Below are 112,857 nucleotides of genomic sequence, written 5' to 3'. Positions count from 1 at the left end.
GTAGTTTTCGATCTTCTTGTTCTTGATCACGATCCAGTGGGACAGGGTGCCGCGCGGAGCCTCGTGGAAGCCTACGCCGCGGTACTCGCCTTTCGGGATCACGGTGTGGTTGGCGTAGGTCTGGTCGCCGGAAGCGATGTTGGCGATCAGCTTGTCCAGGTTCTCCAGCGACAGGTCGGCCATGACGTGCGCGCGGGCACCGCGGCAGAAGAGACGGCCCATGGTGGAGTGGATGTCCTTGAGCGAAATGCCCAGGGTGGACACGGCGCCGTCCACAAGCTTCTTCACCTTCGGGTTGCCAGCGGCGTAAGCGGCCATGATCTGTGCCGGCGGGCCGACCTGGACCGGCTTGCCGTCGAGGGTCGGAGCCTTGCACCAGGAGTACTTGCCGTTTTCTTTGAAGTCGGTGTAGTCCGGCTTGGTCTCGCCGTCCCACGGATGCAGGGTGCCGTTACCCTCGTACCAGGCGTGGGTGACGTTCTCCTTGATGTTCTTGATCAGGTAGTCGTCGCGGTGATCCTTGACCATCCTGATGCCGCCGATGTTGCCGCCCATGACCACGCCGCCGGGGAGCTGGAACTTGGTGTTCTTGGTGTCTTCCGGGAACTCCGGCACCGCCATGTAGTTGGTGACGCCTGCGCCGTACTTGAACCAGTCCTTGTAGGCACCGGCGATGGCGAGGAGGTCCGGGTAGTAAACCTTCTGCACGAAATCGCGGGTCTCTTCCATCAGGGTCCTGAGGTAAATCAGGCGCTCCATGTTGAGGGTCGCGATGTTCTCGGTGTTGATCGCGGTGGCGACGCCGCCGACCACGAGGTTCTGGATGTGCGGGTTCTTGCCGCCGAGAATGGCGGTAGCCTGGGAAGCCTTCCTCTGGTAGTCGAGCGCCTTCAGGTAGTGGGCAACCGCCATCAGGTTCACTTCCGGGGAGAGTTTCATCGCCGGGTGGCCCCAGTAGCCGGTTGCGAAGATGCCGAGCTTGCCGCCTGCCACGAACGCCTTCAGCTTGTCCTGCACAGCCTTGAACTCCTTCTCGGAGTTGCCCGGCCAGTCGGAGATGCTCTGCGCGATCTGTGCGGTCTTCTTGGGATCGGCCTTCAGCGCGGAGACGATGTCGACCCAGTCCAGCGCCGAGAGGTGGTAGAAGTGGACGATGTGGTCCTGCACCGAGTGCTGGGCGATCATGATGTTACGGATGTACTGTGCGTTCAGCGGCACCTCGACGTCGAGGGCGTGCTCGACCGCGCGGATCGAGGAGATGGCGTGCACGGTGGTGCAGACGCCGCAGAAACGCTGTACGAAGCTCCAGGCGTCCTCCGGGGCGCGCCCCTTGAGGATGACCTCGATGCCGCGCCACATCTGGGCGGAGGACCAGGCGTTGGTGACCTTGCCGCCGTTTGCTTCGACATCGATCCTCAGATGTCCTTCGATTCGGGTGATGGGATCAAGCGTGATTCTAGACATTTATTCCTCCAAAAGGCTAATTGCTTAATTAATATTAGTGCGCGTGCGCTTCGCCGGCCGGCAGATGTTTATCCGCCTCGCTTCCCTTGTGCTTCTTGGCGTGCCCTTTCTTCTTGTGTGCGCCGTGCAGGTCCATGTTGGGGAGGACCGGGAACAGTGCCACGAATACCTTGTAGCCCAGGATCTCGAGGGCGACGATGCCCACGGTGATCATCACCTCGGCGAAGGAGGGGAAGTACTTCCACCCCTGGCCCGGGTTGAAGCCGATCAGGTAGACGTTGAAGCGGTACAGGGCGCCGCCGAGAACGATCATGGAAGCCGAGATGAAGAGCCAGCGTGCCGACTTCCTCGCCTTCTTGACGAAGAGGATCAGCGAACCGCAGGCAACCAGCAGGAACTCGGTCATGAACCAGCCGGAGTAGAAGTCACCCTTCAGCGCAGCGTGAATCTGGCCGCGGTAGGAAAGGTCGCCGATCACGACGGTGAGCCAGATCACGGTCACGAACGGGATCAGGCCGGCCAGGCCGGAGAGTTCCTCGATTTCGAAGGGGCGCTTGAAGGAGTAGCTCGAGATGATCGACTCCAGGATGGCGATGGAGTAGCCGATGAAGACGCAGTTCAACAGGAACAAAAGCGGCAGGAAGCCTGTGTGCCAGAGCGGATGCAGCTTGGTCGAGGCGATGAGGAGCAGGCTCCCCAGCGAGGACTGGTGCATGGTCGGCAGCGTGATGCCGAGGACGATGAAGAAAATGAGGACCTTGTTCAGGCGCGGGTTGAGCCAGGCTGCGCCCAGACGCACCATCTCCAGCTTGTCTTCCATGGTCTTCTTGTCCGGCGCGATCTTCGGGTGCAGCCAGTTGCGGATCGCGTTCATGCGCTCCCACTTGCTCTTCTCGATCGAGGTCAGGATCGCCGGGAGGAACTCCAGGATAAGGACGGTGGAGTAGGCCATGACGCACAGCGCCACCTCGAACATGGCGGAGTTGGCCTGCCACTTGCTCGGGATGAAGAAGTTGTAGGCGTTCCAGGGACGCCCCAGGTCGACCATGACCGAGAAGCCGGCCAGGCCGTAGCCGAACATGGAGGTGAGGATCGCGGAGCGGATCATCGGGTGGTACTGCATCCTGTTGCGGATGTAGACCAGGATGGCGACCGCGTAGCCGCCGCAGGCGATGGCCGTGCCGGTGGCGACGTCGTAGGTGATCCAGATGCCCCAGGGGTAGCCGTCGCTCATGTTGGAGACGGCGCCGATCCCTTTCACGTAGCGCACGCCCACGAAGTAGAAGCCGAGCAGCACCACGGAGAGGAGGATGAAGAAGGATTTGGTAAAGATCCTACCTTCCAGCTTCTGGTATTCTTCACTGTGTCCCATTACTTATCCCCCTTCTGGTGATCGTCGTCGTGCCCCTTGTGTTTCTTCATGTTCTTCACCGCGATGAAGCAGAGGGTGCTGTACAGGGCCACCGGGGCGATGAAACCCTTGTAGATGGTGTGCTGGATCTTCTCGGAGAACTCGGCCGGTGCTTCCGGCTTGATCTCGGGGAGACCGAGCTTGTTGAACGGCATGGAGGCGAGGTAGAGGTGGTTGGTGCCGCCCCCTTCGTGCTCGCCGTAGACGTGGGCCACGTACTTGTCCGGAGCATCCTTCAGGCGCTGGTGCGCCTCCTCCAGCAGGTCTTTCCTCTTGCCGAACTTGATGGCGCCCGCCGGGCAGGTCTCGGCGCAGGCCGTGATCCCCTTCTCGCGCAGGTTGGTCGCCTTGCACAGGTCGCACTTGACGATCTGCGGGACCGCCTTCTCCCACTGGAACTTCGGAATGTTGTACGGGCACGCGATCTGGCAGTAGCGGCAGCCGATGCAGGTGTTCTTGTTGTAGTCGACGATGCCGGAGACCTTCTCCTTGGTCATGGCGGAAACCGGGCAGACCGAGACGCAGGAAGGCTTCTGGCAGTGCATGCAGGAGTACTTCACGTAGCTCCAGCGCTTCTCGCTCTCCTTGAAGAGCTTGATCAGGGTACGGGTCGAGCCGGAGAGGTCGCTCGGCGCATCCCACAGGCCGTCCTCGTCGAACTTCGCCTTCTCGTAGGAGAGTGAGCCGTAGTCGGAGTTGACCCTCTTGCAGGCCGACATGCAGGCCTTGCAGCCGACGCACTTGGTGGCGTCGTAGAGCATGCCGAGTTCGTCGTTGTTGACCTGGAGTCCCTCGTTGGCCATGGCGCTACCCGCGCCGCAGGCCAGAAGCCCCGCGCCGGTGGCGCCGGCGAGCTTCAGGAAATCGCGTCTACTTGTCTTTTTCATGGCCACCCTCCTGCGCCTCGCCGGCCGGAAGCTTCTTGGCGAGCATTGCGCCGGCGCCAAGCGCCGCACCTGCTGCGAGACCGACGAAACCGGTGGTCAGCGGGTCCGGACCCTTCCCTTTTTCCTTCAGGTCCACCGGGGCGTAGCTGTCGAACGGCGTCGGCTCGTGGATCTGTACCTTCTCGGCGATGGCGGTCTTGAAGAGGATGTCCGGTTCGGTGCAGCCGATGCAGGGGTGACCGACTGATACCGGCCAGGCGCCGACGTCGTTGAAGCGCTGCACGGAGCAGTTGGCGTAGGTGGCGGGACCCTTGCAACCCAGCTTGTAGAGGCAGTACCCCTGGGCGTGGGTCGGGTCGCCGTAGGCCTTGGCGAAGCGGCCGGCATCGAAGTGCGGGCGACGCTCGCAGTGCTCGTGGATCCTCCTGCCGTAGGCGAACTTCGGACGGCCCAGCTGATCGAGCTCGGGCACCTTCTTGAAGGTCAGGTAGTAGAGCACGGTGGACAGGAAGTTGTAGGGGTTCGGGGGGCAGCCGGGGATGTTGATGATCGGCTTGTCCTTGATGATGTCCTTCACGCCGACCGCGCCGGTCGGGTTCGGAGAAACGGACTGGATGCCGCCGTAGGAGGCGCAGGTGCCGATGGCGATGATGGCCGCGGCCCCTTCGGCTGCGTGCTGCAGGGACTCGAGGGCGGTCCTGCCGGAGACCTTGCAGAAGATGCCGTTCTGCTTCGTCGGGATGGCGCCTTCCACGACCAGGATGTACTTGCCGTGGTTGGCCTTCATGGAGTCATGCAGCGCCTGCTCGGCCTGGTGACCGGCGCCGACCATGAGCGTCTCGTGGTAGTCCAGCGAGATCATGTCCAGGATCAGCGTGGAAATGGTCGGGTGGGACGAGCGCAAAAGCGACTCGGAGCAGCCGGTGCACTCCTGGAAGTGGAGCCAGATCACCGCAGGGTTACCGTTTTTCTCAACGGCCTCGGCCACCTGCGTATGCATGGCGAAGGGCAGCCCCATCATCGCGGTGGCGGTGACACAGGCCTTCATGAAACTCCTGCGGGTGACCCCTTCGCAAAACATCTCTTCTTTCATAACAAGCCTCCTCGAGATAAATCAAACCGCCCGTATACGGCAACACCCGTGCCAATCCGGTAAACAAAATTTCAAAATGTAATACATTGAAATCCTTGGGCAAAAAAAAAGGCGCCCGCGGAACTCATCCGCGCGGCGCCTTTCATTGCTTCATTTTGTTGGGTACTTCTGTCCCGGTTTTGTATCATTTTGTCCCGAGGCCGGGACAAAACGGGTCACTCCAGTTCCAACTCCTTCACCCTCAGTTCCTCGCCCGAGACGATGGCAAGGCCGAAGGCGCCGCATGCCGGGCAGGGGGAGAAGAGGCTTTGCAGCGGGAATTCACCGTGGCAGGCGGGACAGCTGCCGCGCCCGGGCACCTCCTCGATGGTCAGCTTGGCTCCCTCCAACAGGGTCCCCTTGGTGCAGGCTTCGAAGCAGAATTCCACGCTCTCGGGCACCACCCCGGACAGCTCCCCGATCTCGAGAACCACCTCCACCACCTTGCGCCCCGCCGCGTGTCCCTCGCAGATCTCCACCACGCTCTGGGTTATGCTCATCTCGTGCATGCCCGCCTCCAATTTTAATGTGGAGGGATCATAGCAGATCGGACGGCGCAGCAAAAGTGGCTTTTCAGGTGATGCACGACTGCAGCGTGAAGAAGAAGGTCGCTCCCCGGTCCACCTCCCCTTCGGCCCAGATGCGCCCGCCATGGCGGTTGATGATGCGCTGCACCGTGGTGAGGCCGATGCCGTTGCCGGGGAACTCGCTGGAGCTGTGCAGGCGCTGGAAGGCGTGGAACATGCGCTCTGCGTTGGCCATGTCGAAGCCGATGCCGTTGTCCTTCACGAAGCAGGTCTTGTCCGCAGCGCTCTCCTGCGCGCCGAATTCGATGCGGGCCACCTCGCGCATCTGGGAGAACTTCCAGGCGTTGCGCAGCAGGTTCTTCATGGCGATCTCGAGCAGGTTGTGGTCCCCGAAGGTGCGGATCCTGGGCTGGATTACAAACTCCACCTTGCGCTCCGGGGTGCCCTGCGCCAGGTCCGCCGCGGTGTCGCTGACGATCTCGGAGAGATCGACCACCTCCCGCTTCAGGCTCAGGTAGGAGAGCTGGGACAGTTGCAAGAGCGCCTCGATCAGTTCGTTCATGTGCTGGCTGGATTTGAAGATGCGCTCGAGGTAGTCCATCCCCTCCAGGTCGAGCCGGCCGGCGTACTGCTCCTGCAGGGCCCGGGTGAAGCCGCAGATGCGCCTCAAGGGGGCGCACAGGTCGTGGGCCACCGAGTAGTTGAAGGCCTCGAGGTCCCTGTTGATCGATTCGAGCCGCTCGGTCTGCTCGGTGAGCAGGCGCTCGACCTGCTGGGTCAGCAGGCTGATCTCCTCGTTGTTGGGCCTCTCCAGGAGCATGTTGCGTATGGTCTCCAGGGAGGTGTGGACAGCCGACTTGAGATCTACCGCGTACGACGCGTTCAGCATGCTGGACGCTATTTCCTTGTCTATGGTCAAATACCGACCCTCCCCGTTGTTTCTCTTCGCCTTGTACGCATCGGTCATGGGGCACCCCCTGTTGACCTGCACCCCGTGAGGGGCTCGCCGGTGACGTTTGCCCGGTGCACCGCGAAGGCGCCTGAAGCCCGCCTTCCAGGAACAGACGTACCAGCTATCGTGGGAACATCTTCTGCTTCGCCATTGGCGCGTGGGTCCATCGTGATACTTCAGCAGCAACCATGCCACCTTGCCTTGCCAACCCCGTACTGTAATTCCAAACACTTGCCGGACCCGGCGCCCCGGCGTTAGGCCGGGTCCGGCAATAAAAGTTTACTTTTTCAGGGCAGATGACGCCGGGGCGTTACTGGGGGCGCTGCGCGGGGAGGCAACCTTTGTGGCAGGTGCAACGTCCGTTGCGGGCGGCTCAGACGGATTTCCTCCTGAGCCGGTTGTTGAGGGCCTGCCTGGAGATCCCCAGCAGGCTCGCCGCTTCCCCCTGGTTGCCGTTGGACATGCGCAGCGCCTCGCTGATCAGGTGCGATTGCGCCTCCTTGATGCTGGGAAAGCCGTTGAAGATGACGGTGACGACCTCGTGCCCCTCCACGGTGAGCCCCTTGCCGGAAGGGATGCTCATGTTGGAGCGGAACGCCGCCAGGGTAAGAGGACCCTTCTCGTGCAGGGCGACCGCGTCGTACACCATGGCCTGCAGTTCGCGCACGTTCCCCGGGAAGTGGTACTGCTGCAGCAACCGCGGCAGTTCGGAGGGGTACCAGGGGCGCTTCTTGCCCATCTGGCGGGAGGCCAGGGTGACGAAATGGTCCAGCAGCAGGGGGATGTCCCCCACCCGCTCCCGGAGCGGCGGTATGTGGAGCCGGTGGCAACTGAGCCGGTAGTAAAGGTCCTCGCGCAACTTCCCCTGCTCCAGGAGCAGTTTCAGGTCCCGGTTGGTGGCCACTACGATGCCGGCGTCGGTTTTGGCCGCCGCGTCGGAGCCAAGCGGCAGGTATTCGTGTTCCTGGATCAGGCGCAGCAGCTTCACCTGGGCCCCTTCGCGCAGGTCGCCGATCTCGTCCAGGAACAGGGTCCCCCCCGCCGCCTTTCTGATCAGCCCTTCGCGGTTTTCCTGGGCGCTGGTGAAAGCCCCCTTGCGGTGCCCGAAGAGGGTGTCGGAGAAGACGGCGTCGTCGAGACCCGCCACGTTCACCGTGACCAGCTCACCCTTCTTCCCCGAGCAGCGATGCACCGCCTCGGCAAAGAGTTCCTTGCCGACCCCGGTTTCCCCGGTGATCAGCACCGGCTGACCGCTGTGGGACACCGCCTGGGCCCTTTTCATGAGCCTCAGCATCTGCGGGTCCTCGGTGACGATGTCGGGGAAGGGCATGCGCCGCCAGCGCAGCCGGTGCTCGTCCTGGCAGGGCCCCAGGGCGCGGTCGATGGCGGCCAGGAAAAGACGGTTGTCGATCGGCTTCAGGAGATAGTCGCAGGCACCGGCGCGCATGCAGGAGACCGCCTGCCCCACCTCCGCCATCCCGGTGATGATCAGCACCGGCAGATGCGGGAACTCTTCCACCAGGCGGGGCAACAGGTCACGCCCGGTCACCGTGGGCAGCGCCAGGTCCAGGACCACCAGGGCCGCCTCATGGCGGCGCAGGTAGGGAAGGAGCCCCTCGCCATCCTCGAAGGTCAGCACCGGCCCCACCCCGTGTCCCTGCAAAAGCGTCCGGTAGATCTGCAGCATGTCCTGGTCGTCATCCACCACCACTACCGGCAGCGGCGTCGCGTCCTTGCTTTTCATGACCAGCCCCTCTGCACGTAAGCGTCGCTAGACCTGGAAGTAGAGGGTCGCCCCTTTCCCGGCCTGCTCCGCGCTCCAAATCCTTCCCCGATGCAGGTTGATGATACGCTGCACGGTCGCCAACCCTATGCCGTGGCAGCTCCGCTCGCTACCGCTCCCGCCGGTCGCCTCGCGCAGGCTGGCGCCCAGCCGGGGGCCGTTGTCACTGACATAGCAGCTGCGCTCCCCCTCGACCTGGGCGGTGCCGAACCTGATCACGGGGTGTTTTACGCCGATGGTGCTGTGCCAGGCGTTCTCCAGCAGGTGCTCCATCGCCAGCCGCAGCATCTCCTTGTCGCCGGTCACGGTGACCCCGTCCTCGATGCGGAAGTCGACCGGACGCTGGCCATGGTCGCTGAGCTGGGCCGCAATCTCCGATGCCATTGCGCTCAGGTCCACCTCCACCGGCTGCAGTTCCGCCGCCGTCAGCGCGGTCATGCGCTCCAGTGCGGCCACCGCCCCGCCAAGCTCGCGCGCCGCCGTGCTGATGCTTTCCAGGAGCTCGCGGCCGGGAGGGTCGAGCTGGCTTTTGTGGTGCTTTTGCAGCCGTCCGCAATCCCCGGCGATTCGTTCCAGGCGCCCCCCCAGGTCGTGGGACACCGCCTCCCCGATCGCAACCAGTTCCGCGCTCCGCGTCTCCAGTTCCACCTTGAGCACCCTGAGCCCGTGCTCCGCCTGCACCCGCGAGGTCATGTCCAGGCCGATGATCCAGTTCATCCAGCCGGTAATGGGGACGTAGCGCGAGATGTTGGACCAGGAGATGAGCTTGGCGGAGCCGTCCTTACAGCGCAGGTACCATTCCCTCCCCCGGTAGTCCCCCCCCTGCGGCGGGTGCGCCGAGACCACGTCCTCGCGCAGCGCCCCCTCGACCTGGAGCAGCTCCAGCATCGGCTTCCCCATCACTTCTTCGCCCCGGAAACCGGAAATACGCTCGAACTCGTGGTTGCACGCGGCCAGTCGGTCGCTGTTGTCAAAGGCCATCATGATGGCCGGCAGGTGTTGCAGAATGGTCTGCTGGCGCCTGCGATTGGCCAGAAGAGCCTCGTCCTTTTCGTGGATCTGCTGCTCGTTGGCACGCAGCGTGTCCTCTTCCTGCCAGTTCTCGTAAATCTTGCGGGCAAGGGCGGCATAAGCCTGTTCCAGTTCCTGCTTGAGCCGCTCGCTTTCCGCCTCCACCATGGTCATGCGCTGGGCGGCGGCCAGGAAGACGTCGAGTTCGCACACGGCGGCCTTTTTGCGGTGCGGCAGTCCCGGCGGGATGAAAAGCGGGTTCCGGCACACCCGCCCGCCGCTGACCAGCCCAGGGTGGATACGGACCAGCTCCAAGAGCAGTTCCGCAGTGAACGGGCGCCGGTCGTAGAGGCAGAGCAGGGCGGTGTCCTGCTCCTCGGCAAATGCCGTCAGCTCGCGCTCGAACCGGTGCAGCAGTTCCTGCGCCTTGGGGTCCTTGGCGGCCCAGGCCATGTCGCAGATGATCCGGGTACCACTGAAGCCGTCGGCAGTGGCGCCGGTACAGATGTTGCGCAAAAGCTCCATGACCCGCTCCAGCTTGAACGCCCCTCCGCTGAACCAGGCCTGCTTGACCGGGAGCAGAACCAGGGCGCCGATGTCCTGTTTTTGCGTTTCCAGCACGCTCTGCAGCAGACGCTCCAGTCTATCCTGGGCAGCATGGAGGTAGACACAGCGCTCCCCAATGGCGATCCCCTTCTGGATGAAGGGAAGCACAAGGTTCAGCACCTCCGATTCGTCCTGGTACAGCAGGCAGAGATGATCGTGGCTGTTGACGACTCCGATGTCCGCGATTTCAGGTGCGCGTTTCTCTTCTTCCATCGGGGTTATCTCCTCGCTCGGGTGGACATTAAAAAACACCAACACAATATACTGGAAGGGATCGCCTTTGCAATAAGGCCCGGGGCGAATTTAGCGACTGCGAGGGGTGGAAGTTGTGTGCTAAGCGCGTTTTTTTGACGGAGGTCAAGGCAGGGGGGAGCGGCGCCGTGCTAGCCTGCGGCACGCTGATGATCCAAAAGTAACAGGGAGGAAAGATGTGCGACTGCGGTTCGGGTAGCTCCAGGGCCGGTGGCCCCTACGCTACGGGCAGGGAACTGGTTGAGTTTGTGTTGGCGGCGCACGGCGGGCGGGTGGCTTGTTCGCCGCTGCCGACCGCTTTAGAGGTGTGCTGCCAGGAATGTGGCAGGGATTTCGTGCTGCAGACCTTCGTGCAGGGATGCCCCTCCTGCGGCGGCGTGCACGCGGTGTCTCCGCCGAGGGCGAACGACCCTGCGGCGGTACAGTACGCGGGTGCTGATTTCGGCGCCGCCGCCTGAGTCGAGGCGATACGTGAAGACGGGGGCGAAACATCGCCCCCGTCTTTTATTTGACAACCAGGTGGCAACGCCCAGCGGCCATCCGGCGCTAGCGGCGCGGTGAGCGCTTCGGACGCGGCCCGGGACCGGGTTCGGGGCGGGACGCCAGGCGGGCCAGGAAGACCACGTGGCGCAGGCCGCCCCGGCCGGGACGGTCGCAGGTAACCGAGAAACCGGCCTGGCGCAGGCGCTTGTCGAAGCCCTGGTCGTAATTCTCGCCCCAGACGGCGAAGACGCCCCCCGGCTTCAAGGCCCCCTTGCTCATCTCGATGGCGATCTCGCCGTAGAGTGGGTCCATGATCTTGTCCGTCCTGGCATGCGGCCCGGTGTACAGGTCGAGCACGATGGCGTCGAAGCGGTTGTTGTTCATGGCGCTGCGCCTGATCACGTCCGCCACGTTGGCGATCTCCACCTCGACCCGCGGGTCGTCGGCCGCCCCGTTGGTCAAAGGCGCCAGCGGTCCGCGGCACCACTGCAGCACCACCGGGTTCAGTTCCGCGACCAGCACCTTGGCCGTCTCCGGCAACTGGTCCAGCACCGCCCGCAGGGTGATCGCCATCCCCAGCCCCCCCACCAGTACCCGCGGCGCTGCCGCGTCCTTCAGGTGCCCGCAGGCCACCTCGCCGAGGGCAACCTCGGAGCGATGCAGCGAGCTGTTCATCAGGACCAGCCCGTTCGCGGTGATCAGGAAGTCCCGCTCGCCCCGTTGTCTGAGTTCCAGGACCCCGTCGCCGGTAGTCACGCTTTGCAATACTTTCCAGGGTACGGCCATGTATCTCCTCTTCTGATTATTTTTTCCAGTTGCGCCGCTGCGCCGCCTCTTCCAGGGCCTCGACCTCGCCCAAAAGCACCAGGTAGGTCTGGTAGCGCTCCTCGGTGATCCCGCCCGAGGCGACCTCGTCACGCACCGCGCATCCCGGCTCCTGGCGGTGACGACAGTCGTTGAAGCGGCAGCGATGCTCCTGCAGCGCCTCGAAGCCGGGGAACCAGGCGGCCAGTTCGGGAACGGTTATGTCGACGAGGCCGAAATCGCGGAAACCGGGGGTGTCGACGAGTTCCCCCCCGCCGGGAAGGGCGTGCAGGGACGATACGGTGGTGGTGTGCCGGCCGGTCCAGTTGTAGTCGGAGAGCTCACCCACCTTCAGGTTCAGCTCGGGGCAGAGCGCGTTCATCAGCGAGCTCTTCCCCGCGCCGGTGGTGCCGACGAAGGCGCCCCGGTGCCCCTGGCGCAGGAACTCCCGCAGCGGATCGAGGCCGGTGCCGGTGACGGCGCTCAAGGGGAAGAAGGGAACAATGCCGCCATAAACGCCAGCAGTGGCATCACTTAGCTCCGCTGACTCGGGGAGGTCGCACTTGTTGAAGACGACGAAAGGGGAAAGCCCTGCGGCGCGGGCAGCAACGATGGCGCGGTCGAGAAACCCCGAGGGGGTCCCGGGAGCTAGCACTACGCCGAGCACGTCAAGGTTGGCGGCCAAGAGGTGAACGCCACCCCGGGCGTCGCGCCGGCTCAATTCGGTCCTCCGGGGCAGCCGGTTCAGGACCTCGCCGGCTACAGTGACCTGGTCGCCGACCACGTGGCCGGAGTTGCGCTTCACCTTCACCATGCGCCGCTCGCCCGTCTCGAAAAGCACCTCGACGGCCACCCCGAAATGGGAAACGATCAACCCCTGCTCGGCCCCGCTCTTCCCCTGCTGATTCTTGTTACCCATACCCCTCCATGTCCAAGTTTCAGGCAGTTGCAACCCCTCTAGCTTTCGGACAGGCTCCGAGAGTACGGCAGGAGCGAAAAGTTGTCAACTAAAGCAAATTTGCGCCGATAAATGCGACAGATAGATGCGGCGGGAGCGGTTGACACCGACGTTGTTTTGCACCATAGTTTGCCTTATGCAAGAGTCCGGCCCCGCGGTGCCAGAACCCATTTTCACTACTAGATTCGAAGGGCGAATCAACGCCCCTCACATAGAGATCCAACCGGACGCAGGAACTTAACTACCAGGCGTCCAAAGGTGGCGGCTATGAGTAAAGAGACAGTGGATGAAGCGATCGACATGTACGTGAAGGAACGGATGGTGAGAGGGAAACAGATGGCCATTACCCATTTCCTGGCGAGCCTGTACCTCAAGGAACAAAGCGAAGGGATCATCGAGTGCATGCGCAGGGTGCGCGGGCTCACCCGCTACTATATGGACCTTACCAAGGTGATGCTCAACCCGTTCAAGGGCCCCGAGGTTGCCTGGCTCTTTTCCATGGTGAACATCGCGGTCTACGCCTGCTTCCTGCTCTCGGTCGAGGACCAGAGGATGCTGGGCATCGCACTTCTCTCCGGGACCCTGGTCAACGGCGGCTACCTGATCCACAACATGACCAGGAAGTGGTGCGACATGCACGTCATGTTGGCCATTTACGACGAGATCGTGCAGATAGCCGACCACGAACTGGAGACGCTGGTCTGAAGCGCCTGCGCCAACTCGGCCAGGCTCCCCACCGCGAGGTCGGTGAGTTCGGGCCAGCGGAAGGCGCGGGCAGGGTCGACGTGGACGGTGCCGGCGCCGGCCGCGCGACCGGTCTCAAGATCAAAGGCGTAATCACCCACCATAACCAGTGCCGCTGCGGGAACTCCCCAGCGGCACGCCAGTTTGTGGATGCCGTCCGGGTCGGGCTTGGCCCGCGCGTCGTCCCGCCCCAGCACGTCCCCCGCCCCGATGAAATCCATGAGCCCGATGCGCGCCAGCGTGGTGAGCGCGTTCTCCTTCGTGTTGCGGGTGAGCACGCCGATGCGGGTACCGCGCCCGTGCAAAAGCTGCACTAGTTCCAGCGCACCTTCCGCCGGTTCGGTCCGCCCCGCCAGTTCCTCCTCGATCGACTGCAAAAGCGCCCGCGCCCGCACCCCCTCCGCCTCGGGCAGCCCCTCCAGGTGCCCCAGGATGTCGCTTCCTTGCGGGACTCCCAGCACGTTCCTGATGTGGGCGAAGTCGTGAATGGCGACGGTAAGGGTCCCGTCCAGGTCAAAAACCCAGTGTCGTTTCTGCAATATGCCGTGCGCTTTGTCGTTTTCCATACCACCTTTGTAGCAGATCCCGACAGATCTGGAAAGCCCGCTACCCCTGCTTGCCGGTCAGCGTGTTGCAGCGGCTGCAAGTCCCCCCTCCCCTTTCGGGAGGGGGTTAGGGGGTGGGGGTAGGTGCCACATTTGCGGTCATGGCAAGGTCACCCACCCCCCTGCCCCCTCCCGTCAAGGGAGGGGGAGAGGCTCGGCCTTGAGCAGGGTGTCCAGGAACGTCCCCACCGCGGCGTGAACGTCCTCCGACCCCGGCCCCGCCAGGATGCCGTGGCGCTGCAGCGGGAACCTCTGGTAGCTCTTCTGTTCGCTCCCCAGCATCTCGAAAAGCCGCTGCGAGCCGCGCGGGTCGACCACCGGGTCCCCCTCGGCCTGCAGCACCAGGACCGGCGTCCTGATACCGGCCAGCTTGGGCTCCAGCTCACTCATGAAACGCTCCATGGCGCGCAGCGCGCTGACCGGGATCCTGGAGTAATTGAGCTCCGGGCGTTCCGGCACGCTCTCCACGAACTCCTTCTTGGCCCACTGATAGCTGAAAACGTCCATGACCCGGTTCCAGACCGTTACCGCCGGGGCAAAGCGGGAGGAGATGTCCAGCAGCCGCTGCGGCGGACAGACCGCAAAGACTCCCGCCGCGTCGCCTACCCGGCGGGCGCAGTCGAGCGCCACGCCGCCGCCGAAGGAGAATCCCCCCACCACGACCCGGTCGCACAGCGACTTCATCAGGGCATAGCCCAGGTCCACCGACTCCATCCAGTCGCTGCCGCTTCTGAGGGCCAGGTCCTCGGGGGAGGTGCCGTGCCCCTTCAGGCGCACCAGGTAGACCCAGAGCCCCTTCTGCTGCAGGTAGCGGGCGAGGTCCAGCATCTGCGCCGGGACCGAAAGGAGGCCGTGCACCAGCACCACCCCCAGCCGGCGCAAGTCCCCTTTCAGCAGCACGGGCATACCCACCTCGCTCTCCTTGCTCTCCCCCTCGCGGTAGTAGGTGCGATAGTCGGCGTCGAACTCCTCCAGAGCCTGGCGCTCCAGGATCTGCGCCACCTTCCTGCGTACCAGCCAGACCGGCAGCCAGTCGATCAGGTGCACCTCGCGCTGCAGTTGGGTGAGCGGGAGCACCTCGTTGGCGATGACACCGATGGGGTTGTCGATCCTGGCGCGCTGCATCTCGAAGGGTGCCGAGAACTTGGCGCGGTCCTTCACCAGCGCCCCGTTTTTCTGCACCACCACCCCCTTCTCCAGCGCCAGCTCGCGGAACTCCCGGTACTTGTGATAGCGGTCGTCGGTCAAAAGCGAGACCTGGTCGGTGCTGAGGCTCTGGTGCAGTTTGCAGGTGATATGCCTGGGGCAGAGCTTGGTCAGGAGAAACGCCCTGCGCCGGAAGTCGTCCTCGTCGATGGTCTTGAAGGGGTAGGCACGCAACAGCGAAGCGAAGAGATGGTCGTGGTTCACCGTGGTGAGTTCGTAGATGCTGCTCATGTAGCGCTGCATGAGACGGTTGGCCTCGTACTTCATCTCGTTGATGGACGGGAGGCGATCGTCGAAGCCGTAACTGGCAGTGGAGACGATGTCGGCCTCGACCTCCCGGCTCCTGAGATACGTGGAGGGGTCGATGGGGCTGCCGAAGCGGATGTCGATATCCACGCCGGAGAGAAGCATGCTCCCCTCGGTGAGGATCTCCTCCTTCAGGTGCTGGGGCGCCTCGCGCAGGAAGAGCTCGCTGAGCCTGCTGAGGGCGTTCTCCCGGGCGCGCAGCGGGTAGTAGGTGATGTTCACCGGGACGATGTGGCACTTCCCCTTCTTGAGCGGCCCCAGGTCGGGGATCTGGAACATCCCCTGCAGCCGCGCCACCTCCTCCGGAGCCACGGTCTGCAGCCTCAGCATCCTCTGGCGGTAGAACTCGGTGCGCAGTGCCAGCGTCGCGGCACCCGAGCGGGGACGCACACCGCTGGAGGGGAGCAGCAGCCGCTTGCGGAACAGCTCTTTGTCCTTCACCATGCGCCCTTCCGGGAAGATGATCCAGCTCGCCTCGCCGGTCAGGAGGGTCTTCACGATGACCCGGTCGCGGTCCGGGTTCTTGGTGGATACCGCACCCATCAGGTCCAGGAAGCTCCCCAGCGGCCCCGCAAACAGGGAGGCGTCGGCGAGCGACCAGACCGGGATCTTGGTCAGGCGGTAGATGTGGTAGGGGAGCAGCACCGTTTCGATGCGGGTGAAGTGGTTCACCACGAAGATGACCGCCCCCTCGGGGATGTGCTCCTTGCCGTGCACGTTCACCCGCAGCTTGGAGAACCCCTGCAGCATGGCGATCATCCGGCCGGTGGCTAGATAGGCCTTGCGGTTCATGCTTTCTCCCGGGGGAGCTCCAGGGCGCGGCGCAGCCAGCCCGGGCGGTTGGTCATGATGGAGTCGACGCCGAGGTCGGCGAGCCTCGCCGCATCCTTTGCCGAATCGACGGTCCAGACGTGGATCTCCAGCCCGCGTTGGCGCAGTTCCCGGACCAGCGCGGCGTCCAGGATGGCGCGGTCGCGGCTGGCCAGCCCGTCGGCGCCGGTCTCGGCCAGCCGCGCGAGCACCTGGGCCGGGGCCGGGTGCCAGCCGCCGCGCCAGCGGTAGTCGCACAGCCAGCAGGCGCGGTAGTCCGGGAGTCGTTCCTTGAGCACGGCCACCAGCAGGTGGTCGAAGGCAAGAAAGCGGATCCGGTCCGCCGGTACGGCGGCGCGGGCCAGGTCGGCGGCCAGCGGAGCGATGATCTCGGGGCCGCACTTCAACTCGACGAAGAGCCTCTTGCCGGCGGGGAGCATAGCGAGCACCTGGGCCAGCGTCGGGATCGGCTCGCCCCGCCACTGGGCACCCTTCCAGTTCCCGGCGTCCAGGCGCTGCAGTTCGGCCAGGGTGGAGTCGACCACAGTGAGTTCCACACCGGTGGTGCGGGAGGTGCCGGAATCGTGCAGGCAGACGATGTGGCCGTCGCTGGTGAGACGGAAGTCGGCCTCGATACCATCCGCCTGCTGCGCGAAGGCGAGCCTGAACGAGGCGAGGGTGTTTTCGGGAGCGTCACGGGAGGCGCCACGGTGGCCGATGATGAGCGGGGTGCTGGGCATGCTTTCCTCGTGTCGGAGTGATCAAACGTTCATTAGCATACCCGGCCGCTGTCGGGAAAGCAAACGGCAAAGGGAAGGAGGTGCCGTTCATCCCTCACGGCGCAGGTAGTGACCGTAGAGGGAACTGGCGCAGATGGTGAGGAACTTGGTGAGGTCGCTGTCGCTTCTCGAGGTGAGGATGACGGGAGCCCGGGCGCCCAGGACCACGTTGGCCACCTCGGCCCCCATGGTGAAGACCCAGCTCTTGTAGAGGAAGTTCCCACCGGAGATGTGCGGCACCACGATGATATCGGCCTGCCCCGCGACGGGGTTGCCGGTGAGCCCCTTCTTGCGCACCGAGTCGGGGTAGAGGGCGAGGTCGTAGGAGAGCGGTCCGAAGACGTCGGCCTGCGGCCACTGGCGCCGGGACAGTTCCTGTTCCAGCATGGTGGTGGGGATGTTGGCGGAGGGGACCTCGTTGGCCTCCAGAAGCGCCACCTTGGGGCGCTCGACGCCCAGGGCGCGCGCCACCTGGACCGCATTGTCGATGATGTCGATGGCGGAGGCCGCCTCCTGGTGCGCGAAGAGCTCGGGGTTTATGGCCGGGTCGGTCAGGAAGATGAGCCGCTCCACGCCGGGGAGCTCGAAGATGCTCACGTTGGAGAGCCTTCTGCCGGTGCCGATGCCGGTCTCCTTGGAGAGCACCGCCTTCATCAGGATGGCCGTGTTGATCCCCCCTTTCATGAGCAGATCTCCCTGCCGGGTCGCCACCAGCTCCACGCCGAGGCGCGCCGCCTCCCGTTCATGGTCGTCGCCGCTGCCGACCGGGATGAAGCGGTACTGCTGTTCGAAGATCATGAGGTCGGCGCACGACTCACGCACCCGGTCCGGGTCCCCCACCAGGAAGACCGACTCCAGGATCCCTTCCTCGATCCCCTTGTTGACCGCCTTCAGCGATCCTGCATCCGGGCAGACCAGGACCACCTTCTGGCGCGGGGCGAGCCTGGCCGCCTCGATGAGGCTCTTCATGCCGTGCCCCTTGGTGAGCTGCAGCATGGACTCGCCCTTGTAGAGCACCGCCATCAGCCGTGTGTGTTCGCTGAGGGAGACCAGCACGTGCGGCAGCAGCGAGTCGAAATAGAGGGAATCGCCCGCTTCAAGGTGAAAGGGCTCGCCGTCCACGGTGACCTGCAGCTCGCCGGAGAGGACGAACAGGAACTCCTCGCCCGGGTGGCGGCTCAGGTCCGGCTCCGTTTCCGGGGCGCGGTACAGGTCGACCACGAAGGGCTCCAGGTGCCGGCCGCCGAAGGCCTGGGCCAGGCTCTCGTAGTGCAGGGCGTTACGGCGGTCCACGCCGACCCGCTCGTCCCTGCCGGTCTTGACCGCGCGTCGCCGCGACTCCTGGTCGCCGCCGAGAAGGCGCGAGATGCCGACCCCCAGGAAGGTAGCCAGGCGCAACAGCTCCGATATGCCGGGAGAAAGCTGGTCGGCGAGCACCCGGTCCAGGGTCTCTTCGTCCCACCCCAACGCCTCGCGTACCTCGTCCATCGGCACGCCCTTGGCCGCGACCACCGCCCTCAGGTTAGGCCCGATCTTCATCGATTCCTCCCGGGTAACGGCGCGCCTCTTCGGTGCCGGTGAGCACCCTGAGGGCGCCGTCGATCAGCGCCTCGATCTCGAATTCCCCGGGACGCACGAACAAGGGAGCGATGAACTGCACCCGCTGCCGTATCCCCTCCACCACGGTCGCGCTGAAGGCGAGCCCCCCGGTGAGGACGATGCCGTCCACCGCGCCGGCAAGGGCGGCGGCCAGGGCGCCGATTTCCTTAGCGATCTGGTACACCATGGCCTCCAGCACCAGCGCGGCCCAGTGGTCGCCCTCTCTGGCGTTTTCCTCGGCCTCACGCAGGTCCACCGTCCCCAGGTAGGAGAAGACGCCCCCCTTGCGGGCCACGATGCTTTTCAGTTGCTCGGTGGTGAAGGCGCCGCGCTCCACGAGTTGCAGCACCCCGATCACCGGCAGGCCGCCGGTGCGCTCGGGGGAGAAGGGGCCGTCGCCGTTCAGGCCGTTGTTGACGTCCACCACCTGCCCCAAGCGGTGCGCCCCGACGGTGATGCCTCCGCCGAGGTGTGCCACGATCAGGTTCAGCTCCTGGTAGGGCCGCCCCAGCTCCCGCGCCACCTCGCGCGCCACCGCCTTCTGGTTCAGCGCGTGGAACATGCTGCGCCGCTCGATGCCCGCCATGCCCGAGATGCGCGCCACCGGCCACATCTCGTCGATGACCGGCGGGTCCACCACGTAGGCCGGTACGTCCAGGCGCGCCGCCACCGCGTGGGCCATGACCCCGCCCAGGTTGGCCGCGTGCTCGCCGTTCACCCCCCGCATCAGGTCCTCCAGCAGGGGCTCGTCCACCAGGTACACGCCGCTGGGCACGGATCTAACCAGCCCGCCCCGCCCCACCACCGCGTCCCAGCGCACCTGCTCGACGCCGGTTTCACGCAGGTAGCGCACCAGGTGCTCCATCCGGTAGTCCAGCTGTTCCATCACGGCGTGGAAGCTCTCAATCTCGCGGCGAGGGTGCTCGATGGTCGCCTTGACGAGCCTCCCCGCGCGCCGCACCCCTACCTTGGTCGACGTGGAACCGGGATCGATGGCCAGGATGTTCATGGGGGACCTCGCTTGTTGAGCGGTCAGTGATTGCTCTTGGGGGTCAGTGGTCAGTGGTTGCTGTGGCGGTCAATGGTTATAGGTGACGGTCAAAGGTTACTCTTGGCTGCCATCGAGGAGATGTCGACGGCGAACACCGTCGTTGCAGCGAGGGTCCCCTCCGGGAACTGGAAGCTCTCACCGGGAGCGTACTGAGCCATGATTATACCGAGCGCCTCGCACTTTTCCCGGTAGCCGTCGATCACCCGCGCGGTGCCGAACCCGACCACGCTGCGGAACTTCATGGTGAAGTCGCAGGGCTTTTCCGCCGGCAGTACCGCTCCATGCTCCACCACGGTGAAGCAGACGCGGTTGTTCTGCTCGATAACCTCCAGTTTCTTCCCCGCCGCGGCACAGTGGAAGTACAGGGTCGAGTCACGGTAGCCGTAGTTCATGGTAACCAGGTAGGGCTCGCCCTGTGCCGCCAGCGCCAACTGGCAGACCGTCCCCTTCTCCAGGATCTCGTTGGTCAGCTGTGCCGAGAGCCGGCGGTCATTTCTTCTCATCGTATCATCCATATCACCCTCCAGTATTTCCTCTATCCTCATTCATGGCGCAGGTCAATAACTTAGTCATTTCATACGACTAAGGTGGCCATAATGCCTGTGTTGCCAAACAATGTCTAGGAGTTTTAGACACGCTGGCGTCCGATTCTCCTATTGCTCCAGGAAAACTATCTCTTAACTCCGCCTAAGCTGCGCCGATACATCTACATAGACAACGCAACCCGCCCCCTTTGACACACCCTTGCCGCTCCGACAGAGTCTCACCAGCATCATAACGGAACAGGAGAACGTCCCATGACTGTAATCCGGCCACCATCCGTTGCCTGACTTCGACACGCACCGTTCGCTCGGCCTGGGAACACCGGGCTGCACCGGCGAACCGATCTCAAAGCACACAGGAGAGAAACATGAAATGGTTCAATGACATGAAGATCGGCGGGAAAATCCTGGCGGTCGTAGCGTCGGTACTGCTGCTCGCCACGGCACTGGGGCTCTTCTCCATCTGGCAACTGGCACGCCTGAACCACGACACTACCGAGGTCACCACGCAGTGGCTGCCGGGTGTCAACGCGCTGGACGACATGCGCATCGGCATGGGCGACGTGCGCAACGCGGAATTCCAGCACGTCCTGGCCACGTCGCCGGAGGAGATGAAAAAATTCGAGAAGACCCTGGAAGAGGAGATCACCGGCATTAAAAAGGTGACGGCCCAGTACGAGAAGCTGGCCGATACCGCTGAGGAAAAAAAGAGCCTGCAGGAGTTCACCGCGGAGTGGGGCCAGTACCTGGCGGACCACCAGAAGGTCATCGAACTCTCCCGGCAAAACAAGAAGCAGCAGGCCCTGGCGCTTTTGCAGGGGGACGGGGCCAAGAGCTTCACCGAGGCGGTGGCCTCCATCGAGAAAGGGGTGGCCATGAACGACAAGGGAGCTGAAGAGGCGGCACACCGCGCGATCCAGACCTACCAAAGCTCCCGCTGGATGATCATCGCCGCCCTGGTGGCCGCTGTGCTGATCGGCGCCTTCCTGGCCGTCATGGTCTCGCGCAAGATCAGCCGCGCGCTTGGCACCGGCGTCGACGTGGCGGAAAAGCTGGCCCGCGGGGACCTGTCGGTAACCATCGAGGAGACGGGAAAGGACGAGACGGGGCAGCTTCTGGTCGCCATGCAAACCATGGTGGCGAGCATCAAGGCGCTGGTGGCGGACACCATGGCTCTCTCCGGCGCCGCCATGGAAGGGAAGCTCGCCAGCAGGGCCGACGCCTCCCGGCACCAGGGGGCCTATCGAGAGGTGGTGGAAGGGGTAAACGGCACTCTCGACGCGGTCATCGGCCCGCTCAACGTGGCAGCAGAATACGTGGAGCGCATCTCCAAGGGGAACATGCCGCCCGAGATCATGGAAGAGTACAAGGGTGACTTCAACGAGATCAAGAACAACCTGAACGTGCTGATCCGGGCCACCGACACCATCACCGCCGCCGCCAGGGAGGTCGCCGACGGCAACCTCACCGTCACCATCACCGAGCGCTCCGCCGAGGACGAGCTGATGCGCTCGCTGGGCAACATGGTCGGCAAGCTCTCCGAGGTGGTCAACGACGTCAAGAACGCCGCGGACAACGTGGCGGCCGGCAGCCAGCAGATGTCCTCCAGCGCCGAGCAGATGTCGCAGGGGGCCACCGAGCAGGCAGCGGCCGCCGAGGAGGCCTCCAGTTCCATGGAAGAGATGTCCTCCAACATCAGGCAGAACGCGGACAACGCCCTGCAGACCGAGAAGATCGCGGTGAAATCCGCGGCCGACGCGCAGGAGGGGGGCAAGGCGGTGGCGCAGACGGTGACCGCGATGAAAGAGATCGCCGGCAAGATCTCCATCATCGAGGAGATCGCGCGCCAGACCAACCTGCTGGCGCTCAACGCCGCCATCGAGGCGGCCCGCGCCGGCGAGCACGGCAAAGGGTTCGCCGTGGTCGCCTCCGAGGTGAGGAAACTGGCCGAGCGCTCCCAAAAGGCCGCGGCAGAGATCTCGGAATTGTCCTCCTCGAGCGTCGAGGTGGCCGAAACCGCCGGGGCCATGCTCTCCAACATGCTGCCGGACATCCAGAGAACGGCGGGGCTGGTGCAGGAGATCACCGCTGCCAGCAGGGAGCAGGACACCGGCGCCGAGCAGATCAACAAGGCCATCCAGCAGTTGGACCAGGTGATCCAGCAGAACGCCTCGGCCGCGGAGGAGATGTCGGCAACCGCGGAGGAGCTCGCCTCGCAGTCGGAGCAGCTGCAGCACACCATCAGCTTCTTCAAGGTGGCGCACTCCGCCTCGACGGCTGCCGCACCGCGCAAGGCGGCAGCCAAGCCGGCAAAGAAGGCTACAGCGCCGCCCCGCCCGCTCACTCATGCCGCTCCCCACGCCGTGGAGCTGGACCTGAACGACGAGGCTTTCGAGAGCTTCTAGAAAAATCGTTGGCTTCGGCGCAGCGGCTGCCGGGATTATAAGTTTATAACCATGATTTTTTTGACTCAATTTAGAGCGCAATGTGCCGATATGTTTGATGGGTTCCGGGCGCACAATGGGCGGAACCGGTTCGAGCTTAGCCTGATTGGTCGTTACTCATAGCGGGGCGCACCGACAGTCAAAACTGAGAGAGGAGAGAGAACATGGCGGTCGAGACAATCACGGAAACTACCCAGTATCTGACCTTCAAGCTGGAGGACGAGCTGTTCGCCCTGGACATCGGCAAGGTACGCGAGGTGCTGGACTTCACCTCCATCACCAAGGTGCCGCAAACGCCGGACTACATGCGCGGCGTCATCAACCTGCGCGGCAGCGTGGTCCCGGTGGTCGACCTGAGGCTGAAGTTCGGCATGGCGATGGCTGAGCAGACGGTCAACACCTGTGTCATCATCGTCGAGGTCGAGCTGGAGGGGGAGAAGGTGGTCATGGGCGCCATGGCCGACGCGGTCCAGGAGGTCATGGACCTGGAGCCGGACCAGATCGAGCCGCCGCCGCGCATCGGCACCAAGCTCAACACCGACTTCATCAAGGGGATGGGCAAGCACAACGAGCAGTTCATCATCATCCTCGATATCGACAAGGTCTTCACCAGCGGTGAGCTGGAGCTGGTCCAGGAGCTGGAAGGGGCCGCGGCCTAGCAGCTCCCGCCCAAGACCCACGGTCAGTAAAGGGGCAGTCGCTTGATGCGACTGCCCCTTTTGTTGTGCCCCTATCTCTACCTTGTCCTTCGTATCCCCCCTTCCCTTCCCCTGCAGCGCTGCACGGTCCCATCCGCAAGCGGCGTTCCGGTGCCGCACGTGCTCCAGAGGCTCCGGAGGTCAGGCTCGAGCAGCAAATCCCCCCTGTCCCCCTTTCGCAAAGGGGGGAACGTTGGTTCACGTGCACCACTTCGTAGGTAACATTTTCCCATCGCGTCCCCGGCGCCCCGTGACATTTTCCCACCGGCGTCCTCCCTCACCCGCCCTTCGTGCACCCTCTCCCGTGGGGAGAGGGTACACGAAAAAAAAGCGCCGTCCGGGGGGACGGCGCTGCATGGCATGGCATCACAGGCGGCCCTCAGGCCGCCGATACATTCAAATTAGTATTGCTCGAAATCGGCGTCGCTCGGGCTTTTGTCGTCCAGGTTGAAGTCGTGCCCCAAGGCCTTCTTTACCGGTGCCACAGTGGCGCCTGGGGCCGCAGCCTTGGCACGAGTCAACTGCTTCCCCTGCGCCGCGCCCGGCTTCACCGCGGGAGCAGCCTTCGCCGCAGGCGCGACCCTTCTCACCCTCTCGTCGCCGATCTTGAAGAAGGAAACCGCGGTCTGGAGTTGCTCGGCCTGGCTGGAGAGCTCCTCGGCGGTGGAGGCCATCTCTTCGGAGGCGCCCGCGTTGGACTGGATCACCTGGTCCAGTTGCTGAATGGCACGGTTGATCTGGTCCGCCCCGGTGTCCTGCTCCCTGCTCGCCACGCTGATCTCCTGCACCAGTTCGGCCGTCTTCTGGATGTCCGGAACCATCTTGGCCAGCAGATCCCCCGCCTTCTCGGCCACATCGACGCTGCTCGCCGAAAGCTCGCTGATCTCGGCCGCCGCCTTCTGACTCCGTTCCGCCAGCTTTCTCACCTCGGAGGCAACTACGGCAAAACCCTTGCCGTGCTCCCCGGCCCTGGCCGCCTCGATGGCCGCGTTCAGGGCCAGGAGGTTGGTCTGGCGCGCGATTTCCTCGATGATGCCGATCTTGCCGGCGATCTCCTTCATGGCGCTCACCGTCTCCTGGACCGCCACTCCCCCTTCCCGGGCGTCCTGGGCCGACTTCACCGCGATCTTCTCAGTCTGCGTGGCGTTGTCGGCGTTCTGCCTGATGTTGGAGGACATCTGCTCCATGGACGACGAGGCTTCCTCGGCGGAGGCTGCCTGCTCGGTGGCCCCCTGGGACATCTCCTCGGCCCCGGAGGAAAGCTGCTGGCTCCCCGCCGCCACGTTATCGGAAGCGCTCTTCACCTCGGCGACGATCCCTTTCAGGCGTCCTACCATGTTGTTGAGGGCCGCGGCCAACTGGCCGACCTCGTCCTTCTGGTCGAGATCAATGGTCTGGGTCAGGTCCCCATCCGCCACGACAGAGGCGAACTCGACGCCGCGCCGGAGCGGGACGCTGATCATGCGCGAGATGATGATTCCCAGCGCCAAGCCGAGCAGAACGCCGCCCGCCACCAGGCTCACCATCAGCGTCAGGCTCGCCTTGTAGATCCTGCTAGTTTCCAGCGATGCATCCTTGGCGTTCTCTTCCTTCAAGCGGGCCAGTTCGGTCAGGGTGTCGTCCACAACGGTCTGTTTGTTACGTGCCTCACCGAAGGAGAGCGTCACCGCGGCCGAACTGTCGTTCAGCTTGTCCTTCGCGCCGAGTTCGATCACCTTCTGCTGCAGCGCAAACCACTCTTCGTTGGCGGCCTCCAGCCGCTTCAGGATCGCCTTCCCCTTTTCGGAGTAGAACAGCGGCTTCGCCTTGTCCAGCCACTCCTTGTAGCCGGCCTTGTACTTGTTCATGTTGGTGATGTATTTCTCGCGCTCTTGCTGCGTGGTGGCGAGGAGGTAGTTCTTCTCGGCCCGGGAGATGTAGATCAGGTTGATGTTGGCCTCCTTGATGTAGGAGATCCCCAGCAGTTCCTTCATGTACATGTCATCGGCCATGTCGTTGATGGTCCCCATGTTGCGGATGCCGATGATCCCTACCACGGCCGTGATGACCGCTACCGCCACAAACGCCGCAACCAGCTTAGTGCCGACCTTCAGATTGGTGAACCATTTCATGCGCGCTCCGTCCTCCCTGTGTGGTTGTCGCTGCGGGGGCGCCTCTGATGCTGGCCCCTCGACGACTGTCACATGCTTCATCGACCGGAACGGCGGCCGGTGAATCAGAAAAACGCCTGCTTTGGGCGGCATTTTGGCCGAGATGGCAGCGGGACACGCGACCGGATGCGCCAGAAGAACGAAAGAACACGAACCTAAGGAGGAGGATTGTGAGAACGCGAGAAGCCGTGTGTGAACAGTGGGGCGAGACGGGGCGGTCCGGAGGGCAACGGGCCGGTGGTTAATCGAGAGGGAGCAGACCTTCCCTGATGGCAAACTTGGTCAGGCTGGCGATGTTGGTGAGGTTCAGCTTTTTCATCAGGTGCATGCGGTGGGTTTCCACCGTCTTGGGGCTGATCTGAAGCTGCGCGGCGATCTCCCGGGAGGTCTTGCCCTGGGCCATAAGCACCAGCACCTCTTCTTCACGCGAGGTGAGTGGCAACTTGCCCGCTGCCGCTTGCAGCTCGTGTTCCAGGACCCCTTGCAGGTGGGAACTGAGGTAGAAACCGTTGTCGGAAACTATCCGGACCGCGTCGACGATCTCTTCGGAGGGGCAGCTTTTGACCAGGAAACCTTTTGCCCCCGCATCCAGGGCCTGGCGCACCGAGCGCGCGTCGCCATACATGGAGAGCATCAGCACCTTTATGTCGGGAAAGGCGCTCAGGATGCAACGGCTTGCCTCGATGCCGTTGCCGTCGGGCATCACCAGGTCCATGAGAACCAGGTCCGGCTGCAGTTCGTAGGCGAGGCGCACCGCCTCCATCCCGCTGGCGGCCTGGGCCACAACCTCGAGGCCGGGTGCTTTCTCAAGCATCGCGATGAGACATTCACGGATCAACGTATGGTCGTCGGCAAGGAGGATTTTGGTGGTCCGCATCGTGTCCCGTTAGTTGCTGCTTCGCGAAGAATTCATGAACGCAAATGAGCGGCAACTCTAACAAATAGACACGGGTCACGGTATCAGGGTTTATATGAGACGCAGCGGAAATTTTCCTGAGGCATTCAGTTGTCCAGGCTGGTGAACCCTTCCCTGATGGCGAACTTGGTGAGTTCGGCGACGGAGTGCAGCTTCAGCTTCTTCATGACCTGCTGACGGTGGGTGTCCACGGTCTTCACGTTGATCTTGAGCAGGAAGGCGATGTTCTTGGCGTTGTTCCCCTCGGCGATCAACTGCAGCACCTCCCTTTCCCGCGGGGTGAGCGCCGCCTCCCCCTGCTGCAGGGAATCGGGGATCCGCTTGATGTAGTCCTCGATGACGACGCCGATGATACCCGAGCAGACGTAGATCTCGCCCGCCGCCACGGCCCGCACCGCATGCACCAGTTCGGCGGAGGTGCAGTCCTTGAGCAGGTAGCCGCGCGCGCCGGCCCGGAAAGCCTGGGCGACGAAACGCTTGTCCTTGTGCATGGAAAGGATCAAGACGCGCGCCGACGGGCACTCGACGCCGAGCCTCTGGGTCGCCTCGATACCGTTCATGCCCGGCATGCTGGTGTCCATCACGACCACGCCGGGCAATGCCTTGGCGGCTACGTCCAGCGCCGACCTGCCGTTGTCGGCGTCGGCGACCACCATGATGTCGGGGAATTTCTCCAGGAGGATGCGTATCCCCTCCCGGACTATGCTGTGGTCGTCGACTATCATCACGCGTGTCATCGCGAACTCCCTGTGTTGTTCTGATCGGCGCCCGGCAAGGGGACGCGGACCGTTACCCCGGTGCCGCCGGTGCCGGACCGTAACTCCAGTTGGCCACCCAGGTGCTGCACCCTTTGGCGGATGTTGAACAGGCCGAAACCGGACATGCCGCGATCCCCCTCCGCCTGCGCCGGGAAGCCTTTGCCGTCATCGACGACGGCAAGGTCCAGGTGCCCGGCTCCTTGCCTGATGGTTATGGAGACCTTGCCCGCCTCTGCGTGCTTGACCACGTTCACCAAAAGCTCACGCGCCACGTGGTACAGGGTCCCCCCCAGTTCGTCGTTGAGCCGGCAGGCCAGGTCGCTGCGCACCGTCACCTGCAGCTTGTGCTTGGCCTGGAACTGCTCCGCCAGCCAGTCCAGCGCAGCCTCGAGCCCCACTTCGTAGAGCAGCGGCGGGCTGATCTGGAAGGTGAGGCTGCGCACCTCCTGGATGGTCCGCTCCAGCAGTTGTTCCACGTCCCTGACCGTCTGGACCGCCGCGGCGGGAAGCTTGAAATCCTGCCGGCAGTCGCTGAGTTTCAGCTTGGCCAGGGCCAGGTTCTGGCCGATTTCGTCGTGCAGTTCGGCCGCGACGCGGCGGCGCTCCTTCTCCTCCGCCAGGGACAGCTCGTTGGCAAGGGCGCTCAGCTGCTCCTGATTGGTCAGCAAAAGCTCCTGTGCCTGCACCTGCTCGGTGATGTCGCGCGAGATGCTGTAGATGCCGCTTACCTTGCCGTTGCGGTCGAAGAGCGGCCCCTTGGTGGAAAGGAAGGTCCACGGCCGGCCCAACCGGTCGAGCACCTGCTCCTGCTGCGTGGAAGTAGTGCGCGACGCCATGATCAGGTGGTCGTGTTCGCGCAGCACCTGCACCATCTCGTCGGGAAAGAGGTCGCTGTCATCCTGTCCCAGGATCTCCTCCGCCGGCTTGCCGTACCACATGGCCGCCTGGCGGTTGATGAGCAGGTAATGCCCATCGAGGTCCTTGGCATAGATCAGATCGGGAGTGCCGTTCACCACGGCATCGAGCAGTTCCTGGGTCGTCTTGTGCTCTTGGTTCAACAGGTGAGGCATGTTACGAAGCTCCTGCCTTTTTGGTAGCCAGCAGTTCCTCAATCGCCGCCAGCCCGGATGGGGATGCCTGCCCCCGCTCCCGCGACAGTTCGGCAGCGACGCTGCCCAAGGCGCGGTAGATGAGCGCAAGCTGGGAGTCGAAGCCGTCCAGCGCGCCCAGTTGCCGGGCCACCACTCCGGCGTCGCCGCGGGCGATGGGGCCGGTCAGGGCGCGGGCGGTGCCGGCGCGGAAAACGTTGTCCACCGTGCCCCGCACCAGGGGCTCCATTACCTGCAGCGCGGTCTCGCGGGGCACTCCCCCCTTCTGAAAGGCCCGGAGCCCGGCCTCCATGAGGGCGGTGAGGTAGTTGCAGACCAGCACGGAACCGGCGTGGTAGACCGTCTTGAAGCGCGGGTCGATGGGAAAGATCCTCCCGCCGATAGCCCCGAACAGCTCCGCCAGGAGCTCCCGCGCCTGCGGGTCTCCCTCGATGCCACACCAGGTCCCGGCGAAATCTCCGACGCAGACGGCAGGATCGGCGAAGCTTTTCACGGGGTGCACGCTTGCCACCTGCGCCCCCATGGCCCGGGCGGGCTCCAGGATTTCGCTCCCAAGCGAACCGCTCAGATGGCACACCGTGGTGTGCTGGTCCAAGAGCCCGGCACGGCACAGCCCCCGGGCGCAGGCGGCGATGGCGTCGTCGGGACTGGCCACGAGGTACAGGTCGGCGCGCGACAGTTCCTGGAAATCGGCCACGGGGCGTCCCGCGCCGATAAAATCGGTCGCGGCCTGCGCGCTCGCCGCAGAACGGGTCAGGATCTCTTTGACCTGCATGACTCCCGCCTGCTGCAGCAGGCGCCCAACGGTCTTGCCCACGGCGCCGCAACCGATGATGCTGAAGCTTTTCATCACCTCTCCCCCTGAATCCGGACAACCCGCTCAGGGTACGACAAATTAAACGGGGGTGTCAACGTTACCGGCGCCGAAGGGAGGTGAGTTGCGTAAAGGATGAGGGAAACGGCCCGAAGGAGGGGACTGGCTCCGCAAAGTGCCTGTCCCCCTGGTGGGGATTGTTTGGCTGAGCTGAAGGGAGCGTTCCGCGAGAGGGACAGGCACCTGACGGAGCCAGTCCCTTCTGCCCCTCCTTTTGTGATCTGAACAGAAAATTCCCCCTCCGGGAAGAGGGGGAATTTAGGGGTGGCGGGACAAGGCGGGCAACGGTGTCTAGGGCTTGCCGTCCATGTTCAGGCTGTAGTCGTCCCCTTCGACGCACTCGCTGGAGGCCTGGAGAAACGACTCGTCCTGGGGGTCCTTGACGATCTCGATGACGCCGTGGTTGGCGGACCAGACCGTGCCGCAGACGCTGCATTCCGTGATCCCCTCGTGAAAACCTTCCGAGTCCAGGTTGGTGTCGACCTGCGCATGGTTCTTACATACCGGGCATTTCATGGTTCTCCTCCTCCCGCGGCAGTTGCGGTCGCTGATCTCATGAGAGAGATTATGACGGCATTTCCCAGCGTGGCAAGCGACAATTGTTCCGGCGCATCCCTGCCCGCGTATCGGCCGGTCGCCCTCCGTGCCGAGCGCTGCAGTCACCCTTTCACGGCTGGACCGTCGCCGGGGCCGCCGCTTTCTTGGGGCGGGGCGTTTTGGCGCGCGGTAGCCCCGTGCGTCCCTTCCCCCTACCCTTCTGGGTCTTCTTCACCGGCGGGTGGTAGCTGGCCGGGTCCGCGGGGTGGAGGTCGTCGAAGTGCGAGGAGATGATCTTTCTGACCGTGCCGTCGCTGAAGCGGATGGTCGCCCTGACTTCGTCCACCTCGACCACCTTGCCGCTGCCCCATTGCTGTGCCATTGCATGACTCACCACGCTGCCGCGTTTGACGATCATCTTAGTACCCTCGCTGGTGACGTATTTCGGTCCAGGGCGGACGCGTCGACACGCTCGGCCGGAAAGGTCGAGACTGCTGGCTGCGAACTTGGATCGATAGTTGGAAAGACTGATCAAGTGATCAAGAGACGTGACGACTGCTGCTGCAGGGAACGGCGCCCCGGGAAAATGGGCACCATGAGAATATACACCGGAAACGGGAAATGGACAGGGTATCGGGATTTTTTACGGGTACGGCTTAATGACCCGGCACGCCGGCCTGGGCAGGCGACACCACGGTGGACGACGGCACCGGCCGTAACAGTTCAGGCGGCACCTGCGGCTCGCCCATGATGATGACCGCCGGTCCGCGCAGCCTCTGCAACGCACCGGTGTCCCGGTTACCCACCGCCCACTGGTAGAGCTTCTTCGCGTCCATGAGCAGGGGCTTGGCGGGTTCGCCGTAGTAAGCGAGCTGCATCTCCTCGTCCGTGAGCCCGATGCAGCCGTGGGAGGCGGGGTAACCGGGGAGGTCACGGCCGTGAATCCAGTAGGAGGTCCAGCCGTCGTCCCGCTTGTCGACGTGGAAGCGGAGCCCGTAGTGCATCGGGTAGGGACGCTCCGTCCCCTCCACCGGGTAGAGGCTCGACTCGTGCTTCGGATCCACGGTATCGACCCGATAGTTGCCGTTTTTGAGGCGGTACTCGTCCACGCCGACCGCGACCGGGGCGGAAAAGACCAGCACGCCGAACTCGTAGGCGCCCAGGAACATCTCGTTCTGGTCGATGAGGATCAACTGCGGCTCCTTCTCGGCCTCGTAGTAGAGGGGGGGCATCGGGTTGAACTCCTTGATGTCCTCCATGTGCTTGGGGACCTTGACCGACATGCCGGTCAGGAAATGGCGCCGGTCCATGCGGTTGAAGCGCAGCCCGTCCTGCCACTGTTTGCCGAAGATCTTGTAGGGGGTGTCCTTGCCGGTGACCTTGACGCAGTCCCACTCGTAGAGGTAGTCGGTCGGATAGTGGATTTCACAAAGAGATCGGATCTTGTCGGCGGCAAAACAGGGTAGGCCGGTGGCGGCGAGGAGAATCAGCATGGTGCAGAGTGTGCGCAGCAGGGGGGTCATCGTGCGCCTCGTTCCTTGGCCAGTGAAGCGGCTGGCCGCCGGTTGTGAGACGACTTCATTATACCAAACCTCTCATGAAAATGGAAGCAGTGCCTGGGGTCATGAGAGTCAAGAAGCCCCGCGCCTGGCGGCACGGGGCTTTCACTTTGTCACAGGGGTACTGCCGACCGGTCAGACGGTCGAACGCAGCAGGCGGTTCACCTCACCCCAGCCCTCCTTGGCGCCGGTGGCGGCCATGAATTCCTTCACCAGCGGCTTCATCTCCTTGGCGATCTGGCTCACCTCGTCGTTGAGGCGGAACACCCCTTTGCCGGTGACGGCCTGGCTGTCGGCTCCGGCCGACAGGGAGAAGCTGAAGCTCCGGCTGGTCAGTTCCGCCGCGTCCCCCTGGTAGCTGAGGGAAAGACCGTCGGCACCGGCCTGGAAGGTGGCGGACTGCTGTTGCACGGCGACGTGGTCGTATTGAAGCTGGAGGCCGAAGCTAACGTCCTTGCCGTCGCGGGTGGCGATGGTCCCGCTGAAGGAGAGCGAGGCGGACTCGGCGGCTAGGTCGGTTTGCTGGTAGCTCAGCTGCTGTACGGTGCTGCCGGTGACCTGGTTCAGGAGATCCCCCAGCATGTGCAGCGTGCTGTCCGATGCGGCAGCAGAATCTGCAGTCGCCTGCCGGGACGAAGCCAGGGCCTGGTCCGATACGGTTACCTGGTCTTTGCCCGTCCGGGCCGGGTGTGTCTTAGCTGAAGCGGAGGCGCTTGCCTGCAGTGTGGCGGCAAGGGGAAGAGCGGTGGCATTACGCGCGGTCGGAATTTCCATACCCTACCCTCCTTACGGTTTGAGCCATACGGGACGTATCGGAAGAAGCGGCCGGTGGCTTGAGTATCTTTTGGTAAAGACTTATCCCCCCTCTCCTCGCGATGGGAGGTTACCCAGAGAAAGCTGCTCTTGATCCCCCCTCCCGTCAAGGGAGGGGGAGTCCGCGCAACTTCGTCAAAAAAAAGCCCCGCCGGCTCTTGCTGCCGCGGGGCTTCATCGTTTCGGGTAGGTTTCAGGTAGCGCCGTCCGCCCTACGGCGGGCACTGCGCGCACATGGACTTGAAGAGGTTGGTGCTCAGGTAGCGGTCGCCGCGGTCGGGGAGGATGACCACGATGGTCCCCGACTCCAGCTCCTTGGCCAGCTTGAGCGCACCGAACACGGCGGCCCCGCCGGACATGCCGCAGAAGATGCCGTGCTGCGCAGCGAGGAGCCGCGCCGTCTCGAAGGCGTCGTCGTCCTCCACCACCAGCTTCCTGTGGTAGGCGTTGGGGTCGTAGATGGGAGGGACGATGGCCTCCTGCATGTTCTTGAGCCCCTGGATCTTGTGCCCCAGCACCGGCTCGACGCCCACCACCTGGACCTGTGGCGCCGTCTCGCGGAAGTAACGGGATAGCCCCATGAGCGTCCCACCGGTCCCCATGCCCGCCACCATGTGGGTCACGGCGCCGCCGGTCTGGCGCCAGATCTCCGGCCCGGTGGTCTCGTAGTGGGCCAGGACGTTGTTGGGGTTGGCGTACTGGTTGGGCATGTAGTACTTCTCGGGATGTTCCTCGAAGATCTTGTGCGCCAGCCGGATGGCGCCGTCGGTCGCCTCGCAGCCGGGGGAAAGGACGATCTCGGCCCCGTAGGCCTCGAGCACGCTGCGGCGCTCCATGCTGACGCAGGCCGGCATCACCAGCTTGATGCGGTAGCCCCTGGCCGCGGCGATCATGGCCAGGGCGATACCGGTGTTGCCCGAAGTGGGCTCCAGGATCACCTTGTCCACCGTCAGTTCGCCGCTCTTCTCGGCCGCCAGGATCATGTGGCGGGCCGGGCGGTCCTTTACGGAACCGCCGGGGTTGTTCCCCTCCAGCTTGGCCATGATCCGGACCGCAGGATTGTCACAGAGTGCATCGATCTCGATCAGCGGCGTGGAGCCGATGGATTGTATCAAGCTTTGCCCTTTCAAAGTACGCCTCGCTTTCCATCAAAGAATCAGACTATGCCGGTTTCCCGGGCAGCACGGCAGCATAGCACGTAAGCCGGGCGTTCAACAAACAATAATTTCCCTCCCCGTGCGGCTCGGGGCACACCGCTTAATGTAAAATTTTTTAATTTACAAGAATTCAACATTGCCATATATTCCGCTGCACCGCAGCCCTCACCGATCCGGAGGAATGATGACCAAGTTGCTGAAACTGGCAGTAGCCGTGCTGTTTTTCCTGCTCCACGCAGCCGGCGCTCACCCCGCCCTCGCCGCGCAGAAGGAGGCCGCCCCCAAGGCGACCGGCGTCATTGCGGGAAGGGTCACCGACGAAGCGGGGTCGCCGATATACGGGGCCGATGCGGAGGCCTATCCCTGTGCCGCCGACGATGCCCTGGCCGGTTCGGCGGTCACGGACCAACTGGGCGAGTACCAGATCAAGGGGCTGGCCGACGGCTGCTACCGGGTCCGCTTCAGCGGCAGCGAACTGGAGTCGTCCTGGCACGGCGGAAAAGAGCTCAAGGACGACTGCTCGGAGGTGACGGTCAGCGGCGAAAAGGTACAGGGCATCGACGGCAAACTCTCCGAGGCGGGCGCGCTCATCACCGGCCGCGTGACCTCCACCGAGGGGACCCCGCTCTCCGGCGCCTGGGTCACTGTGATCCAGAACGGCGGCACGGAGCAGGGCCCGACGGTCAGCGACGGCCGCAGCGACGAAAAAGGCGCCTTCGCCGTGCGCATCCTTCCCGGCAAGTGCATCGTGCTCTTCTCCCGCAAGGGATACGTGGCCACGCTGCACGGCAAGTCCCCCACCGAGCCCACCATCCTCGATACCGCCAAGGGGAAGACGGTGGCCGGCATCAACGCCGTGCTCGCCAAGGGGGGGCGCATCACGGGGAGCGTGACCGACGGCAGCAAGGCGCTCCCCGGCATCTACGCGGTCGCCTATGCCGGCGACCCCAAGACCCTGCCGGTCTACGCGCGCAGCGACTCCGCCGGCAAGTTCGTCCTCGACGGCCTGGCCAGCGGCAAGTACCGCATCGCCTTCGGCGACCGCGACCAGAAGTTCCTGCTGCAGTGGCATGACGGCAAGACCGACCCGGAGGAGGCCACCGTCATCACGGTGACCGCGCCGGCAACCGTTGCCGGCATCAAGGGGGTGCTGCGCCAGTCGGGCGGCATCTCCGGCATGGTGACCGACGAGAGCGGCAAGGCCATCCCCGAGGTCCTGGTGCTGGCCGAAGGGCTGGACCGCAAGGCCCGCGGCGGCAGCGCCATGACCGACCAGACCGGCTCCTATGCCATCCACGGGCTCGATTCCGCCCCCTACCACCTTTCCTTCCGCCCCACCTCGAGCCAGCACCTCCCTGTCTTCTACCGTGACGCCGCGACCAAGGAGGGAGCGCAGGCGGTGGAGGTGGTCGCCCCGCAGATGGTCCTGGGCGTGAACCAGGTGCTGCAGCAGGGGGTGATGCTGACCGGCAAGGTCACCGGCAGTTCCGGCGAACCGGTCCAGGCCATGGTGGTGGTGTACCGGGCCAACGACAAGGAAGAGGCGGGAGGCGCGGAGTACCGCTCGACCCAGCCCGACGGCACCTTCTCCGTACCGGTGCCCGACGGAAGCTACCAGGTGCTCTTCGAGGCCCAGGGCTACCTCCCCCAGTGGTCCGGCAAAGGCGCCACCAGGGCCGAGGCCGCCCCGGTCACGGTTTCCAGGAAAGACGGCGCCCAGCCGCTGGAGGTGGTACTGGAGCGCGGCGCCACCATCTCCGGCACGGTCAAGGACCGCACCGGCGCGGGGCTGCCCCGGGTGCGGGTCTCCGCCCGCGATGCCGCCACCGGGGACAGGGGCGAATCCGCCGTCACCGAAGAAGGAGGGAAGTTCACCATCGCGGGGCTGAAATCCGGCACGTACCGCCTCAAGGCCGACGGCACCGAGCAGGGGTACATGGAGGCGAAACTCCCCCAACCGGTCCAGGTCACCGCACCGGGAGGCGCCGAGAACATCAGCATCGTGCTCGCCCCCGGGGGCGCCCTGTCCGGGAAGGTGACCGATCCCGCCGGTGCCGCCCTGACCTCGGTCAGCGTCGCCGCCTACGACCCCGCCACCTGGGACGAGGTGGGGAGCGCCTACACCGGGCTCGCCGGCGAGTACAAGATCGGCGGCCTTCCCGAGGGGAGCTACGCCATCCGCTTCGAGAAGAGCGAGTCCAAGTACCCGGTGCAGTGGCACAAGGGGAAATACCGCCGCGAGGATTCGGCACGGGTGGAGGTCTTGGGCACGGCCACGGTAAGCGGCGTCGACGCGGTGCTGCAGCCGGGGGTCGCCCTCACCGGCACGGTGACCGACAGCGGCGGCGCTCCCCTCTCCAACGCCAAGATCGAGGTCTACGGCGCCAGCGAGGACGAACCCTTCTCCGACACCCGTACCGACTACCGCGGCGCCTTCACCATCGCCTCGCTGGCCCCGGGAAGCTACCGGGTCCTGTTCAGCCACTCTGACCACGTCTCCCGCTGGTACGGGGGGAGCGACCGCAGAAACGCCGCCCGCCTCACCATCAAGGACGCGGCGGTCCCGCCGCTTGCCATCGCCCTCGCGCCGGCGCAGGGGAAGTTCTCCGGCAAGCTCATGAATCCGGAAGGGAAGAAGATCGGCCAGGCCTGGCTGACGGCCATCGATGCGCTCACCGGGGCTGCCGTCGCCGACGAGCGCATCTGCGAGTGCTCCGGCGAGTTCCATACCCCGGTCCCGGGCGGGATGTACCGGCTGCGGGTGGAGCGTCACGGCCAGGTGACCTGGTACGGCGGCAACACCCAGGAGGAGGCCCAGCAGCTCCCCGCGGTGGGCGAGATAGCGGGCCTGGAACTGGTCATAGACGACAAGGGCGTGCGCGGCAAACAGTCGCAGCGCTAGCAGCGTGACCGGGGCAGCGGCGCCGACATGGGCGCCGCCTCCGGGATCTGATAAAGGAGCGAGGATGCAGGCGAAATATTACCGATTGATGATGGCATGCTCCCTCATGGCCCTGGCGGGTTGCGCCGGCGGGCTGTCCAACTCCAGGGGGTCCTGGCCTTGGGAGTATGACGGGGATTACGGGAAAGCCCGCACCGGCAACTACATCGGCCTGAGCGGTGCCGTGGCCAAGTTCGGGGACCCGCCTGCCGCGACTCCCAAGGCGGCGGTTTCCTACAGCATCTCCTCGGGCCTCGTTGCCGAAGAGAAAAGCGCCACCCCCGAACGGGCGGCGGTCTCGACCGGCTACCTGCCGGGGGAAGCGACGCCGGCCAAAAACCGCAAGCTCTATGACTTCACCGTGCGCGACGTGAAGAACGTCCCCCCGACCTACCTGCCGCAGGGGACCGCCGACACCACCCACGCCATCACCGCCGTCAACAACGGCACGGCACCGGTTTCGGTGGTGTTGGAGATCGACAGAGAGCGATCGGAAAACCTGAAACTGGACACGGAGGTGCCCCTTTACGCCGTGGTGCCGCCCAAAAGCGAACAGGTCCTTTTTCTGGCCAAGCCTGAGCAGAAAGGGGCGTCCTACCGGGCACGCTACGCCTACTCCTGGGGCATCGGCGTCTACAACGCCCGACACGACTGCCCGGAACACTACCGGTTCCCCTTCAGCAGCGACATAAAAGGGTATGCCCTGGTGGCCGAAGGCGACGAGCATGCCCCCGAGCGCTTCGCCATCACCTTCTCCATGCCTGCGGGGACCACCATCGTGGCGGCACGCAAAGGCGTCGTCAGCAGGATCAAGGAAAACAACAGCGTCGACATCCTCCACGACGACGCCACCATCGCCACCTACGAGCACATCGGCAAGATCGGCAAGGACATCACCGAAGGGAAGGCCGTCGCGGCCGGGGCGCCCCTGGGCGTGCTCAAGCCGATGGGGCAAAGCGACGACGCCTACCTCCGCTTCGTGGTGTGGCGCCCGGAACCGCAGCCGGCCCAAGGCGGCGCGGCACAGCCGTTGTCCCGCAGCTTTACCTCGGTCTCCTTTCCGGTCGAATTCTGCACCGGCACCGGCCAGTGCTCGGTCTTGACCAAAAACCAGCCGGTGCCTTTCGCGCCCCCGGGCAAGTCGAAACCCCGCGGGAAATCGTGATGGGGCGGGCCTGAAGCGGCACCGTGCCGAACTTCAAGCCCCCCTGCCCCGTTGATTCGGCAGCGTCACACTCTCCGGCAAACGTGTATCTCCGCCTGTGTCAGTACAATTCCGGCACCGGCAGGTTTACAATTCTATTTTACATTCTAAGAACAATACCCTATATTCCAACAACTGGATGTAAAACGGGGGTGGAATGAAAGGTGCTGTTTTAGCTGTACTGTTGTTGGTCGCGTTGTGTGTGCCGGCTTTTGCCGATGAGATCAAGATAGAGGGGGGCGGCACCGCGATCAGCACGGTGTTCCTGCCCATCAAGAGAAGATACGAAAAGACCCACGGTGACTACCTCACTATCGTGCAATCCTCAGCGGTAAAGGGGCTGATTGCCCTGAGCGAGGGGAAGGTGGACATTGCGGCGGGCGCGCACCCGCTGGAAGACATCATCGCCGGTGCAGCTAAGGAGGGGGTGGTCCTGGACCGGTCCAAGTTCGTCTCCACCCAGGTAGGTGACAACGAACTCGTGGTAATCGCCAACCGCGCCAGCGAGGTGACCCGGCTGTCCAAAGAGCAGCTGAAGGGGATCTTCACCGGCAAGATCAGCAACTGGAAAGAGGTGGGGGGCAAAGACATGGCCGTCACCGTGGTGTGGGGGAAGGAAACCGAGGGTCAAAACGTCCAGTTCACCCGCATCGCGCTGGACGGGGAACCGGTGACTGCGGCCCGGCATAGCGCCACCACCTACCGCAACATCGCCGAGACGGTGGCCGCGCTGCCCGGAAGCATCGGCGTGACCTCACACGAAATGACCACCGCCGCCACCCGCTCCATCGACACCATTACCATCGCCAGCCCGATCTACGCCATCACCAGGGGGAATCCCAGCCCCAAGGTTCAGTCGGTAATCGACTTCTACAAGACCGAGTACGGCTTCCTGCAGTAGGAAGCCGTCAGGTCAACTGCGCCGGGAGAGGGTCCGGTCCAGCGACCACCTCCCGCCCCCGCCTATCAGCAGCGCCAGCGCCATCCCCACCACCAGGACGTGGTACTCGAACCCTTCGCCGGCCTGCTTGCCGGTCCAGTTCATGAAGAAGCCGTTGTGCAGGTGCACCAGCGCCACGGCCACCACCATCTCGCCTGCCAGCACCAGGGCCGCCACCCTGGTGGCCAGTCCCGCAATCAAGAGCAGCGGCCCGACGAACTCGGTCAGCACCGCCATGAGGCCGAAGAGATAGGGGATGCCCATGATCCTGGTGAACATGTCCATGGTGGCGGAGAACCCGGGGCCGCCGAACCACCCCAGCACCTTCTGCGCGCCGTGAGGGAACATCACCACTGCCAGAAACAGTCTCAGCACCGTCAGGCTAGCCGTATCCTCCGTTGCCAATACTCTCGCCCACATAACGCCTCCCGGTCCGCCTGAAGTTAAAACCCGTCAACGATATCATTCCAAGCGGGAGCTGCAACCGTCTCCATCCTCCAGCCCTCCAACTCGACTATGGTGCCACGGTCCACCTCCCCTCTCCCTGAGCTATCTTCACTTTTGAGGACACACCATATATCCTTCAGGCATCCTCTCTGGAAAGGAGAGGGTAATGGCGCAGGATCACCGGCAATGGAAGGTTCTTTTTAATTTACATCACATAAATATTCACATATATTCCCGCAAACGACCGTGCAGCAACTATCCGGAGGGAACAATGGCACAGAACGCGACTGCGTTTGAGGAGTACCTGAAGGGACAGCAGATCACTCTGGAGAAGAACGCTCACGAGGACAACACGCTGTACGTGATTCACGAGAATCTGGAAGCAGTGGGGCCGGTTTCTCTCATGGCCCTCTTCAATGACAGCGACAGGTATGTTACTCTTATCTGCTACAAGTATTTCGCGTTCCCGCCGGAGAAGAAACCGGCGCTGCTCGAGATGATCAACACGCTCAATGCCGAGTACACCATGGTGAAGTTCGTGGAGACCGGGAACGCACTCTCTATCCAGGTGGTGGTTCCTTTCCACGACAACTTCTCCAGTGAAGTAATCGTCGACATGATCGCGCTCATCTTCCGGGCCATGCAGGAAGAGCACCCGCGTATCCTGAAGGCATTGCAGTAATCACGATCTGCCTCCTCCCGGCCCATCCCCTGTACATCCCCTCTCCCTCCGGGAGAGGGGAGTGACAGACGCCCAACCGGCAGCAGGTTCATAGAGCCCGCACCAGTAGCCTTGCTTGTCATTATCTTGTTGTTATGTTCCGCACTACCACGAGCTTCGATAGGTAAGCGACCGCCCCCGGAGGAACATTGATATGGAGAAGGTCTCCTTTGTAATAGACGATGCGCTGGCTTCGATCATTCGGGCGCCGCTGGTGACACCGTTTCGCATCTCCACCGGACAACACGACGAGCTGGAAAACGTCTTCATCCGGCTGCACGCCAGCAACGGCGCCTTCGGCTTCGGAGAGGCGGCGGTCGCGACACATATAACCGGCGAAACGGTCCCCGAAACACTGGAAAACCTGCAAAGCGCCGCCTCGGCCCTGCGCGGACGCAGGATCAGCGACCCGGCCGCGGTCTGCCGCGAGTTCGCCCCCGCGTTTGCCGGCAACCACGCGGCGCTGGCCGCGCTGGAGATGGCGCTGCTCGACCTGTCCGCCCGGGTCCAGGGGATCCCGTTCTACCGGTTGTTCGCACCGGTCGCGCCCATGCCGCAGCTTTCTTTCCAAACCGACATCACGGTGGTGATCGGCACGGTGGCAGAGGCCCGGGCCACGGCCAAGCAGTTCGCGGAGCGCGGCTTCACCTCCTTCAAGATCAAGATAGGCAGGAACGAGGAAGAGGACCTGCAACGCATCCTGGCGGTGCGGGAAATGGCGCCGGGTTGCGACCTCATCCTCGACGCCAACATGGGCTTCAACGCACAGCGCATGCTCGCCTTCCTGGACCGGCTCGACGCCCAGAAGGCGCGCCCGGTGCTCTTGGAGCAGCCGGTCCCGAAACATGACTGGGAGGGGCTTACCGAGATCACCGCGGCCCTGGAGGGAAGCGGCACCCTGGTCTGCGCCGACGAGAGCGTCGGCTCCCTGGCCGCGGCGCGGCGCGCCGTGGAGACCAACGCGGTCTCCGCCATCAACATCAAGTTCATGAAAAGCGGCATCCTGGAAGGCGCCGAGATCGCCCGGCTGGCCGCCGCCAACGGCAAGCGCCTCATGCTGGGGGCCATGATGGAGAGCGCCCTGGCCATCACCGCCTCGGCCCATTTCGCCGCGGCACTGGGGTGCTTCGACTTCATCGACCTCGACACCACCTTCTTCCTGAAGGGCGACCTGTCGCGCTCCCCCTACCTGGACGACAGCGGCAGGTTCGACCTGACCGGGGCGGGGAGCGGCATCGGCGTGGTGCCCGAGCTGCCATGATCAGCCACCCGCTGCTCATCGTCCTCACGCTGCTTTCCATCGAGGCCCTGGTGCTGTGGCTGTCGCGCCACGAACGTACCGCGCGCTACTTCGACCTGTTGCCCGCGGTGTTCTGGATCTACTTCCTTCCCATGCTGGCGGCCACCTTCGGCATCATCGCCACCGAGAGCCCGGTCTATGGCCTGATCCGGACCTGGCTGTTGCCGGCGAGCCTGGTGCTGTTGCTGCTGCCGGTGGATGTGAAGGCGATCCTGAGGCTCGGACCGACCGCGCTGGCGATGTTCTTCATCGGCGCCGCCGGCATCATCGTGGGGGCGGCGGTCTCCTTCGCCCTGTTCCGCCCCGTGATCGGGGCGCAGTTCTGGTCCGGCTTCGGCGCGCTGTCCGGGTCGTGGACCGGGGGAAGCGCCAACATGATCGCGGTGAAGGAGGCGCTCGCCATCCCGGACGCGGTGTTCGCCCCCATGGTCATCGTGGACACGGTGGTCCCCTATCTCTGGATGGGCTTCATGATCGCCATCGTCGGGCTGCAGCCGGCCTTCGACCGCTGGAACCGTTCCGAGCGCGGGGTGCTGGAGCACCTGGGGGAGCAGGCGGTGCAGCACCTGGCCCAGAAGGGTGGCCGCCGGACGCTGGGGGGCATCGCCGCATCGCTGGCCATCGCGCTGGCAGGCGGCGTCTTGTCGCACCTTTTGGCCGGGCAGCTGCCGCAGGTCCAGGACGTGATCACGCGCTACACCTGGACCATCATGCTCGTCACCCTGCTCGGGATAGCGCTCTCCTTCTCGCCGGTGCGCAGACTGGAGCGCGCCGGGGCCTCCCGCACCGGGTACGACCTGCTCTATTTCGTGCTGACCGCCATCGGCGCCAAGGCCTCGGTCGCCAGCATCGGCTCGGCGCTGGTGCTCATAGCCGCCGGGCTCCTGATCGTCGCCGTTCACGCCGTCTTCCTGCTGGTCGGGGCGCGGCTTTTGAAGGCGCCCATGTTCCTGGTGGCCGCGGCGAGCCAGGCCAACGTGGGCGGCGTCGCCTCGGCGCCGGTCGTGGCCGAGGTGTACCATCCGGGCCTGGCCTCGGTGGGGCTTTTGCTGGCCATCCTGGGCAACATCGTTGGGACCTGGCTCGGCATCCTGGCGGCGCAGTTGTGCCGCCTCTTCGCGGTATGATCACGCTGCGGCGCCTGAAACTGCTGCTATCGGCGGCGGAGCTCGCCTGCGCTGCAATGTCGCTCGCGGCCGCCTGGCAGGCCGACGCCGCCATGGACAAGAGCGGGCTGGGCGACCTGGAGAGGTTCGCGTTGTGGAACAGCATCGTGGGGCTCAGCCTGATGCTGTTCTTCCTGCTCTGGGTGTCGGCGGTACTGGTCGCGCTGTTCACCAGGCAGCGGGAACAGTATCCGGGCAACGCGCAGTACTGGAAAGAGATGGTCCCCGACGTGCTGTGCCCGCCGCTTCTCCTCGGGGCGGGATGGCTCGTATTCGTACTGTTCCACTGACCACAACGAGGTTCGCAATGCACATGGTTAGGCTGGTACTCGCACTGATTTCCCTGCTCTGTCTCACGGCTACGGCTGCGCACGCCATGTGGCCGGTCTACCACGAACCGGCCTTCGACGGCCGCGTGCTGGACCTGGAGACCAAACAGCCGGTGGAAGGGGCGGTGGTGGTCGCCATCTACAACAAGAGGTCGATGGGCGCCGGAGCGGGGCAGTCCTCCACGGTGATCAACATCAAGGAGGCGCTCACCGACAGGGAAGGTAAGTTCCACATCCCCTCGTACACCACCATTCTGGCGCAGCCCTTCACCCGGCAGGACCGCACCGGCTTCCTGATCTACAAGCCCGGATACGCCGCCGTCCAGCTCCCGCTCAAGAATCATTTCACCGCCAAGGCGACTGCCGAGCGCGAGCTCTCACCCTGGTACGACCCCGTCCTGAGCGGCAAGTACAAGATCAGGCTGCGCGGCGCCGGCGTCGTCGAGCTCCCGAGGCTCGCCACCAAGGACGAGAGGCTGAGAAACCTGCCGGCCTTGCCGGACCAGTTGGAGAACCTGGGCAAACAGAAGAACCTGACCAGGCTGATCAACGAGGAGATGAAGGAACTGGGCGAGCCCGCGCTCGACCCTTACAAGGTGCGCCAGAACCTGCTGGCCCCGGCCAAGGGGCAGAAGTAAACGAAGCTCTTTGCGCCGCAACTATTCACATCTTGCGGGCAAGGCACTACAATGCCGCTGCCCGCAGCCACTCACGGAGCACCCGCCGCATGACCCGCCCGCACCTTTTGCGCCCCCTTGCCATTCTCTTCATCACCCTGCTGCTGCTCGCCGCCCTCTCCCCGCAGGTGCTCGGCGTCGACACGGACAGGGTGCGCGCCCTGGCCGGCGAATTCGATACGCTCAACACGCGCATCCGGGACAACCAGGTGGGCAAGGCCGAGGCGAGGGAACGCTTCACCGAACTGGTCCAGGCCCTGTCGCGGGAATACCGGGCGGCGGGCGCCGCGGAGTACCCGGCCGAGAGCTGGTGCTTTCCGCTCAAAGGGTACGACTACCGCGCCATCGGAGGGCGCGGCAACGGCTACCAGTTGGGGGGCTATGACTACTTCGCCGGCAACCGGCACAGCGGCCACCCCTCGCACGACATCTTCATCCGCGACAAGAGACAGACCGGCCTCGACGACCGCACCGGCAAATCGGTGCAGGTACTCTCCATGACCGGCGGCGTGGTGGTCGCCGCCGAGAAACAGTGGCAGCCCGGCAGCCGTCTGCGCGGCGGGAAGTACCTCTGGATCCTCGACCCGGCCACGCAGTCGCTGGTCTACTACGCGCACAACGCCGACCTGCACGTGAAAGTGGGCGACCTGGTGCGCCCCGGCGACGTCATCGCCGAGGTGGGCCGGACCGGCCTCAACGCCTACCGGAAGAGATCGCCCACCCACCTGCACCTGACCCTGCTCTCCGTGGCCGGCGGCCTCCCCGTCGCCAGGAATCCCTACCGGATACTGTTAAAGACAAAACTGACTGAGTGATTCTTTCTCTGGAGATTTTTGGTGACTATCGGGTAGAATACTGCTCGACACAGCACACAGAGGAGGTGTCCAGATGATCTCAGCACTCTCGGCATACAAGGCGATGATACTGGAGTCTGTCAACGGCAGGGATTCGGCCAAAGAGAAGAGCCCCGTTGCCGCCGCCTCTATGCCTGCCGGCGGTGAGAAGAGTTCGGCAGCCGATGCCGACCTGGTCAACATATCCACCTCTCAGGATGTCTTCAGCGCCGTGGACAGCTTCTTCAACCTGGGCGCGTCCGACCGCTTCGACGCCTTCCACAAACTCTCCCCGCAGGACAAGGAGCAGTTCGTACAGATCGTGGCCGACCTGGCCAAGGCGGGCTACATGGGGTACGAGGAGCTCGTGGTCAACAACAAGGTCGAGCGGCACGACCTGGAAAACAAGATCGGCGACCAGCGCATCCGCGGCGCCAGGGTCTACGACAGCAGCCACGAGTCGAAGCGCTGACCCCTGAGGCGCTCGCGGCATTGATACTTTCCCGTACTTGAGGCACCGGCACCAGCCCGGTGCCCCACCCCACCCACAGTCATTCCTGCCTCTCCGTCGTCCCCCACCACTGTCTCACTTCAGGCATCTGTCTCTCTCAATTCCGCCCCCAGCTGTTCTAACTTTTCACTGTCTGTTCAAAGCCTGCACAAGAAAAATTCTTACAGGCTAAAGGTTTTTCTTTCTTTTCCGAGGAGTTGGGGAATGGCATGCAAACTGCTGTGAGCCGGTATCCATACTTGCGATTAACTGGTCCACCAGCGGTTAAAACACACAGGAGGAGTTTATGAAGAAGTCAGTGACATTGGCGGTGGCAGCGATGACAGTGTTGGTCCTTTCTCTGGCAGGTTGCGGCGGTGGCGGCACGCAGCAAAACCCCGGTGGCGGCGCGAAGGGCACCATCCAGGGAAGCGCCAAGTAACCGGAACCTACAAAGGAGATCGACCCATGAAAAAAATTTCCAGCTCCATACTTGCCGCCGCCACCCTGCTCAGCTTCGGGGCCGGCACCTGTTTTGCCCTCACCGCCAACAGCAACTACACCATCACCACCAGCAAGCTCAAAAGCGACGGCACGTTGGCCACCATCGAGACCAAACCGGCGGCTACGGACGCGGACGGGAAACTCACCTTCACCCTGACCACCCTCCCCACCAACGCCGATGTCAACTTCATCGCCTTTACCATCAAGGATGCCGGAGGCGCCATCGTGCGCCAGGGTGTCGCTCCCGCGCCTCCCGACGGCGACGTGAACCAGCTCGGCATCAACGACCTGGCCACCGTGCAGGCCGCCACCTTCCTGAAGGCGGCGGAACTTGCCGGCACCGACGATCCCATCCTGGCCGCCTACCTGCTGACGCTGCTGCGCTCCCCCGACATGCAGGCGGGCGACCTGCTCAAGCTTGCTGCCCTGGGACAGGGCGCCATCAAGGGCCAGGGCGGCTTCGAGTCATACCTTTTGGCCAACGGGGTCACCGACGCCAAGCTCGCCGCCCTCAAGGGGTGTCTCATCTACAACCCGGACAGCACCAAGTCCACCCTGCGCGACTTCACCAAGGGGTACTATGCCGCCGTGCAAAGCGGCAGCACCGCCACCGAGACCAGCGAGACCCAGAAGGCCGGCGGCCTCATGGCCGACGTCTTCATGAACGCGGCGGCCTGCGCCGACGTGGAGCTGGAACAGATCACCAACGCGCACGAGGCGGCCGGGGCCGCCGCCGATGCCACCGGCCTCTTCAACGGCCCCGGCGGGATCTCCACGAACCTCAGGGACTCCATCGACCAGTCCATGTCCACCTTCAACCGCAAGATCAGCATGGTGAAGATGGTGACCGACTACACCAACGCCCTCAACACGCTGCAGGCCAGCGGCACCCAGGTCGCCACCTTCATCGCTGCCGCACAGCAGATGGCGGCTTCGACCGCGACCGTGGACGCAACCTACGGCGACTTCTTCCGCGATCCCGCCGGCTACGTGGCGGCCCATCCCGGCACCGATGCCCAGACGATACAGCAGGCGATCAACACCATCTTCCAGAACGCCTGGACCACCTTCCAGAACGCCATCGCCTCCAGTAACGGCGACATCGCGGCGCTGAAGGCGACCATCATGACCGCCTTCCCCGGCATCATGCTCCCGCCCGACTTCGGGACCAACTACATCGGGCCGCAGACCCAGGTCAACTGGCCCATCCAGCAGGTGGTCATGGTGAACTGGATGCTGAACCTGATCCAGGGCGGCGGCAGCATCAGCTACACCCGGGACACCACGCCGATTCCGCCCATGATGCAGCAATGGCTCGGCTCCTGCTCCAATACCCAGTACTGGGACCAGCAGAGCTGCACCGGTCACGGCGGCACCTGGACCTCGCAGCGCAGCACCTTCGACACCCCGTCCACGGCCTTCAACGCCTACCTCGCCATCCAGCAGGACGTGAACATCGTGGACATGGCCAGGAGTTCCATCTGGGACAACAACAACCAGCCCACCCAGGAACAGCGCATGCAGGCGGCTTCCGGCTTCATGACCCGGCTCGGCGTCATCGAGGGTAAGTTCGTCGCCACCAAGGCCGGCGGCACCTCGGCAAGCTCCGCCGAGAAGAAGGCCATCATCAAGCTGATGCTGCAGCCCAACGCCAACTAGGGATGCGGCGCCCTTCCCTCCTCCGCGGGGAAGGGCGCCGCTCGGGTGCGACCATGAAATCTACCCCTCTGCTCATATCGGCGCTGCTGCACCTGGCGCTCGGCGCAGCCGTCTGGTGCTACAGCGAGGCAAAGCCGGCAGTCAGGCCGCCCGTGCTCTACGTCGACCTGGCGAACATCGATGCTGCCGCGCCCACTGCGACTCCGGTAGCGCGGGGCGAAGAGCCCGAAGAGCCGGCCGGCCTGCAGGAAGACGCGGCCGAAACTGTCGAGGCAAAGCCGGAACCGGCGCAGGTTCAAGCAGCCGAGGCTGCGGTCAGCGAGGTACAGCCGCAGCAGGCACAAATCGCACCGGAAATCAGCCGTGCCTTCGCCGGGGCCTGGCACGCGCAGGAGATGATGTACAACACGCGCCGCTACCTCCAGGTCGCCGGGCTCGCCATGCGCCAGGTGCTGGAAGGGAAACTCGCCGCCGCCGAGCGGGAGCGGCTCGTCGGCGCCAAGGTCCGCATCACCGCGAGCTACGACGACGGCGCGCACCCCGATTTTTCGGTGCAGACGGACAGCGAGGAACTGCGCGCCCTTTTGAACGACAAGAGCGCCTGGTCGCGGGTCCCCTCCCCCGGAGAATGCAAGGTGCAGTACAAGAAAGTCGCCTTCCTGGTCAGCCTGGAGCGCGGAACGATCCAGGTGGGGCTCTCGCCCCAGTAAAGAGCCAGGCAGGTGCAACGTCCTCCTTCCGTCGCGCCGGGTCCCTTGCGACGGAATATGGCCCCCGGTGTCATGCCGGGGGCCCTTTTTCATTTACATCATCCACGTCTGGACCTATATTCTCCCTGCCCTTGCCCACATCACCCGAAGTTACGCCGGCGCTGCCGCGCGGACGGAGATTGCCATGACCGAGAAAAGAGCGACCGTCTACCTCGCCTCCCCCCTGGGATTCAGCCGCGAGAACAACCCGTACCGCGAGCGGATCAAGGAACGCCTGGGCCGCCTGGGCTGCAGCGTCTTCGATCCCTGGGAGCAGGAGGAAGTGGCGCAGCGGATCGAAGAGGCCATGTCCATCGAGGACGGCGCCGAGCGGGCGCGGGCGATCCAGGAGGCGGCACGGTTCACGGGCGCGGTCAACGCGCGGGGACTGAAGGGAAGCGACCTGGTGCTGGCGGTCCTGGACGGCACCGAGCCGGACAGCGGCACAGTGGCGGAGTTGGGCTACGGCGCCGGGATCGGGAAAAGGTGCTACGGCCTGCGCACCGACTTCAGGGACTGCGGCGACTTCCCCGGTGTGCCGCTTAACCTGCAGGTGCTCCATTTCATCGAGGAAAGCGGCGGCCGGCTGTTCCGCAAGATCGAAGAGATCGAGCTGTAACGGTAGTCGAGCAGTTACCCCCACCCTTCCCCTCTCCCTCCGGGAGAGGGAATGTGACCTACGACGATGGAGGCGTCCTGCCTCGTCTGCCTCGCGCGGAAACCAGCTTTAATATTGACAGCGCTCGCCGTTGCGGCTAGCTTGGCCGGACCATGAGCGACACCAACCACGACAGCAACCTTAACGGGCAGTTCCGCCCCCCCAATCACCGCCAGAGCATACAGGTGCTGGCCTGCTGCGTCATCGGCTTCATCTGTTTCCTCGGGGCGTACATGCGCATCCCGGTGCTGCCGCTATTGGCCAGCAGCATCGGCGCCGGCACAGCCCAGATCGGGCTCATCAACGCCGCCTTCATGCTCTCCGCCGGCATCCTCGCCGTCCCGTCCGGGCTCCTCTCGGACCGCATCGGCATCAGGCCCGTCCTCATCGCCGGCCTCGCCCTGATGAGCTGCGCCTCCCTATTGATCCCCTTCTGCTACACGCCGCTGCTCCTGGGCGCCGTCTACCTCGTCTTCGGCATGGGGCTTTCCGCCTTCACCCCCACCATGATGTCGTCGGTGGCCCGGGTCGTGCCGCGCTCCCACGTCGGGCGCGCCTACAGCTGGTACACCACGGCGGTCTACCTCGCCATGACCTTCGGCCCAGCCAGCGGCGGCTGGTTCGGTAAGGCGCTCGGGGTCAGGGAAGTCTTCTTCGTCTCCGGCGGCCTGATCGTGGCCGCCCTGCTCGCCGTGCTCTCCTTCCTCCCCCGCACGGAGGAGCAGCCCCACGACGAGCACGCCGATGAGGTCCCCGCCGGCATCCTCTCCAACCGGCGGCTGATGGCGGCGCTGGTGGGCACGCTCGGGGGCTGCTTCGGGTTCGGCATGTTCATCTCGTTTCTCCCCCTGCACGCCCGCGCCCTCGGTCTCAACGTCGGGCAGATCGGTGTCATCTTCGCCGCGCAGGCCCTGGTGAATGTCCTGCTGCGCATCCCGTTCGGGCACCTGAGCGACCGGGTGGACCGGGGACTCATGTCCGGCATCGGCCTCGTGCTCTGCGCACATGCCGTGGGCGCCGTGGGCCTCGCCCAGGGTATGGCGACGCTGCTCGCCTGCGCCTGCGTCCTCGGGGCAGGCATGGGGATCGGGTTCACCGCGCTGAGCGCCCTGGTGGTGGTCGTGATGCCTCCCAAGCAGCGCGGCCTCGGGCTGGGGCTGTACAACAGCTGTATCTACCTCGGCATGATGCTCAGTTCAGCCACCATGGGCATGGTCATCAAAGCAGCGGACTTCGCCACCGGCTTTTTCACTGCCGGTGCCGTCACTTTTGTGCTGGCAGTACTTTTCTCTTATCTATACCGTGATACCATGTTCAGTCTGGTCAGGAAGGATCAGTAACAGCTAAAGACAGGAAGGGTAGAGCATGGAACAGTACCTGGAGGCAACGGAGTATATTGACTGGCGGCATCCGGCCGTATTCGAGAAGGCACAGAGTCTGTCGGGCGGTGATCAGAACAAGACGGTCGTTGCACGACGCTGTTTCGAGTTCGTCCGCGACCAGATCAAACACAGCTGGGATTACAAGTTGAACCCGGTCACCTGCCGCGCCTCCGAGGTCCTCGAGCACGGCACCGGCTACTGCTATGCCAAGAGCCACCTGCTGGCCGCACTCTTGCGTGCCAACGGCATCCCTGCCGGGTTGTGCTACCAGCGCCTGTCCCTGCACGACGGCGGTCCGCCGTACTGCCTGCACGGCCTGAACGCCATCTGGCTGCCGGACCACGGCTGGTACAGGGTCGATCCCCGCGGCAACAAGCCCGGCATCGACGCGCAGTTCGCGCCCCCCGACGAACGTCTTGCCTTCTCCATCAGCGATCGGCTGGAAGCCGACCTTCCCGAGATCTGGCCCGAGCCGCTGCCGATGGTAGTCCGGGCCCTCACCACGCACCAAACCGTCGCCGAGGTCTACCACAACCTCCCCGACATCGAACTGACCGGCAGCTACAACTCCGAAACCATCACTTTCTGAAAAAGGAGAATGCAATGAGGAAATGCGCCGTACAGACAGTACTCGCCCTGACTTTGACCCTGCTACTGGCGCAGGCGGCCTGCGCCGAGCTCACCAGGCTCGCCGACAACGTCTACTCCTACGTAGGGAGCAACGACGCCTCCCCGGGGCACAGCTTCGCCGCCAACGCCGGTATCGTCATCGGCAAGGAGGGCGTGCTGGTCGTCGATACCCTGATCTCCGCCAAGGAAGGACAGCGCTTCCTGGCCGACATCCGCAAGGTGACCAATAAGCCGATCAGGTACGTGGTGAACACCCACACCCACCTGGACCATGCGCTGGGGAACTGCGTTTTTGCGAAGCTCGGCGCGACCGTCATCTCCCACGAGGCCGACCGCAACTATCTCGCCGCCAACGGCGCCGGACTTTTGCAAAGGGCTGCCAACTACGGCCTGAAGCCCGAGGACATGGCCGGCACCGAGATCGCCGTACCCACCCTCGCCTTCAGCAACGAAATGCTGCTCGATCTGGGTGGCGAGGAAGTGCGCCTGATCCGCACCGCTCCCTCCCACACCGCGGGGAGCCTGGTGGTCTACCTCCCTGCGGAGAAGATCCTCTTTGCCGGCGACATCCTCTTTACCGACTTCCACCCCTTCCTGGCTGACGGCGACTTCACCGGCTGGATCCGGACCATAGACGGGCTGCTGGCCATGGACGTCGACAAGGTGGTCCCCGGTCACGGTCCCCTTTCCGGGAAGAAGGACCTGAGGGACATGAAGGAGTACATCCAGCTCTTCGACAAGAAGGCCACCGAGTTGGCGGCCCAGACCAGCGATGCCGACGCCATCAGCGCCGAACTGCTGAAGACCCTCCCCAAGCGCAACATGGCCGAGTGGATGGTGAGCTACAACGTGAAGAACCGCTACCTCGCCAAGAAGTAGCGACCGAAGGGACTGGCTCCGTTAGGTGCCTGTCCCTCTATGCAGAATAGGAAAAGGGGACAGCAATGGAGGTTAATTCAGGATGAAGAAGGCATTTTACTCATGTTTATTCCTGATGATGACGCTGGTCACGGGTTGCGGAATGGATGATATATCCATAGTTCCGCAGCCGAAAACCCATCCGGCCATTACCTCCTCGACCTTCGTCAACGACACCGTCGGACAGAAAATCGATGTCACCCTCGGCTTTAATGCTCCTGTCGACGACGTTGTAGCCCGCACAGCCTACTTCACCAACACACAGGGGATTGAAGTCTTTCGAGAACAACCTGGAGTAGACGCACCAGGACAACGTAGCGGTGTTCTGACCTTCTCGGAAAGCTACGCCGGCTTTGCCGCCGGAACCTATACCTTGACGGTTTATATCTCTAATGCTGCGTTCGGCTCATCGAATGAAGTTACCTACACCTTTACGAAGTAACGTCGCAACCATCGAATCAGATATGCAGCTATGCTCACGCTGTGGAATAAGAGGGGGACAGGCTACTTTATCTCGGGGCAGTGCTGCAGAGGGGCTGAGTCCTAATGACGAAGCAGTCGTCGCGGGGGTTAGGGGGCGAACATATCGGAAAGGATGGCCAAAACCTGCTCCTGTGCGTCCTTTGCCAACCGCCCCTGCTTTTCGACCAGTCGTGATTTGTCGATCGTCCTGATCTGATCAAGAACCACTTGTCCGTCCTTGCCGCGAAACGAACACGGTACCCGCGTCGGATAGTCCCTCCCCTTAGTCGTCATCGGGGCGACGATCACGGTTGCCAGGTATTTGTTCATTTCGTCGGGGGAGATGATAAGGCAGGGCCTGGATTTACGAATCTCTCTCCCCACCGTCGGATCCAGGTTGACTAGATAAACCTCGAAGCGCTTGGCTACCATTCCCACTCGTCCTTGTCCCACTCGGTCTGGACACCTTCGTCCACCAGCTTATCATCACCCTGTTCAGCCATAAGCCGGAACTTTTCTGTCCATCCATCCCGCGGACGGGATGCAGATCGTATCACAATCATGCCGTTTTCTACTTCCACGTCCACTTCCGTCCCGACACGACTTTGCTCCAGCAGAACCTTCGGAATGCGGATTCCCTGGGAATTCCCTATACGGATGATATTCGTCCTCATAGCTGCCCTCCACCTTTGTGGCTACATTGTAATTACAACAATCACGTGCGTCAACCGTTAATGGAAGACGAAGGGTGGCCGCTCGATCACCTGAACTCCAGCTTGTAATAGACGTCGACGCCGGATTCGGAACCGCTCTGGGTCTCGATCTGCATGCGCTTGAAGATGTCGTAGCGCAGCCGGAACAGGTTCTGCCCGGTGATGAGCGACCGGCCGTAGCTGAGATAGAGTTCGGGGGTCAGGTACTTGCCGACCGAGAAGACGGACTCGCCGGCGGTGGGGGTCTTGGCGGAAATGGCGCCGGTCGGGGTGGTGGCGATCTCCTTGTAGCCCATGCGGCCGGTGGTCGTGGTGTCGACCTGCTCCAATCCCAAGGTACTCAGGCCGAGCCGGTCCTTGATCTGGTCCTGCAACGATTCGGATTTGCCGAAAGAGAAGAGACCGGCAGCCGCGGTGGCGAGCGCGCCCCCCTGCTCGTTGCTGGTCCCCATGGGGTGCCCGAGCACCATGTAGGCGAGGATGTCCACCTCGGGCATGGTGGGCTCGGAGTAGAGCTTCACCACCGGCGCGTTCAGGAAGCCCCCCACCGTCACCCCCGCCTTGACGTCCCCCACGGTGCGCAGCGCCAGCACGTCGAGGGTGGGACGGGTCACCGGGTCGTTCACGTAGTAAATCCGCCCGCGCACGATCTCCAGGTTCATGCCGTAGGCGCGGTAGCGCCCCTTGATGACCTTGATCTCCCCGGAGCTCTCGATCTTGTCGATCCCGTTCAGCACCAGGTCCATGCTGCCGCCCAGCTGGGCGTCGATGCCGGATGCCTCCACCCGCACCTTATCCCCGAGCACCACCTTCACCTTCCCCTCCACGAGCAGCGGGATGGCGGTCTCCTTGCCCTTGGGGGGAGCCCCCTCGAAAACCACGTCCTCGCTGGGGGCGACCACGTGTTGGGCCGGTGAGCCGGAGATGAGCATCTCGGGGATGCCGATCTCACCGTCGATGGTGGCCTTCTTGGCGTCGCCGGCGATGGTGAGCTGAGGCGAGGTGTACATGGTCAGTTCCGGCAGGTACACGGTCTGGAAACGCTGCCCGCTCAGGGTGCCCTTGTAATCCTGCACCTGCCACCCCTTGAGCCGCATCAGCAGATTGCCGACCAGTTCGCCGCCGCCGGAGAGCGCCCGGAGTCGTTCGATGCGCATCTCGTCGCCTTCCAGACGCGCCAGGAGTTCCACGCCGGTAAGCGTGATCCCCGCGCTGGGGAGATAGGCGCCGGCATCGGCGAGTTGCAGCGTCCCGGTCACGGTGGGATCGCCCCAGGTCCCCCCCGCCTTCAGGTCGACGCTGAGTGTGCCGCGGGTCTCCTGCACCAGCCCTGGGAAGAAGGTGTTGAGGAAGCCGTGTTCCTGCAGCGTGCCGGACAGGCTCCCCTCGACCGCGCCAGCCGGGTTGGGAGTCACCGGCAGCCGGGCCGGGATGGGGAGGAGGAAATCGCCTTTGGCCTGGCCGTAGTCGGCGAGGGAGAGGTCGAGGTTGCCGGTCAGGGTCTCGCCGCGCCAGGCGAAGTTGAGCAGGGCCGAGCGGATGGCGGCGCTCGCCGCGCCGGTACTCCCCTGCCACTGGGCGCTCCCCTGCGAGAAGCCCGCCTCGCCTGCAGCTTCCAGGCGCTTGCCGGGGAGGAGCCTCCCCTTGGCGCTGCCGTGCAGTTCCCCCTGGATGTTCACCGTACCCGGAAGCCACGGGCGCAAAAGGGCAGGCTTGATGTCGCTCCACTGAACGCTGAAGTCCCCGGTCTCGGGGAGGGCGCTCCCGGCGGGGGAGTCGGAGGCGAGAGCGGCCTGGAGGCTGCCGCCGGTGTCGAGCCAGAGATCGGCGGCGGCACGGGTCCCTTTGCCGTCGGCGTCGACGCGCAGGGTGAACTGGCTGCCGATCACCTTTTCGCCCTGGGAGCGGTAGGCCCCGGTGGCATCGGCGCTGCCGTGCAGCACCAGCGCGCCGCCCCGTTTCCCGGTATCGCGCCGCTCGAAGGAGAGTTGGGCCCGGTCGATGGAGGCGTCGAACTCGTCCCCCTTGGCCCGCCACAGTACCCGCCCGCCGGACAGGGCGGTGTTGCCGCTTACGTCCATGCGCCGCCCCGGCAGCAGGCGCCCCTGCACCTCCCCGGCGAGTCTCCCCTCCAGGGCCAGGTCGGGCGAGAGGTAGGGGCGTAACAGCGCCAGGTCCAGGTCGGTCCAGGTGAGGGTGAGGTCGCCGCGCGCGGGGACGGCTGGGCGGGCGGGCTCGTCGGAATGGAAAGCGAGGCGGGCGCTCCCTGCTCCCTTTTCCAGGGCGAGATCGACCGCGGCGTCGACGCCCTGTGCACCTCCCTGCAGCGTGGCCTGAAAGCGCTCCAGCCCCACCCGTTTGCCGTCGGCGACCACGGCCCCGCTCGCCTCGGCACGGGCGGTGACGGTGGCCCGCCCCCCGGGGGCAAGGCGCAGGTCGAAGCTGCCGGAAGAGGCGCCGGAGAGATCCCCCTTGGGAAGCCAGACATCGGCGCGGGCCAGGTTGAGCCCGCTCCAGTTCCCGGTAAAGGCGCCCGAGCGGTCGCGCTCCAGGTGCCCGGCCAGTTCCAGACGCTCGCCGGGGGCACCGTCGATGACCAGCGGCGTGGTGCTGAAGCGCCCCTGCCCGATGGTGAGGCGTGCCGGCGCGGCGAGTGCGAAGGGGGCCACGCCGTCGGTGCCTGAGAAGCGGGAGAGTTCGCCGCGCCAGACGCCGTCGGCGTAACCGCCGGAGGCGGCGAGATCGACCTTGGCGACACTGGAGGTAAGCTGTGCCGCCAGGGTGTGCCGCTGCTCGGTGCCGGAGAGCGCAAAGGAGGCGGCATCCACCGCGAGCTGGCCGGCCCGCACCGCGCTCGCCGTCCCGCGCAGGGAGACTGGGAAATCCGTTCCCTCCCCGAGGCTTGCCCGCAGGTCGACCGTGCCGGCGCGGACGCCGCCTACGGCCAGGTCGTGCCCCTTGGCGGCGGCCGCACCGGAGAGCATCCCTTCGCGCCAGCGCAGCCAGCCGTCCGCGGTAACGGCACCGGCGCTCCCCGGGACCAGCCCGGAGAGCTCGCTCACGTCGGCGGCGAAGTCGAAGCGCCGGTCGGGCTCGCCGTGCCCGCGGAACCGGAATCCTTTCCCCGCCAGCAGCAGGCGCTTGACCGCGAGCTTCGCCCCGGCAAAACTACCCTCAACCTCGCCGGTCAGGTCGTGCCCCTTGAGCCTGCTCTCCAAAAGCCGCGCCTGAACGTTGCCCCGTACCGGCCCGCCGTCCTCTTGCCCCACCACACCGGAAAGGTCGAGGTTCACCACCCCTTGGTACTCCGCGGCCAGCGCTTCCGGGTCCAGCCCCCGGCCCGAGAGTTTCCCGCTCACCCGCCAGCCCCGGCTCCAGTCCACGTCGAGCGCGCCGCGCACGCTCCCCTTGAGCCACGTGCCGGAGAGCGGGTCCAGGCGCATCCCCTTCTCGTCGCCGCGGTAACGCGCGGCTAGCCCCATGCTCTCCCACCCCGGCCCCTTGTTGGTGAGGTTGAAGGTGCCCAGGTAGCGGGCCGGGCTCCCGGAGAAGGTGAGGTCGCCGTTGAGGAGAGCGGGGTGCTTGAGCTCGCGCTCCAGGTCGAGGTGGTCCGCGTGCAGGGCGAGCGCGAGGAGCGGTTCGTCCTTGGTGAGGGTCATGCTGCCGTTGCCGGTGAGAAGCCCCGGGCGGTCGGGGCGCAGCAGCCGGAAACGGCGGAAGTTGAAACCGGTCCGGGTGATGCCCAGTTCGCTGGTGAGTTCCAGGCGCCCCTTGCCGCGGCGGCTGCCGTTGAGCGCGATCGGCCCCGCCAGTTGCTCGGGCTCCCCCCCCGGCTCGAGGCGCGCCTGCACCGAGATTGCGTCCAGGTCGGCGACCGGCTGCGAGGGGGCGAGGCGCAGGTCCAGGCGCAGCGATGGGCGCAACAGCCCGGCAGTGAGTTCGATCGAGGCGGTGCCCCGGGCCTCGGAGAGGCTCCCGCCGGAGACGGTGAGCACGCCGTCGCGCAAGGTGAGCCCCGCCGCCAGCTCGCTCAACAGGAAGGGGTCAGCCTGCAAGTGGCGGTAGCTCATCCCCTTCAGGCTGAAGTGCTCCACCCGCGCCTCCAGGCGGCGCAGCTTTTCGCTCACCTGCGGCCAGCGCAGTTCCGGGGCCTTGGCGACCAGCGGGGTATCGTCCTGGATGCGCAGCGCGGTCAGGGAGAGGTCGTGCACCAGGAGCTTGCCGTGCAGGAGGCGAACGGGCTCCCAGGAGAGATCCAGGCGCTCGAGCTGCAGCACCATCTTGGGACGGTCCAGGCGCACGCCGGTCAGCCGCACCCGGTCCCAAAGCCGCCCCTCGACCTGGCGCATGGATACCTTGGCGCCCGACAGCCCCACCAGCGTGGTGACGGCGAAACGGGCGCCCGAGCTGGTGTCCAGCAGCCAGAAGAGCCCGGCGGCCGGGACGACCACCAGCCCCAGCAGGGGGAGCCCTATGTAGAGTGCCAGCCGCTTCAAAATTCAAACCCCACGGTGAAATGAACGCGGATCGGCGGGGAGTCCGGCGCGAGCGGATGGGCCAGGTAGAGGTTCAGCCCCCCCACCGGGGTGTAGTAGTGGGCGCCCACCCCCACCCCCTGCTTCAGGTCCACGTTGCCGAAGCTGTTGAAGGCGTTGCCGATGTCGTCGAAGATCGAGACGCCCCAGTTTTTGAACAGGGCCCGCTCCAGCTCCAGGCTCCCCACCAGCAGGTGTTTCCCCCCCACCACCCTGCCGGCCGCGTCCTTGGGACCCAGGCTCTGGTAGGCGTAGCCGCGCACGCTCTGATCGCCGCCGGCGAAGAAGCGGATCGAGGGGGGGAGTTCCGCCAGCGGATCGGTCAAGACGCTGTACCCCGTGCTGGCGCGGGCGTGAAGGGTCAGGCGCCCGGGGATGGGGATCAGCACGCTGGCGTTGCCGATGCCCTGAATGAGACCGGTGTCCGAGCCGAAGTACTGGTGGGCGCCGCGCAGGTCGAGCGAAACGCGGTAGCCGCTGGTGGGGCGGACCAGGTCGTTGAAGCGGTCCTTGGAGAAACGGAATCCCGGCAGCACCAGCCGGGCCTGGGAGTTCACGTTGGCCACCTTGTAGTTTTCCTGCTGGATCTTGAGGTACGGGGTGGCCACCTCACCGCGTCCCAGGCCGAAGTTGCGGTCGAATTCCACCGCGGCCAGCCGGCTTTGATAGGTGGAGACGGTCTCGCGCTGCAGGTTGAGCTGGATGGAGGTCGAGCTCCTGAGATCGCTCGCGCTGGGCATGGTGTAGCGCCCGGCAAACCCCTGCAAGCGCTCCGCCACGTAAAGGCTCATATCGAGATCGTTCCCCTCGTGGGCGAGGTTCAGGTCGCGGTAGTGCACCGAGAAGCGGCCGCCGGTATCGGTCCCGTAGCCGACACCGGGCCGGAGGGTGCGCCGCGGCACCGCGGTAAGACGAACCAGGACCGGCACCTTGTGTTCCTTGGCCTCCTCACGCTGCGGGGTCACCACCACCTGCCGGAAGCGCTCGGAATTGGCGAAGTTCAGCTGGGTCTCGCCGAGCTTGGCGTAGGAGAACGGGTCCCCCTCCTTGAACGCGATGAACCGCTTCAGGTACACGTCCGGATAGTCGGAGCCGCCCTCGATGTGGGTGCCGTCGAAGTAATAGCGTCCCCCGGTATCGAGGGTGAGGCGGATGCGGGCGGTGGCGAGATCGGGCGCGATACGGATCTCGTGGCGGGGGAAGCCGGCGTCCAGGTAGCCCAGGGTCTGGGCCTGCGCCTGCAGCGCGCTCTTGGCCCGCTCGTAGTCGGGCTGCAACAGCACCTGCCCCTCGGCCAGCGGGAAGGAGGCGGCGAGGCGGCGCAGTTCCTTCTGCTGCGCCCCTTCCCCTTCGAGCTTCAGGTCGACCTCGACCACGCGCACCGGTTCCCCGGGATCGACCACCACCTCCACCCGGGTCTTGCCCCCCTCCCCTTCCCGCACCGTGGCGGCCGCCTTGGCCCGATAGAAGCCGTACGGCTGCAGGGCCACCCGCGCCTTTTCCGGCGCCTGCCGTGCGAAGCGCTCCAGCCAGAGCCGGTCCACCTTGCCGTCGCGCACCAGGCCGTGCGGCAACTCGAGCGCCCGGCGCACGTTGTCCTGCGCGTCCCCCTCGACACCGGAGACCTCGACCTGCACCGGTTCGGCGGCAAGGCTCGGCGCGGCAAGACAGAAGAGCCAGGCGAGACTCAGGGCAAGACGGAGGTATGTAGCAAGGGTTCGAGACATGCGTCTCCAGATTCGCTGGCATTACTCTCTGGGTCCCGGGACTCCTCTCACAAAGGAAGTTGCGGCGGGACATGTGAGGCTACTAACCTTTCCGGATCACGAATCCATGAAGTTTACCATGCCGGGCTCCGATGTTCTCGTTTTGCCGACAATATCCGGCTGGCACAGCGTGCCTGCCTGTCGATGCCGTGACAGCCTGGCTTTTGCCTGTGAGCACGGCAGCCCGGGTTAAGCCAAAGAAGCACCGTCACGACAGAAGTTACGCGCTCATACGCCTCCACCACATCCTTGCGGCCGGAGCGGGAAAACGGGTGCCAATCTCAATCCTTTGCGCCTTTACGGCTGCGCGCCTTTGCGTTGAAGATTTTGAAGCTACCCACGTCTTACCATCCCGTCACCTTGCCTCCCCGTTGTCAGCGGGAAGCACAGCTGTCTCAGTCCTCCGCCGCGCATCTCTGTTATAATGTCAGCAGCAGCCAAATATGCCGTTCACGAGGTAGGTCATGTCGCAAAACGACCCGCACGAGGAGGAGGCTCCCCGCATCCGGCAGATGATCATCGAGGACCTGCCGGAGGTGTTCCACATCGGGGAGGAGGTCTTCACCGCGGAATACTCACAAAGCCTCTACCGCACCTGGGACGAGTACGAGATCACCACGCTGTTCAACTCCGACAACGAACTGTGCATCGTGGCCGAACACGAGGAGCGCATCCTCGGCTTCGCCCTGGGAACGACGGTGAAGAAGCATCACTCGCCCTGGAAGTACGGCTACCTGGTGTGGCTCGGGGTGCGCCGCGAGTTGCAGAAGATGCAGGTCGGCGCCCGGCTCTTCAAGGAGTTGAAAAGGCGCTTCAAGGAACAGGGGGTACGCATGATCATCATCGACACCTCGGCCGACAACGAGCCGGCCATCCGTTTCTTCAAGAAGCACGGTTTCGACAACGTGCAGGAGCATCTCTACATGACGCTCAACCTCTCCAAGCGGCACAAAAAAAAGGCGGTGAAAAAGCCATGAGCGGCCGACTCGAAGAGGTCATGGCCGCCATCGACCCGGTCCGGCTCAAAGGGATACTCACCGACCTGATCGACATCTACTCCCCCTCCGGCAAGGAAGAGGACATCCAGCTCTACCTGGAGGACCTCCTCTCCCGCGCCGGCTTTTCCGTCCAGCGCCAGGAGGTCGAGGAGGAGCGCTACAACCTGCGCGTCACCATGGGGGAGGACGATCCGAAGCTGTACCTGGTGGGGCACGTGGACACCGTCCCCGCCTGGGACCTGGAGGAATTCGGGGCGCGCGAGGAAGGGGAGATGGTCCGCGGCCTGGGGAGCGCGGACATGAAGGGGGGGTGCGCCGCCATGCTGGAGACCTGGCTCGCCATGGCCCAGGCGCTCAAACCGGCGCGGCGCCCGAGCGTCGGGCTCCTTTTGGTGGTGGGAGAGGAGGAGAACGGGGACGGCAGCGCCGCCTTTTTGCAGGACAACCGGGCCCCGTGGGCGGTGATCGGCGAACCCACCGGCCTCTCGGCCTGCTTCGCGCACTACGGCTACCTGGAGGCGGGCTTCGTCACCCGCGGGGTGCGCAGCCACTCGTCGCTGCCGGAGCTGGGGCACAACGCGGTGGAATCCATGCTGCGCGTGCTGTTGCACCTGGGCAAGGACACCCTGTTCAAACGGGGCGAATCCGAGATCGTCTACTCGATCCGGGAGATGCGCTCCTCGCAGAAGGGGTTCGTGGTGCCGGACCGCTGCGAGGCGTGGATCGACCTGCACCTTCCCCCCGAGCGGGACCCGGCTTCCGTTGAGCAGGCCATCCGCCGTATCACCGCCGGGGCGGAGCAGTTCGTACCGGGGCTCGACCTCTCGGTCGCCTTCGACTTCGCCTCCCCCGGCTACAACCTGGGCACCGACAACCAGCTGGCCCGTATCCTGGAACATATCTACCAGTGCCTCGGGCTCACCTTGAAGTTCGAGGCCTTCCGCTCCCATTCCGACGGCAACCTCTTCCATGCGGCGGGGTGCCGGCCGCTCATCCTGGGGCCGGGCGCGCTGGAGATCTCCCATACCCCGGAAGAGCAGGTCAGCTTCCCGGAAGTGCTGGCGGCGGCGAGGATCTACGCGGCGCTGTGCCTGGGGATGGAACAGTACGCCGGGCTCACCCTGGAGCGCAGGGGGGCGCTGAACGGCTTCGATCGGCAGGCGAGCTGGGTGGGGTGCTGAGCGGGAAGGGGCGAACTACATTGCGAAGCTGTTGCTCATCCCTTTGTGGCAGCGTTTGCAGTCGTTCATGGGGAATGCGACCAGCATGTGGCAGGCGCCGCAGAAGTTGCCGTAGATGTTGGTGTCCATGGTGAAGGCGGTGGTCGACTTCACCTTGATGTTGAAGATGTCGGGGTGGCAGCTGGAGCAGTCCAGCTCGGCGAAATGTTCCTGGTGGGAGAAGCTCACGTCGCTCCTGGGCGAGGCGGTGCCCAGCTTGAGCGGCTGCTTCAGCTTCTCGGGGAAGGGAATGGTGATTTCGGGGCCGATGGAGTTGGTGGGACGGATGCTCCCGTCGCGGTAGGCGGCGGCCCAGTCGATGCCGTTGCCGAAGCTTGACATGGGGAGCCCCTCGGCGAACTCCTCGAAGCGCTTGTCGAGCTCCTTGGTACTCTCCATGTGGCAGCGGTGGCACTGCTTGTCCGCCGCCTGCACACCGAAGGCGACGGTGCCGTTGTGGCAGACACCGCAATATTTCCCCCTGGTGTACTGGGCGCGCGTGATACCGGTGTCGCCGCGCTTCATGCCGAAGTTGAGCTCCAGGTGACAGACCCGGCAGGTGTAGTTCTTGCGGTGCACCCAGTGCGGGAAGACCACCGGCTCCATGCCGGCCTGCTTGGTGCGGGTGCGCATGGTGACGTTGCCGAACCTGGCGAAGGGGCCGTTGGGGGGGATGGTCTTCAGCACCTTGGCGAGCTCGCTGCGGTCCATGGCGTCCCCGCCGGAACTCATGACGAGCACCAGGGCAGCCGCCGGCACGGCACGCAACAGCATTCTCATCCCCTTCCGCAACACCCCCGATTCCATCCTGGCACTCCCCTCGTCCCGAGCAGGTCTACTTGGCCTGGTTGCTCTGCTTGTACTCCAGCATGTACGCGTACAGGTTCCGGCACAGCGAAAGCCGCTTCAGGTATACCTTGCGCACCGACTCTTCCTGGGTCTCGATCACCTTCTGCAGCGCGTCACACTTGGCCAAAAGGTCGCGCAGTTCCTGCACCGACATGGTCATGGCCTGGTTGCTCTTGGAGCAGGTCTCGTCGAAAGTCGCCTGCCAGGCCTCCTCGGCCCAAAGTGGCTGGGCCAGGGCCAGCCCAAGCAGCGCGGCAGCGATCACCCTTTTCATCTTTGGCAAAGTCATGGCTCTCCCCTAGACCGGCTTGGAATGGCAGCGCTTGCAGTCGCTCTGCGGGAAGGCAACCTTGTCGTGGCAGACGCCGCAGTACTTGCCGTCGAACAGGTCGATCATGGAGTACTTGGTGGCCCCCTTCTTGATCCCCACGAAGATGTCCGGGTGGCAGACCTCGCAGCCGTTCCAGACGGTGTGCTTGGCGTGGGAGAAGATGATGTCGGGCATCCCTTCCACCTTCCCTTTCAGGGCAAAATCCTTTTGCACCTTCATCGAGCTCTTCTTGAAGGAGACCCCCTCCAGCGAATCGATCAGCTTGAGCTGGCCTGTTTCCTCGGCCTTCTCCCAGTTGATGCCGTTACCGAAGGTTTCGCGCGGCATCTTCTCCTGGAACCGGTAGAAAGCCTCTTCCTTGGCCGGGTCCTTCTCCAGGGCGTGGCACTTGACGCAGCGCTTGTACTCCTCCCTGTTGTAACTGGTGGCGCAGGATTCGAAGATCTTGACCTTGTTGATGGTGGAGGTGCCGTTGTGGCAGACGCCGCAGAAGAAGCGCTTGCTGTTGTCGGCGGCGCGGACCTGGGTGGAGTTGGCGGTCATGCCGAAGCCGATGTCAACATGGCACAGGCGGCAGGTGTAGTTCTTGCGGTGCACCCAGTGGTCGAAAACGACCGGCGGCATGCCGGCCTGCTGGGAAAAGTTGTTGATGGTCACGCTCCCGAAATCCTGCGGCAGCGGTTTCTTCTTCTTGGTCCCGGCCCCAAAGAGCACGCCGGCGCCGCACAACAGGATCAGACAAACCAGAAAAAATCTTTTCATGGCACTCCCTCCCGGTCATCCCTGACAGCTGGGAAGACATGATTATCATCGGCAAATGTGAGTATGCTATTTCAAATGTGCCAATAAGACAAGGGTTATTTTTACTGACTGCTCACGAAAACGCACCAATGGAGATACGCCGGACTATGCGGCTGTGTGATCCATCTCACCGAAAGGCCGCATGGGGCTTGCTTTCACGGAAACCTGTGGAGTAAGCTCTGCCATCATCTCTTCCAGAAGGCGGTATATCGTGTTTCGAGTTGCACCCTCCGTTCTCGCAATAACCCTGATGTTGTTCCTGTTGTTTCCCGGCCTGTGCCGTGCCGAGATCGTCAAGACCGGTGCGGAGGTCCTGAGCGAGCAGGGATTCCTGCCGTTGCAGGGAAAACGCTTCGCCCTGATCACCAACCAGTCCGCCATGGTGGGGAAAACCCACCTCCTGGCGCTTATGGAGCAAAAGGGCGTCACGCCCGCACTGATCTTCTCCCCCGAGCACGGCCTCAAGGGGAACGCCGAGGACGGCGTCAAGCTGGCCGACGACAACGCGGCGCCCATTCCGGTCAAGAGCCTCTACGGCGCAGGGAAGAAGCCGCGCCCGGACGACCTCAAGGGGATCGACCTGATCGTGTTCGACATCCAGGACGCCGGGGCGCGCTTTTACACCTACATCTCCACCATGGGGCTGGCCATGCAGGCCGCGGCCGAGGCGGGCATCCCGTTCATGGTGCTGGACCGCCCCAACCCGCTGGGGGGCGACTACGTCGCCGGGTTCGTGCGGGAGAAGATCCCGGGGAGCTTCACCTCGCTCTACCCGATCCCGCTGGCGCACGGCATGACGGTTGGGGAACTGGCCGGGATGATCAAGGGTGAGGGGATGCTCCCCGACCTGGGCAAGCTGGAGCTGCGGGTGGTGCGCATGCAGGGGTGGCAACGGGAAATGCGCTGGCAGGACACCGGGCTCGCCTGGGTGGCCACCAGCCCCAACCTGGCCGCCATCGAATCGGTGCTGCTCTACCCCGGGACCGGCCTCCTCGAGGGGACCGGTGCCTCCGAAGGGCGCGGCAGCACGCGCCCCTTCCAGATCGCGGGGTGGCCCGGGGTCGATGCCAAGGCCCTCGCCCTGCGCCTGAACGGGGAGCAGCTCCCGGGACTGCGTTTCGATCCGCTGCAGTTCACGCCCATTCGGCTCCCGGGTATCTCCAGCGCGCCCAAGTACCGCGACCGCGCGGTGGACGGGGTGAGCATCGAGATCACCGACTACCGCAAGGTCGAGCCGGTGCAGACCGGGGTGGCGCTGATGGCCGCGCTGCAGGCGGCGCTGCCCGAGAAGAGCCGCCCCCTGTTCTTCCGCGGCGGCATCGACGACATGGCGGGCTCCCCTGACCTGCGCAAGGGGCTCCAGGCCGGCGAGACCGCGGCCGCCATCGAGGCGCGCTGGACGCCGGGGGTGAAGCGGTTCCTGGAGCAGCGCAAGCCGTACCTGCTCTACTGAGATCCCCTGGCCGAAGGAGGGGACTGGCTCCGCAAGGTGCCTGTCCCCTTAAGGCTTCTGAAAAGCAAATCCCCCCTGTCCCCCTTCGCAAAAGGGGGGAACGTCAGGCCTCGTGCAGCGCTTCGAATGGGACATAACCTTGGCTCTCTGCTCCCCCCTTTCTCCACTTGATCTCGTTCCCAAGGTCCGCCTTGGGAACGCAAAGCCTTTCAGAAGCTCCAGCTTCTCGGATACATAGCTGGAGCTTTGCGCCATATGGGGTTCCCAAGCTGGAGCTTGGGAACCAGGCAAGGGGACAGGCACCTCGCGGAGCCAGTCCCCTCCCCCTCCCACACGCATTCAAACAAAAAGAAGGGGTACCCTCGCAGGTACCCCCGGTGCAACTTTTATCGGTATCGGCCGCCAAAAAGCACCGATCACATGGCAGAAGGGAACAGTGCTGCCTTAGGCGCCGTTCTGGCACAGGTCCGGCCCTAGCCCGGCCTGCGCACTTCTGTGCCCCGGCATCCCTTCCATGTCAACGCTGTCACCTATATCGCCACGGTTGCGCGCAACTTGAGCGTTTTTATGCACAAACAGTACGACTGCGCTGAATGCTGTTTGGCGGCAAAATTTCCTCAATCTATGGACGAAAGTGCCGATATGAAATGGCGATGGATAGAATAAGGCGACCGCGCCTTAGAATGAGGAAACACACATGAGTCAAACACACAGGTTGTCCTTTCAAGCCAAGATCCTACTATTAGTCCTGGTGAGCTGCTGCGTACTGGGAGCCCCCACCGGTCTGACAGTGATGAAGCAGTTCTATGACCTCACCACCAGGTTCAACGAGTCCTACCGGGAATCCCTCAACGCAAACTCCGACCTCTTGGCCAAGGCCGAGGTACAGACCGCGGTCAGCCTGCTGCAGGAGATCAGCGACCGGCAGCAAAAAGGCGAGATCACCATGGAGGAGGCGAAGAAGCAGGGGGCCGACCTGCTCCGGGGACTGAAGTTCGGCAAAGACGGCTACTTCTGGGCCGATACCTCCGACGGTACCAACGTGGTCCTGCTGGGCAAACCCGCCGAAGGCAAGAACCGCATGAACCTCCAGGACGCCAAGGGGAAATACCTGATCCAGGAGATCATCAAAAACGGCAAGCAACCGGGCGGCGGCTTCACCGACTACCATTTCCCGCGGCCGGGGAGCGACCTTGCCGTTGCCAAGCGCGGCTACTCCCTCTACTTCCCCCCCTTCGACTGGATCATCGGTACCGGTTCCTACGTGGATGACCTGGATGCCCAGGTGCAGAAGGCGGCCGACGCCAACAAGGAGTTGATCCTCAAGGACGTATACCTGGTGGTTGCCCTTACCGTGATCATCCTGGCGTGCATCTGCGTGGCTGCGGTACTGGTGGTGCGCAGGCTGATCGCCCATATCGGCACCGAGCCGGAGGAACTGGAGGAGATCGCCCAGCAGGTGGCCGGCGGCGACCTTACCGTGCGGCTGGAGCCGGGCCGGACCGGCATCTACGAGGCGATGCGGCGCATGGTGGAGGGGCTGCGCGAGGTGATGGAGAAGGTCAGCCGCAGCGCCCTGGACGTCTCCGCCGCCGCGGCGGAACTCAACGCCAACGCGCGCAGCATGGCTGACGACGCTGGTGCGGTGGTGAACCAGGCCGAGACGGTGGCGGTAGCCAGCGAGGAAATGTCCTGCACCAGCAACGACATCTCCCGCAACTGCCACCTCGCCGCCGGCAGTTCCGGGCACGCCAGCAGCTCGGCGCTAAGCGGCGCAGCCATCGTCAAGGACACCGTTCAGGGAATGAACAGAATCGCCGATCACGTGCGCAATTCCGCCGGTGTTGTCGAGCAGTTGGGAACCCGCAGCGACCAGATCGGCGAGATCGTGGCCACCATCGAGGACATCGCAGACCAGACCAACCTGTTGGCGTTGAACGCAGCCATCGAGGCGGCGCGTGCCGGGGAGCAGGGGCGCGGTTTCGCCGTCGTCGCGGACGAGGTCCGTGCCCTGGCCGAGCGTACCACCAAGGCCACCCGCGAGATCGGCACCATGATCAAGAACATCCAGCAGGAGACCAAGCTGGCCGTGCGCGCCATGGAAGAGGGGGTCGAGGAAGTGACCCGCGGCACCGGCGAGGCGGCCCGCTCGGGCGAGGCATTGGAAGAGATCCTGGCCCAGATCAACGAGGTGGCCAGCCAGATCAACCAGATCGTCACCGCGGCCGAGGAGCAGACCGCCACCACCCAGGAGATCACCAACAACATCCACCAGATTTCCGGCACCGTGCAGCAGAGCGCCCGTGGCGCGCAGGAGATTTCGGCAGCCTCGGAGCGGCTCTCCGCCCTCTCGGGCGAGATGCAGGAGATGGTGCAGAGGTTCAGGCTGTAACCAAGAAAAGGGGACTGGCTCCGCCAGGTGCCTGTCCCCCTCTCCCCTCTCCCTTTCCCTCATAATCCGAGCACTCCAGCCCCGCTTTCTGACACTCCGACTGGTCAGACTTTTCCCACCTTGGCATTGGCATTCAAGCTGAGTCGTGTATCATATCCGCTATGCCAAATGCCAACAGTCACACAGAGTCCCGCCTCAATATCGAAGAGAACGTGCCGCTGGCGCCGTTCACCTCCTTCAAGATCGGCGGCCCGGCCCGCTTCCTCATTGGCGCCCATACCCAACGTGAACTCCAGATAGCCCTGCGCTTTGCCCGGGAGATGCAGCTCCCCTTCTGCATCCTGGGCGGGGGAAGCAACCTGCTGGTGAGCGACGACGGCTTCCCGGGCGTAGCGATACGGCTGCTGATGAACCGGGTGACCCGCTCCGGCGGCATGGTCCAGGTCCAGGCCGGCTACGACCTGACCGCCCTGGTGCACCGCACGGTAGCATGGGGTCTGTCCGGACTGGAGTCGCTGGCGGGCATCCCGGGCACCGTCGGAGGCGCGGTACGCGGCAACGCGGGCGCCTACGGCGGCGCCATCAGCGACGTGCTGGCCACGGTCTCCGCGCTCGATGCCGCGCCCCTGAAGGCGGTGACCCTGCGCCACGACCAGTGCGCCTTCGGCTACCGGGACAGCCGCTTCAAGCGGGATTCCGGGCTGATCGTGGTAGGCGCGCTGCTGGCGCTCACCCCGGGTGACCCGGAGGAAATCGCCGCCAAGGTGGCGCAGACGCTGGCGAAGCGGGAGGCGAAACGGCTCTCCTGCGACCAGAGCGCCGGTTCCTTCTTCATGAACCCCGTGGTGGAGGACGCGACACTGATAAGAAAGTTCGAGGAGGACCAGGGGGTGCGCTGCCGGGAATGCCGCATCCCTGCCGGATGGCTCATCGACCAGGCCGGTCTGCGCAACCTGACTGTGGGCGGAGCGGCGGTGAGCCACAGACATGCGAACTACCTGGTCAACACGGGATCGGCCACCGCAACGGAAATGGTACAACTGGCCAGGCTGGTGAGAAAGGAAGTGCAGATGAAACTGGGGGTGGTGCTCAAGGAGGAGGTGAGCCCCCTCGGTGTGGTGATCTAAACCGGCGCGGCGACCGCTCTGAAATCCGCCAGGACCTGCTCCAGCTCCCTGAACAGTTCCGGCAGCCCGGAACGCTCCTGTTCCAGTTGCGCCGACTCCTCCATCCGGAAGGCCACGGCGCGCATCACCTCGGCCCCGATGCTGGCGGCGGCTCCCTTGATGCTGTGGGCGTGCAGGCGCACCTCGGCATAATCCTCCGCCTCGACCGCCTGCCGCAAAAGCTTCATCAGCTTGTCGGTGCTTTCCAGGTATTTCTCCACGAACATCTCCACGAACTCGGCATCTCCCAACCGCTGTATGAGCCCGTCCCGATCGAAGACGGGAATCTTGCCCTCCGATGCGTCCCTCTCTGGTGCATCGCCCTGCTGCTCTCCCTGCTGCTCTCCCTTCTGCGGCGAGCTTTGCCGTTCCGTGCCGCCGACCTGCGCCGCTGCCTGCCCGGCTGCCTGCCCGGCGGCACCGGCGTCGTGTTGCGATGCCGTGCCGCTGTCGGGGTAGTTGGTGGCGCGCTCCGGTATCCAGCGCAGCAGCACCTCGGCCAGCTGCCGGCAGTCGAAGGGTTTGCTCAGGTAGTCGTCCATCCCGGCGGCGAGGCAGAGCTCGCGGTCGCCGGTGAGGGCATTGGCGGTCAGGGCCACCACCGGCAGGCGTCTCCCCCCTTCGCCCTCCTCCCGGGCACGGATGGCGCGGGTGGCCGCGAAGCCGTCCATGTGCGGCATCTGGCAGTCCATGAAGACCAGGTGGTACTTTCCCTCTGCCGAGGCGGCGACCGCCAGTTCCCCGTTGGCGACGATATCGACCCGGCAGCACAGCTGCCCCAGCATGTGCCGCACCACGTCCTGGTTTACCGGGTTGTCCTCCGCCACCAGCACCAGGGCGTCGAAGCACGGTTTTGCCCCCCCTTCCTGCGGGGCCGACTGCTGCACCAGGCATTCCGGTACTTCCTTGAGCACCTCGAGCCTGACGCTGAACCAGAAGGTGGAGCCGACGCCGAACTCGCTGGCAAGGCCCAGCTCCCCTTCCATCAACAGGGCCAGTTGCCGGGAGATGGCAAGGCCAAGGCCGGTGCCGCCGAAAGTCCTCGTGGTCGAGTAGTCCGCCTGGGAGAAGCTCTCGAAGATGTGGGCCTGGGCCTCGGGGCGGATGCCGATCCCGGTGTCCGTCACCTCGAACTTGATCCAGCCTTCCCCCTGCTCCGCCAGGGGTAGCGCGGTCAGGCGCACCTCCCCGCGGCTGGTGAATTTCACCGCGTTGCCCAAGAGGTTCACCAGGACCTGGCGCAGGCGGACCGCGTCCCCCACCACGTAGCGCGGCAGGCCCGGGTCGAGGTGCAACGAAATATCCACCCCTTTGCGCTGCGCCACCGCGGCGAACATCTCCAGCACGCCGCCGAGGATGTCATGCAGGTCGAACGGAGCCGGTTCGAGCTCCATGCGCCCCGCCTCTATCTTGGAGAAGTCCAGGATGTCGTTGATGATGGACAACAAGGACTCCCCGGAGTTCCATACCGCTTCGGCGAAACGCCGCTGCTCGCCGGCAAGCCCGCTCTCCAGCAGCACCCTGGTCATCCCCAGCACCCCGTTCATCGGGGTCCGGATCTCGTGGCTCATGTTGGCCAGGAACTGGGACTTGGCGAGGCTTGCGGCCTCGGCCGCATCCTTGGACACCACCAGTTCGGCTATGGTCTGGCTCAGCTCCCGGTTGGCGGCGGAGAGCTGCGCAGTCCTGCGCTGCACCTCCCCCTCGAGTTCCTGCCGCTGCGCCTCCAGTTGCTGGTCCCGCCGCTGGATTTGGACCAGCATCTCGTTGAACCCCTCGATCAGCGTCCCCAGTTCGTCATTGCCTTGCTTTTCCGCGCGCATCGAGTAGTTCTTCTCAGCCGATACCGCCTCGATCACCTGCGCCAGGTGCGTGATGGGAACCGAGATGAGCCGCTGCAGCCGTGTAGCGAGGAAATAGACCAGGAGCAGGGCGCTCAGCATCACGCCGGTCACCAGGATGAAGAAGCGCACCAGCCGGTCGGTAAACTCGCGGGGGTCGGACTGCAGCACGACCGTGCCGATCTGCTGTCCGTCCAATAGGATGCGATGCACCCCGTAGATGTCTTCGCCTATGGCCAGCGGGGAACGGGAACGCTGCAGAGCATCGCGGAAGCGGAGCGGGTCGATGCTGACCCGGTCGCCCGCGACGACGGCAAAGGGAAGCGGATGGGCGGGACTCCCCGGCGCCAGGTAGCGGACCAGGACCGTGTCGTCCTGCATCACGATGAGTGCGGTGCGAATGTAGGGTTTGGCGCGCAGGGCGGCCAGGGTTTCCCCGGCGGCCTGGCGGTCGTTGAAGGCCACCGCTGCGGAACTGTTGTTGCCGATGATCTCCGCGAGTGCCGTGAGCTCGGTCTGCATCTCGCTGCGGAAGCGGTTTGCCTCGTTCACCACGAACGCCGCCGAGACCAGCGCCAGCACCACCGCATTGGTGAAAAGCAGCATTGCTATCAGTTTTCGTCGAATGGAGAGGTCGCGCAGCCGCTTGATCATCGAGTTTCCCGTGGTGCCGGGGCGCAGCGCGAGAACGCTGAACACCGACGAGCTTGGTATTCCTTAGCTCATTAGTCGGCATCGCCTGCGGATTCTTTAGCGGCAAATGTCCGGCACCAAAAGTCCCCCTCCCCTCCCGTCAAGGGAGGGGGAGAGCTGGAAGCAGTTGGACAACGCTGCGGCAGCACGGTTTAGTTGGGGGCAACCTGCTTGAGCCACTCGACTTGGCGCGAGGACAGCCCCTGGTCGAACATGACGCCGATGCCCGGGATACTGCGGCACCCTCCCCAGGGAATGCTCCAGCAGACCCCCGCCTCGATGTCAGGCTCGCCGGTGAGGTCGGGGAAACTGAGCCAGACGCGGTCGGCCTTGGTGAAGGAATGGGTGGTGTGCACGAAGGCGCCGCCCTGGGAGATGTTGACGGTGAAGGTCTTGACCGTGAGGGCACCGGGCAGGCCGTCGCGGGCGGACAGCAGCAGGCTCAGGTAGCTGTCCTTCCTGGCGAAGCGCCTGAGGCAACGGGCGGAGAAGGTGCCGCAGCGGTCCTTGACAAAGCGGGTGAGCGCGGCATCGGTGTCGGCCGCGGCGGGGGAGTTTTCCTGCGGGCCCAGGGTAACGCTCTGCAGCCTGGGGTCCCACTTGATGCGCAAGGTCGGGTAGAAGTTGATGCAGTCGTAGGCGATGCTCTTTTCTTCCTTGGAGCAGCGTACCAGGGTCAGGATGTCGACCAGCAGCCCGTTGTAGGGCGACTCCACGGTCATGCGCAGCACCTCGTTGAAGTCGCCGGCGGTTTGGTAGCTGACCCCGATCCGGTCCAGGACCTCCTCGTAGGCCGACCTCGCCTCCGGCTCGCGCACCACCATCAGTACCCTGGTATCTTCCATGACTCCGATGCCTCTGTAGCTGCGCCGGTGCCGGGGTGGCTCCCCCGACACCGGCGCCGATGTCCGCGCTCAGGCACTGCCTATTTTTCCTCGGTCGCGCGGCTGAGTTCCTGCCGCAGCCGGTTGCTTGCCGCCACCCTCTTGCCGCTGTTGCCCGCCATGATGTCCTGGGCGGAAACCTCCTTGCCGTAATAGGCGGCAGCGGCCTCGTCGTCGACCTGCAGTGCCGCCCCTTCCAGCGACAGACCGGCGAAGAGACCGCGACTGCGCGAATAGGACAGTATGCCCGATTTAAAGGTGATGTCGGTCGCGGCCTCCACCTTGCGCCCTACTGGCCCGGCGGCAACCCCGGCGTCGGCACCGAGGGTGAACTTGCCCTGCAGCAGCTTGTTCACGTTGGTCAACTCCTTGAAGACGAGGATCAGGTCGGTGGACGTCGCCCCCACCTGCCAGCCGACGCTGCCGCCGGTGATGCTGACGAAGATCGGGTCGCTCCAGGTGTTGTCCTCCTTGCGCACGGACAGGACGCCGGTGCCGTGCCGGCCGCCCACCACGAAGGCGCCCTTGATGACCCCCGGAATGATGGCGACCGCCTTGGCGTCGCGCAGCAGCGCAGGCGGGATCCCCTTCTCAGGAATCTTCATGATGGCCTGCAGCACATCGGCCGCTTTCTGCACCTTCTTCGCCTCGTTCCTGGCGCAGGCGGTGCCGGCCCAGAACGCCACCAGCAGCATGGCAACCATAACGATCGAGATCTTCCTGGTGATACCCATGGTCTACCTCCTTGTTGCCCCGGCCCTCGCGGCCCGCGGCCCCCGTGGTCCTGTCTAGTGCTCGGTCTGGGTCACGCCCTGGTGATAGGATGTCAAGCCGCGGTCTTTGGTGACCACGTGCCCGACTACCGCGATCCCGGCCACGATGACTGCAATGCAGCAATACCTCGTCCTCCTGGTGATCTTCATGAAAGCGCCCCCTTGAAGATTAATTTTGACCAATAATGGATATCATAGGGGGAGAGGTTGTCAACGGACGGCGCCAGTGCCGGCGCGGCGGGACGGGGGGAAGCGGTGGGAAAAGGAGACAAAAAAAAAGTCCCGGATCGCTCCGGGACTTTTCATTACAGCTTTGAGGAAACCTTTTTAGACGCGGCTCACGTTGGCGGCCTGCAGCCCTTTGGGTCCCTTGGTTACTTCGAAGGTGACGCTATCGCCTTCAGCCAGGGATTTGAACCCGTCGCCGGTGATGGCGGAGAAGTGAACGAACACATCGTCGCCATTCTCCTGCTCGATGAAACCAAACCCCTTGCTGTCGTTGAACCACTTTACAGTACCGTTAACCATTTACTTTTACCTTCTCCATGCTTTCTGCTTGTTTTTATTGTCCGGGTCATTCCGGAACCTGGACACCTTAGCAGCTTGCCGGTGACAAAGCAAGCGTTTAAATTTTCGTCTTTTTCCGCCCGGCGCCTACGGGGGGGTGAGCGTCACCACCGTGTCCACGCCGTCGATGGTCAGGGTGGTGGTCGCCGAAGCTTGCGTGGCGAGGTTGCGTACGAAGATCCTCTGTCCCTTGAGCGCGAAACCCTGCTTTATGTTGGTGAACAGGGTTAGGTCGGGATTTTCAATCAGGGTGCTGGTGACCTGGAACTGGGCATCGGTAGATTTGAGCGAATCCGCGATGCTGACCTGCTGGGTTCCGCTGGCAGCATCGGTGACGTCGGCATGGCTGATCACGAAGCTGCCGTTTTGCACAGGATCGGTGAACTTGCCCAGTTCCGCCGTCTTGGTGGTGCTGACGAAGTCGGCCCCCTTGTCGCCGATGGTGAGCGTGCTGGTGGTGGCGGTTCCCAGCGTGGTCGCGGACTTGTGGGTCACGGTGACCTTGTCCCCGTTTTTCACCGTCCCGTCGCTGCTCGTGGCGGCGCCGCCGTTGATGGAATAGGTACTGCCGGCGGCACCGCTGACCTTGATGGGGCTGGTGGCCGCGGTCAAGCCCTTAACGTCTATTTCCTTGGAGGTGACATCGACATTCTTCTCGGTGCCGGTCGTGGGCGGGTCAAAGGAGAAAGCGTCCGGGGACGTCGCCGGCTTCACGTAAGGCGGGAACCAATCGATTTCGCCGCAACCGGCGACGGCAAACAGCAGCAACAAGGGGAGCATCCGCAAAAGGGGGCGGAAGAGGGAAAGCTTCATGACAGGACCTCGCTCGTGTAGTTTCTGGCAAAGCCCGGATACTACTCAAAGAAGGGTGCGTTGACAAGAGGATTAACGGAGCTGGCGGGAGCTCTCCCAGTTCAGCGAGGAGAGCACCTCTCGCAACGCCGAGAGCTTGTAGGGTTTCTGCACAAAACCGGAAATTCCTTTGCCCAGGAACTTGCCGGAGACTTCGTGCTCGCTGAACCCGCTGGAGATGACCACCCTGACCCGCGGGTCCATGCGGCGCAGTTCCACCAGGCACTGCTCCCCGTCCATCTGCGGCATGGTCAGGTCGAGCAGCACCAGGACGATGTCGTTGCGGCTGCGGAAGATCTCTATTCCCTCCCTCCCGTCGGCGGCCGTCACGACGTCAAAGCCCAGTTCCCCGAGCATGTCGCTGCCGAGCGCCCGGATGGTGTCCTCGTCGTCGATCAACAGGACGGTCCCGCTGCCGCGCCAGTTTTCCCAGGGCGCGGCCTCCGCGTGCGGGAACTGCGCCGGCGCGTCCCCGGCGGGAAGGACCACGGTGAAGGTGCTCCCCTGCCCCGGTTCGCTCTCGACGCGGATCGCGCCGAGGTGGCCGCGCACGATGCCTAGGACCGCTGCCATCCCCAGTCCCCGCCCAGTGAACTTGGTGGTGAAGAAAGGCTCGAAGATCTTGGCCATGGTGTCACGGTCCATGCCGCAACCGGTGTCGGACACCTTGATGTAGGCGTAGAGCCCCGGCTGCAACGCGTCGGAGAGCCACCCTCCGCCAGGATGAGCCTCGGTGCACTCGACGCTGCCGGTCGTGATGGTGATGGTCCCGCTCTGGTCGCCGATGGCCTCGGAGGCGTTGATGACCAGATTCATCAGCACCTGCCGGATCTGGGTGGCATCGGCGGTCACCGCCGGCAGGGGGCGGCACAGATTGTAGACGAGCTGCGCCTTCTTGGAGACGGAAACACTGAGCATGTGCCCCATCTCTTCCACCAGGCGGCTCAGGTCCAGCTCTTCGGTGATGAAATGCCCTTTGCCGGAATAGGCAAGCATCTGATGCGCCAGGTCCGAAGCCCTGGACGCCGCCAACTCGATGCGGCGCAGGTTGTCGGCTACGGGGGAGTCGGGTGTGAGCCGCATCAGGGCCAGGTCGGTGTGGCCGACGATGACGGTGAGGATGTTGTTGAAATCATGGGCGATGCCGCCGGCCAATACGCCGAGGCTCTCCAGCTTCTGGGCGTGCAGCATCTGCTTCTCCAGCTTCAGCCGCTCCTCCTCGGCCCTCTTGCGCTGGGTGATGTCATGGGCCGCCCAGATCACCCGCCCGCCGGGCATGGGGGTGACGTTGCCGGTGAACCAGACCTCTTCCCCGTCGAGGTTGAGGGCGTAGTCGACCGTGACGGTCGTTCCGGCGGCGAGGGCCTTGCGGATAGTGGAGACGAAGAAGTCGGCCAGTTCTTTGGGGAAAAGATCGGGGATTTTCTTTCCGATCAGCTCATCGGGGGGGAGATACAGCCTCTTGGTGCTGGTCGGTGCAATTTCCAGGTAACGCCCCTCGGCGTCCAGCACCAGGATGACTTCGGTGAGGGAGGCGAAGATGGAGCGCAGCTTCTCCTCCGAGGCCTGCAGCGCCTCCTCGGCATACCTGCGCTCGACCACCTCGGTCTGCAGCCTCGCGTTGGCCGCCGAGAGCTCGCGGGTCCGCTCGTCGACCATCCGTCTCAAGACGATGGGCTGGCGCACCAGCCAGTAGGCGGTGAGGGCGCAGAGGGAACTCAAAAGCAGTACCAGGGCCGCCTCGCCGAGGACCACCCTTTTCGCGTACCATCCCCCCACCGGTTCGACGGATAGCAGCCACTCACCGTTGGGGAGGGCAATGTGCTGACTCACCGGGCGCTCCAAGGGGGCGCCATGGCTCCAGAAGACATCGAGGGCCCCGGTGTCCGGCTTGATCCGGCTGATCCGGTAGTTGAGCTCGGGAGTGAGGGTGGTCTTCAGATGTACCGCGTCGAAGAAGCTCTCCAGGCGGATCATGGCAGCGGTGAAGCCCCAGAACCTTTTCTGCCCGTTGGGCTCCTTGAGATATACCGGGAGCCGCCCCATGAGGGCGAGTCCCCCTTGCACCAGTTGGAACGGCCCGGCCAGGGTGAGGGAGCCGTAGCGCAGCGCCTCGACAGCCTCTGTGTTGGCGTGGGACTTGTCCAGCAGGTTCAGGCCGATGGCCTTCTCATTCCCCTGCAACGGGACGATTTCGGTGATGATGCCGTCGGGGACCAGTTGCAGGGCGGAGAGCCCCGGGTAGAGATCAAGCATCTCCTTGGCCAGTTCCTGGAAGTTGTCGATGCGGCCGTTACCCTGGCGGATTACGGCGGCGAGGGCGTAGGTGGAGGAAATGGAGCGGTTCAGGTACTCCTGGATGTCGTGGGCCGCGTTGGTGGTGAGGCCGACGACCGCCTGGCGGCGGCTGTCCTGGCGCTTGGTCTCGAACAGCAACATGGTGGAGCCGGACAGGAACAGGCCGACCAGGAAGGCGAGGAGCGTGACAGTCCAGACCCGGATGTTGTCCGAGGACGGCGGCGGGGACGGGGGGGATGACGCGGTGGGCGCCTGGCTCAGGTGAGCGTTGTCCATGGGAACTCGCTGCTACGGATTCAAAACGGCGAAAAAGCGGCAACTTCCTGAATAACCGAAACTTCGCAGGAGTGCAAGCCTTTTCGGAGTCAGCCCGTTCACCCCATGCGGTTCAAAAGGCGCAGCAGTCCGTCGAGGATGGTGACCGGGTGCGGCGGGCACCCAGGGATGTAGAGATCGACCGGCAGCAGCCCGTCCACGCCGTCGTGGGCGGCGGGTGAGCCGATGAAGGGGCCGCCGTTGATGGCGCAGGCGCCGCAGGCGACGACCAACTTCGGGGCCGGTATGGCCTGGTAGGTCTGCAAAAGCGCCTCGCGCATGTTCTCGGTCACCGGGCCGGTGACCCAGAGGGCGTCGGCGTGGCGCGGGCTGGCGACGAACTGCAGCCCGAAGCGCCCGATGTCCCAGCCGATGGTGGAGAGGACGTTGCTGTCCGCCTCGCAGGCGTTGCAGCCGCCGGCGACCACGGAGCGGAACTTGAGCGAGCGGCCGAAGAGGGCCAGCATCTTCTGGTCGAGCGCCTGTGCCAGCCTGCGCTCCTCCCCTTCCCGCACCACCAGGTCCTCGCGCCGGTTCACCGCCAGCCGGGCGTCGTTGCCGTAGGAGATGGCGCCTTTCGGGCAGGCGTCGGCGCACTCGGCGCAGAACAGGCACTTGCCAAGATCGACCGTGAGCCCCTTAGCACACCCCACCGCGCCCACCGGGCAGGCGTCGGCGCAGAGGCGGCAGCCGGGGGGGCAGAGCGAGCTGTTCAGCTCCGGGTAGCCGCGGAAGCGCTCCGGCAGCGGCAGCGGCTCTTTCGGGTACGCCATGGTGCGGTGCCCCTGCTTGATGCGGGCGAGGATGGCCTTGATCATGATGCGACTCCTGTTTTTACACCAGCAGTTACGGTTCCCCCTCCCCTTGCGGGAGGGGGGCAGGGGGTGGGGGAAGAGGCCACCATCTGTGCAGATTGCAGCTTCACCCACCCCCCAACCCCCTCCCGTCAAGGGAGGGTGGGCTTGTTCACTAAAGGTCGAAACCGCAGTAGGAAAGGTTGAAGCTCTTGTTGCACAGCGGGAAATCGGAGATCTGCCCGCCGCGCAGCGCCAGCGCGAGACCGGTCCAGTTGTGGAAGGACGGATCGGTCACCTTGTAGCGCTGGAAATCCCCCTTGGCGTCGGTGAGCGCCACGTGACAGATCTCGCCGCGCCACCCTTCGGTAAGCGCCACGGCAAGCTGGTCCCCCGCCACCTCGCGCACCGGGTTGGCCACGTCGACGCCGGGCAACTGGGAGAGCTGTTCCTCGATGAAGTCGAGCGACTTCTCGATCTCCAGCCAGCGCACCAGGGTCCGTGCGTAGACGTCACCGCTCTTGGCGGTCTCCACCGGGATCTGGCTCATGCTGTAAATCCCGAAGGGATGGTCGCGCCGGATGTCCCGGTTCAGGCCGCTGGCGCGGGCGGCGACCCCCACCAGCCCCAGCTCGATCGCGGTCTGCTCGCTCACCACGCCGGTCCCCTCCAGCCTGGCCATTACCGAGGGGGTATCCCAGAGCAGATCGATGGCGTTACGCACCTCGTCACTGGCCACCTTGATGCGATCGGCAAGCCGGCGTGCCCCCGCGCCGTCGAGGTCGAAGCGGACGCCCCCCGGCAGCACCAGATCGCGGCCGAAACGGCTGCCGCAGATCCCGGCGGTCATGTTGAGGAAGTCGCCGCGGATCCTGCCGCAGAACGAGGCGGTGGGGAGGTAGCCCACGTCCCCGGCGATGGCGCCCAGGTCGCCGGTGTGGTTGGCGAGCCGCTCCAGCTCCAGCGCGATGCCGCGCACCGCCTGGGCCCGGGCCGGCACCCGCGTCTCGGAGAGCGCCTCGACGATCATGGCGTAGGCGGTGCCGTGGCCGATAGTGGTGTCCCCGGCGACGGTCTCCATCAGCTTGCGCTTGCGCTCGCCCGGGCGCCCCAGCATCATGCGTTCGACGCCGCGGTGCTGGTAGCCGAGCGAGATCTCCAGGTGCATAACCTCTTCGCCGAAGCACTGGAAACGGAAATGTCCCGGCTCGATGATGCCGGCGTGCACCGGTCCCACCGCCACCTCGTGTACCTCCTCCCCCTCCACCTTGTAGAAGTCCATGACGCCTATCGTGGGCGGGGGTGCGGGAGTATCCCCAGGGAGGGAGCCGAGCGCCGGGGCGAAGCGGACCGGTTTGGGCCACGGGTGCCCTTCCAGGTTCAGGTAGAACTGCTCGGCGATCTCACGCTCGAAAAGGTGCAGTTGGGGCGCCTCGGACACCAGAGAGTAAAAGCTCTTGCCGGTGACCAGGGTGCTCATGACGCCAATGGAGGCGTGGCTTTTGAAGGAGAGGAGGCAGTACAGACAGACACCGTCCTCCTCCTGCATGCCGAAGTAGGAGACCACACGCCAACCGCCGGCAATCGCAGAGAGAAGCGCCTGGGCGAAGCGCTCGGGCGCATGGCGCGGGATCTCCCGGCGCGACAGCACGCCCCCGTTTTGAGTGAAGACCATGGCGGGGCTCATGCCTCACCTCCCAAAAGCCGCGCCGCCTCGTGCAGGAGTTCCTGCAGCGGGGTCGGGATCCACAGCCCCAGCACCAGCACGAGCCCCATCAGCGCCAGGGGTGGCAGGACCGTGGGTGCGGCATCCCGGTAGCGGGTCCGCTCCAGGTCCGGCGGCACCTCGCCCAGGACCACCGGAAGCACGGTAGAGGCCATGCCGATGAAGATGAGCGCCAGGAAGAGGAGGAAGAGTCCGCCGGTCCAGTGGTTCCCCTGCCCGAAGGCGGAGGAGACGATCAGGAATTCGCTGACGAAGGGGGCGAAGGGGGGCGACCCGGTGATTGCCAGGAAGGCAGCCAGGAAGAGCGCCGCCGACCAGGGGGTGCGCCGCAGGGCGCCGCGCACGAACTGGGTGCTCTTGGAGTTGAAGGCGCGATGGATGTTGCCGCAAGAGAGAAAGAGCACCCCCTTGGTGAGGGAGTTGTTGATCATGTGCAAAAGGCCGGCGAAGAGCGCCCCCTTGCCCAGGCCGAGCGCCACGGCGATGATGCCGACGTGCTCCACGCTCGAGTAGGCGAGCATCCTCTTGAAGTCGCTCTGGCGCGCCATGAAGACGGCGGCAAAGGCCATGGAAACCAGTCCCATGGTAAGAAGCACCTGCTGGAAGAGCGCCCCTTCGGTCGAAGCCGCGGCGATCTGGTAGACCCGCAACAGCGCCAGGAGCGCACAGTTGACCAGCCCGCCGGCAAGGAGCGCCCCCACGAGCCCCGGGGCCTCGCCGTAGGCGTCCGGCTTCCAGGTGTGCAGGGGGGCGAGCCCCATCTTGGAGCCGAAGCCGACCAGCAGGAAGATGAAGGCGGCGTGGCGCCACCCCGGGTGCAGGGCGGCCGCGTCCCGGATCAGGGCGGGGAGCAAGAGGCTCACCTCCTGCTTGGCCACGATGGTGGAGTAGGCCAGGAAGAACAGCCCCAAAAGGGCGATGGCGATGCCGACCGAGCAGATGAGGAGGTACTTCCAGGTGGCCTCGATGGAGCGGGCGTTGTGGTTGAAGTAGATGAGCGGCGCCATGGTCAGCGTGGTGGCCTCCAGCGCGATCCATAAAAGCCCCAGGTGCTGCGAGATGACCACCAGCGAGGTCGCGGCGAGACAGACCAGCAGCGAGGCACACAGGATCCGGTTGGGACGCTTGAGGCGGTAGCTCAGGTAGCCGACCGCGTACAGGGAGCAGATGGTGAAGAGCACGCTGTTGGCCATGAGCACCAGCTTGCCCAGGGGGTCGAGCCAGATCCATCCCGCCGGGGACGGGGGTGGCGTGTGCACCAGGAGCGCGGCACTCACCCCGAGCTGCACCAGGGAGAAGACGGGAAGCACCCAGACGCGCCGGCGGTTGTCCGGGACAAGCCAGGAGAGCGCGGCGCCGAGAAGCGGAAGCAGGACCAGGGCCCACATCATGTCGCTATTCCTCCCTCAGCGCGGAGAGTCTCGAGGTGTCGATGCTCGAGAACTCGCGGCTGATGTGGTTGATGACGATGCCCATGACGAAGATGCCGACCAGGAGGTCGAGGAGCGCCCCCGCCTCCACCATGACCGGCATGGCATCCGCCAGGAGCAGGCCGAACAGGAAGATGCCGTTTTCCATGAGCAGGTAGCCCAGCACCTGCGAGATCGCCTTGCGCCGCCCCATGAGCACCAGGAAGCCGCTCATCAGGGTCGCAGCAGCGGCCGGCACGATCAGGAGCCCCTCGTGCTCGGGCGAGAGCGGGAGCTTGGCGGCGAAGATGAAGGCGAGCGAGGTGAAGAGCGCCCCCAGCACCAGCGAGGGGATGTAGCCGATGAACGGGGAGAACTCACGCTCGATCTCCGCCTTCTTGATGGCGCGGATGATCAGGACCGGGATCAGCCCCCCCTTGACCAGGATGATGCTCACCACGATGAAGCTGACGTGCCAGGAGAAGGGATGCACCAGCGCCGGGAGCGTCCCGAGCAGCACCCCCTGCACAGCAACACAGCGCACCGAGAATGCGAGCCGGCTGGTGCCCAGGACGGCGAAGTTGATCAGGAGGCAGAGTACCAGCAGCTGGTCAGCCAGGGAATTCATAGGGTCACCTCACAACCAGGACCAGGGAGAATGCGGTCAGGATCAAGGCCGCCACCAGGAGCTGCGGCACGCGGATCAGCCTCAGGCGCGCCATCACCGACTCCACCACCCCGATGGCGACGGCGAGGAGCAGCATCCCCGCCGCGAAGACCACCCAGTCGAGGTAGGCGTTCCCCGAGGCGAAGGGGAGGGCGATGTTCACGAAGAGCGCGCCCAGGAGGTAGAGCTTCAGCGCGGCGCCGTAGAGGACGCAGCAGAAGTAGGGGCCGCTGTGGTCCAGCACCATCACCTCGTGGATCATGGTGAGCTCGAGGTGGGTGTTGGGGTCGTCAAACGGGATGCGGCAGTTCTCCGCCAGGAGCACCACGAACAGGCCGGCCAAAAGCAGGATGAGCGAGGCGCCGGTCCCCATCCAGACCGGAAGCGTCACGTGTTGCAGCATGGGGGTGAGGCTCATGGTCCCGGAGAGCCTGGTCAGCGTGATCAGGGCGAAGAAAAGCGTCGGTTCGGCGAGGCAGGAGAAGCTCACCTCGCGGGCCGCCCCCATCCCCTCGAAGCTGGAGGCGGTGTCGAGCGCCGCCGTGGTGGTGAAGAAACGCCCCAGGGCGAAGAGGTAGGCGAACAGGATCATGTCCCCCTCGAAGGAGATCGGAGCGGGATGCTTACCCAGCGGCACCAGGAGCGCGGCGAACAGCGTGGCAGCGAGCGTCACCACCGGGCCGGCGCGGAAGATCCAGGTGGTGCTGTCGGAGAGGACGATCCCCTTCTTCATGAGCCGCCCCATGTCGTAGTAGGGCTGCAGGAAAGGAGCGCCCACCCGTCCGGCGAAGGCCGCCTTGGTCTTGCCGATCACCCCCAGCAACAGCGGCGGCATGGCCAGCACCAGCACCACGTGGAAGATTGTGTCGATCATGTCCAACTCCTATTGAGTAAGACTCCTGGAGAATCGTTTATTGCAGCCGTTGAGGTCTCTCGGAATACCGGCCCCCTCCCCCGGAGGGGGAGGGCTAGGGAGGGGGATACCCACCATCTGCGCATCCCCCCTCCCGCCCTCCCCCCTCCGGGGGGAGGAGTTACCGCGCAAACGGCTGTCTCAAACTCTAATGCACCCACAAAAGGAGCAGCATCAGCGTCACGAAGATATAGAGAATATAGATCTGCACCTCGCCGTGCTGCAGGCGCCTTACGAAGGCGCAGCCGATGCCGAGGACGTTCAGCACCGGCAGCACCACCCGGTGCAGCAGGGTTTCCTCGGGGTGATAGCTCAACCGTACCGCTGCCGGGGTAAGGCCGGCCACCTGCCCCACCGTGATCCGGGTACGGATCAACGAGCCTGAAAGCGAGGAGAAGAACGCGCCGAACGAACTGCCGGTGTACTGGATGCGCGGCGAGGGGCGGAGGTAGCCGCAGCCCCAGGTCGAGGCGGCAGCGGTGCGTCCCTTAGTCTTCGCATTCAGGAACAGGAACAGGATAGCCGCCAGGCAGATGACGCTTCCCCCCGCCAGCGCGAACCAGACCGGCGCGATAGGGAGCACCGCAGCGTGGGCCAGGTCAGGGGCGAGCCCCCGGATGGCAGGCTGCACCAGGGCCAGGAAGAGTTGCGGGAAAAGCCCGCCGGTAAGGGCAAGGCAGGCGAGCACGGCAATGGGGGCCAGCATGGTGCCGGCCGCCTCGTGAGCACCGGCGGCCTCGGCTGTACGCGGCTCCCCCAAGAAGGCGATGCCATAGAGCTTCACGAAGGAGATCACTGCGACGCCCCCGACCAGGGCCAGCACCGGCGCGCCGAGGGCCACAAAGGGCTGACCGGCGCGGGCCTCGCCGAAGAAGCCAAGGTAGAGGAGCATTTCACTGGCGAAACCGTTGAAGGGGGGGAGGCCGCAGATGGCGACGGCGCCGCACAGGGTGAAGAAGGCGGTGTAGGGGAGCCGGCGCGCCAGCCCGCCCATCCGGTCCAGGTCGCGGGTGCCGGCGGCGTGCATGACGCTCCCGGCGCAGAAGAAGAGCAATGGCTTGAAGATGACGTGGTTCAGTACGTGGAACAGGGCGCCGGCGAGCCCCAGGAAGGCGAGGCGCTGGTTGCCGGTTCCCTGCCCCAGGAGGAACATCCCGATACCGGCGCAGATGATACCCAGGTTCTCGATGCTGCTGTAGGCCAGGAGGCGCTTGATGTCCTTTTGCGCGGAGGCGACGCAGATCCCCATCACCGCCGAGGCGAGGCCCGCGACGGTGAGCACGCCGCCCCACCAGAGCGGGCGCTCCGGGAAGAACGAGATCACGCGCAGGATGCCGTAGACCCCGATCTTGAGCATGACGCCGGAGAGGAGCGCCGAGACGTGGCTGGGCGCGTTGGCGTGGGCCGACGGGAGCCACAGGTGCAGCGGCATGAGCCCCGCCTTGGAGCCGAAGCCGGCCAGGGCGAGCCAGAAGAGCGCCCCGGCAAGGCCCGCGCCGACGGCGAGCGAGCCAGCGGCGGGAAAGCCGAAGCCGCCGGTGATCATGAACAGCGAGGCGAACAGGAACAGCAGCGCCGCCCCACCCAGGTGGCTCGCCACCAGGTAGACCGTCCCGGCGCCGCGCACCTCGCTCTCGCCGTGCTCCGCGACCAGCAGGAAATAGCCGGACAGCGCCATGATCTCCCACGACATCATGAACAGGGCGCCGTTACGGGATACCACCACCAGCGCCATGGCGCAGGCCAGCAAACCGTAGAAAAAGGTGACGCTTCGTTGGGAGCTGTGCGAGGCGGCGGGCCAGTAACCGAGGGCGTAGAGGGAGCCGGCAGGGAACACCAGGAAGATGGGGATCAGGAAGAATACAGAGAGAGGGTCGAGGGCGACTTCGCAGGGGCCGAAGGGGAGGTTCCAGTTCAGGAGGAAGCTTGCTTCTCCTCCGCCGAGCAGCAGGTAGAGAAGAGACGGTAGCGCGAGGAGAGAACTGAGGAGCGCTGCTACCGAGGCCAGCCGTTGTCCGAGTGTCCCGTCTCGCAACACAAGACCGGGAAGCCCCGAACAGCCGGCTAATGCTATAGCGCAAAGGACCAGGGAAGCCGGGTCCCGCATCATGTCAAAAAACAACATAACCCACCCTTTCGAACCAGGAACGGATCGTCATCTGCCCATCGAGTTTCAACCTCCCGTACAACCGGGGATGCCGGCGGTGTGGAAGGGGAGCAAAGGCTGCCACGACTGCCGCTTTTCCCTTCAACTGTAGCGACCAGGTGTCGATACTGTTTACAGGGGGCGACAGGGAACCAACCATACTCCCTGAAAAATGATTTGTCAAAAAAAGATTTTTAATGTCCAGCGGGAGGATATAAAACAACAATACCGGCCAACTGCCTTGTTTTCAAGCGGGTTGCCGCTATCATTAAACACTAGCTCCGCTTTTTGTTCGAACATTGTTATACAAAAGCGAGATAGCGTGACGTTTTTTCCCACGCGGTCGAGAAATGATACATCTGGGTAAAAGGAGGGAGTCCGTGAAGAGTCATGTTTGGCGCCCGCTATTCGTGGTGCTGGTGGTGATCGCCCTGGTGCTGGTAGCGCGTACCTTGCTGGTACCCGCCGATTTCGGGGTCGGCGCCAGGGGGTACATGTACGGCTGGCACCGCGCCGGCAACGAGCAGCAGTGGAAAGATATGAAGGTGAAGTACAAGACGGCCGCCTTCTGCAAGGATTGCCATCCTGACAAGTACGACGAGATGAAGGAGTCGCCGCACCGCAACATCAACTGCGAAAACTGTCACGGCCCCGCCCTGAACCACCCGGACGATCCCAAGTCACTGACCATCGACCGTAGCCGCGAGCTCTGTGCCCGCTGCCACACCCGCCTCCCCTACCCCAACAGCGGGCGAGGCATCATGAAAGGGATCGATCCCAAGACCCACAACGTCGGCCTGGACTGCGTTACCTGCCACTGGCCGCACGATCCCAGGAAGGAGGGGCACAAGAAATGATTTCGAGACGATCCTTCTGTAAGAAATCACTGCTCTTCGCCGGTGGCCTGGCGATTCCCCTTTCCTGTCTGGAGCTGTTCGATCCCAAGCGCCTTTTGGCCGAGAAGGATCAGAAGGGGCCGCGCTGGGTCTTCCTGGTCGACACCCGCAAATGCGTCGGGTGCGGTTTCTGCGTCAAGGGATGCAAGGTGGAGAACGAGGTCCCCTACGACGCCAACGTCACCCGCACCTGGGTGGAGCGCTACGTGGTGACCACGGACGGCAAGACCCACATCGACTCCCCCAAGGGTGCGCGCGACGGATTCCCCAACAAGGGGATCGACATCGGCCACGGCAAGTTGGAGGAGATCAAGGACGACGACATCGACAAGGCCTTCTTCGTGCCCAAGCTCTGCAACCAGTGCGACAACCCGCCCTGCGTCCAGGTCTGCCCGGTGGGCGCCACCTACCAGACCGCCGACGGCGTGGTGCTTATCGACCGGAGCTGGTGCATCGGCTGCGGCTACTGCATCATGGGGTGCCCGTACGGGGTACGCTTCTTCCATCCCGTCTTCCACGTCGCCGAGAAGTGCAACTTCTGCTACCACCGCATCACCAAGGGGATGCAGACCGCATGCGTCGACAGCTGCGCCTTCGGGGCGCGCCGGGTCGGCAACCTGAGGGACCCCGAGGACCCGGTGACCAAGGTCATCATGACCGAGCGCGTCAATGTGCTCAAGGAAGAGTACGGCACCAAGCCGCAGGTCTTTTACCTGGGCCTTTCCAAGGAGGTGAAATAGCCATGGTGCACGGAGAAGCCTGGACCATAAAGGAGTTTTTCACCTACCCCAACGAGTACATCTACTGGACCATCCAGATCGTCATGTACCCGTTCATGACCGGCCTCGTCGCCGGCGCCTTCGTACTCTCCTCGCTGTACCACGTCTTCGGCGTGAAGCAGCTGAAGGGGATCGCGCGCTTCTCGCTGGTGTTTTCCTTCGCGCTGCTGCCGGTCGCCATGCTGCCGCTCCTGATGCACCTGCAGCAACCGCTGCGCGGCATCGAGGTGATGATGACGCCGCACTTCACCTCGGCCATCGCCGCGTTCGGTATCGTGTTCAGCACCTACGGCATGATCGTCGCCTCCGAGCTTTGGTTCGTGTTCCGCAAGCACTTCGTGGAGACCGCGCTCGCGTTGAAGAGCATCGAGGGGCGGAGCGCGCTGCAACAGGGACAGTACCTGTTGTTCAGCGTGCTGACGCTGGGTGCCTGGGACATCTCGCACGAGGCGCTCGAGGCGGACGAGCGGGCGGTCAAGAAGCTCGCCGCCGCCGGCATCCCGGTTGCCTGCTTCCTGCACGGCTACGCCGGGTTTATCTTCGGCTCGGTCAAGGCCAATGCACTCTGGATGACGCCGCTTATGCCGGTCATCTTCATCTGCTCCGCGGTCGTTTCCGGCATCGCCCTCTGCATCCTGACCTACATCCTCACCATGGAGATACGGAAGCAGCTGTCACGTCGGCGCAGGCTCGCCCACCCCGAGCTACCCTCCATGGAAGAGCTGAAGAGCGCGGAGGCCCACGTGGTGGCCATGACCTCGCGCTACCTGCTCATGTTCATGGTGGCGGCCATCACGCTGGAACTTTTGGACCTGATATTCAGGGGTTATACGGCGGTGAAGTCGTGGGACATCCTGAGAAGCGTCATCTACGAGCGGGACTTCGTGAACATCTTCGTGGTGCAGTACGGGCTTGGGAACCTGGTGCCGTTCGTCCTGTTCCTGATTCCGGGTCTGACCATCCGGAGGGCCGTGGTGGGGACCGTACTGGTGCTGCTGGGGGTCTTCATGATGCGCTGGAACGTCGTCATCGGCGGCCAGGCCTTCTCCTCGTCCTTCTCCGGGTTCATGCACTACGTGCTGCCGCTTTGGCCTGACAACATGGAAACGCTGAAGGAGGGGCTGGTGGGCGCCCTCATCGTCGCCGGGGTCCCCTTCTGCATCTTCTACGTCTTAAACAAGGTGATGCCGGTGTTCAAGGAGACGCATTAAAAGGCGAAGGACGTTCAACGTTCAACGTTCAACGTTCTAGGTTCTAGGCTGCCCCCCTCGCCCTTTGGGAGAGGGGCGGGGGTGAGGGGAACAGGCGTTCCAAAAACAGAGGCGGGCGAATGATTATTCGCCCGCCTTTTTTTGCAGCGCACTATTCTATTGCCCGCTGGTAATGGCGAGCAGCAGCACCAGCGTCACGAAGGTGTAGAAGATGTAGATGTTCAACTTACCGTGCTGCAGGCGCCGCACCGGCTGGGCCTTCTCGAACAGGTACTCCAGAAACGGGAGATACCCCTTCTCCAGCACCGTCTCCGGAACGTGACTCTCGTGGCTGGCATGCACCGGGAAAAGTCCATTCACCTCTTCCCGGTGCCGCTCCGGACGGAGAAGCAGCGCGAACCACCCGACCAGGATGGCCCCGAACGAGGACGCCGTGTACTGCATGCGCGGCGTCGGCCTCAGGTATCCGCAGCCCCAGGTCGGCGCGACCGGCACCGGTAAGCGGGCAGCACGCCTGGCGAAGAAGCCCCAGAGAAACACCAGCACCAGGATCATCCCTATCCCAAGGACCGAGAGCCAGCCGAACGGGACGAGGTGCGCGATCCCTTGCTGCAAGGCTAGCGTCCCGCCGTACGCACCCAGGGCGCCGTTCAGGACCGGAACCAGCAGCCCCGGCGCCAGTCCGATCAGCGCACAGCACGCGGCAATCACCCCCATGGGGACCAACATGCCGACACCCGCCTCATGCCCCGCTTCGTGTTCCGGCGAGCGCGGCGCCCCCAGGAAGACCACCCCGTACACCTTGACGAAACATGCCACAGCCAGCCCACCCACCAGCGCCAGTACCGGTGCAGCCAGCGCCGGAAGCGATGGGCCCAGGCCGACCGCAGCGCCGATCGAGTTGAAGGCGCCCAGGTAGATCATCAGCTCGCTGACAAAGCCGTTCAAAGGAGGGAGTCCGCAGATAGCGACGGCGCCGACCAGGAAAAGCAGGGCCGTCCTTGGCAGCCGGCGTGCCACGCCCCCCATGAGGTCGATCTCCCTGGTGCCGGTGGCATGGATCACGGAACCGGCGGAAAGAAAGAGCAGCGCCTTGAACAGTGCGTGATTGACGACATGCAAGAGCGCCCCCGCCGCCCCGAGCGCGACCAGTGCCTCCCACCCCTGGTTGGCGCCGATCAACGCCATGCCGATACCAATGAGGATGATGCCGATGTTCTCGATGCTGTGGTAGGCCAGAAGCCGCTTCAGGTCGTGCTGCCCGATGGCGTAGGCTACCCCGAGCACGGCGGAGATGCATCCCAGCACCAGGACCAGGGCGCCCCACCAAAGCGGCGGATCGGCAAAAGCGGAGAAGACGCGCATCATCCCGTAGATCCCGGTCTTCAGCACCACGCCGGAGAGAATCGCGGAGACGTGGCTGGGTGCGTTGGCATGTGCCGAGGGGAGCCAGATGTGCAGCGGCATGACGCCCGCTTTCATCCCGAAACCGAATAGGGCGGTCAGGAATACGGCCGTGGCCAGTGGGCCTGCGGCAGAAAGGGAGCCGGGAGCGGGAAAGATGTAGGCGCCGGTGGCGGCGTTGAGGAGCGAGAAGGTGGCGAAGAGCGCCAGGGCGCCCAGGTGGGCCGTGATCAGGTAGAGGACCCCCGCCTCGCGCACCTCGTGCTTTTCGTCCTCGGTAGTAAGTGCGAAGTAGGCTGCCAGGGCCATTACCTCCCATCCCATCAGGAAGAGCATGGTGCTTTTGGCCAGCAGCACGACGGTGAGGGCCGCGGACAGCAGTCCCAGGAAGAAGGCGAGCTTGCCGCCATGTTCGGGGTGCCGCGCCACCGGCCAGTAGCCGGTGCCGTAGACGGCGCTGCAGCCGGTGACGATGAAGATGGGGAGCAGGAAGAGGGCCGAAAGCGCATCGACACCTATCTCCAGCCCACCGAAAGGAAGCCCGGTGGGAAGGAGCCAGGTCCCGGTGACGGGAAAGAAGACGGCGCCGAGGGCCCCGGCACAGCCGGTGAGCGATGCCGCAACCATGAGAGCGACACCGGCGCGCTGGGCAAGGCTCGAGCCCTTGTTCAGCAGCAGCGGCAGACCGGACACGGCCTGGCAGCAAACGGCGAGCAACAACAGTCCAAGAGAAGTCGCAGGCTCGCCGGAGAAGGTCATGATCAGCTCCTCTTGCCGCGCTCGCAGCGTCGGGCGGCATCCATTACGGCCGCGGGATCACAGGCGTTGTTGAGGGTGCCCCGGAATCCCTGGTCGTGCAGGGCGTAGGCGAGCCGGGACAGGAGGTGCAGGTGCACCTTAACGGTGGGGCTGGTGATCAGGAACAGGATGCGCACCGGGATCCCGTCCAGCGCCCCGAAGTCAATGGGGTGCTCCAGGAAGCAGAGCGAGACCGCAGGTTTCGGCTTGGTCTGCAGCAGGATGGGATTGCGGACGTGGGGGATGGCGATGCCGTCGCCGACGGCGGTGGTGCCCAGCGCCTCGCGGGCCAGCAGCACCTGGAGCAGGAACTCGGGGTCCACCTGCGGGGGGAGTTCGAGCAGGTTCACCACGTTGCGCAGCACGGAGAGCTTGTCATCCCCGGGCACGCCGCAGTGGATGCCGCCAGCCTCCAGCGCCTGGGCCAGCGAGGGGAGGTCCAGGTCCGCCTGCACCGCCTCGAACAGCTCCGGTGGCACCTTGATGCCGTGCTCGGTGGCCCACTCCAGCAGATCGACCCGGTTGATCTGGTAGGTGCCGTGCACCAGCGTGGCGGGGAGTTTTTCCTTCTTGATCCACTTGAGGACCGTGCTCTCATCCTGGTGCAGCAGCGCGGCCACTTCTGAAGCCTTCATCAACATCGACTGTCACCCCCATGCCTGAACAGGGAAAGGTATAGCACCGTTAAGATGAAGATGCAACGCCGTTAATGTGCAAAAAGCGAATCGTACCGGCCGGTTGGCGACCGCCCGACACGAATAAAAAAAGCCCCCGGATTGCTCCGGGGGCTTTTGGTCGCCGCTGTTACTTCTTGGCGTGCTTCTCGCCGCCGGGGACGTCCTGGCCGCCTGCCGCATGGCAGTCGCTGCAGTTCGCCTTGTAAAGCTCGTCGCCGATGTCGACCGGGTGGACGAACTGTTTCACCGGTGCGCTGGTCGCCGGGATGTTCTCCTGCTTCTGCCCCAGCACGGTGTGGCACATGTTGCAATCCTTGGAGATCACCTTGCCCGCCGCGGTCTTATGCTTGCCGTCGTGGCAGCGGAAGCACCCCGGGGTGTAGAAGTGCCCGATGTGGTTCGGATAGGTGTTCCAGGTGATCTTCATCGCCGGGAAGAAGTTCCTGTTGTAGATGTCCTGCACCACGGTAACGGCGTGGGCGAGTTCCTTCGCCTTGGCCTTGGCTACCTGCGGGTAGTTCTTGTTGTAGTACTCGGAAAGTTCCTTGGCGATGGTCGCCTTGGCCTCTTCCTTGTTCTTGTACGGCCTGGTCAGGACCTCAACGGCGGTCTTCTTCAGGTACGGCAGGCCGAGATCGATGCGCTTGGAAGCGAAGGCCTCGTCCATCTCCACGCCCGGAGAACGGTAGACGTGTGCCGGACGGTTGTGGCAATCGAGGCAGTCCATGACACGCTTTTGGGCCTTGGCCACGTCCTCCTTGCTGAGCGGCTTCTCGGTATCCATGTACTCGGTGACGGTGCCGTCCTTCTCCTTAACCGCGATGTACGGGATGCTGGAGCGCTGTCTGTCCAGGGCGATGTAGGAGACCTCCTGGCCGATGTGCCAGTGGATGCCCCTGTGGTGCTCGCTCTTCGGAGTCCCGCCGATGTTGATCAGCATATTGATCTCGCGCGGGGTGTTCTCCTCGTTGGGAGCGTAGTGGTAGAACACTTTCTGGCGCCCGGCATAGAACTTCTCGGGCCAGTGGCAGTGCTCACAGGTATCGCGCGCCGGACGGAGGTTGTCGATCGGGGTTTCGATGGTCTCCGGGTAGGTGTGGAACGCTACCGCGTAGAGCTGCCTCATACCGGAGATCTTGGCTTTGACGTACCAGGCGGCGCCGGGGCCGACGTGGCACTCGACGCACTTCACCTTGGCGTGAGGAGAGTTGGCCCAGGCCACGTGCTCGGGCTCCATGACCACGTGGCAGAGCTCGCCGCAGAACGTGGTCGACTCAGTGAATTCGTATCCTTTCAGGGACGCGACGGAGACAACGAGCACGAAGCCGATGCTGGCGATGACGAAGAAGAGGAACAGATGGCGCTTGTGCGCGTCGTTGAAGTCCACCCGCGGAAACGGCGGGATTTCCTCGTCGGGATGCCTGCGCCTCTTTTCCCGTACGATGTAGGCGCCCAGCGGGACCAGAATGAGGCCCACGATGAGCATGCCGGGGAAGAGGAAGTAGGTCATCAGGCCGAGATAGGGCTTCTCGACGCCGGTGATCCCCTCGTACGAGAGGAAGCCGATGATCAGGCCCGTCGCGGTGACGGCCAGGATCATGCCGACCAGACTGATCAGGTTCCAGGCGTAGCCGGCATACTTTCTTAATGCCATAGTGTCGTCTCCTTGCGTGTTTACGTATGGTTACAGGAAAATAGGGCAGAACCTTACTATCCGACATGACTTATGTCAAAAAAAACTATGTTAATGTATACGTGATTTTTTAAAACACCTGTCTACGAAAAACCCGCAGGAATGACGAGAGAAATGAAACCGCCGTTGGATCCCGTGATCAGAAAATAAAAAACAATGTTATACTATCAAACAAACTTATCCAGTGCAAGCAATTACTCATGAGGAGTGCCGGGAGGCGTTACCCTCCCATCACGAGTCGTAGCCGAACTCCTTGAGCATGCGGCTGTTGTCGCTCCACTCACCGCTCACCCGCACAAACAGTTCCAGGAAAACCTTGGTATCCAACAGCCGCTCGATCTCCTGGCGTGCCTGGGAGCCGATCTTCTTGAGCATCTCGCCCTTGCGGCCGATGATGATCCCTTTCTGGGAGTCGCGCTCGACGTTGATGGTGGCCTGGATCGCCACCACGCCGGTCTCCCGCTCCTTGAAGCTGTCCACCACCACCGCCGTCGAATAGGGGACCTCGTCGCGGGTCAGCCGGAAGATCTTCTCGCGGATGATCTCGGCCACGATGAAGCGCTCCGGCACGTCGGTCAGGATGTCGTCCGGGAAGTAGCAGGGACCTTCGGGCAGCAGCCCGTGCACCAGTTGCACCAGTTGCTCGACGCCATCGCCGGAAGCGGCCGACACCGGGATGATCTCCTTGAAGGGATAGTTTTCCCCGTAGGCCGCCATGCGACCGAGGAGATCCCCCTTGGGAATGAGGTCGATCTTGTTCAGCACCAGGATGACGGGTGCCTCGACGCCGGAGAGGACTTCCTTGATCATGCCCGCCTCTTTCTCTGGATCGAAGGCGCCGTCCACCAGGAACAGGATCAGGTCCACGCCCTGCACCGAGGAGAGCGCCTCCTCGACCATGAACTTGTTCAGGCGGGTCTTGGCCCGATGGATCCCCGGGGTGTCCAGGAAGACGATCTGTCCGTCCGGCACGTTGTGGATCCCCTTGATCTGGTTGCGGGTGGTCTGCGGCTTGTCCGAGGTGATCATCAGCTTCTCACCCAGGATGCGGTTCAACAGCGTGGATTTACCTACGTTCGGCCGCCCCACGATGGAGACGAAACCGGAACGGAATATCTTTTGAGACATCTTGTTAATGCCCTCCTGGCTCTGGCTGCGGTAATGGAAGCTCTACAACATACGGGAATTGATACAGCAAGGAAAGCGTTCTTTGCATCCGCACCGGTGTAAGGCGCACCGACACAGTATACCTCGAACCGGCGTTCTGCCTAGTGGTGGGGATACGACTCGAACAGGCGGGCACGCAGAGTGGGCCCGTCCCACTGCAGGGAGATGACATCGGCGGGGAGCGCGGCGTCCTCGCGGACGGTTGCCGTTACGCCGTAGCGGGTGGCCAGCCGCAGCAGGTTCGATCTTCTCTGCCCCACGAGGTCAGAGACACGACCCGCCGGGGCACCGAAGGTGACCGCCTTTCCGGCCGGGACATCGGCGAGCAGCGCGCACATGCGGTCGAAGCAGAGTTCGGACTCGACAAGCTGGCCGAAAGCGGGGTGGTAGGGGCCAGCCAGCACCACTCCCGGGGAGTCGAGCTCAGAGGTTGGCTGCAACCCGAAGCGGATCACGGGGATGCCCGCCTGCCCGGCAACCGCCAGCATCTCCTTGCACAGGGTCACCGCCTCGCTAAGGGAAAGGGGCTGGTAGCTTCCGTCGCGGTAGCGCCGCGCCAGTTCGGTCCCGTCGATGACCAGGGTGGGGTAGATACGCAGAAAGGCAGGGGCCAGGTCGAGGGCCCGTTGCAGCGAGTCCAGCGAGCGCTGCGGCGTATCGCCGGGCAGTCCCGGCATGAGCTGGATGCCAACCGCGATGCCGGCCTCCTTGAGGGTCGCCACCGACCGTTCCACCTCGTCCGCGCCGTGGCCGCGGCCGGACAACTCGAGCACCTCGGCGTGCAGCGACTGCACACCGAGTTCGACGGTGCTGACGCCGTGCTGCTTCAGGAAACACGCAGTGTCAGGGTCGACGGCATCGGGACGCGTGGAGAGCCGCACCGACTGCAGGATGCCGGCACGCAAAAGCGGCTGCAGGGGGAGGAGCAGACGTTCCTGGTCAACGCGGGGCAAGGCGGTGAAGGTGCCGCCGTAAAAGGCTACTTCAAGCCTACGTGCCGGAGCGCCCAGGCGGTACTCCTCGATGCGGCGCAGCAGTTGCGCCGCGGTGGGCAGGCTCCCTGCGGCGCCGGCGACACGTTCCTGGTCGCAGAAGACGCAGCGGTGCGGGCACCCCTGGTGAGAGATGAAAAAGGGGACCAGCAGCGGTCTCAACGTGCCCCCTTGAGGAGGAGGGTAGCGGCGCGGGCGGCGTCCTGTTCGGCTTCCTTCTTGGTCCTGCCCACCCCTTCCCCCATCAGGTCCTCGCCCAGGTACACCTCGACGGTGAAACGGCGGTCATGGTCGGGGCCGGAGGCTTCTTTCAACTGGTAGCGCGGCAGCTCCCGGCGCAGGGTTCTGGCCTGTTCCTGCAACTCGGTTTTGGCATCCCGTCCGCAGAGCATGTCCGGGGAATCCAGCAGGGGTTCGAACAACTTGTGCACCACGCGACGCGCCGCCTCGATGCCGCCGTCGAGGTAGAGTGCCGCGAGCAGGGCCTCGAAGGCATCGGCCAGCAGGGAGCGCTTGTGCCGCCCTCCCCCTTTCTCCTCGCCGCGCCCAAGGCGCAGGGACGCCCCCAGATCGAGATCGGCAGCGATGCGCCCCAGACTCACCTCGTCCACCAGCGCCGCCCGCATCTTGGTCAGCTCCCCCTCCCGGCTCTCCGGGAAGCGTCGCAGCAAAAGGTCGGAGAGCAGGAAATCGAGCACCGCGTCCCCGAAGAACTCCAGCCGCTGATTGTCCTTCCCCCCAGCCTCGTTGACGTAGGTGCGATGGGTCAGCGCCTCTTGCAGCAACTCGGGGTTGGCGAACCGGTACTTGATGCGCGCCTCGATCCCGGCCAGGGTGTCGTCCAGCTTTTCGTTCATGATGAATGCCCGTACCTGTCCTTAATTTGAGCCAAATATAGACAAAGGGTGACGGCATGGCAATAGGGTTCTCCGCGGCAGCTACGGGGCAGCACGAGGGAGCTGCTCCGGCGGCGGCCCGCAAACCGGCGCCAGTGGCGGCCAACCCTTGTGCCACAGGCTTCCACGGGGGCATTTAAATCTTGCATAATAATTACCCCTCCCATATAATTCAGTGATTTTATAGAGGATCATGAGACCGGAGACATGGGCTTTTTCATTACATTTGAAGGCGTGGAAGGGTGCGGTAAAACGACCCAGTTGAGGCTCCTCAAGGAGCGCCTGGAGACCGACGGAGAGAAGGTGATCGCCACCCGCGAACCGGGGGGATGCCCCATCGCGGACCAGATGCGCGCCATCCTGCTCGACGCCGGCAATAGCGCCATCACGCCGCTCGCCGAGTTGCTGCTCTACGCGGCGGCACGTGCCCAGCATGTTCAGGAGGTGATCGTCCCGGCACTCGAGCGCGGCGAGACGGTGCTCTGCGACAGGTTCACCGACGCCACCGTCGCCTACCAGGGGCACGGCAGGGAACTCGACCTCGACGTGATTCGCCAGCTGAACGCGTTAGCTACCGGCGGAGTGCAGCCGGACCTCACCGTACTCATCGACTGTCCGGTCCAGGTCGGCCTGTCCCGTGCGCTGTCCCGTATCGAGGCGACCAGCGGCGCCCGCGAAGAGCGCTTCGAGCTGGAATCGGTACGTTTCCACGAGCGGGTACGCGAGGGGTACCTGTCCCTGGCCCGGGCCTTCCCGGAGCGTTTCGTGGTCGTGGACGGCTCAGGCGACGTAGCCCGCACCGAGGTGCTGGTAACGGCGGCCTTGAGCGGCCGGCTGCCGCAGGGTGGCCGCTAGATGCCCTTTTCCGACGTCATCGGGCAGGATCGGGCCATCGCCGTCCTGAAGCGCTCCATCGCGCTGGAGCGGGTGGCGCATGCCTACCTCTTCTCCGGCATCGAGGGGTGCGGCAAGAAAAAGACCGCGCTGGCCATGGTACAGGCGGTTTTCTGCGGCAAGGAAGAGGCCTGCGGCGTCTGCTCCTCCTGCAGAAAGATCGCCAGCGGACAGCACCCGGACCTGCATATCCTGGAGCCGGACGGCGCCTTCATCAAGATCGACCAGGTCCGGGAGCTGCAGAAGGAACTCGCTTACCGTCCCTTCGAGGCACCCAAGAAGGCGTGCATCATCGACGGCGCGGAGAAGTTGAACCTCGCTTCGGGCAACGCCCTCTTGAAGACCCTGGAGGAGCCGCCGGGCAACGCGTTGATGATCCTGATCACGGCCGAGCGCTCCGCGGTTTTGCAGACCATCCTCTCCCGCTGCCAGACCCTCGAATTCCAGCCGCTGCCGGCGGAAACCATCGAGGAGCGGCTGGTGCGAGACCAATTCGGCGCCGAGGCGGCGCGGGTGGCGGCCACGCTTTCCGGCGGCAGCCTGAGCCGGGCCTTCGAGATCGCCGGGGACGGCGTCCTGGAAGGCCGGGTAAGTTTCCTGGAGAGGGTGCTGGCGCTGAACCTGAAGAACATCAACACCCTGTTCTCAGCGGCGGAGGAACTCGCCGCGGACAAGGAAGGACTCCCGGGATTCCTGGAGCTGCTCCTTTCCTTTCTCCGGGACGTACTCATCTACCGCTCCACGCCGGACGCGCTGGCCAACTCGGATCTCGCGCAACTGGTGGCCCGTGAGGCGGAGCGCTGCCCGGAGACGGTAACCATGGAATTGATCGAGCAACTGGTGGCACTGCGCCGCCTGCTCGTTCGCAACGTGAACGCGAGGCTGGCACTGGAGGTCTTCTTCATGCGCCTCGCGACGCGGTAGGACAGGCTTAACGCAAAGGCGCCAAGGCGCCGGGACGCGAAGAGAAGCAAGAGATAATCCTCTGCTTTGCGCCTTAGCGGCTCTGCGTCTCCGCGTTAATGCTTTTGGCAGCACCTGGTACACGAACCACAGGTTGACCAAGACCTGTTTTCTCTTTGGAGGCATTTTTGGCAAAGATCGTAAGGATTCAATTCACCACCGCGGGCAAGCTCTACGACTTCACCGCCGGCAAGGCCAACGTCAAGGCAGGGGACCGGGTCATCGTGGAGACCGAGCGGGGTAAAAGCATAGGACAGGTCGTCGCCGGCCCCATCGAAGTGGATGACGCGCTGGTCCCTGAGGGGACCAAACCGGTGCAGCGCCTGGCGGAGCTAGCCGACCTGGCGACGCTGGCCGCCAATACCGCCAAGGAGAAAGAGGCGCACAAGTTCTGCCTGGCCCGCATCAAGGAACGGGGCATGGACATGAAGCTGGTCAAGGTCGAGTACCTGTTCGACGGCTCCAAGGCCATCTTCTACTTCACCGCCGACGGCCGGGTCGACTTCCGCGAACTGGTCAAGGACCTGGCCCACGCCTTCCACACCCGCATCGAAATGCGCCAGATCGGCGTCAGGGACGAGTCCAAGATGGTGGGCGGCATCGGCATCTGCGGCCGCGAGCTCTGCTGCTCCTCATACCTGCGCGAGTTCGAGCCGGTCTCGGTGAAGATGGCCAAGGAACAGAACCTCGCCCTCAACCCGAGCAAGATCTCGGGGCAGTGCGGCAGGCTCCTTTGCTGCCTCTCCTACGAATTCGACACCTACTGCTCGCTGAGAAAGGGACTCCCCAAGTGCGGCAAGAGGGTGCAGTGCGGCTGCCACGACGGCGAAGTGGTCAAGGTCAACGTACTGGAGCAGACGGTCACGCTGAAGACGGCCGATGACTCGCTGGTGACGCTCAAGGGGGAGGACATCGCCCCCGAGAACATCAGCGACCGCATCAAGAAGCCGCCGCAGGGCAAAGGCGAACAGCAGGGGGGCGACAAGGGCAAGTCCCAGGGCCCCGGCAAGCAGCGCCGCAACAGGCCCGTCGACGTTAAGGAGAGAAAAAAGGAGAAACCACAATGAAACCGGCTTTTTACGTCACCACCCCCATCTACTACGTAAATGACGTCCCGCACATAGGGCACGCGTACACGACCCTGGCCGCGGACGTGCTGGCACGCTACAAGCGGCTCAAGGGGTTCGACGTCTTCTTCCTGACCGGCACCGACGAGCACGGCCAGAAGGTCGAGAAGGCCGCCACCGCCGCCGGCGAGACCCCGCTGGAGCTGGCCGACCGCGTCATGAAGCGCTTCCAGTCGCTCTGGGAGAAGCTGGAGATTTCCAACACCGACTTCATCCGCACCACCCAGGAGCGGCACAAGAAGGGCGTCTCGGTTCTCTTTGAGCGGGTCATGGAGAAGGGCGACATCTATCTGGGCGAGTACGAGGACTGGTACTGCACCCCGTGCGAGACCTTCTGGACCGAGACCCAGCTGATCGACTACAAGTGCCCGGACTGCAACCGTCCCACCGAGAAGCTCAAGGAGGAGTCCTACTTCTTCAGGATGAGCAAGTACCAGGACCAGTTGCTGGCCCACATCGAGGCCAACCCGGACTTCATCCAGCCCAAAAGCCGCAGAAACGAGATCATCTCCTTCGTGAAAGAGGGGCTGCGTGACCTCTCCGTGTCCCGCACCACCTTCCAGTGGGGGATCCCGGTCCCGGGCAACGACAAGCACGTGGTCTACGTCTGGTTCGACGCGCTCACCAACTACATCACCGCGCTCGGCTACCCCGAGGAGGGGGGCGACTACGGCAAGTACTGGCCCTGCGACGTGCACCTGATCGGCAAGGACATCCTGCGCTTCCACACCGTCTACTGGCCGACCTTCCTGATGGCGGCCGGCCTCCCCATCCCGAAGAAGGTGTTCGCCCACGGCTGGTGGACCGTCGAAGGGCAGAAGATGAGCAAGAGCCTGCAGAACGTGGTCGAGCCCAACATGCTGGTCGACAAGTACGGCGTGGACGCGGTGCGCTACTTCCTGCTGCGCGAGGTCCCCTTCGGGCTCGACGGCGACTTCTCGCACCAGGCGCTCATTCACCGCATCAACTCCGACCTGGCCAACGACCTGGGCAACCTCCTGAACCGCTCCACCGCGATGCTGGGCAAGTACTTCGGCGGCGTGCTGCAGGCGCCGGGCGAGGAGACCGAACTGGACAAGGCGTACCGGGAAAAGACCGTGGCCATGATCGACCAGGTGGACGGCTTCATCGAGGAATTGGCCTTCAGCCGCGCGCTGCAGGCGATCTGGGAAGTGATCTCCGCCGGCAACAAGTACATCGACGAGACCGCCCCGTGGACCCTGGCCAAGGATCCCGAGCAGCGCGAGCGTCTCTCCACCGTCATGTACTACATGCTGGAGAGCCAGAGGGTGGTCTACACGCTGCTCTCCGCCTTCATGCCCAAGACCGCGCAGAAGGGCCTGTGCTGCCTGGGCTGGCCTGAGGAAGCCAGCGCCGAAGGGCTCGCCTGGGGCGGCCTCAAGCCCGGCACCACCATCGCCAAGGCCGAAGCGCTCTTCCCGAGGATCGAGGAAAAGGCGGAGTAAAGACGAGCCTCACGCAAAGCCGCCAAGGCGCAAAGAAAAGCAAGGCACACAACGTTTAACAGGGATAAAAGGGATAAAGGGGATTACCAACCAGGATTTGGTTTCATCCCTTTCATCCCCTTTATCCCTGTTTGTTTATGCAGTTGGTTCTTTCTTTGCGCCTTTGCGGGCTTTGCGTGAGACGCTTTAGTTGTTCCCCATAATCGGCCGCAGCTCACCGGGGGCGAACATGAAGAAGAAACGCAGGATGCAGTACTTGTAGAACTCCGAGAACAGCAGCTTGAAGCTCCCCTGGTGACTCCACCACTCTTCCTTTAAATTGCTGGAGTCGACCGGGTGCGGGTAGATGGCCACGTCCTTGGGGAGCGCGTTGCGGAACAGGATGGTGGAACGCTTCATGTGGTAACGCGAGGTGATCAGCTTGATGGAGGTCACCTTGTACTTCATGATCAGGTCGCGCGCATAGATGGCGTTCTCCAGGGTGTTGCGGGAATTCTGCTCCAGGTAGACGTTCCCCGCCCCTTCCCCCTGGTAGAGCTCGCGCTTCTTCACGGAAGGATCGACGCCGATCAGGAACAGCTTCTTCCCCTGCCCGGCCCGGTACAGCCGCACCCCTTCCTCCACCCGGCCGCGACCGCCGGTCAACACCACGATGGCGTCACTCTTCACGTCGCGCGGGGTCAGGGAGAAGGTCTTGTAGACGAAGTCCACGAACAGCACACTCAGCACGATCAGTATCAGCAACAACAGGGAGAACAGCCCCTTCAATAAAGCCATGATTTAGCACCTGAAAAAACAAGAACACCGCCACTTTTTACTTGCAACCGTGACGACTTTCTGCTATTAATTGCGACTTCAGTAATCACCGGAGGGTACAAAGAAATGTCCAGAATATGCGAGATTTGCGGTAAAGGCCCTAGCTTCGGGAACAACGTTAGCCACGCCAACAACAAGACCAGCAAAATTTGGCGCCCGAACCTGCAGAAGATCAAGGCCGTGAAAAACGGTACCGTCAGGAGCATCAAGGTCTGCACCCGCTGCATCCGCTCCGGTCACGTCACCAAGGCTCTCTAAGAAGATCTTCCGCACAGTCCCTAAAGCCGCGGCGCACTCAGCGCCCGCGGCTTTATTTGTGTCTGCCCCTTCCCTTAACGGCAAAGAGCGGTGACCTCTATCTCCACCAGGACGCCGCGCGGCAACCCCTTCACCTCGACGGTGCTGCGGGCCGGCGGGTTCTCCTGGAAATAGCCGCCGTAGATGCCGTTCACCGTTGCAAAATCCCCCATGTTGGCGAGATAGATGGTGGTCTTGACCACGTCCTGGAAGCCCAGGCCGGCGGCACCAAGCAGCGCGCCGATGTTCTTCATGACCTGCTCGGTCTCCGCCACGACTCCCCCCTGCACCACTTCACCGGTGGCCGGGTCGAGCGCGATAGCGCCGGAGAGGAAGAGAAAGCCCCCGGCTTTTACTCCCTGCGAATAAGGACCGATGGCCTTCGGGGCCTGGTCGGTGCTGATGATTTCCTTCATGCCTTCCTCCTTGTTACTTTTTCAAACTAGCTCTTGAGACGCTCCACCTTGATGACGCCCTTCACCTTCATGATGGCGGCGAACACCTTTTTCAGGTGGTCGAGATCGGTTACGTCCACCTCGAAGAGGTTCTCACCCCGCTTGTCCAGCGTACTCTGGATGGAGGCGCTTGAGATGTTGGCTTCGCAGTTGGTGATGGCGGTGGCGATGTTGGCCAGGATACCTTTCTCGTCGTTGCACACGACGCGGATCTTGACCGGCAGCGCGCTCTTCTTCCCCTTGTTCCAGGCCACCTCGATGCGCCGCTCCGGCTCCAGCGCCATGGCGAAGGGGCAGTCGGCGGTGTGCACGGTGACGCCGCGCCCGCGGGTGATGAAGCCGGTGATCTCGTCGCCGGGAAGCGGATTGCAGCACTTGCCGAAGCGCACCAGCACGTCCTCGACGCCGTTGATCTCGATGGCGGAGGATGATTTCCCCTTGAGGGCCCCGATCACCTTGCCGATGCGGGTTTCCTTCTGTTCCTTGGCCGCCTCTATCTTGTCGGCCGGCACCAGCTTGCCGACCACCTGGTTTGCGGAGAGCTTGCCGTAACCCACCGAGGCCATCAGGTCGTCCTCGGTCTGGAAGCCGAACTCCTGGGCCACCTTCTTCAACTCGCCCGTTTTCTGCAGCTTGCTGAAGTTAAGCGAGTAGCGGCGGAAGTCCTTCTCGCAGATCTCGCGCCCGAGGGTGATGCTGCGCAGGCGTTCCTCGGTCTTGACCCAGGCCCGGATCTTGTTGCGCGCCCGCGAGCTCTTGACGATCTTCAACCAGTCCTTGCTCGGGGTGTGGTGCGGCGAGGTGATCACTTCGACGATGTCGCCCGTCTTCAGTTCGTACTTAAGCGGCACCAGCTTGCCGTTCACCTTGGCGCCGACGCAGCGGTGGCCGACGTCGGTGTGTACGGAGTAGGCGAAGTCGATGGGCGTGGATCCTTTCGGGAAGCCTTTCACGTCCCCCTTCGGGGTGAAGATGAAGACGTCTTCCGGGAAGAGCTCGACCTTGACGGTGTCCATGAACTCCTTGGAGTCGTCCAGTTCCTGCTGCCACTCCAGAAGCTGCCGGATCCAGGTGAAGCGCCGGACCTCCTTCTCGTCGTACCCCTTCCCTTCCTTGTACTTCCAGTGTGCCGCGATGCCGCTCTCGGCGACCCGGTGCATCTCGGCGGTGCGGATCTGCACCTCCATCCTTTCGCCGTAGGGGCCGATCACCGTGGTGTGCAGCGACTGGTACATGTTCCCCTTGGGCATCGCGATGTAGTCCTTGAAGCGCCCGGGGATCGGTTTCCAGGTGGAATGGATGATCCCCAGCACCTCGTAGCACTCGCGGATGTCGTCCACCGAGACGCGGATCGCGATCAGGTCGTAGATCTCGTCGATGTCGACGTTGCGGCTCTGCATCTTCTTGTAGATGGAGTAGAGGTGCTTGGAGCGGCCGGAGACGTCACCCTTGATGCCGTGCTCCTCCAGCTGCTTCTTGATGATGTCCTTGACCGTGGCGACGTAGGACTCGCGCTCCTGCTTCTTCTTGGCCACCTTGCCGGCCAGGTCGTAGTAGAGCTGCGGCTCCAGGTAGCGGAAGGAGAGGTCCTCCAGTTCGCCCTTGACCCAGGAGATACCGAGCCGGTTGGCGATGGGGGCGTAGATGTCCAGCGTCTCTTTGGCGATGGTGCGCTGCTTGGGCTCGGGCTGGTACTGCAGGGTGCGCATGTTGTGCAGGCGGTCGGCAAGCTTCACCAGGATGACCCGGATGTCGTTGGCCATGGCGAGCAGCATCTTGCGGAAGTTCTCGGCCTGGCTCTCTTCCTTGGTCTTGAAGTGGATCTTGCCGATCTTGGTGACCCCGTCCACCAGGCGCGCCACCTCGGCGCCAAAGAGCGACTCCAGCTCCTCGTGGGTGGTCAGGGTGTCCTCGACGGTGTCGTGCAACAGGCCGGTCACCACGGCAGGAAGATCCAGCTTCAGGTCGGCCAGGATCCCCGCCACTTCCATCGGGTGGATCAGGTAGGGCTCCCCCGAGAGCCGGGTCTGTCCCTGGTGCACCTTGGCACAGAAGACGTAGGCCTTGCGCAGGAGGTCCAGGTCCGCACCCGGATTGTAGGAGGAGACCTTGTCGAGTATGTCGTTGAGTCGTATCATCGCGTCCGTTTCATGCGGAAAAAGAAGGGGCTAACAGCACCGGGGCAGATGTCCCGTCAGCCGATAGCCCCAGCCGGTTTGAAAAAAAGGGAGACCGTTCATGCGTCTCCCTTTCGTCTGTTAACGACCTTTCTTGCCGATCTCGCAGCCGATCTTGCCGGCGGCGATTTCCCTGAGGGAGACGACCACGTTCTTGTTCGCTGCCCTGTTGTCGATGAGCGGCTTCGCGCCCTTGAACAGCTGCTTCACCCTCTTGGAGGCGAGCATGACCAGGAGGAAGCGGTTGTCCACCTTCTCGAGGCAATCTTCTACGGTAACCCTTGCCATAAGTGAATCCCCTTTGTGATGTTAAACGTCTAAATCGTAAAGACCCTGGAAAGGCCGTGCAGCAGGCGGGTGGTGCGGCACTGCTCGGCGATCAGCACGCTTTTCAGCTGGTCCAGGGCCTCGGAAAACTTGTCGTTGACGATGATGTAGTCGTACCAGCGCGCTTCCTTGATCTCGCCGGAGGCGTTGTGGATGCGGCGCTCGATGACTTCCTGCGAGTCGGAGGAGCGGTTGTCCAGACGGCGCCTGAGCTCCTCGATGCTGGGCGGGAGTACGAAGATGTAGACCCCTCCTTCGAAACGCCCTTTCAGCTGCCGCGCACCCTGGCAGTCGATATCAAGGATGAGGTCGATGCCCTCGGTGCGGGATTCCTTGAGGGTGGCGAGCGACGTGCCGTAGAAATTGCCGTGGACCTCGGCCCACTCGGCGAATTCCCCGGCCTCGACCATGCGGTCGAACTCGTCCTTACCCACAAAAAAATAATCACGCCCGTGCACCTCTCCGTTCCGGGGAGGGCGCGTCGTGTAGCTGACAGAATGCCGCAAGTTCGGAAAGATGTCAATTATTTCCTTACACAGCGAGGTCTTGCCCGCCCCCGAAGGGGCCGAAATCACGTACAATACACCTTCTCGTTTCATAGTTCACCCGTTGCCGTTGTCGGGATCCGCTACAAAAAGAGGCAGGCGGAACCCAAAACTGTAAAGTTCCCCTACTCTATGTTCTGCACCTGCTCGCGGATCTTCTCGAGCTCGGCCTTCAACTCCACCACCAGCGCCGCCATCTGGGCATCGTTCCCCTTGGAGCCGATGGTGTTCACCTCGCGGTTGATCTCCTGGAGCAGGAAGTCGAGCTTTCTCCCCACCGGCTCGCTCTTGGCCAGGGTCTCGTCGAACTGGCGCAGGTGGCTCTCCAGGCGCACCAGTTCCTCGGTGACGTCGCACTTGTCGGCCATGACCGCGACCTCCTGGACCAGGCGCTCCTCGGGAAGCGATGCCTCGCCCAAAAGTTGCGCGATGCGCTCCTTCAGGCGCTGGCCGTACTCGGCCACCACCTGCGGGGCGCGCGCGGCGACCTGGGCGATCAGCTGCGCCAGGGTCTCGCGGCGCCTCTGGAAGTCGGCGTAGAGCGACTCCCCCTCGAACAGGCGCATCTCGTCCACCCGGCGCAGGGCGTCCTCCAGCGCGGAGGTCAGTTCCTGCGGCATCTCCTCGAGGGTCGCCTCCGCCTCGGCCGCCACGGTGACCACGTCACGCTGCGAGGCCACCAGCGCGAGGTCGACCTCGCCGTGCAGCCCCAGCGCCTCCCCGATACTCTGGAAGGCCTTCAGGTAGCCGCGGGCCAGCGGCAGGTTGGCGGTCGGCACACCGAGGGCCACCGCGTTCTCCACCTGGATGAAGACGTCGATCTTGCCGCGCACGAGCCGCTCGCCCACCCGCTTCTTGATCTCGTTCTCGAACTGCAGCAGCACGCGCGGGAGCTTCACGGTGATCTCACCGTAGCGGTGGTTCACGCAACGCACCTCGACGACGAAGCGCCCCCCTTCGTGGGCGGCCTCGCCCTTGCCATAGCCGGTCATGCTTTTTATCATGCCTTCTCCTTGTCCCCGCTCTTTGCAGTTAGCGGGATTGCCAAAGCTTCTGTTCCCAGCGCCACGCGTCGGCGACGATGGTATGCAGGTCGTTGTAGGACGGGGTCCAGCCAAGGACGGTGCGGATCTTGTCGGCCACCGCGATCAGGCTGTCCGGGTCGCCGGGACGCCTGGGCGCCTCGTTGACCTTGAAGTCGACGCCGCTGACGTCCTTCACCACCTTGATCACCTCCCGCACGCTGCTCCCCATGCCGTACCCCACGTTGATAACGTCGGAGGCGCCGCCGCGCTCCAGGTAGCTCAAGGCCGCCAGGTGCGCCGAGGCGAGGTCTTCGATGTGGATGTAGTCGCGGATCCCGGTGCCGTCGGGGGTGTCGTAGTCGGTGCCGAAGATGGAGACGCCGTCGCGGGCGCCCAGCGCCGCCTGGCAGGCCACCTTGATCAGGTGGGTCGCCTCCGGCGTCCGCTGCCCCATGCGCGCCTGCGGGTCGGCACCGGCCACGTTGAAGTAGCGCAGCGCGACATAAGAGAAACCGTGGGCGAAGGCGGCATCCCTGAGCATCCACTCGCTCATCAGCTTCGAGGTGCCGTAGGGGTTGATGGGGGCGGTGCGGCTCTCTTCCGAGGCGGCGCCCCCCTCCGGGATGCCGTACACCGCAGCGGTGCTGGAGAAAATGAAGCGCTCGACACCGTGATCCACGCAGGCCTGCAAAAGGTTGAGCGTGTTCCTGGTGTTGTTGCTGTAGTACTTGAGCGGCAGGGTCACCGACTCCGGGGCGATGATCGCCGCGGCGAAATGGAGCACTGACTTCGCCCCGGTCTCCTTGAGGACCGCGCGGATGTTGTCCTGGTCCGAGAGGTCGCCCACCACCAGCCGCTCCCCGTGCACCAGCGCGTCGGCCGAACCGGTGGAGAGGTTGTCGTACACCACCACCACGTGTCCCGCCTCTGAAAGCTGCCTGACTACGTGACTTCCTATGTAACCGGCGCCGCCGGTAACGAGTATGACGCTCATAACAGCTACCTCCATGACATGAGATAATGAAAGAGGGTCTAGCCATTGGACTAAACCCTCGGTACGCGGCAACGGGACGGGACGAATTGTCTTACATCAGTCCCATCGTCTGCCATAGCGCAGCGCCGATCCTCAGTACGAGTGATCGCGTCAGTTATAGCACCTACCCCACCCCAGCGCAACGCCTAAATGGACGAAAACTTAACAACTACTGTCTCGACTGCAACTGGAGCAGCAGGGATGCCGGAATGCCGGTTGGTGCTCGTGTGCCGTTGAGGCGCTTCACAAATGAATAACAGGGCGGCACCAGGCCGCCCTGATACAGAAGCAGGATCAGCGCTCGGGACGCAGTCCCGGTTCCCCCAGCCGGTGCACCTTCATGAGGTTGGTGGTGCCGGGGCTGGACAGCGGGCTTCCCATGGTGATCACCACGAGGTCCCCTTTCTTGAGCCACCCCATGGCCAGCACCGCGGCCTCGACCGAGATGATCTGGGACTCGGTGTCACCCTCGATGTCGACCCTGAGCGCGTGCACCCCGGCATAAAGCGCCAAGCTGCGGCGCACCATCGGCGACGGCGTCACCGCGATGATGGGCTGGGCGGGGCGGTATTTGGAGACCAGCGCCGCGGTGCTGCCGGTCTGGGTGAAGGCGAGGATGGCCGAGGCCTTGACGCTCTCCGCCGCGCGGCAGGCCGCCATGCCGATCACCTCGGAGATGTTGGGAAGACTGCTCTGGCCGTTGGGGGTCTTGCAGCACTGGGCCATGAGTTGCGGGTCGGTCTCGATATCGCGCGCCACCTGTACCATCATGGAGACCGCCTCGACCGGGTACTTCCCGGAGGCGGTCTCGGCGGAGAGCATGATGGCGTCGGTGCCGTCCAGGATGGCGTTGGCGACGTCCGAGGTCTCGGCGCGGGTCGGGCGCGGGTTGTTCACCATGCTCTCCAGCATCTGGGTCGCGGTGATGACCGGCTTGCCGGCGTCGTTGCAGCTTCTGATGATGCGCTTCTGGATCAGGGGCACCTTCTCGGGGTTCAGCTCAACGCCCAGGTCCCCGCGCGCCACCATGATGCCGTCCGAGACCCGCAGGATGGCGGCAAAGTTCAGCACCGCCTCGGGCTTCTCGATCTTGGCGATGATGCGCAGCGGCGAACCGGCCCGGTCGATGATCTCCTTCAACTCGGTCACGTCCGAGGCCTCACGCACGAAGGAAAGCGCCACGTAGTCCAGTTGCTGCTCCATGCAGAACTGCAGGTCCTCCTTGTCCTTTTCGGTGAGGGCGGGGGCGGAGACCTTGGCGCCGGGAAGGTTGATCCCCTTTCTGTCCTTCAGGAGCCCGCCGGTGACCACCTGGCAGCGCACGTCGTCACCTTCCACGCGGAGCACCTTCAGCTCCATCAGGCCGTCGTCGAGGAGGATGCGGTCCTCGGGCTTCACGTCGCGCGGCAGCCCCTGGTAGATGGTCGGGATCAGGTTGTCCTGCCCCAGCACCTCCCGCGTCGTCACGACCACCTCGCTGCCGGCCTCCAACTGCATGGACCCGCCGGCCATCAGACCGGTCCGGATCTTGGGTCCCTGCAGGTCCCCGAGGATGGCCACGGCATGCTCGTGCTCCTGGGAAAGCTTGCGGATATGGCCGATCACGGCGGCCTTGGAGGCGTAATCGCCGTGAGAGAAGTTGAGGCGGAAGACGTCGACGCCGGCGTGGATCAGGGTGTCGAGCATCTGCTCGGAATCGGAAGCGGGGCCGACGGTGGCTACGATCTTGGTGCGACGGAACATGGGTTCTCCTGGGTCGAGCCGGGCGCCGCGAGGGGACGGTGCAGAGTAACCGTCTCCGCCGCAAGCTGCCGGCTCATGAAAGGGGGATGTGCTGCTTGAGGAACGACCCTAAATAATTACCCGAAATCGGGGCGGGGCGCAATGCGTATCGGCAGGTTTTTGCTGGGGGTTTTCCGCTCAGCCTTTTTGCAGCTCGCGCCAGCGGAAGCAGTCGACGGTGTGGTCGTTCACCATGCCCACCGCCTGCATCATGGCGTAACAGATGGTGCTCCCCACGAAACGGAAGCCGCGCCGTTTGAGATCGCGGCTGAGCCGGTCCGAGATCTCCGTGCTGGCGGGAACCTCGGCGAGGCTGCGCCAGGCGTTCTGGATGGGGACGCCGTCCACGAAACGCCAGAGGTAGGCGGCGAAGGAGCCGAACTCCTGCTGCACGGCGAGAAAGGCGCGCGCGTTGTCGATGGTCGAGCCGATCTTCAGGCGGTTGCGCACGATCGAGGGATCGGCCATGAGCCGGGCCTGGTCGGCCTCGGAGAAGCGGGCCACGAGTTCGGGGTCGAAGGAGGCGAAGGCGCGGCGGTATCCATCACGCTTTCTCAGGATGGTGATCCAGGAAAGCCCCGCCTGCGCCCCCTCCAGGGTGAGGAACTCGAAGAGGAGGCGGTCGTCGTGCACCGGCACTCCCCATTCGAGGTCATGGTAGGCACAGTAAAGGGGATCGCTCCCGGCCCAGCCGCAGCGGTTGGGGCTAGTCGCGGCCGTGACGGTCACGGTCCTCCCTCTCTTCCCTGCGCTGCTCGTGCTCGTAGCGTTTGTGCTCCTTTCTCTGCTCCTTCTCGTAGCGCTTGTCTTCCTTTCTCTGTTCCTTCTCGAAGCGCTTCTCTTCCTTTCTCTGCTCCTTGGCGTAGCGCTTCTCGTCCTTCTCATGCTCGTGGCGGGCCTTCCAGTAGCCGCGGTCGCTTCTGTGCCGGCCGTGGTAGTGGTCCCGGTCGCGCTGGTAGACGGCGTACTCGCGCGCCCGGTACTCGCGGATGCGCTCGATGCGGTAGCGGCGCAGCGGCGGGGGGAGTTCGCGGTAGCCGACCGGGACCCAGCGGCCGCGGTTGTCGGGCGAGCGATACCAGCGCCCGTCACGGAAGACGAAGTAGACGTTGTTGAGGTAGAAGAGGTCGTAGGGAACACCCACTGCCACGTAGAAGCCCAGCGGCTGCGGGTAGATGAACTGGACCTCCTCCTCGGGCTCGTTGTAGTAGGGGTCGGGCTGGTACACCGGCACCGGTGCGGGCGCCACCACGACCGGACGGGGGGCGGGTGCCGGGGCGACCACCACGGGGCGCGGCTCGTTACCCAGGTGAATATTGACGTCCACACCGACGTTGCCGGCCTGCGCCTGAGACAGCATGAGCGGCAGGGCCAGAGCCTGCAGCACGAGGGCGCGCGATATCTGTTGCGTGGTTTTCATGGGTGTTCCTCCTCGCATGAAAGGTGCCCCCTACCGTCAAGGGAGGGGGAGAGTTGAACGTGTGGAGATGAGGTCAGCCTGCGACACTCAACGGTTTCGATGCATCGTCCGGCGCGGCGAAGCGCTTGACGTAGCCGGTGAAGTCTTCCCCGGGCATGGGGGGGGCGAAGTAGAAGCCCTGCGCCTCGTCGCAGCCCCGTTCCACCAGGAAGTCGAGCTGGGCGTCCCCCTCGACCCCCTCCGCGATCACCTTGAGCTTGAGGCTGTGCGCCATGGAGATGATGGCCTCGGCGATGGCCGCGTCGTCGCTGTCGGTGACCAGTTCGGCGATGAAGGAGCGATCGATCTTAATGGCGTCAATGGGGAAGTGTTTCAGGTAGTTGAGCGAAGAGTAGCCGGTGCCGAAGTCGTCGATGCTGAGTCGCACCCCCATGTTCTTCAGCGCCTGCAGCGCGTGGATGTTCTTCTCGGCGCGCTCCATGATGACACTCTCGGTGAACTCTAGCTCGAGGGAACTGGGGCGGACCCCGGTCTCCTCGATGACGCAGGCCATGGTCTCCAGGAAATCGGGCTGCCGGAACTGACGCCCGGAGATGTTGACTGCGACCTTGAGCCCCGGGAAGAAGGCGTCCCACTGCACCGCGTGCAGGCAGGCCTCCCTCAGCACCAGGTCTCCCAGGTCGAAGATGAAGCCGCAGGACTCGGCGATGGGGATGAACTCGTCGGGGCCCACCAGGCCGAACTCGGCGCTGTGCCAGCGCAAAAGCGCCTCCGCGCCGGTCAGCCGCAGGGTCTTCAGGTCCCACTGGGGCTGGAAGTACAGGTAGAACTCGCCCCGCGCCAGCCCCTGGCGCATGCCGTTCTCCAGCGCCACGCGGCGCATGTTGACCTGGTTCATCTCCTGGGAGAAGAACTGGTAGCTTGCCTTACCCTCGCTCTTGGCCTGGTACAGGGCGGCGTCGGCACTGCGCAAGAGGCTTTCCACGTCTCGGCCGTCCTCGGGAAACAGGGCGATGCCGATACTGGTGCTGCCGTAGATCTCCTCGCCGTCGATGCGGAAGGGCTCCGCGAAGAGGGCCTGCAGCCTGGCGGCGGTTGCCGCCACCCCCTCGTCCCCGGTGACGGGATTGATCACGATGACGAACTCGTCCCCGCCAAGCCGCGCCAGGGTGTTCGATTCGCACAGACATCCCGCCAGGCGCGTCGCCACTTGCTGCAGGAATTTGTCCCCCACCTCGTGTCCACGCGAGCTGTTCAGGTCCTTGAAGTTGTCCAGGTCGAGAAAGAGCAGGGCCAACTCGCGCCGCTCGCGCTGGGCGAGGGCGAGGGCCTGGTGCAGACGGTCCATGAGCAGCGTCCGGTTGGGGAGTTTGGTGACGCTGTCGTAGTAGGCGAGGGTCTCGAGCTGCTGCTCGCAAAGCTTTTTCTGGGTCATGTCCTCGCAGGCGGTCAGCATGCCCAGGTAGTCGCCGCCGGCGTTTCTGATCGGGAGTGAGGTGAGCTGGACCGGGAAGATCTTGCCGTCCTTGCGCGCGTTCAGCCCCTCGCGTTTCCACAGTCCCGCGGTCCGTTGGTTGATGCGCCGCCCGGGGCCGTTCCCCTCGGGTGCCAGGACGCGCACCGGCCTGCCCACCAGCTCGCCGCAGGCGTAGCCGTGCATCTCCGCCTCGGCCTGGTTCACGTAGACGATTTTGCCTTCCCTGTCGCTGATGGTGATCCCCGCGGCGATGGGAAGCAGGTCGATGGCTTCCTTCAGCATCGCCAGACGCTCCTCGTCCTGCTGCAGCTGGTTGAGCAACTGCAGCGGTCCGGAAGCCAACTGCAAACACCGTGGTGGATCGTTAGCCGCATCATGCATGGGGGTCTCTCCTGCCGCCGCCGGGTACGGGCGGGGCATTACTGTCTGGATTGACAAAAAGGCGATGGGAAGGGAGAAGATGTGGCCGATCCCGCCGGCAGCCGGCAGGGGGCAAACTTGGAGAGACATCATTAGAAGCGGGCATAAAAAAACGGGTTGCCGGTATCTTAGCTGGACCTGTGCTAGATATTTCGGCAACCCGGCTGTCTCAGGGAGACCCTTGGGCTTTCCGTCCCACCCTCGCGGATGGTTTAGTATTATCGTTTATCTTTTTCCGGTGCTGTCCGTTCTGCGCGCTTCGGGCCAGGCAAACCGCCCCTTCCCGATGTCTCCGGCAGCAGCTTGCTGCCCTTGTCACCGCGTAGAAGGTTTAACCAGATGGGGAGGGAAATGTCAAATGAAATCAACCTCAGCTGGGGGCGGGCCAGGACGGGCGCCGCCCCTGCCGAAGTCAGGAACCCTGGTAGGTGCCCCCTTTCTGCTGCCGAACCGGGACGATGACCGTCACCTCGGTCCCTTTGCCCACCGTGGAGCGCACGTCGATATCGCCACCGTGGCGCTTGACGATGCCGTAGCATACGGTAAGGCCCAGCCCCGGCCCCTTCCCTGCCGGCTTGGTGGTGAAGAAGGGATCGAAGATCTTGGCCAGGTTCTGGGGCGGGATGCCGCAGCCGTTGTCCCGGATCACCACCGAGACCTGCAACGGCTCCCCGTACTTCTTCACCAGACCGGTGCTGATGTCGATCCGGCCGCCGTTGGGGAGGGCGCTTTTGGCGTTTTGCAGCAGGTTCACGTAGACCTCCAGCAGCTTGACGAAGTCCCCCTCGATGCGGGGCACCTCCGGGTCCAGCTGCAGCTTGACCTTGACCTTCTGCTCCTCGAAGGGGCCCGCCATGATCTCCAGGGTGTCCTTGAGCACCTCGTTGATGTCCATGTCGCTGAAATTGCAGCGTGCCTGGGTGGTGAAGCGGACCAGGTCCTCGACGATCTTCTGGCAGCGCACCGCGGCGCTCTCGATGCTCTCCAGGACGTCGATCCCTTCCATCAGCTCAGGGTCTATGGGGTGCGCCAGCGCGTTGCTGCGCAGCATCTGGATGGCCCCCAGGATCCCCGCCAGCGGGTTGTTCAACTCATGAGCCGCACCCGCAATCACTTCGCCCAGGGTTGCCATCTTCTCCGACTGGATCAGTTTGGCCTGGGCCTCCTTGAGGTGCCGGGTCTTCTCCTCCACCATCTTCTCCAGCCGGGCATTGAGCTCCCGGCGCTGTTCCTCCACCTGCTTTCTTTCGGTGATGTCACGGATGATGACCTGGATCGCCTCTTGCCCCTGGAACACGATCCCGGTCGACACCGCCTCCACGTCTATTACGGTGCCGTCTTTCTGCACGATCTTTTGTTCGCGCATCGGCGACGGCTCTCCCGTAGCCTGAATATGCTGAATGCGCTCCACCACCATGGCGTGGTAGTCGGGATGAACGAAGTTGAAGATTGACTGCCCCACCACGTCCTCGGGGCGCTCCACACCGAGCAGCTGGCAGGCTTGCTTGTTGACGCACACGTAGCGCCCGCCGCTTTGCACCAGGATCGCCTCCGGCGCGTTCTCGAATAGTTTGCGGTAGCGGTCCTCGCTCTGCGTCAGTTCGGCTTCCATCTGCTTGCGCTCGGTGATGTCGCGGAAGACCCCCCTGGTGCTGACCTGCCCGTCGCTGGTGTTGCAGTTTATGCTCCCCTCGAGGATGATGCTGCGCCCGTCCTTCGCTACGAACTCCACCTCGACCCGTGGGATCTTGGCACCGCTCTTCAGCTGGTCGAACATGGTGGCGCAGTGGCTCTGGCAGCAGGGCTTGATCACGTCGAAGATGTTCATCGAGGCGAGGTCCTGATCGGAGTACCCCAAAGTCCTCTTCCAGGCGTTGTTCACGTAGATGAAGTTCCCCTTGGCATCGACGCTCTGGATCAGGTCGTTGGCATTCTCCAGGATGTCGCGGTAACGCTCCTCGCTCATCCTCAACTCCTCTTCGGCCCGTTTCCTGTCGCTGATGTCCAGAAAGCTTTCGATAAGGTGGTCGCGCCCGTACAGTTTCACCCGCGCCACCGTTTTCACGATGGTGATGGCGTCGCCGCTCGGTCTGAGCAGTTGCCGTTCCGCGTTGTCGATGCGCTGTCCCTCGTCGGTGATGGGGCAGTGCCCGCTTTCCTCCGGGCAGATGAAGCAGTGACAGACCGAGCCGACCACCGCGTCCTTCCCTGCGCCGATCATCTCGATCGCCTTGGGGTTGGCATCGACGATGGTGTGGGACTCGGCGTCGATGATGACGATGCCGACCTGGACGGTATCGAAGACGGCGCTCAGCCGCTTGCGGCTCTCCTCGAGTTCGCCGGCGACGTGGCTGAAATCGAAGCAAGGGGGGGAGGATTCCGCCGGCGGGTTTTGAGGTTCGAAAATGTTAGGCATGGTGACTCCTGGAAACTTTCTTCTTGGCCGGCCGCTGGGTTACGGGTTCGCGGCCAACTCTTTCAGCATCTTCTTGGCCTCACGGTTGCCCTGGGCCGCCGCCCGGCGAAACCAGACCTCGGCCTTCTCCTGGTCGGGAGCCGGCACCGCGAGCCCCTGCAGGTACATCATACCCAGGTCGTATTGTGCACTGTCATAGCCGGCATCGGCCGCATGCTGCAAAAGTTCAAAGGCCTTTTTGAAGTCCTGGGGCACCACCTCGCCCCTGATATAGATAAAGGCGAGATTCCACTGTCCCGGCGCATATCCCTGTCGCGCCGATTTCTCGTACCACTTGAGCCCCTCCTGCTTGTCCAGCGGGACCCCAACGCCGGAGGAGAACATCACCCCCAGTTTCATCTGGGCTTCGGGGTTGCCCTGCTCCGCCAGTTTTTTTATCTCCTTCAGATCCGTGCCGTCGTAACCGTACACCTGCCCGGCGCCGATGACGACCGCCACGGAGACCCACAACAACAGCTGCCTTAATTTCATGACAATTCCTTTCATGTTAAATTCGTTTTTCCTTATGCATATTACTTGCCAGATCGTGCGATGCTGGCTGCACTGCGGCACAGAGCGGGGGGGCGGCGGTCGGACCGGGGGGAGTTATCGCCAGCGTGCCGGAG

101 protein-coding genes and 1 riboswitch (1 of these 102 running past the window's edge) are annotated in these 112,857 nt (G+C 64.0%); of the genes, 35 read left to right on the top strand and 66 right to left on the bottom strand.

The window, feature by feature from the left end; all coding sequences use genetic code 11:
* The 8 genes from JFN91_RS10365 to JFN91_RS10330 all read right to left on the bottom strand — a co-directional run.
* Positions 1-1,464, bottom strand: the 5' portion of a protein-coding gene (locus JFN91_RS10365) for a nickel-dependent hydrogenase large subunit (RefSeq protein WP_199389135.1). Its footprint begins 216 nt before the window's first position; 1,464 of the gene's 1,680 nt are visible here — the first part of the coding sequence; the start codon lies at positions 1,462-1,464; its stop codon lies off the left edge, out of view.
* Between the two features lie 34 nt (positions 1,465-1,498).
* Entirely contained in the window at positions 1,499-2,836 is a 1,338-nt protein-coding gene (hybB, locus tag JFN91_RS10360) for a Ni/Fe-hydrogenase cytochrome b subunit (RefSeq protein WP_199389134.1), read from the bottom strand.
* Positions 2,836-3,762, bottom strand: a complete 927-nt coding sequence (hybA, locus tag JFN91_RS10355; RefSeq protein WP_199389133.1) for a hydrogenase 2 operon protein HybA — start codon at positions 3,760-3,762, stop codon at positions 2,836-2,838. Before hybA ends, hybB begins: the two co-directional genes overlap by 1 nt.
* Positions 3,746-4,855: a hydrogenase small subunit gene (locus JFN91_RS10350; RefSeq protein ID WP_199389132.1), complete on the bottom strand. Its 1,110-nt coding sequence runs from the start codon at positions 4,853-4,855 to the stop codon at positions 3,746-3,748. Before JFN91_RS10350 ends, hybA begins: the two co-directional genes overlap by 17 nt.
* 215 nt (positions 4,856-5,070) lie before the next feature.
* Positions 5,071-5,403 (bottom strand): hydrogenase maturation nickel metallochaperone HypA, encoded by a 333-nt coding sequence (hypA, locus tag JFN91_RS10345; RefSeq protein ID WP_199389131.1) that lies wholly within the window; start codon positions 5,401-5,403, stop codon positions 5,071-5,073.
* 64 nt (positions 5,404-5,467) lie between these two features.
* Positions 5,468-6,388 carry a sensor histidine kinase gene (locus JFN91_RS10340; RefSeq protein WP_199389130.1) on the bottom strand — a complete coding sequence of 307 codons (921 nt, stop codon included), beginning with the start codon at positions 6,386-6,388 and terminating at the stop codon, positions 5,468-5,470.
* Positions 6,389-6,746: 358 nt separating this feature from the next.
* Positions 6,747-8,117: a sigma-54-dependent transcriptional regulator gene (locus JFN91_RS10335; RefSeq protein ID WP_199389129.1), complete on the bottom strand. Its 1,371-nt coding sequence runs from the start codon at positions 8,115-8,117 to the stop codon at positions 6,747-6,749.
* 27 nt (positions 8,118-8,144) lie between these two features.
* A complete protein-coding gene (locus JFN91_RS10330; protein WP_199389128.1) occupies positions 8,145-9,986 on the bottom strand; it encodes an MEDS domain-containing protein in 1,842 nt (613 codons plus the stop codon).
* Positions 9,987-10,201: 215 nt separating this feature from the next.
* Here JFN91_RS10330 and JFN91_RS10325 point away from each other — a divergent pair, with 215 nt between their 5' ends.
* A complete protein-coding gene (locus JFN91_RS10325; RefSeq protein ID WP_199389127.1) occupies positions 10,202-10,483 on the top strand; it encodes a hypothetical protein in 282 nt (93 codons plus the stop codon).
* 88 nt (positions 10,484-10,571) lie between these two features.
* On the opposite strand, the gene JFN91_RS10320 is transcribed toward JFN91_RS10325, so the two are convergent.
* Together JFN91_RS10320 and rsgA are read right to left on the bottom strand one after the other, a co-directional pair.
* Positions 10,572-11,294, bottom strand: coding sequence for a spermidine synthase (locus tag JFN91_RS10320; RefSeq protein WP_199389126.1), 723 nt, complete (start codon positions 11,292-11,294; stop codon positions 10,572-10,574).
* Positions 11,295-11,310: 16 nt separating this feature from the next.
* Positions 11,311-12,231, bottom strand: coding sequence for a ribosome small subunit-dependent GTPase A (gene rsgA / locus JFN91_RS10315; RefSeq protein WP_199389125.1), 921 nt, complete (start codon positions 12,229-12,231; stop codon positions 11,311-11,313).
* A 306-nt stretch (positions 12,232-12,537) separates the two neighbouring features.
* On the opposite strand from rsgA, the gene JFN91_RS10310 reads away from it, so the two are divergent.
* On the top strand, positions 12,538-12,975 hold the full coding sequence (locus JFN91_RS10310) for a GSU0071 family protein (RefSeq protein WP_199389124.1): 438 nt from the start codon (positions 12,538-12,540) through the stop codon (positions 12,973-12,975).
* Here the strand turns inward: JFN91_RS10310 and JFN91_RS10305 are convergent.
* From JFN91_RS10305 to JFN91_RS10280, 6 genes are all read right to left on the bottom strand, one after another.
* Positions 12,924-13,580, bottom strand: a complete 657-nt coding sequence (locus tag JFN91_RS10305; protein ID WP_199389123.1) for an HAD family hydrolase — start codon at positions 13,578-13,580, stop codon at positions 12,924-12,926. The genes JFN91_RS10310 and JFN91_RS10305 overlap by 52 nt on opposite strands.
* A 174-nt stretch (positions 13,581-13,754) precedes the next feature.
* Positions 13,755-15,923 (bottom strand): alpha/beta fold hydrolase, encoded by a 2,169-nt coding sequence (locus JFN91_RS10300; RefSeq protein ID WP_199389122.1) that lies wholly within the window; start codon positions 15,921-15,923, stop codon positions 13,755-13,757.
* Entirely contained in the window at positions 15,920-16,681 is a 762-nt protein-coding gene (locus JFN91_RS10295) for a glycerophosphodiester phosphodiesterase (RefSeq protein ID WP_199389121.1), read from the bottom strand. Before JFN91_RS10295 ends, JFN91_RS10300 begins: the two co-directional genes overlap by 4 nt.
* A gap of 87 nt (positions 16,682-16,768) precedes the next feature.
* Positions 16,769-18,259 carry a phosphate acyltransferase gene (locus tag JFN91_RS10290; RefSeq protein WP_199389120.1) on the bottom strand — a complete coding sequence of 497 codons (1,491 nt, stop codon included), beginning with the start codon at positions 18,257-18,259 and terminating at the stop codon, positions 16,769-16,771.
* Entirely contained in the window at positions 18,243-19,328 is a 1,086-nt protein-coding gene (gene buk, locus JFN91_RS10285) for a butyrate kinase (RefSeq protein ID WP_199389119.1), read from the bottom strand. Before buk ends, JFN91_RS10290 begins: the two co-directional genes overlap by 17 nt.
* A gap of 89 nt (positions 19,329-19,417) precedes the next feature.
* A complete protein-coding gene (locus JFN91_RS10280) occupies positions 19,418-19,885 on the bottom strand; it encodes a pyridoxamine 5'-phosphate oxidase family protein (RefSeq protein ID WP_199389118.1) in 468 nt (155 codons plus the stop codon).
* A 395-nt stretch (positions 19,886-20,280) separates the two neighbouring features.
* Here JFN91_RS10280 and JFN91_RS10275 point away from each other — a divergent pair, with 395 nt between their 5' ends.
* The gene (locus JFN91_RS10275; RefSeq protein ID WP_199389117.1) at positions 20,281-22,317 is read left to right on the top strand and encodes a methyl-accepting chemotaxis protein; all 2,037 of its coding nucleotides are present in this window, start codon (positions 20,281-20,283) and stop codon (positions 22,315-22,317) included.
* Positions 22,318-22,520: 203 nt separating this feature from the next.
* Positions 22,521-23,015 (top strand): chemotaxis protein CheW, encoded by a 495-nt coding sequence (locus tag JFN91_RS10270; RefSeq protein WP_199389116.1) that lies wholly within the window; start codon positions 22,521-22,523, stop codon positions 23,013-23,015.
* A gap of 440 nt (positions 23,016-23,455) precedes the next feature.
* On the opposite strand, the gene JFN91_RS10265 is transcribed toward JFN91_RS10270, so the two are convergent.
* The 10 genes from JFN91_RS10265 to JFN91_RS10220 form a co-directional block, all read right to left on the bottom strand.
* The gene (locus JFN91_RS10265; protein WP_199389115.1) at positions 23,456-25,165 is read right to left on the bottom strand and encodes a methyl-accepting chemotaxis protein; all 1,710 of its coding nucleotides are present in this window, start codon (positions 25,163-25,165) and stop codon (positions 23,456-23,458) included.
* Positions 25,166-25,445: 280 nt separating this feature from the next.
* Positions 25,446-26,081 (bottom strand): response regulator, encoded by a 636-nt coding sequence (locus JFN91_RS10260; protein WP_199389114.1) that lies wholly within the window; start codon positions 26,079-26,081, stop codon positions 25,446-25,448.
* A gap of 125 nt (positions 26,082-26,206) precedes the next feature.
* The gene (locus tag JFN91_RS10255; RefSeq protein WP_199389113.1) at positions 26,207-26,857 is read right to left on the bottom strand and encodes a response regulator; all 651 of its coding nucleotides are present in this window, start codon (positions 26,855-26,857) and stop codon (positions 26,207-26,209) included.
* Positions 26,854-27,948: a PAS domain-containing sensor histidine kinase gene (locus JFN91_RS10250; protein WP_199389112.1), complete on the bottom strand. Its 1,095-nt coding sequence runs from the start codon at positions 27,946-27,948 to the stop codon at positions 26,854-26,856. The genes JFN91_RS10255 and JFN91_RS10250 overlap by 4 nt, the downstream gene beginning before the upstream one ends.
* A gap of 1 nt (position 27,949) precedes the next feature.
* Positions 27,950-28,837, bottom strand: a complete 888-nt coding sequence (locus JFN91_RS10245) for a Rossmann-like and DUF2520 domain-containing protein (protein ID WP_199389111.1) — start codon at positions 28,835-28,837, stop codon at positions 27,950-27,952.
* A 315-nt stretch (positions 28,838-29,152) separates the two neighbouring features.
* Positions 29,153-29,377, bottom strand: a complete 225-nt coding sequence (locus JFN91_RS10240; RefSeq protein WP_199389110.1) for a hypothetical protein — start codon at positions 29,375-29,377, stop codon at positions 29,153-29,155.
* Positions 29,378-29,528: 151 nt separating this feature from the next.
* Entirely contained in the window at positions 29,529-29,816 is a 288-nt protein-coding gene (locus JFN91_RS10235) for a DUF3553 domain-containing protein (protein WP_199389109.1), read from the bottom strand.
* Between the two features lie 238 nt (positions 29,817-30,054).
* Complete coding sequence (locus JFN91_RS10230; RefSeq protein WP_199389108.1) at positions 30,055-30,921, bottom strand: L,D-transpeptidase; 867 nt, start codon at positions 30,919-30,921, stop codon at positions 30,055-30,057.
* Positions 30,922-31,092: 171 nt separating this feature from the next.
* Positions 31,093-31,731: a hypothetical protein gene (locus JFN91_RS10225; protein WP_199389107.1), complete on the bottom strand. Its 639-nt coding sequence runs from the start codon at positions 31,729-31,731 to the stop codon at positions 31,093-31,095.
* Positions 31,732-31,982: 251 nt separating this feature from the next.
* Positions 31,983-32,900, bottom strand: coding sequence for a PLP-dependent cysteine synthase family protein (locus JFN91_RS10220; RefSeq protein ID WP_199389106.1), 918 nt, complete (start codon positions 32,898-32,900; stop codon positions 31,983-31,985).
* A 211-nt stretch (positions 32,901-33,111) separates the two neighbouring features.
* Here JFN91_RS10220 and JFN91_RS10215 point away from each other — a divergent pair, with 211 nt between their 5' ends.
* The 3 genes from JFN91_RS10215 (at position 33,112) to JFN91_RS10205 (ending at position 37,973) form a co-directional block, all read left to right on the top strand.
* Complete coding sequence (locus JFN91_RS10215; RefSeq protein WP_199389105.1) at positions 33,112-35,829, top strand: carboxypeptidase-like regulatory domain-containing protein; 2,718 nt, start codon at positions 33,112-33,114, stop codon at positions 35,827-35,829.
* A gap of 64 nt (positions 35,830-35,893) precedes the next feature.
* Positions 35,894-37,033 carry a M23 family metallopeptidase gene (locus tag JFN91_RS10210; RefSeq protein ID WP_199389104.1) on the top strand — a complete coding sequence of 380 codons (1,140 nt, stop codon included), beginning with the start codon at positions 35,894-35,896 and terminating at the stop codon, positions 37,031-37,033.
* A gap of 196 nt (positions 37,034-37,229) precedes the next feature.
* Entirely contained in the window at positions 37,230-37,973 is a 744-nt protein-coding gene (locus JFN91_RS10205; protein WP_199389103.1) for a substrate-binding domain-containing protein, read from the top strand.
* 12 nt (positions 37,974-37,985) lie between these two features.
* Here the strand turns inward: JFN91_RS10205 and JFN91_RS10200 are convergent, their stop codons facing one another.
* Positions 37,986-38,432, bottom strand: a complete 447-nt coding sequence (locus tag JFN91_RS10200; RefSeq protein ID WP_199389102.1) for a DoxX family protein — start codon at positions 38,430-38,432, stop codon at positions 37,986-37,988.
* A gap of 298 nt (positions 38,433-38,730) precedes the next feature.
* On the opposite strand from JFN91_RS10200, the gene JFN91_RS10195 reads away from it, so the two are divergent.
* The 15 genes from JFN91_RS10195 (at position 38,731) to JFN91_RS10130 (ending at position 50,917) form a co-directional block, all read left to right on the top strand.
* Positions 38,731-39,141, top strand: coding sequence for a YbjN domain-containing protein (locus JFN91_RS10195; RefSeq protein ID WP_199389101.1), 411 nt, complete (start codon positions 38,731-38,733; stop codon positions 39,139-39,141).
* A gap of 193 nt (positions 39,142-39,334) precedes the next feature.
* On the top strand, positions 39,335-40,441 hold the full coding sequence (locus JFN91_RS10190) for an enolase C-terminal domain-like protein (RefSeq protein WP_199389100.1): 1,107 nt from the start codon (positions 39,335-39,337) through the stop codon (positions 40,439-40,441).
* Complete coding sequence (locus tag JFN91_RS10185) at positions 40,438-41,607, top strand: DUF819 family protein (RefSeq protein ID WP_199389099.1); 1,170 nt, start codon at positions 40,438-40,440, stop codon at positions 41,605-41,607. Before JFN91_RS10190 ends, JFN91_RS10185 begins: the two co-directional genes overlap by 4 nt.
* Positions 41,586-41,936 (top strand): hypothetical protein, encoded by a 351-nt coding sequence (locus JFN91_RS10180; protein WP_199389098.1) that lies wholly within the window; start codon positions 41,586-41,588, stop codon positions 41,934-41,936. The genes JFN91_RS10185 and JFN91_RS10180 overlap by 22 nt, the downstream gene beginning before the upstream one ends.
* Positions 41,937-41,953: 17 nt before the next feature.
* Positions 41,954-42,613 (top strand): hypothetical protein, encoded by a 660-nt coding sequence (locus JFN91_RS10175; protein ID WP_199389097.1) that lies wholly within the window; start codon positions 41,954-41,956, stop codon positions 42,611-42,613.
* 89 nt (positions 42,614-42,702) lie between these two features.
* Positions 42,703-43,467 carry a M23 family metallopeptidase gene (locus tag JFN91_RS10170; protein WP_199389096.1) on the top strand — a complete coding sequence of 255 codons (765 nt, stop codon included), beginning with the start codon at positions 42,703-42,705 and terminating at the stop codon, positions 43,465-43,467.
* A 73-nt stretch (positions 43,468-43,540) separates the two neighbouring features.
* Positions 43,541-43,957 (top strand): hypothetical protein, encoded by a 417-nt coding sequence (locus tag JFN91_RS10165; protein ID WP_199389095.1) that lies wholly within the window; start codon positions 43,541-43,543, stop codon positions 43,955-43,957.
* Between the two features lie 325 nt (positions 43,958-44,282).
* A complete protein-coding gene (locus JFN91_RS22275; protein WP_268898698.1) occupies positions 44,283-44,417 on the top strand; it encodes a hypothetical protein in 135 nt (44 codons plus the stop codon).
* Positions 44,418-44,443: 26 nt separating this feature from the next.
* Positions 44,444-46,138, top strand: coding sequence for a hypothetical protein (locus JFN91_RS10160; protein WP_199389094.1), 1,695 nt, complete (start codon positions 44,444-44,446; stop codon positions 46,136-46,138).
* 53 nt (positions 46,139-46,191) lie between these two features.
* Positions 46,192-46,848 carry a hypothetical protein gene (locus JFN91_RS10155; RefSeq protein ID WP_199389093.1) on the top strand — a complete coding sequence of 219 codons (657 nt, stop codon included), beginning with the start codon at positions 46,192-46,194 and terminating at the stop codon, positions 46,846-46,848.
* A 184-nt stretch (positions 46,849-47,032) separates the two neighbouring features.
* Positions 47,033-47,506, top strand: a complete 474-nt coding sequence (locus JFN91_RS10150) for a nucleoside 2-deoxyribosyltransferase (RefSeq protein WP_199389092.1) — start codon at positions 47,033-47,035, stop codon at positions 47,504-47,506.
* A gap of 152 nt (positions 47,507-47,658) precedes the next feature.
* Entirely contained in the window at positions 47,659-48,885 is a 1,227-nt protein-coding gene (locus tag JFN91_RS10145; RefSeq protein WP_199389091.1) for an MFS transporter, read from the top strand.
* A 25-nt stretch (positions 48,886-48,910) separates the two neighbouring features.
* A complete protein-coding gene (locus JFN91_RS10140; RefSeq protein WP_199389090.1) occupies positions 48,911-49,516 on the top strand; it encodes a transglutaminase-like domain-containing protein in 606 nt (201 codons plus the stop codon).
* 14 nt (positions 49,517-49,530) lie between these two features.
* Complete coding sequence (locus tag JFN91_RS10135; RefSeq protein ID WP_199389089.1) at positions 49,531-50,436, top strand: MBL fold metallo-hydrolase; 906 nt, start codon at positions 49,531-49,533, stop codon at positions 50,434-50,436.
* An 82-nt stretch (positions 50,437-50,518) separates the two neighbouring features.
* Positions 50,519-50,917: a hypothetical protein gene (locus JFN91_RS10130; RefSeq protein WP_199389088.1), complete on the top strand. Its 399-nt coding sequence runs from the start codon at positions 50,519-50,521 to the stop codon at positions 50,915-50,917.
* A 128-nt stretch (positions 50,918-51,045) separates the two neighbouring features.
* On the opposite strand, the gene JFN91_RS10125 is transcribed toward JFN91_RS10130, so the two are convergent.
* From JFN91_RS10125 to JFN91_RS10110, 4 genes are all read right to left on the bottom strand, one after another.
* Entirely contained in the window at positions 51,046-51,369 is a 324-nt protein-coding gene (locus JFN91_RS10125) for a type II toxin-antitoxin system PemK/MazF family toxin (protein ID WP_199389087.1), read from the bottom strand.
* Entirely contained in the window at positions 51,363-51,611 is a 249-nt protein-coding gene (locus JFN91_RS10120) for an AbrB/MazE/SpoVT family DNA-binding domain-containing protein (RefSeq protein ID WP_199389086.1), read from the bottom strand. The genes JFN91_RS10125 and JFN91_RS10120 overlap by 7 nt, the downstream gene beginning before the upstream one ends.
* 86 nt (positions 51,612-51,697) lie before the next feature.
* Complete coding sequence (locus tag JFN91_RS10115; RefSeq protein ID WP_199389085.1) at positions 51,698-56,146, bottom strand: translocation/assembly module TamB domain-containing protein; 4,449 nt, start codon at positions 56,144-56,146, stop codon at positions 51,698-51,700.
* Positions 56,143-57,912, bottom strand: coding sequence for an autotransporter assembly complex protein TamA (locus JFN91_RS10110; protein WP_199389084.1), 1,770 nt, complete (start codon positions 57,910-57,912; stop codon positions 56,143-56,145). The genes JFN91_RS10115 and JFN91_RS10110 overlap by 4 nt, the downstream gene beginning before the upstream one ends.
* A gap of 503 nt (positions 57,913-58,415) precedes the next feature.
* On the opposite strand from JFN91_RS10110, the gene JFN91_RS10105 reads away from it, so the two are divergent.
* Together JFN91_RS10105 and JFN91_RS10100 are read left to right on the top strand one after the other, a co-directional pair.
* Positions 58,416-58,928 carry a GNAT family N-acetyltransferase gene (locus tag JFN91_RS10105; RefSeq protein WP_199389083.1) on the top strand — a complete coding sequence of 171 codons (513 nt, stop codon included), beginning with the start codon at positions 58,416-58,418 and terminating at the stop codon, positions 58,926-58,928.
* On the top strand, positions 58,925-60,130 hold the full coding sequence (locus JFN91_RS10100; RefSeq protein ID WP_199389082.1) for a M20 family metallopeptidase: 1,206 nt from the start codon (positions 58,925-58,927) through the stop codon (positions 60,128-60,130). Before JFN91_RS10105 ends, JFN91_RS10100 begins: the two co-directional genes overlap by 4 nt.
* Positions 60,131-60,145: 15 nt before the next feature.
* On the opposite strand, the gene JFN91_RS10095 is transcribed toward JFN91_RS10100, so the two are convergent.
* From JFN91_RS10095 to JFN91_RS10085, 3 genes are read right to left on the bottom strand one after another with little or no spacing between them, the layout of a single operon-like run.
* Positions 60,146-60,949, bottom strand: coding sequence for a c(7)-type cytochrome triheme domain-containing protein (locus JFN91_RS10095; RefSeq protein WP_236015078.1), 804 nt, complete (start codon positions 60,947-60,949; stop codon positions 60,146-60,148).
* Between the two features lie 55 nt (positions 60,950-61,004).
* Positions 61,005-61,307 carry a hypothetical protein gene (locus JFN91_RS10090; protein WP_199389080.1) on the bottom strand — a complete coding sequence of 101 codons (303 nt, stop codon included), beginning with the start codon at positions 61,305-61,307 and terminating at the stop codon, positions 61,005-61,007.
* Positions 61,308-61,316: 9 nt separating this feature from the next.
* Entirely contained in the window at positions 61,317-62,111 is a 795-nt protein-coding gene (locus JFN91_RS10085) for a c(7)-type cytochrome triheme domain-containing protein (protein WP_199389079.1), read from the bottom strand.
* A 289-nt stretch (positions 62,112-62,400) separates the two neighbouring features.
* Between JFN91_RS10085 and JFN91_RS10080 the strand changes: the two genes are divergently transcribed.
* The 3 genes from JFN91_RS10080 (at position 62,401) to murB (ending at position 67,122) form a co-directional block, all read left to right on the top strand.
* A complete protein-coding gene (locus JFN91_RS10080; RefSeq protein ID WP_236015076.1) occupies positions 62,401-63,603 on the top strand; it encodes an exo-beta-N-acetylmuramidase NamZ family protein in 1,203 nt (400 codons plus the stop codon).
* Between the two features lie 697 nt (positions 63,604-64,300).
* A complete protein-coding gene (locus JFN91_RS10075; protein WP_199389077.1) occupies positions 64,301-65,995 on the top strand; it encodes a methyl-accepting chemotaxis protein in 1,695 nt (564 codons plus the stop codon).
* A 161-nt stretch (positions 65,996-66,156) separates the two neighbouring features.
* The gene (gene murB, locus JFN91_RS10070) at positions 66,157-67,122 is read left to right on the top strand and encodes a UDP-N-acetylmuramate dehydrogenase (RefSeq protein WP_199389076.1); all 966 of its coding nucleotides are present in this window, start codon (positions 66,157-66,159) and stop codon (positions 67,120-67,122) included.
* Here murB and JFN91_RS10065 read toward each other — a convergent pair.
* From JFN91_RS10065 to JFN91_RS10010, 13 genes are all read right to left on the bottom strand, one after another.
* Complete coding sequence (locus tag JFN91_RS10065; protein ID WP_328746636.1) at positions 67,119-69,701, bottom strand: ATP-binding protein; 2,583 nt, start codon at positions 69,699-69,701, stop codon at positions 67,119-67,121. The genes murB and JFN91_RS10065 overlap by 4 nt on opposite strands.
* Before the next feature lie 146 nt (positions 69,702-69,847).
* Positions 69,848-70,540 (bottom strand): PilZ domain-containing protein, encoded by a 693-nt coding sequence (locus JFN91_RS10060; protein ID WP_199389075.1) that lies wholly within the window; start codon positions 70,538-70,540, stop codon positions 69,848-69,850.
* Between the two features lie 80 nt (positions 70,541-70,620).
* On the bottom strand, positions 70,621-71,313 hold the full coding sequence (locus JFN91_RS10055) for a lipid-binding SYLF domain-containing protein (protein WP_199389074.1): 693 nt from the start codon (positions 71,311-71,313) through the stop codon (positions 70,621-70,623).
* 54 nt (positions 71,314-71,367) lie between these two features.
* Positions 71,368-71,502 (bottom strand): hypothetical protein, encoded by a 135-nt coding sequence (locus JFN91_RS22270; protein ID WP_268898697.1) that lies wholly within the window; start codon positions 71,500-71,502, stop codon positions 71,368-71,370.
* A gap of 177 nt (positions 71,503-71,679) precedes the next feature.
* Complete coding sequence (locus JFN91_RS10050; RefSeq protein WP_199389073.1) at positions 71,680-71,880, bottom strand: cold-shock protein; 201 nt, start codon at positions 71,878-71,880, stop codon at positions 71,680-71,682.
* A 126-nt stretch (positions 71,881-72,006) separates the two neighbouring features.
* Positions 72,007-72,732, bottom strand: coding sequence for a hypothetical protein (locus JFN91_RS10045; protein ID WP_199389072.1), 726 nt, complete (start codon positions 72,730-72,732; stop codon positions 72,007-72,009).
* Positions 72,733-72,804: 72 nt separating this feature from the next.
* Positions 72,805-75,345 carry a response regulator gene (locus JFN91_RS10040; protein ID WP_199389071.1) on the bottom strand — a complete coding sequence of 847 codons (2,541 nt, stop codon included), beginning with the start codon at positions 75,343-75,345 and terminating at the stop codon, positions 72,805-72,807.
* A gap of 98 nt (positions 75,346-75,443) precedes the next feature.
* The gene (locus tag JFN91_RS10035; protein ID WP_199389070.1) at positions 75,444-76,202 is read right to left on the bottom strand and encodes an NADH-quinone oxidoreductase subunit B family protein; all 759 of its coding nucleotides are present in this window, start codon (positions 76,200-76,202) and stop codon (positions 75,444-75,446) included.
* A 151-nt stretch (positions 76,203-76,353) separates the two neighbouring features.
* The gene (locus JFN91_RS10030) at positions 76,354-77,865 is read right to left on the bottom strand and encodes a hydrogenase large subunit (RefSeq protein WP_199389069.1); all 1,512 of its coding nucleotides are present in this window, start codon (positions 77,863-77,865) and stop codon (positions 76,354-76,356) included.
* Positions 77,862-79,295, bottom strand: a complete 1,434-nt coding sequence (locus tag JFN91_RS10025; protein ID WP_199389068.1) for a proton-conducting transporter transmembrane domain-containing protein — start codon at positions 79,293-79,295, stop codon at positions 77,862-77,864. The genes JFN91_RS10030 and JFN91_RS10025 overlap by 4 nt, the downstream gene beginning before the upstream one ends.
* A 4-nt stretch (positions 79,296-79,299) precedes the next feature.
* Positions 79,300-79,941, bottom strand: a complete 642-nt coding sequence (locus tag JFN91_RS10020; protein ID WP_199389067.1) for a hydrogenase — start codon at positions 79,939-79,941, stop codon at positions 79,300-79,302.
* Positions 79,942-79,945: 4 nt separating this feature from the next.
* Positions 79,946-80,854 (bottom strand): respiratory chain complex I subunit 1 family protein, encoded by a 909-nt coding sequence (locus JFN91_RS10015; protein ID WP_199389066.1) that lies wholly within the window; start codon positions 80,852-80,854, stop codon positions 79,946-79,948.
* Between the two features lie 187 nt (positions 80,855-81,041).
* A complete protein-coding gene (locus tag JFN91_RS10010; RefSeq protein ID WP_236015075.1) occupies positions 81,042-83,018 on the bottom strand; it encodes a proton-conducting transporter transmembrane domain-containing protein in 1,977 nt (658 codons plus the stop codon).
* A gap of 401 nt (positions 83,019-83,419) precedes the next feature.
* Between JFN91_RS10010 and JFN91_RS10005 the strand changes: the two genes are divergently transcribed.
* From JFN91_RS10005 to nrfD, 3 genes are read left to right on the top strand one after another with little or no spacing between them, the layout of a single operon-like run.
* Positions 83,420-83,896, top strand: coding sequence for a cytochrome c3 family protein (locus JFN91_RS10005; protein WP_199389065.1), 477 nt, complete (start codon positions 83,420-83,422; stop codon positions 83,894-83,896).
* On the top strand, positions 83,893-84,675 hold the full coding sequence (locus JFN91_RS10000; protein WP_199389064.1) for a 4Fe-4S dicluster domain-containing protein: 783 nt from the start codon (positions 83,893-83,895) through the stop codon (positions 84,673-84,675). Before JFN91_RS10005 ends, JFN91_RS10000 begins: the two co-directional genes overlap by 4 nt.
* Before the next feature lie 2 nt (positions 84,676-84,677).
* A complete protein-coding gene (gene nrfD, locus JFN91_RS09995) occupies positions 84,678-85,925 on the top strand; it encodes an NrfD/PsrC family molybdoenzyme membrane anchor subunit (protein WP_199389063.1) in 1,248 nt (415 codons plus the stop codon).
* A 156-nt stretch (positions 85,926-86,081) separates the two neighbouring features.
* On the opposite strand, the gene JFN91_RS09990 is transcribed toward nrfD, so the two are convergent.
* The 6 genes from JFN91_RS09990 to rnc form a co-directional block, all read right to left on the bottom strand.
* Entirely contained in the window at positions 86,082-88,088 is a 2,007-nt protein-coding gene (locus tag JFN91_RS09990) for a proton-conducting transporter transmembrane domain-containing protein (protein WP_199389062.1), read from the bottom strand.
* A 2-nt stretch (positions 88,089-88,090) separates the two neighbouring features.
* Positions 88,091-88,768 carry a PTS sugar transporter subunit IIA gene (locus JFN91_RS09985; protein WP_199389061.1) on the bottom strand — a complete coding sequence of 226 codons (678 nt, stop codon included), beginning with the start codon at positions 88,766-88,768 and terminating at the stop codon, positions 88,091-88,093.
* A gap of 163 nt (positions 88,769-88,931) precedes the next feature.
* The gene (locus JFN91_RS09980; RefSeq protein ID WP_199389060.1) at positions 88,932-90,458 is read right to left on the bottom strand and encodes a cytochrome c3 family protein; all 1,527 of its coding nucleotides are present in this window, start codon (positions 90,456-90,458) and stop codon (positions 88,932-88,934) included.
* Positions 90,459-90,728: 270 nt separating this feature from the next.
* Positions 90,729-91,625 carry a GTPase Era gene (era, locus tag JFN91_RS09975; protein ID WP_199389059.1) on the bottom strand — a complete coding sequence of 299 codons (897 nt, stop codon included), beginning with the start codon at positions 91,623-91,625 and terminating at the stop codon, positions 90,729-90,731.
* Between the two features lie 140 nt (positions 91,626-91,765).
* Positions 91,766-92,818, bottom strand: coding sequence for an elongator complex protein 3 (locus JFN91_RS09970; protein WP_199389058.1), 1,053 nt, complete (start codon positions 92,816-92,818; stop codon positions 91,766-91,768).
* Positions 92,815-93,513, bottom strand: coding sequence for a ribonuclease III (rnc, locus tag JFN91_RS09965; protein WP_199389057.1), 699 nt, complete (start codon positions 93,511-93,513; stop codon positions 92,815-92,817). Before rnc ends, JFN91_RS09970 begins: the two co-directional genes overlap by 4 nt.
* Positions 93,514-93,759: 246 nt before the next feature.
* Here rnc and tmk point away from each other — a divergent pair, with 246 nt between their 5' ends.
* The 4 genes from tmk (at position 93,760) to metG (ending at position 98,002) form a co-directional block, all read left to right on the top strand.
* Positions 93,760-94,407: a dTMP kinase gene (gene tmk / locus JFN91_RS09960; protein WP_199389056.1), complete on the top strand. Its 648-nt coding sequence runs from the start codon at positions 93,760-93,762 to the stop codon at positions 94,405-94,407.
* Entirely contained in the window at positions 94,408-95,370 is a 963-nt protein-coding gene (holB, locus tag JFN91_RS09955; protein WP_199389055.1) for a DNA polymerase III subunit delta', read from the top strand.
* Positions 95,371-95,537: 167 nt separating this feature from the next.
* The gene (locus JFN91_RS09950) at positions 95,538-96,476 is read left to right on the top strand and encodes a PSP1 domain-containing protein (RefSeq protein ID WP_183347765.1); all 939 of its coding nucleotides are present in this window, start codon (positions 95,538-95,540) and stop codon (positions 96,474-96,476) included.
* Positions 96,473-98,002, top strand: a complete 1,530-nt coding sequence (metG, locus tag JFN91_RS09945) for a methionine--tRNA ligase (protein ID WP_199389054.1) — start codon at positions 96,473-96,475, stop codon at positions 98,000-98,002. Before JFN91_RS09950 ends, metG begins: the two co-directional genes overlap by 4 nt.
* A gap of 186 nt (positions 98,003-98,188) precedes the next feature.
* Here the strand turns inward: metG and JFN91_RS09940 are convergent, their stop codons facing one another.
* Positions 98,189-98,779 carry a YdcF family protein gene (locus JFN91_RS09940; RefSeq protein WP_199389053.1) on the bottom strand — a complete coding sequence of 197 codons (591 nt, stop codon included), beginning with the start codon at positions 98,777-98,779 and terminating at the stop codon, positions 98,189-98,191.
* 105 nt (positions 98,780-98,884) lie between these two features.
* On the opposite strand from JFN91_RS09940, the gene rpmB reads away from it, so the two are divergent.
* On the top strand, positions 98,885-99,076 hold the full coding sequence (gene rpmB / locus JFN91_RS09935) for a 50S ribosomal protein L28 (protein WP_012531640.1): 192 nt from the start codon (positions 98,885-98,887) through the stop codon (positions 99,074-99,076).
* A 74-nt stretch (positions 99,077-99,150) separates the two neighbouring features.
* On the opposite strand, the gene JFN91_RS09930 is transcribed toward rpmB, so the two are convergent.
* The 12 genes from JFN91_RS09930 to JFN91_RS09875 all read right to left on the bottom strand — a co-directional run bounded on the left by JFN91_RS09930 (position 99,151) and on the right by JFN91_RS09875 (position 112,723).
* A complete protein-coding gene (locus JFN91_RS09930) occupies positions 99,151-99,531 on the bottom strand; it encodes a RidA family protein (protein WP_199389052.1) in 381 nt (126 codons plus the stop codon).
* A gap of 26 nt (positions 99,532-99,557) precedes the next feature.
* Positions 99,558-101,708, bottom strand: coding sequence for a RelA/SpoT family protein (locus JFN91_RS09925; protein ID WP_199389051.1), 2,151 nt, complete (start codon positions 101,706-101,708; stop codon positions 99,558-99,560).
* 120 nt (positions 101,709-101,828) lie between these two features.
* A complete protein-coding gene (gene rpoZ, locus JFN91_RS09920; RefSeq protein WP_015721519.1) occupies positions 101,829-102,035 on the bottom strand; it encodes a DNA-directed RNA polymerase subunit omega in 207 nt (68 codons plus the stop codon).
* Between the two features lie 29 nt (positions 102,036-102,064).
* A complete protein-coding gene (gmk, locus tag JFN91_RS09915) occupies positions 102,065-102,673 on the bottom strand; it encodes a guanylate kinase (RefSeq protein ID WP_183347755.1) in 609 nt (202 codons plus the stop codon).
* A 71-nt stretch (positions 102,674-102,744) separates the two neighbouring features.
* Positions 102,745-103,623: a YicC/YloC family endoribonuclease gene (locus JFN91_RS09910; RefSeq protein WP_199389050.1), complete on the bottom strand. Its 879-nt coding sequence runs from the start codon at positions 103,621-103,623 to the stop codon at positions 102,745-102,747.
* Positions 103,624-103,651: 28 nt separating this feature from the next.
* The gene (gene galE / locus JFN91_RS09905; protein WP_199389049.1) at positions 103,652-104,638 is read right to left on the bottom strand and encodes a UDP-glucose 4-epimerase GalE; all 987 of its coding nucleotides are present in this window, start codon (positions 104,636-104,638) and stop codon (positions 103,652-103,654) included.
* A gap of 333 nt (positions 104,639-104,971) precedes the next feature.
* Positions 104,972-106,420 carry a pyruvate kinase gene (pyk, locus tag JFN91_RS09900; protein ID WP_199389048.1) on the bottom strand — a complete coding sequence of 483 codons (1,449 nt, stop codon included), beginning with the start codon at positions 106,418-106,420 and terminating at the stop codon, positions 104,972-104,974.
* Positions 106,421-106,597: 177 nt separating this feature from the next.
* Positions 106,598-107,188, bottom strand: coding sequence for a DNA-3-methyladenine glycosylase I (locus JFN91_RS09895; protein ID WP_199389047.1), 591 nt, complete (start codon positions 107,186-107,188; stop codon positions 106,598-106,600).
* Positions 107,166-107,879, bottom strand: coding sequence for a hypothetical protein (locus JFN91_RS22025; RefSeq protein WP_199389046.1), 714 nt, complete (start codon positions 107,877-107,879; stop codon positions 107,166-107,168). The genes JFN91_RS09895 and JFN91_RS22025 overlap by 23 nt, the downstream gene beginning before the upstream one ends.
* Positions 107,880-107,952: 73 nt before the next feature.
* Positions 107,953-109,737 carry a putative bifunctional diguanylate cyclase/phosphodiesterase gene (locus JFN91_RS09885; RefSeq protein WP_199389045.1) on the bottom strand — a complete coding sequence of 595 codons (1,785 nt, stop codon included), beginning with the start codon at positions 109,735-109,737 and terminating at the stop codon, positions 107,953-107,955.
* 190 nt (positions 109,738-109,927) lie between these two features.
* A riboswitch (cyclic di-GMP riboswitch) is annotated at positions 109,928-110,003 on the bottom strand.
* Between the two features lie 185 nt (positions 110,004-110,188).
* Positions 110,189-112,192 carry a PAS domain-containing sensor histidine kinase gene (locus JFN91_RS09880; RefSeq protein ID WP_199389044.1) on the bottom strand — a complete coding sequence of 668 codons (2,004 nt, stop codon included), beginning with the start codon at positions 112,190-112,192 and terminating at the stop codon, positions 110,189-110,191.
* Positions 112,193-112,231: 39 nt separating this feature from the next.
* Complete coding sequence (locus JFN91_RS09875; RefSeq protein ID WP_199389043.1) at positions 112,232-112,723, bottom strand: tetratricopeptide repeat protein; 492 nt, start codon at positions 112,721-112,723, stop codon at positions 112,232-112,234.
* Between the last annotated feature and the right edge of the window lie 134 nt (positions 112,724-112,857).

It is taken from the genome of Geomonas anaerohicana, assembly GCF_016458305.1.
In the GTDB taxonomy this organism is placed as follows: domain Bacteria; phylum Desulfobacterota; class Desulfuromonadia; order Geobacterales; family Geobacteraceae; genus Geomonas; species Geomonas anaerohicana.
Note: the sequence above shows the minus strand (reverse complement) of the source record. Positions and strands in the feature narration are given on the sequence as shown.

What these genes read in the sequence shown, in the direction of transcription:
- JFN91_RS10135 (WP_199389089.1), top strand. Translation starts at nt 49,531, where the DNA reads ATGAGGAAATGCGCCGTACAGACAGTACTCGCCCTGACTTTGACCCTG.
- JFN91_RS10095 (WP_236015078.1), bottom strand. Translation starts at nt 60,949, where the DNA reads ATGAGAATGCTGTTGCGTGCCGTGCCGGCGGCTGCCCTGGTGCTCGTC.
- JFN91_RS10335 (WP_199389129.1), bottom strand. Translation starts at nt 8,117, where the DNA reads ATGAAAAGCAAGGACGCGACGCCGCTGCCGGTAGTGGTGGTGGATGAC.
- JFN91_RS10195 (WP_199389101.1), top strand. Translation starts at nt 38,731, where the DNA reads ATGGCACAGAACGCGACTGCGTTTGAGGAGTACCTGAAGGGACAGCAG.
- JFN91_RS10210 (WP_199389104.1), top strand. Translation starts at nt 35,894, where the DNA reads ATGCAGGCGAAATATTACCGATTGATGATGGCATGCTCCCTCATGGCC.
- JFN91_RS10215 (WP_199389105.1), top strand. Translation starts at nt 33,112, where the DNA reads ATGACCAAGTTGCTGAAACTGGCAGTAGCCGTGCTGTTTTTCCTGCTC.
- JFN91_RS10300 (WP_199389122.1), bottom strand. Translation starts at nt 15,923, where the DNA reads ATGAACCGCAAGGCCTATCTAGCCACCGGCCGGATGATCGCCATGCTG.
- buk (WP_199389119.1), bottom strand. Translation starts at nt 19,328, where the DNA reads ATGAACATCCTGGCCATCGATCCCGGTTCCACGTCGACCAAGGTAGGG.
- rnc (WP_199389057.1), bottom strand. Translation starts at nt 93,513, where the DNA reads ATGAACGAAAAGCTGGACGACACCCTGGCCGGGATCGAGGCGCGCATC.
- JFN91_RS10075 (WP_199389077.1), top strand. Translation starts at nt 64,301, where the DNA reads ATGAGTCAAACACACAGGTTGTCCTTTCAAGCCAAGATCCTACTATTA.
- JFN91_RS10060 (WP_199389075.1), bottom strand. Translation starts at nt 70,540, where the DNA reads ATGGAAGATACCAGGGTACTGATGGTGGTGCGCGAGCCGGAGGCGAGG.
- JFN91_RS10235 (WP_199389109.1), bottom strand. Translation starts at nt 29,816, where the DNA reads ATGATCGTCAAACGCGGCAGCGTGGTGAGTCATGCAATGGCACAGCAA.
- JFN91_RS10205 (WP_199389103.1), top strand. Translation starts at nt 37,230, where the DNA reads ATGAAAGGTGCTGTTTTAGCTGTACTGTTGTTGGTCGCGTTGTGTGTG.
- JFN91_RS10030 (WP_199389069.1), bottom strand. Translation starts at nt 77,865, where the DNA reads ATGAGCCCCGCCATGGTCTTCACTCAAAACGGGGGCGTGCTGTCGCGC.
- galE (WP_199389049.1), bottom strand. Translation starts at nt 104,638, where the DNA reads ATGAGCGTCATACTCGTTACCGGCGGCGCCGGTTACATAGGAAGTCAC.
- JFN91_RS10120 (WP_199389086.1), bottom strand. Translation starts at nt 51,611, where the DNA reads ATGAGGACGAATATCATCCGTATAGGGAATTCCCAGGGAATCCGCATT.
- JFN91_RS09990 (WP_199389062.1), bottom strand. Translation starts at nt 88,088, where the DNA reads ATGACCTTCTCCGGCGAGCCTGCGACTTCTCTTGGACTGTTGTTGCTC.
- JFN91_RS10130 (WP_199389088.1), top strand. Translation starts at nt 50,519, where the DNA reads ATGAAGAAGGCATTTTACTCATGTTTATTCCTGATGATGACGCTGGTC.
- JFN91_RS10230 (WP_199389108.1), bottom strand. Translation starts at nt 30,921, where the DNA reads ATGACCCCCCTGCTGCGCACACTCTGCACCATGCTGATTCTCCTCGCC.
- rpoZ (WP_015721519.1), bottom strand. Translation starts at nt 102,035, where the DNA reads ATGGCAAGGGTTACCGTAGAAGATTGCCTCGAGAAGGTGGACAACCGC.
- gmk (WP_183347755.1), bottom strand. Translation starts at nt 102,673, where the DNA reads ATGAAACGAGAAGGTGTATTGTACGTGATTTCGGCCCCTTCGGGGGCG.
- JFN91_RS09985 (WP_199389061.1), bottom strand. Translation starts at nt 88,768, where the DNA reads ATGTTGATGAAGGCTTCAGAAGTGGCCGCGCTGCTGCACCAGGATGAG.
- hypA (WP_199389131.1), bottom strand. Translation starts at nt 5,403, where the DNA reads ATGCACGAGATGAGCATAACCCAGAGCGTGGTGGAGATCTGCGAGGGA.
- era (WP_199389059.1), bottom strand. Translation starts at nt 91,625, where the DNA reads ATGTCTCAAAAGATATTCCGTTCCGGTTTCGTCTCCATCGTGGGGCGG.
- JFN91_RS09930 (WP_199389052.1), bottom strand. Translation starts at nt 99,531, where the DNA reads ATGAAGGAAATCATCAGCACCGACCAGGCCCCGAAGGCCATCGGTCCT.
- JFN91_RS10165 (WP_199389095.1), top strand. Translation starts at nt 43,541, where the DNA reads ATGATCTCAGCACTCTCGGCATACAAGGCGATGATACTGGAGTCTGTC.
- JFN91_RS10270 (WP_199389116.1), top strand. Translation starts at nt 22,521, where the DNA reads ATGGCGGTCGAGACAATCACGGAAACTACCCAGTATCTGACCTTCAAG.
- metG (WP_199389054.1), top strand. Translation starts at nt 96,473, where the DNA reads ATGAAACCGGCTTTTTACGTCACCACCCCCATCTACTACGTAAATGAC.
- JFN91_RS10150 (WP_199389092.1), top strand. Translation starts at nt 47,033, where the DNA reads ATGACCGAGAAAAGAGCGACCGTCTACCTCGCCTCCCCCCTGGGATTC.
- holB (WP_199389055.1), top strand. Translation starts at nt 94,408, where the DNA reads ATGCCCTTTTCCGACGTCATCGGGCAGGATCGGGCCATCGCCGTCCTG.
- JFN91_RS10145 (WP_199389091.1), top strand. Translation starts at nt 47,659, where the DNA reads ATGAGCGACACCAACCACGACAGCAACCTTAACGGGCAGTTCCGCCCC.
- JFN91_RS10310 (WP_199389124.1), top strand. Translation starts at nt 12,538, where the DNA reads ATGAGTAAAGAGACAGTGGATGAAGCGATCGACATGTACGTGAAGGAA.
- JFN91_RS10140 (WP_199389090.1), top strand. Translation starts at nt 48,911, where the DNA reads ATGGAACAGTACCTGGAGGCAACGGAGTATATTGACTGGCGGCATCCG.
- JFN91_RS10320 (WP_199389126.1), bottom strand. Translation starts at nt 11,294, where the DNA reads ATGGCCGTACCCTGGAAAGTATTGCAAAGCGTGACTACCGGCGACGGG.
- JFN91_RS10280 (WP_199389118.1), bottom strand. Translation starts at nt 19,885, where the DNA reads ATGGATGATACGATGAGAAGAAATGACCGCCGGCTCTCGGCACAGCTG.
- JFN91_RS22270 (WP_268898697.1), bottom strand. Translation starts at nt 71,502, where the DNA reads ATGAAGATCACCAGGAGGACGAGGTATTGCTGCATTGCAGTCATCGTG.
- JFN91_RS10010 (WP_236015075.1), bottom strand. Translation starts at nt 83,018, where the DNA reads ATGTTGTTTTTTGACATGATGCGGGACCCGGCTTCCCTGGTCCTTTGC.
- JFN91_RS10200 (WP_199389102.1), bottom strand. Translation starts at nt 38,432, where the DNA reads ATGTGGGCGAGAGTATTGGCAACGGAGGATACGGCTAGCCTGACGGTG.
- JFN91_RS10305 (WP_199389123.1), bottom strand. Translation starts at nt 13,580, where the DNA reads ATGGAAAACGACAAAGCGCACGGCATATTGCAGAAACGACACTGGGTT.
- JFN91_RS09940 (WP_199389053.1), bottom strand. Translation starts at nt 98,779, where the DNA reads ATGGCTTTATTGAAGGGGCTGTTCTCCCTGTTGTTGCTGATACTGATC.
- JFN91_RS10330 (WP_199389128.1), bottom strand. Translation starts at nt 9,986, where the DNA reads ATGGAAGAAGAGAAACGCGCACCTGAAATCGCGGACATCGGAGTCGTC.
- JFN91_RS10275 (WP_199389117.1), top strand. Translation starts at nt 20,281, where the DNA reads ATGAAATGGTTCAATGACATGAAGATCGGCGGGAAAATCCTGGCGGTC.
- JFN91_RS09910 (WP_199389050.1), bottom strand. Translation starts at nt 103,623, where the DNA reads ATGATAAAAAGCATGACCGGCTATGGCAAGGGCGAGGCCGCCCACGAA.
- JFN91_RS10225 (WP_199389107.1), bottom strand. Translation starts at nt 31,731, where the DNA reads ATGGAAATTCCGACCGCGCGTAATGCCACCGCTCTTCCCCTTGCCGCC.
- JFN91_RS10000 (WP_199389064.1), top strand. Translation starts at nt 83,893, where the DNA reads ATGATTTCGAGACGATCCTTCTGTAAGAAATCACTGCTCTTCGCCGGT.
- JFN91_RS10020 (WP_199389067.1), bottom strand. Translation starts at nt 79,941, where the DNA reads ATGAATTCCCTGGCTGACCAGCTGCTGGTACTCTGCCTCCTGATCAAC.
- JFN91_RS10185 (WP_199389099.1), top strand. Translation starts at nt 40,438, where the DNA reads ATGATCAGCCACCCGCTGCTCATCGTCCTCACGCTGCTTTCCATCGAG.
- JFN91_RS10055 (WP_199389074.1), bottom strand. Translation starts at nt 71,313, where the DNA reads ATGGGTATCACCAGGAAGATCTCGATCGTTATGGTTGCCATGCTGCTG.
- JFN91_RS10025 (WP_199389068.1), bottom strand. Translation starts at nt 79,295, where the DNA reads ATGATGTGGGCCCTGGTCCTGCTTCCGCTTCTCGGCGCCGCGCTCTCC.
- JFN91_RS10050 (WP_199389073.1), bottom strand. Translation starts at nt 71,880, where the DNA reads ATGGTTAACGGTACTGTAAAGTGGTTCAACGACAGCAAGGGGTTTGGT.
- JFN91_RS09880 (WP_199389044.1), bottom strand. Translation starts at nt 112,192, where the DNA reads ATGCCTAACATTTTCGAACCTCAAAACCCGCCGGCGGAATCCTCCCCC.
- JFN91_RS10260 (WP_199389114.1), bottom strand. Translation starts at nt 26,081, where the DNA reads ATGCGGACCACCAAAATCCTCCTTGCCGACGACCATACGTTGATCCGT.
- JFN91_RS10170 (WP_199389096.1), top strand. Translation starts at nt 42,703, where the DNA reads ATGACCCGCCCGCACCTTTTGCGCCCCCTTGCCATTCTCTTCATCACC.
- JFN91_RS09980 (WP_199389060.1), bottom strand. Translation starts at nt 90,458, where the DNA reads ATGGCATTAAGAAAGTATGCCGGCTACGCCTGGAACCTGATCAGTCTG.
- JFN91_RS10295 (WP_199389121.1), bottom strand. Translation starts at nt 16,681, where the DNA reads ATGCCCAGCACCCCGCTCATCATCGGCCACCGTGGCGCCTCCCGTGAC.
- JFN91_RS22275 (WP_268898698.1), top strand. Translation starts at nt 44,283, where the DNA reads ATGAAGAAGTCAGTGACATTGGCGGTGGCAGCGATGACAGTGTTGGTC.
- JFN91_RS10175 (WP_199389097.1), top strand. Translation starts at nt 41,954, where the DNA reads ATGCACATGGTTAGGCTGGTACTCGCACTGATTTCCCTGCTCTGTCTC.
- JFN91_RS09885 (WP_199389045.1), bottom strand. Translation starts at nt 109,737, where the DNA reads ATGCATGATGCGGCTAACGATCCACCACGGTGTTTGCAGTTGGCTTCC.
- JFN91_RS10080 (WP_236015076.1), top strand. Translation starts at nt 62,401, where the DNA reads ATGTTGTTCCTGTTGTTTCCCGGCCTGTGCCGTGCCGAGATCGTCAAG.
- JFN91_RS10340 (WP_199389130.1), bottom strand. Translation starts at nt 6,388, where the DNA reads ATGACCGATGCGTACAAGGCGAAGAGAAACAACGGGGAGGGTCGGTAT.
- JFN91_RS10190 (WP_199389100.1), top strand. Translation starts at nt 39,335, where the DNA reads ATGGAGAAGGTCTCCTTTGTAATAGACGATGCGCTGGCTTCGATCATT.
- JFN91_RS10110 (WP_199389084.1), bottom strand. Translation starts at nt 57,912, where the DNA reads ATGTCTCGAACCCTTGCTACATACCTCCGTCTTGCCCTGAGTCTCGCC.
- JFN91_RS10325 (WP_199389127.1), top strand. Translation starts at nt 10,202, where the DNA reads ATGTGCGACTGCGGTTCGGGTAGCTCCAGGGCCGGTGGCCCCTACGCT.
- JFN91_RS09925 (WP_199389051.1), bottom strand. Translation starts at nt 101,708, where the DNA reads ATGATACGACTCAACGACATACTCGACAAGGTCTCCTCCTACAATCCG.
- JFN91_RS10040 (WP_199389071.1), bottom strand. Translation starts at nt 75,345, where the DNA reads ATGGACAACGCTCACCTGAGCCAGGCGCCCACCGCGTCATCCCCCCCG.
- JFN91_RS10290 (WP_199389120.1), bottom strand. Translation starts at nt 18,259, where the DNA reads ATGAAGATCGGGCCTAACCTGAGGGCGGTGGTCGCGGCCAAGGGCGTG.
- nrfD (WP_199389063.1), top strand. Translation starts at nt 84,678, where the DNA reads ATGGTGCACGGAGAAGCCTGGACCATAAAGGAGTTTTTCACCTACCCC.
- pyk (WP_199389048.1), bottom strand. Translation starts at nt 106,420, where the DNA reads ATGTTCCGTCGCACCAAGATCGTAGCCACCGTCGGCCCCGCTTCCGAT.
- JFN91_RS10245 (WP_199389111.1), bottom strand. Translation starts at nt 28,837, where the DNA reads ATGAAAAGCTTCAGCATCATCGGTTGCGGCGCCGTGGGCAAGACCGTT.
- JFN91_RS10240 (WP_199389110.1), bottom strand. Translation starts at nt 29,377, where the DNA reads ATGAAATGCCCGGTATGTAAGAACCATGCGCAGGTCGACACCAACCTG.
- tmk (WP_199389056.1), top strand. Translation starts at nt 93,760, where the DNA reads ATGGGCTTTTTCATTACATTTGAAGGCGTGGAAGGGTGCGGTAAAACG.
- hybB (WP_199389134.1), bottom strand. Translation starts at nt 2,836, where the DNA reads ATGGGACACAGTGAAGAATACCAGAAGCTGGAAGGTAGGATCTTTACC.
- JFN91_RS10045 (WP_199389072.1), bottom strand. Translation starts at nt 72,732, where the DNA reads ATGAAGCTTTCCCTCTTCCGCCCCCTTTTGCGGATGCTCCCCTTGTTG.
- JFN91_RS10015 (WP_199389066.1), bottom strand. Translation starts at nt 80,854, where the DNA reads ATGATCGACACAATCTTCCACGTGGTGCTGGTGCTGGCCATGCCGCCG.
- JFN91_RS09875 (WP_199389043.1), bottom strand. Translation starts at nt 112,723, where the DNA reads ATGAAATTAAGGCAGCTGTTGTTGTGGGTCTCCGTGGCGGTCGTCATC.
- JFN91_RS10255 (WP_199389113.1), bottom strand. Translation starts at nt 26,857, where the DNA reads ATGACACGCGTGATGATAGTCGACGACCACAGCATAGTCCGGGAGGGG.
- JFN91_RS10125 (WP_199389087.1), bottom strand. Translation starts at nt 51,369, where the DNA reads ATGGTAGCCAAGCGCTTCGAGGTTTATCTAGTCAACCTGGATCCGACG.
- JFN91_RS10105 (WP_199389083.1), top strand. Translation starts at nt 58,416, where the DNA reads ATGTCGCAAAACGACCCGCACGAGGAGGAGGCTCCCCGCATCCGGCAG.
- JFN91_RS10155 (WP_199389093.1), top strand. Translation starts at nt 46,192, where the DNA reads ATGAAATCTACCCCTCTGCTCATATCGGCGCTGCTGCACCTGGCGCTC.
- JFN91_RS10035 (WP_199389070.1), bottom strand. Translation starts at nt 76,202, where the DNA reads ATGATCAAGGCCATCCTCGCCCGCATCAAGCAGGGGCACCGCACCATG.
- murB (WP_199389076.1), top strand. Translation starts at nt 66,157, where the DNA reads ATGCCAAATGCCAACAGTCACACAGAGTCCCGCCTCAATATCGAAGAG.
- JFN91_RS10160 (WP_199389094.1), top strand. Translation starts at nt 44,444, where the DNA reads ATGAAAAAAATTTCCAGCTCCATACTTGCCGCCGCCACCCTGCTCAGC.
- rpmB (WP_012531640.1), top strand. Translation starts at nt 98,885, where the DNA reads ATGTCCAGAATATGCGAGATTTGCGGTAAAGGCCCTAGCTTCGGGAAC.
- JFN91_RS22025 (WP_199389046.1), bottom strand. Translation starts at nt 107,879, where the DNA reads ATGAAAACCACGCAACAGATATCGCGCGCCCTCGTGCTGCAGGCTCTG.
- rsgA (WP_199389125.1), bottom strand. Translation starts at nt 12,231, where the DNA reads ATGGGTAACAAGAATCAGCAGGGGAAGAGCGGGGCCGAGCAGGGGTTG.
- JFN91_RS10100 (WP_199389082.1), top strand. Translation starts at nt 58,925, where the DNA reads ATGAGCGGCCGACTCGAAGAGGTCATGGCCGCCATCGACCCGGTCCGG.
- hybA (WP_199389133.1), bottom strand. Translation starts at nt 3,762, where the DNA reads ATGAAAAAGACAAGTAGACGCGATTTCCTGAAGCTCGCCGGCGCCACC.
- JFN91_RS10090 (WP_199389080.1), bottom strand. Translation starts at nt 61,307, where the DNA reads ATGACTTTGCCAAAGATGAAAAGGGTGATCGCTGCCGCGCTGCTTGGG.
- JFN91_RS10265 (WP_199389115.1), bottom strand. Translation starts at nt 25,165, where the DNA reads ATGAAATGGTTCACCAATCTGAAGGTCGGCACTAAGCTGGTTGCGGCG.
- JFN91_RS10350 (WP_199389132.1), bottom strand. Translation starts at nt 4,855, where the DNA reads ATGAAAGAAGAGATGTTTTGCGAAGGGGTCACCCGCAGGAGTTTCATG.
- JFN91_RS10250 (WP_199389112.1), bottom strand. Translation starts at nt 27,948, where the DNA reads ATGCCTCACCTGTTGAACCAAGAGCACAAGACGACCCAGGAACTGCTC.
- JFN91_RS10085 (WP_199389079.1), bottom strand. Translation starts at nt 62,111, where the DNA reads ATGAAAAGATTTTTTCTGGTTTGTCTGATCCTGTTGTGCGGCGCCGGC.